Here is a 115,343-nt window from a genome sequence, read left to right as displayed (position 1 = left end):
TGCAATTCGCCCCGCCAACCCGTACGTATAAAGTACCTTTCGGGTGGATCTGATCTATGACTTTGAAGCAGCATGGCCACGCGGTCGACGGTTTGAACGACACGCAGCGGCGCGTGCACCGCATCCTGTCCACCGCACGCAATCCGCTTTCGGCCTATGAAGTGCTCGACAAGATGCGGGCAAAGGGTGCTGTGACGCCTCCCACGATCTATCGATCTCTCGAGAAGCTGATCGAGAAAGGGCTCGCCCATCGGTTGGAGAGCGTGAACGCGTATGTCGCCTGTCAACATCATCACCCGCATCATCATGAAATGGCGGCCTTTGCCATCTGCGACGGCTGCGGCGCCGTCAGCGAGTTTACCGACCCGCAGATCGGAGAGCGCCTTGCGCATTGGAGTGAAAGCAACGCTTTCTCGGCCAAGCGGGTGACGGTCGAGGTGCGCGGCCTTTGCGATGCCTGTGCGCACGTGGATTCGCCCGCTGGTTGATCTCTCGGCGCCGATACTCGGCCTGAGGACGTCACCGACGGTTTCGCGATATGCAACAATGCAAGCATAAATTGCAACGATAGCACATTGTGCTCCTCGAATTTTGCCTATATAAACGGATAGGATTTGTTATTACAGGAGCTATTTCCATGAACGCCCGGGCCATTCGCAAAGACGAGGAGGAGACCCTCCTGCAACGTGCAGACGACCTTTGTCGCGCCAATAATCTGCGGCTTACGCCGATTCGCGAGAGGGTCTATCGCGAACTCGTTCAGACCGGCGGCCCGGTCGGGGCCTATGATCTGGTGGACCGGTTGAGCAGTGACAAAAAGCGCCTGGCTCCTGTCACCATCTACCGCGCGTTGGACTTCCTGCGCGATGCGGGACTCGTTCATCGCCTTGCGACCCAGAACTCCTACATCGTGTCCCACGGCCAGCCCGAGGTGAACGCCATGAAGGTGATGTTCGTGTGTACCAAGACGGGAAAGACCGTGGAGGTTCATTCGGCGGAGGTCGCCGAGGCCGTGAAGATCGCGGCCGAGCAGGCAGGCTTCAAGTCCCTGTCGGCCTTCATCGAGGTCGAGGGCGAGAGCGCCACCTGAAGCCATCGCTCGAGCGGCCGGTTACTATCCAATAAAAAAGGCCGGGCATTGCCCGGCCTTTTTGCTTACTCGGCGGCCCAGGCCCGCGGCGGAGCCATCGGCTCCTCCTTGGCGGCTTCCACCCGCTTGACAGCGGGCTTCGCGATGTAGGTGTAGAACATCGGCACCACGAAGAGCGTGAAGATCGTCCCGATCGACATGCCCGAAGCGATGACGAGGCCCATGGAGAAGCGTGCCGCGGCACCCGCACCCGCCGCATAGAGCAGCGGGGCGACGCCCAGAACCATGGCGGCGGTGGTCATCAAAATCGGCCTCAACCGCACGCGCGCTGCTTCTTCGATTGCCTTGCGGTTGGTGCTCGCGTTCTTCTCTTTGTAGTCGTTCGCGAACTCGACCATCAGGATGCCGTGCTTGGTGATCAGGCCAACGAGGGTAATCAGCCCGACCTCCGTATAGATGTTGAGAGTCGCCAATCCGAGGTTGAGGAAGATCATCGCGCCGAACATCGAGAGCGGCACCGACATCATGATGATGAATGGATCGCGGAAGCTCTCGAACTGGGCGGCGAGAACCAGGTAGATGACGATGATCGCCAAGCCGAACGCGAGCGCGATCGAGCTCCCTTCCTGCACCTCGAGACGCGATTGACCCGCATAATCCTCATAGAAGCCCTGCGGCATCACCTCGCGCCCGATTTGCCGCAGGGTCGCCAGTCCCTCCGACGTCGTCACGCCCGGCAACGGCAGGGCCGACAGGGTTGCGGAGTTCAGCTGGTTGAACTGTTCGATCGCGGCCGGTGCAGCATCGGTTTCGATCCGCACGAGCGCGGAGAGCGGAACCATGGAGCCGTCGGCGGCCCGGACAAAGAACTCGGTCAACCGTTCCGGATTGAGGCGATCGTTCTGCCTCACCTGGCTGACCACATCGTAGCTGCGGTTGTCGCGGTCGAATTTCGAGATCGACGCGCCGCCAACCAGCGCCCCGAGGGTCGTTCCGATCTCGCTGACGGGAACGCCGAGCGCGGCCGCGCGGTCGCGGTCGACAATGATGCGGGCCCGCGGGGTCTGGTAGGTCACCGAATTCTGGACGACGATGAACTTACCGGACGCCGTCGCCTTTTGTTTGACCTGTTCGGCCACCTCAAAGGCCTGCGCCGGATCGCCGATGGTGCGAAGAACGTACTGGATCGGCAGCCCACCGCCGGCTCCCGGCAGAGAGGGAGGCGCGAAGACGAAAGCCTGGACGCCGCCATTCTCGTTGAGAAGGGCCTGAATTTCTTTCTTCGTTTCGGCGCCCTTCTTCTTGCGCTCCGACCATTCCTTGAGTTTGAACCCGACAAATCCGCTGCCGCCACCGTCGATGCCGGCGATCAGGAAGGTGTCGTCGATCTCGGGAATCGTTTCGCCGGCGCGGGTGAAGCCCGCGGCAAACGCCTGCGTGTAGTCCACGGTCGCGTATTGCGGTGTGTTGACCAGCCCGAGATAGGCGCCCTGATCCTCTTCAGGGGCGAGTTCCGACGGCGTCTTCATGAACAGGAAAACGGTCGTTCCGAGCAGCGCGACGACAATGATCAAGGTAACCGGGCGGAAATCGAGCGAGCCGGACAACCGCCGCGAGTACCAGTTTTCCAGCCTGGTGAAAGTCCGATCGACGAAGCCCGCGAAGCCTTTCTGGCCACCCGGGCCGTGAGCCTTGAGGAGCTTGGCGGACATCATCGGCGACAGGGTCACGGCGATGATGCCGGAAATAACCACCGCACCCGCCAGCGTGAAGGCAAACTCCCGGAAGAGCGTGCCCGTCAGGCCCTGGGTGAATCCGATCGGCGCGTAGACGGCCGCCAACGTGATGGTCATCGACACGATCGGAACGAAAATTTCCTTCATGCCGACGATTGCCGCATCGGTCGGCGAAAGGCCTTCTTCAATGTGGCGATGGATATTCTCCAGCACCACGATGGCATCGTCGACGACGAGTCCGATGGCCAGAACCATCGCCAGAAGCGTTAGCAGGTTGATGGAATATCCCAGCGCAAACAGGACGAAACAGACACCCACGAGCGACAGTGGGATTGTGACGATCGGGATGAGAACCGCCCGGAACGACCCGAGGAACAACAGGATAACGATGATCACGATCAAGGCTGCTTCGCCGATGGTCTTGAAGACTTCCTCGATCGACGCCGAAATGAAGTTCGAGGCATCGTAGACGATCTCGACGGTCATGCCTTTCGGCAGCGTCGGGCGGATAGACTCGATGGCCCTCGTGACCTCGGCGGCAACAGTGAGCGGGTTGGCGGCGGGCGTCGGCGTAATGCCGATGAACGTGCCTTCCTTGCCGTTGAAGCTGACCTTGGTGTCGGTGCTTTTCGGGCCCAGCTCGACGTCCGCGACATCGCTCAGACGCACAATCTGATCGCCATTGGAGCGGATGGGAAGGGTCCCGAACGTTTCCGGCGTCTGGAAAGTGGTTTGCATCTCGAGTGCGTAGGCCACGAACTCGTTTTTCGTCTTGCCAGGCGCTGCCAGGAAGTTGCTCGACCGGATTGCTGCCACGACATCGCTTGCGGTTGCCCCACGAGCCGCCAAGCGCTGCGGATCGATCCACACGCGCATGGAGAACTCGCGTCCCCCCAGGATTTCGGCTCCGCCCACGCCCTCAAGGGTCGCAAAGCGCGGCTGGATCACGCGGGTGAGAAATTCCGACACCTGTTCGGAATTCATCTCCGAGCTGGCAAACGTCAGGTACATCAACGCGAAGGTCTGACCCGTGCCCTTCATGATCACGGGATCTTCGGCATCGGTCGGCAGCTGCGCACGCACCTGCTGAACCTTTGCGGTCACTTCCGTGAGCGCCGCATTCGGATCCGTGTTGAGACGCATGCGCACGGAGACCGTGCTGACGCCCAGGCGGCTCTGCGACGTCACGTAATCGACGCCTTCGGCGCTCGAGACCGACTTGGCGATGGGCGTGCTGATGAAGCCCTGCATTAGGTCGGCGCTCGCGCCCACATAGGTCGTGGTGATGGTGATGGTGGTTTCTTCGACCTCGGGATACTGCCGCACCTGAAGGCTCATCAACCCCTGCGCACCGAGCAGGAGGATGAGAAGGCTCACCACCATCGAGAGGACGGGGCGCCTGATAAAGAGTTCTGTAAAACTCATCGCGTGTGCCTACTGCCCGTTGGCAAGTTTGGTCGCGTCGAACTTCGTCACGTCGACACTGTTGTTGATCTTGACCGTTGATCCGGCCTGGAGCTTGTTCTGTCCCGAAGCGACCACGAGTTGGCCCGGCGTGATGCCCGAGATAATCTCGATCGATCCGCCGCGACGGCGCCCGGTCTTGACGAAGACCTGCTTGGTCACAAGGGCTTTTTCGCCGGCCTTTTCTTCTTCGTCGATGGTGAAGACGTAGTCACCGTAAAGGCTCGCGATCACCGCCGTCTGCGGAATCGTGATGACATTGAGCTGCGGCGGAAGGACTGCCTCCACATGGAGGAACTGTCCCGGAAGAATCGCCGCATCCTTGTTGTTCTCGACGACCGCCTGAACAGACACGAGCCGGGTCTTGGGATCAACGCGGGGGTCCTTTCCCGTTACCTTGCCGGTGAAGGGAAGATCGGTCTCGCTGACGCCGACGCGAACCTCCTGGCCAAGCTTGATTTCAGCCGCCACCTGCTCAGGTACCGTGAAATCGACCTTCATCGAATTCAGGTCCTGGAAGCTGGCAATGACAGTGCCTGGCTGGAGATACTGGCCCACGTCAATGCGCGGGATGCCGATGGTGCCGGAAAACGGAGCTTTCAGGGCCTTCTGTTCGATGGTGGCCTGAAGGCGCGCAAGTCGCGACCGCGCCGCAGCCATCAGGGCGCTCGCCTGATCGAAATTCGCTTCCGTTCCGAAGCCCCGGGATGAGAGGGTCTTGGCGCGATCAAAATTGCTTTCGGCCGTCTTCACATTGGCCTGTACGTCCTGCAGGTCTGCGCGCTCGACCGTATCGTCGAGCTGCACCAGGACGGCGCCCTTTTCGACCGTCTGGTTCGCCTTGAACTTGATTTCCTTGACGATGCCTGCGATTTCGAACGCCAGTTCGACTCCGTTCGCCGCACGTGCGGTGCCGATCGCGCTGATGCCCGGGTTCCAGGTCCTGGCCTCGACTTTCGCCGATGTCACCACCTGCGCCGGGGGCTTCATGTTCGCAAAAAAGTCCTTGATCATCCGTTCTTTGAAGAAGTTGAACCAGATGAGACCAGCGCAGAGTCCGATCGCCAGGACAAAGACAAGGGTGACAACAATGCGCCGTTTCATGGAGCTTTTCCGTGTTCAGACGTCCGGCAAAGCTGGACGGTTCAGTGTTTGGAAGCGTCGCCTTAACGCAAGTTCCTCTTGACGCCAAGGCGATGGAACCTTTTATATACCGTCTGGACGGTTTAGTGCAAGGGGTGGAAATGTTCAACTGCGTCCGTGGCCGGAAGAGCTCCCGCGCGAAAATCCTCGATGCGGCCGCGGAACTCGTGAGCGATATCGGGTCTGGACGTCTCACTCTCGAGGCGGTCGCCGAGCGAGCCGGGCTGAGCAAGGGCGGTTTGCTCTACAATTTCCCCAGCAAGGACGCGCTCCTCCAGGGCATGATTCAGCGGCTGATCGACGAAGTTTCGCTGGAGAAAGAGGCGCTGCGCAAGCATGCGGCTCCCGGTCGCAATCTTGAGGCCCGGCTATGCACAGCTGCCATGCTGAAGATGCGCAACGGCAAGATGAAGGATGTGGCCAACGGGATGCTCGCTGCCTCGTCGGAGAACCCGGCCCTCCTCGAGCCTGTCCGTCAGGTGCTGCGCAAAACGCTGGACGAGCTGAAGACCACCTCGGACGATCTCGATGCCTGTCTGTTAGGGTGGCTCGCCGTGGAGGGCCTGCACAGCTTCGAGATGCACGATCTCAGCCCGTTCGACGAGACAGACATCGGGCGCATCAAGGATGCGGTCTCCCGCCTTCTCGAGAACGGGATCGCCAAGCAGCCGGGCAGTTAAGTCATCCAGGATGGATCGCTGAGCACTTCGTGCGTGTGCTCGCCCAGGCGCGGGGATGGGCGCAGGGCCACCATCGGCTTGCCGTCCATGACGATGGGCGAGCGCACCGACGGGATCGCACCGCCCTTCGCGGCCTCAGAGGGTAGATCCACGCGCATCCCGCGCGCGATGACGTGAGGATCGGCAAACACGTCAGCCACCGTGTTGATCGGCCCGGCAGGGACGCCTTTCGCCTCGAGCGCAGCCAGAAGCTCGTCACGGGTGAACATGATCGTCAGGGCGGTCAACAGTGGCACGAGGTCGGCGCGGTGGCCGACGCGGTCCGAATTGGACTTGAACCGCGCATCCGTTGCCAGTTCCGGCCGTCCCAGCACGGCGACGAAGCGGGAAAACTGACCGTCATTGCCGACGGCCACGATCACATGACCGTCGGACACCGGAAACACCTGATAGGGCACGATATTCGGATGGGCATTCCCCATGCGCCGCGGAGCCTGCCCGGACGCCAGGAAATTCATCGCCTGGTTGGCAAGCACGCTCGTCTGGACGTCCAAAAGCGCCATGTCGAGTTGCGCGCCCTCGCCGGTCTGGTCGCGCCGCCGCAGAGCGGCCAGCACCCCCACCACCGCGTAGACCCCGGTGAAGATATCGGCGAACGCAACGCCGATTTTCTGCGGTTCGCCGTCCGGGTCGCCTGTCAGGTCCATGATGCCGCCCATGCCCTGGATCATGAAGTCGTAGCCGGCCCGACTGGCGTAAGGCCCATCCTGGCCGAAGCCCGTAATCGAGCAATAGACAAGGCGGGGATTGACCGCTTTCAGGCCCTGATAGTCGAGACCGTATTTGGCGAGCCCCCCGACCTTGAAATTCTCGATCACCACATCAGCGTGCCGGGCAAGGTCCCGGACCACCGCTTGGCCCTCCGCGGTCTCGAAATCGACCGCGATGGACCGCTTGCCGCGGTTGCAGGAATGAAAATACGCCGCCGAGAGGTGATCCTCTCCTACGCCGTCGATGAAGGGAGGGCCCCAGCCGCGCGTATCGTCTCCCACGCCCGGCCGCTCGACCTTGACCACGTCTGCCCCAAGATCGGCCAGCAGTTGACCGACCCATGGCCCCGCTAATATCCGGGCGAGTTCGAGCACCTTCAGGCCTTCGAGGGGCTTGGTCATCGGCTTCTCCTTCCTCAGGAATCCGTAAGGTCGGTCAGAAGAACGCCTGCAGGCCGGTCTGGGCCCGCCCCAGAATGAGCGCGTGCACGTCGTGGGTGCCCTCGTAGGTGTTCACCGTCTCCAGGTTCTGGGCGTGACGCATCACGTGGTATTCTTCCTGAATACCGTTGCCGCCGTGCATGTCGCGCGCGACGCGGGCGATATCCAGCGCCTTTCCGCAATTGTTGCGTTTGACCAGCGAGATCATTTCAGGCGCCACGCGCCCTTCGTCAAAGAGCCGCCCCACCCGCAGGCTCGCGTGAAGGGCGAGCGTGATTTCAGTCATCATGTCCGCCAGCTTCTTCTGGACCAGCTGGGTTGCGGCCAGCGGCCGGTTGAACTGCTTGCGATCGAGCGTGTATTGCAGCGCACGGTGCCAGCAATCCTCAGCGGCGCCCATCGACCCCCAGGAAATCCCGTAGCGGGCCCGGTTGAGGCAGCCGAACGGCCCTTTCAGGCCCGAGACATTCGGCAGAAGCGCGTCCTCGGGCACCTCGACGCCCTCCATGACGATCTCGCCGGTAATCGAAGCGCGCAGCGACAGCTTCCCGCCGATCTTGGGAGCGGACAGGCCCTTCATGCCCTTCTCGAGCACGAAACCACGGATCTCATCGTTGTGAGCGGTCGATTTGGCCCAGACAACGAACACGTCCGCAATCGGTGCGTTCGAAATCCACGTCTTGCTGCCGCTGAGACGGTATCCACCATCGATCTTCTCGGCCCGGGTCTTCATGCCCGCGGGGTCCGAGCCGGCGTCGGGCTCCGTCAGGCCGAAGCAGCCGACAAATTCGCCGGTGGCGAGCTTGGGCAGGTATTTCTTGCGCTGGTCTTCGGTCCCATAGGCGAAAATGGGATACATCACGAGGGAGGACTGGACGCTCATCATCGAGCGATAGCCTGAATCGACCCGCTCCACCTCGCGGGCGACCAAGCCGTAGGCGACGTAAGAGGCACCGGCGCATCCATATTCTTCCGGCAGCGTGATGCCGAGGAGGCCCAATTCGCCCATCTCGTTGAAGATGGACCGGTCCGTTTTCTCTTCGCGATAGGCCTCGATGATCCTCGGCTGGAGCTTCTCCTGCGCGTAGGCACGGGCCGTATCGCGGATCATGCGCTCGTCGTCGGTCAGCAGGTCCTCGATCAGAAGAGGATCCTGCCATACCAGTTTGGCAACTTCCTTATGGGCAGCGGACATCATCAGATCCTTTTGGCAGCGCCGGACAGCGCCAGGGCCGCCGGATTGGGACGTTGAAATTGGGCCGCAACGTGACGCTGGACAGACCGCATGTAAATCGACATCTTCGCAGCAGGTTATTCTGAAATGGAATGAACGTGGTGTTGCGGCGCGGCTTTCTCCCTAATGTGGGCAATCTCCTGGCGTTCGAGACGACCGCACGCCATGGCAGCGTGTCCCGGGCTGCGGAGGAACTCAGCCTGACCCAGAGCGCCGTGTCCCGCCAGATCCAGCAACTCGAGGAGATGCTGGGGGTGTCGCTGTTCAGCCGGACCCGACAGCGGGTTGTGCTGACGGATGTCGGTCGGATGTATGCCGCACATGTCCGCGGTACACTCAGTGACCTTTCCGATGCGACCCGCCAGGCCATAGCCTTGTCGGGCACGAGCGGCGTCCTCAACTTGGCGGTGTTGCCCACCTTCGGGACCCGCTGGCTCATTCCGCGCATGCCGGAGTTCTTTGGGCGCCATCCGGACGTGACCGTCAATTTCGGCGTGAGGCTTGCCCCCTTCGATTTCCTGACCGAGCCCTTCGACGCCGCCATCCATTTCGGCCAGCCGCACTGGCCCGGCGCCGTGTGCGATCTCCTCCTGAGAGAGGAATGCGTTCCTGTCTGCAGCCCAGCCTACCGGGAGCAGGAACGCATCGCGGTTCCCGCTGATCTGACGCGCACGACGCTCCTGCAGCAGAGCACCCGTTCGACCGGATGGGCCGAATGGTTCGCGGGTGCGAAGGTTGAAATGGGCAATCCCCTGCGCGGTCCGCGGTTCGAACAATTCGCCATGGTGGCCCAAGCCGCCGTGGCAGGCCTCGGCGTCGCCCTGATCCCGCAGTTCCTCATTGCCGAAGAACTGGAATCCGGTCGACTTCAGATCCTTTTCCCGCAAAGCCTGATCAGCAGCGGGGCGTATTATCTGGTCTATCCGGACGCCAAGGCGGAGGCCCCCCTCGTGCGGTCGTTCAGCGACTGGATCACGACGCGGGTCCGCGATTCCTAAGGGCGGGATTCTTAAGGGCGGGATTCCTAAGGGAATGTGTGACGGCGCTTCAGTAGCGTCCAGCTCAGCACGAAGGCGGATAGCCCGCATGCCGCAATCGCCGCCACCATGGATCGCTGCGTCCCGTCGAAGAAAGCGCTGACCAGGACAATGACCGCCGCGCCCGTGCCGAGTTGCAGGGTTCCCATCAGGGCGGAGGCGGTTCCGGCATTGGCCCCGTGCGATTCCAGCGCAAGGACGACCGTCGAGGGGATTACCAAGCCGAGACAGCCAAAAGCTGCAAAGAGCATGGCCCACAGGACCACGCCATTATCGACGCCCGACAGGGTCAGGATAAGGAGAATACTGGTCAGAAACGCGAAAATCGTGATGGCTGTGCGCACGACCCGCTCTGCACCGAAACGGCGCATGAGGACGCTGTTGAACTGGGCGCCGCCGATGAACGCCACCGCATTCGTCGCAAAGACGAGACTGTAGGTGGACGGCGAGAGGCCGAAATGCTCGATGAACACCACCGACGACCCCGCGAGATAGGCGAAGAAACTCGCCTGTCCCAGGCCTCCGATGAACACAAGGCCGAGAAATCGCCAATCATGGAGCAGCCCCCAATACGTGCGCGCCACGTGGCCCACGCCCCCAACCTGTCGCGCTTCCAGGCTGCGGGTTTCGGGCAGGAGGAGAGCCACCACCGCCAAGCCGCCGATGCCAATAAGCGCGATCGCCCAGAAGATCACCCGCCAGCTGAAGAATTCGGTCAGGATGCTGCCCGCAAGCGGCGCCAGAATCGGTGAGACGCTGAACACGAGCATCGTCGTCGCCATCAGGCGCGCTGCCTCATGGCCAGTGTGCAGGTCGCGGATGATCGCGCGGGTAATGACCATGCTGGCGCAGGCGCCGACCCCCTGGATGAAGCGCAGAACGATGAGCGCCTCCGCGCTCGTGACGAAGCTGCAGCCGATTCCGGCGATGATGAACAGGGTCAGGCCGAAATAGATCGGGGGTTTGCGACCCACGCGATCCGAGATGGGTCCGTAGAGAATCTGGCACAAGGCGACGGCCAGGAAGAAGCTCATGAGGCTCATCTGCACGGCGCCGATATCGGCGTTCAGGTCCCGTGCGATCGTCGGGAAGGCCGGCAGATACATATCGATCGCGAAGGGGCCGATCGCCGACAGCATGCCGAGGACGAGGGCGTTTCGCAGGAAGGCGGACTTCATGGTGAAGCAACTTCTATCGGCCGACCGCGCACAGCCGGAGTGGTGGACGTCAAGCAAGGCGCGTCGGAGCAGCAGACGCCGCCGCCGGCAAGAATGAGCACGCGTAAAAACTGGAACGAGGCGCAAGCGGTTGAACTTGCAACCTCGTATCCATTTCTATGCCGCAATGCACGCAGGTCAAGTCAAAGAATGGGATGCGCGCATGCGCGCCACGCATGTGCCTTCCGATATCCTCCCTAGAGGAGCGCTCTCTTTCCGGCCCGACACGTGAAACGCCGCAGAGACGGCGATCACCGTCATGGTCAGCAGGATCGTCGCCAGCGCCGAACCCAATAGCGTTTGCCGAAACGCTCACGGTGTAGCCCACAACGCTGCTCGCCTATCTGACGGATATGCTGACCGCCGTTACATCCCGCGGCTTTTGCAATGTTGTTCTGCTCGCACGGCGGCGACTAGGCTATTGGGCAGGTGATCAGCGAGGTGTTCGGGGCCCGGCATCCGGAGTGCCCGATCGCGTTTCTGACCTGGTGGAAGCTTGCCACGGAAGCGCTCGCCGAGGCTCAGGAGAGTGCTTTCGGAGGCGTCGGACACGCCTTCGAGTTCGAGACATCGCTCATGCTGCACATCGACGAGTGCAGCGTACGACGTGACCGAATCGGGGGTTACAGCCAAGTGATGACGCACGACGGGGGCAACGGCGATCTGCTGCGCCCGGGCAGAGGATCGCGTTATCGAACCATGGCGGAAATCTCCGGGGGAGCGGCATCGTGGGCGATCCGAGTCTCGGAACGTCCGAGAAGGGCGCTGCGATGACACGAATCGTCGTCGATTCACTTGCGGATGTCGTGCAGTCGATGGGCCGGTAGCCCACTCTTGGCGCCGAGGAAAGCGAGGGCCATACTGGAAAATATGCCCTTTCGAGCTCCATTTTCATCGTTCGTTAACTATGATTGAGCATGTCTGAATGCGTTGTTCTTCTTGCCCACGGGTGTTGGTGCCCACGGGTGCGGAGCCATCTTGCCGCTTTCGTCTTCCTCGCTCTCTCCGTCTCGGCGGGACGCCAGATCATAGAGTTCATGACCTTTTTAACGCAGACCAGTCTGAACGACGGCCCCGGCATTCACCCTGCCGCGGCAGCTCGCTCGACTGCGCCGCGGAAGCGCCACCCGGCGCGCGGGGCGGCAGCGCTTTTTCTGATCGCGCCCCTCCTTGCTATCCTCGCCGCCTGCTCCACCCAGTCCGAGCTCCGGTTCGCGAATCTCATGAGCGAAGTCAAACCAACGCGGGCGGTCATTCTTCCGCCGGCGGGCGGTCCTTCGGTCGTGGCGGTTCTGGAACGAAAATATCAGAACGGCGTGTCGCAGGAGATCTCCCTATCGACCGCTTCCGCCACGCCGGGGCAGAACGCCATCTATGTGAGCATGGTCAACGACCTGGAGACCCTCTCGGAAATCGACGACACTCTTCGCGTCCGCCGCATCACCCCCGACGTGGTTCAGAAGGAGATGGACGACAGGCTTTCCGGCGTCGAAATGCGGACCTCCCTGTTCTACGCCCAGAATAAGTACGGCCCGTTTGGATTCGCCACCGGCCGCTCCTCGGTCGGCGATCTGTGTCTCTATGCGTGGCAGCAGATCGAGCCCACCAAGCCGGCGATCCTCACACCGGGTGGCGCAGTGTCCGTCCGCCTGCGCCTGTGCGACGCCGAGGCGACGGAGGAGCAGCTCCTGCGGACAATGTACGGTTACACGATCACAGCCTTCTTCTCCTCATCCGACTGGAACCCCTTCGGGGATCCGCCACCGGTCTCACCATCCTTGGGCGAGTTGGACGCGCCTATCAACCCGTTGGCATCCGGACAATTCGGTTCGACTCCTCCGGTCCGCACGACACCCGCCCCTGTCAGACGGGCAGCCCCACGACGAGCTGTGCTCAAGGACGTGGAAGCACCGCCTCCGCTGGCCCCTGCCATCCGGCAGGAGCCCCTGAGTGGCTATCCGGTCGTTCCGCCACCGCCGTGACGCGGATCTCGGAGAGACGCCCTTAGAGAAAGGTCGTTTACGACGATCACACTGTGACGCCGGGACGGCACAGATAGCCATAGACCGTTCGTATCCCGTAGCTTATGCGTGGCAGATGCCGTAGCGGATCTGAACAGAGAACGAGGACTGATGAAAAACGGTTTCATCGTGGCCTTTTGGGTCGTCGCGGCTGCTTTAATCTTCTTGCTGGTCGCTCTTCCCATCAGTCTCCAAGCCCATCTCATCGCCGGTCTTGTCGTTGTTTCCTGCATGATCGTCCTGAAATTCTTCCGGGCACAAGGAATCTGGCGGCTGATCGCACTTGCGCTGGGCACCGCAATCGTATTGCGTTATGTTTTTTGGCGCACGACCAGCACGTTGCCGCCGATCACGGAGATCGGCAACTATATTCCGGCAATTCTGTTGTACGGCGCCGAGATGTACTGCGTCGTCATGCTGTTTCTCAGCCTCTTCGTGGTCTCGAGCCCGCTGCCGTCGCGGCGTCCGCCCAAACTTGACTACGAGAACGCTCCCAGCGTCGACATCTTCGTCCCAACGTACAACGAGGGCGCGGATCTTCTTGCCACAACGCTCGCCGCCGCCAAGGCCATGGCTTATCCCGCCGGCAAGATGACAGTCTGGCTTCTGGATGACGGTGGCACGGACCAGAAATGCGAGTCGAAGGATGTGGTCGCGGCAGGCGAAGCGCGCGCCCGCCGTCTCGAACTGCAGGCGCTCTGCGCCGCGCTCGGGGTGAAATATCTGACCCGTGCGCGCAATGAACATGCGAAAGCCGGCAACCTCAACAATGCCCTCGAACACTCGACAGGCGAGCTGGTGGCGGTCTTCGACGCCGATCACGCCCCGGCCCGCTCGTTTCTCGAGGAAACAATCGGCTTCTTCGCCCTCGAGGAAAAACTGTTCCTCGTCCAGACGCCGCACTTCTTCATCAACCCGGACCCGGTTGAGCGCAACCTTGGCACATTTCAGACCATGCCGTCCGAGAACGAGATGTTCTACGGCGTGATCCAGCGCGGCCTCGACAAATGGAACGCTGCGTTCTTCTGCGGCTCGGCGGCTGTGCTTCGCCGGGAGGCCCTCCTCGAAACCAATGGATTCAGCGGCGTCAGCATCACGGAAGACTGCGAGACAGCGCTCGAACTGCATTCACGCGGCTGGAAAAGCGTCTATGTGGATAAGCCTCTGATCGCGGGGCTGCAGCCCGACAGCTTTGCCAGCTTCATCGGACAACGCTCGCGCTGGGCGCAGGGCATGATCCAGATCCTGCGCTACCGCTTTCCGCCGTTGAAACGTGGCCTCACGCTGCCGCAACGGCTCTGCTACATGTCCAGCACCCTGTTCTGGCTGTTCCCTTTCACGCGGTTCGCATTCCTGGTGTCGCCGCTGTGCTACCTGTTCTTCTCGATGGAGATCTTTACCGCGTCGGGCGGCGAATTCCTAGCCTACACCTCGACCTACATGATGGTGAACTTCATGATGCAGAACTATCTCTATGGCCGTTATCGCTGGCCGTGGATTTCGGATCTGTATGAATTCATCCAGACGGTCTACCTGCTGCCGGCCATCCTCTCGGTGATCGCCAATCCCAGCAAGCCGACATTCAAGGTGACGGCCAAGAACGAGACGATGGACAAGAGCCGCGTCTCGGAACTGGGCGCACCCTTCTTCATCATCTTCGGCGTGCTGGTTCTCGGCGTGATCGCCACCGGCATCCGCCTCTGGGCACAACCCTACAAGGCAGACGTCACGCTGGTGACAGGGGCGTGGAACCTGCTCAACCTCATCATCGCCGGTTGCGCCCTGGGGGTCGTGTCGGAACGCGCCACCCGTCGCCAGACCCACAGGGTCCTGGCCGATCGCCCCGCCCGATTCGTGATGGGCGACAAGGTGGTGGATGCGGTGATCCGCGACGTGTCGGTGGGCGGCATCAGCATGCGCCTCTCGCAATCGGCGCTCCCGGGGTTGAAACGCGGAGCCCTGGGCACCCTCGAATTTACCCCGCACACCGAGCTGCCGGTCAATCAGATCCCCATGGAAATTCGCAAGATGAGCATGGACGAGAAGGGCATCCTGATCGGCGGACGCTTCCTCACCGAGACGCCGGAGCATCACCAGCTGATCGCGGATCTCGTTTTCGCCAGCGCCGACCAGTGGAGCCAGTTCCAGAAGCGGCGCCACCAGGATATCGGCATCCTGCGTGGCACCTTATGGTTCCTCACCGTCTCGATCTACCAGACCGGCCGCGGCCTCGCCTACATGCTCGGGTTGCAGAAGCTGGGCGAGTCGAAGCCGCCTGCACCGAATATCGCCCCGAACGTCACGCCTCCCGTGCCGGCGCTGAAATAGGTGTCGGGCATGCGCGCTTATCTCATCCCGTTCTTGCTCGCGCTTCAGGCGATTGGCGCCCATCCGCTATCGGCGCAGCCAGCTCCTTTCAGCATGTCGCCCGGCAGCGAACGGCCGGCTCCCCCTCCTGCGCCATCGCCACCCTCACCGGGACCGGCGATCGGCACGCCGGTTCCCTTCGACATGCAGGGCGTCGCGCCCGTCCCACAGCGGCCGGCAGCGCCGCGGCCCAATCCCACAAACGGGGTTCAATCGCTGCCCCAACCCTCAGTGCGCCCGGCCGACGCGCCCGCGGCCAGAGCTGCGCCGTTTGACATGGCGCCCCAAGGCGCGCGCCCTCCGGCGACTGCTGTTCGCCCCCAGCCGGGTGTTGCCACACCCGTGCGCAATGTCACGCCGCTGGCGCCGTCTTCGGGGCCCGCCAACGCCGCACGCACGGGCGGCCGCAGCGAGAAGCCCATCCTGCCGTTCGACGATATCCGGCTTGAGGGCGAAAGCGACGCCCGTTCCTGGGCCTTCAGCCTGACTCAAGATGAAGCAGTGAATGTGGTGGGTCTGGCGGTCGGCTACCAGAACGCCGTCGTGGTCATGCCCGAGGCCTCGAGGCTGCGCGTCATCATCAATGGCGAGGTGATCAACGACATCACGATCGCATCCTCGGCCAATATCTTCAGAACTGTCGTGCCCATGCGGTCGGGGCTCCTGCGACAGGGCCAGAATATCATCCGGATCGAGGCAACGCAGAGGCATCGAACGGACTGCACGATTCGCGCGACCTACGAATTGTGGACGCAGCTGGATTCCGCCTCGACGAGCCTGATCTTTTCTGACGGAGCCCCGCGCCCGATCCGCTCGCTGGAGGACCTTCCCGCGGTCGGAATGGACACCCAGGGGATCACCACCATACGGATCGTGGCGCCCCGCATCTACCGTCCGGAGATCCGCGATCGTCTCTTGCGCCTTGCCCAGATGGTGGCCCTGCGGGGTCGCTATGCTCACCCTGTCATTCGCGTGGTCGAATCAGACCCGGGCGCAAGCCCTGCGGGAACCATCAAAGTGGTGATGGGCATCGCCAGCGAACTGCGCGGCGTCATGGCAGCGCCCCCCGAGGCCGCGAACGCTCAGGCTCTGGCGATCGTCATGCACGAGGCCAGTTCGGGCTCTGCGACGCTTGTCGTCTCGGGACCCAGTTGGAACGATCTCGACAACGCCATCAACATCGTCGGCGCGCCTGCCCTCAATCGCGAGGGCCGTCCGCGCAACACCGTCGATACGGCAAGCTGGCTGTGGCCAGAGGTTCAGACATTGTTGGGCGGAAGGCCGATCGCATTCTCGGATGTCGGGATTCCCACGCAGGAATTCTCCGGTCGACGTCTGCGAGCCCGGTTCGCTGTCAACCTTCCGGCCGATTTTTATGCCAGCGACTATGGCGAGGCGACCCTGTTTCTCGATGCCGCACACACGGCGGCGGTGCTTCCGGGGAGCCGCATCGATCTCTATGTGAACGGGCGCATCAGCGCCACCATGACGATCACATCACGCGGCGACGTCTTCCGCCGGCATCCCGTGCGTATCCCGATGCGAAACTTCAAGCCGGGCATCAACCACCTCGCATTCGAGACCATTCTTTTGACCGCAGCGGATGAACGCTGCGCACCTGGCGAGACCTTGTCGGAGGCCAACCGCTTCGTCCTGTTCGACACGACGTCCCTCTTGATTCCCAACTTCGGCCGCATCGGACGTGTGCCCGACCTCGCGCCCATCAGCACAGCTGGGTTCCCCTTCGGGGCGCAGCCAGCCTCGATCGTTCTGGCCCGCCCGGATGCGCTGAGCTATTCCGCATCGGGCACGCTTCTCGCCCGCATGGCCCGCGATTCCGGAGAGCCGGTGCGAGCCCAGTTTCTCAATGCCGTGTCGGGGGGAGACTCATCGGTCGTCGTCGTGGGTTCGATCGATCAACTTCCGGCTGGCATGCTGGGCCGCGTCAACATCAGCGAGAACCTGAAGACGGTCTGGCAATCCATGCCGTCTTCGAACTGGGCCTATCCGCCCGGCGTGGCCTCTAACCAGCCCCCTAAACCCGTTGCGGGAACCAATGCAAACCGGGCCGATTACGTACCCCCGAAAGCGCAGCCTGCGGTGGTCGACAGCGGTTCGACGGACGACATCCGCCGCCGATGGTCCGAGAACCTGCAGCGGCGCGGCTTCATCCAACAGAGCATCGACACCTTCAAGGAATGGGTCGAGCGCACGTTCAACCTCTCGCTGGCATCGCTCTCCTTCGATGAGCGCGTCAGCCAGGCCTACGAACCGCCGCAGCGCACAAGCCTCCTGCTCGCCCAGAGCCGCGCGGAAGGTAATGCCACCTGGACTCTTGTGACCGCGCGCAACGCGGAGGCACTCGCGGACGAGATGGTGCGCCTGACCAATCCGATGACCTGGTCGCAGGTCTCCGGACGCGTTGCCTCGCTCGATCCCACCGAGAGCAAGCTTGAGATCGAGCCGATCCGCGACTTCAGTTTCGTGCAGACGCAGCCATTCTCGCTGCTGAATCTGCGTCTGGTCGCGGCCAACTGGATGTCCGTCAACATCCTGCAATATGCCCTCCTGCTCGTTGTCTGCTGCATTCTGCTCGGTGGCGCGACCTACCTGATGTTGAACCACCTTGGACGCGGCAAATGAATGACAGTGGATCGCGAATCACACGGCTGTGCTGGCTTTTCTGTGTCGTCGTCGCGGCCCTTGCTCCCCTGCAGCCGGCTGTCAGCGCCCCGGTCGAACCCGTGAAGATCGCCGGAACCGTGACAGCGTCGGACTGGGAGGCCTATCGCTCCCGTTTTGTGAAGCCGGATGGCCGTGTCGTCGACAATGCGAATGGCGACATCAGTCACAGCGAAGGGCAGGGCTACGGATTGATCCTGGCGCTGGCTGCGGAAGATCGCGGAACGTTCGAGAAGATCTGGAACTTCACGCTCACCGAATTCCTCATCCGCGACGACGGCCTCGCCGTCTGGAAGTGGGACCCGGCCGCCACCCCGCATGTGACCGACCGCAACAACGCGACCGATGGTGACATCCTGATTGCTTACGCCCTCGGGCGCGCGGGCATTCACTGGAAGGACGACCGATATGTGAAGGCGGCGCAACGCCTCGCGATGGCCATCGGAAAGACCGGCATCGGGCGCGAGGGCGAGTCCCTGTTTCTGCTTCCGGGCGCCAAGGGTTTTGCAGCCGCTGACCGTCCCGACGGACCGGTTGTCAATCTGTCCTACTGGGTCTTCGAGGCATTCCCCATCCTCGCGAGCCTTGCGCCGGAATTCGATTGGAGCGCCGTGTGGCGCCAGGGAATCGTGCTGCTGCAGCAGGCCACGACCGGCAAGACCCGTCTCCCCGCGGACTGGATTTCCATTCGGGCGCGCCTGCAGCCACGCACGGCAGACGGCTTTCCGCCGGAGTTTGGTTACAACTCGTTAAGGATACCTCTTTACTTATTGCGGGCGGGGATGACCGACATGGATTGGTTGAAAACCGTCGATCAGCGTTGGCGCGCGGGCAGCGAGGGAGTTGCCATCGTCAATGTCCTGACGGGCCAGGTGCGCGAGCGCCTGACGGATCAGGGCTACACCGCCATGTCGGCGGCCTTGTCGTGCGCGCTCGATGGCACGCCGATCCCGGCTGAGTTGAAGACGTTTGAGCCGAAACTGTATTATTCGTCGACGCTGTACCTGCTGTCGATGTCGCTAGTGGGTGAAAAATATCCGAAATGTCTGTAGCGCGCGGTGCCATAGCGATTGCGATTGTGAGCCTGGGCTTTGCGGCCATCGCTCAGCAATCCGGCGAGACCGTGCCGCGGCAGATGCAGGGAGCCGGGGCGCCTGCCGGATTGCAACCTGCACCGACCCGTCCGCCCGTTGACGAATCGGCGTTGCGCTACTTCGCGTCTCAGGGCGACACGCGGCGTGTGGATGCGGAGGTGGCGCGCCTGCGCGCGCTGTATCCCGAATGGACACCGCCGACCGATCTGTCGCAATCCCCCGGCAGCGCATTGCCCCAGACAGATCCCGCGGTCGATGCCCTCTGGCAGCTTTATGCGGACGGCAAGGTGGCGGAAATCCGCGCGGCTATCGCTGAGCGTCAGGCCGCCGATCCCAACTGGAAGCCGCCCGCCGAACTGCTCGTGGCGCTCGACCAGTCAGAAGCGCGCCGCCGCCTGACGAATGCCTCGGACAGCAGCCAGTGGCGCACCGTCCTGGCCATCGCCACAGAAACGCCGACCCTCCTCACCTGCGCGAATGTGGATGTGCTCTGGCGCGTGGCGGAAGCCTTCGCCAAGACGAACCAGATCCCGCGCGCGCGCGATGTCTACACTTACACGCTGACCAATTGCGCCAACCCGACGGAGCGTCTCGGCACGCTTCAGAAGGCGGTCGCTCTCTTACCGGACGCTCAGATCGCCGAACTGCTGAAATTCGAGCGGCGGACGGGCGATACACCTGATGACTTCAGTCCCATTCGCGACGAGCTCGCACGCCGACGGGTTGAGCGCGCCTCAGTCGACGGCAAAACCATCGCCGCGCCCGACGACCTCGCTATCGTAGAGCGCCTTGCTGAAAATCCCGCGGATTCGGGCAACGCGCTGATCCTCGGCTATTACAATTATCATCACAAATCGCCCGAGAAGGCGCTGGAGTGGTTCAAGCTCGCGCTGGATCGGAATGCGGGGCCGAAGGCCGCCGAGGGATATGCCCTCACGCTCCGCAACCTTAACCGGTTCGTCGAGGCCGAAGCGTTCGCGTTCGATTGGCGCGACAAGGCCAAGGAGAACATGCAGGTCTACCTGGACGTGGCGACCGCGTTGCTGAGCCAGGATCCTCCGCCGCGCCTCGATCCCCGGGTCATCACGCGCGTCATTCAGGCGGTGACGGCCCAGCGCTTCGTCAACGGCGCCCAGGCGCTCGGCTGGTACTCCTACAATACTGGCCAGTTCCGGTCGGCCCGTGATTGGTTCCTGAAAGCACTCGCCTGGAATGCGGAGGACGAGCCGTCCGCTTATGGCGCGGCGCTTTCGACCCAGCGGCTCAACGATCGCGCGGGATTCAACGCGATCGTGACCAAATGGCGGCCGCGCTCGCCGCGCATTGCCGATCTCGCGGACGGCCGTGTCACCGCCCCCGCGTCGGGCCGCCGGTCCGCGGGTCCGGATGCGACGACCGAGACCACTGCTGCGATGACCGCCCCGTCTCCAATCGCGATGCCGTCATCGGGCCTCCCTGCCCCGATGACCACGACGGCGCCTGCCACGGCGTTTCCACAGGACCAGCCTGACAGCGCCGCGCGTCGGGCCGAGGCCACCCGGATGGCGCAGGCCGACGCTCCGCCGCCTGTCGAACCTCTGCGCCCGTCGGCAGCGCTTCGCCGGATGGAAGAACCGGCCAGGTTCGAGCAAACGGCACCCGCCGAGGCCCTTCCTGCAGCAAGGCGGCCCGCGGCGCGTGCGGCTGAGGCCCGCGGCACAGGCCGTGCCAACCGTGGCTGTACGGTCACGCGCAATCCTACCAGCCTCGCGCCCGGCGCCGCACTGACGCTGGGCTGGTGTCTCATGGAGCTTAACCGCCCGATGGAGGCAGCCAGCGCCTTCGATGAGGCCGTCAAGCGCGGCGAGGGACAGACGCGGGAAGAGGCTGCCTACGGCAAAACTTTGGCGTATCTGCGCAAGGATCTGACGGCCGAGGCAGCCGTCGCGGCGGCCGAAGCCCCTCAATCCGCAGATCGTCGACGCGAGCTGAATGCCAGCATCCTGTCCCAGCGCGCGCTGGGGGCTTATCGCGAAGGACGCTGGATGGAAGTCATCCTCGCGCTGGGCGAACGGAGCCGGGTCGTGCCTGAGCAGACAGATTTGATGCTGCTGCGAGGCTGGTCGTACTTCAAGCTCGGACGTTACAACGATGCGGAACGCATTTTCCGCTCCGTCCAGCGAACGGGTTACTCGGACGAGGCGAATGTCGGGCTGAACGCCGTCCTCGAGCGCACGCAGAACATCCGCCAGTAGCGGACAATCCCGATCGAACGTTCGAAAGAGGTTGCTCCATCGACCCCTCCGCCCAATATAAGCAGCACTGCGCCGGCCCGCAGCCTTGTTTTCCCTGAATTTGGCGGATTGTAGCGAGATGGCGAGCCTCCACATTCTTCTGTTCGACGTGGGCGGGACGCGATGTGCCCTTCGGCGCAATGACGTGCGTGAGCTTCTCCCTTTGCCGCACTTGTGGCGTCCGCCGTCCCTGCCGAAACCACTCGCGGGCTTCTTCAATCTTGGCGGAACCGCTGTTTCGGTTGTCCGAATGGATGTGCTGTTCGGCCTGGAGAGCCAGAAAGCCGGAACTGACAACGGATTGTACCGTCACCTGATCCTGGTGGATGGAGTGACCGAGGGACGTCCCATGGCGTTTTTGGTCGACCGGGTCGTTGACCTCGCTCTTGTCGACGGACGCCTTGTCTCTCCCGTTCGAGAGGCAGGAACGCTCAATGGATGCGTCCAGGGCGAGATCGACATCGACGGGCAACTTGTCCATCTCCTGTCCGTCGATCGCGTTCTCTTCGCCGAGGAACAGCAGGCCCTGTCGACGTTAACGCAGACGGCCCAAAGTCGCCTCAGCGAGTGGACGGTGAGCGCTTGATGCCAGCGCCACTCACTCAGGGCTACGCCCTCGATCCCGCCTTCGCGCGGCTGAAATCCCTTGTGATCGAGCGCACTGGCCACTTCTACTATCAGGACAAGGACGACCTGCTGTGGGAGCGGGTTCGCAAGCGCCTGCGTGAAACTGGAAAGCCCGATTGTTCTGCCTATCTCGCGCTGCTCGAAGACCCCGGCTTCGGCGACGCCGAATGGGCACGCCTTGAAGCCGAGATCACGATCGGGGAGACGTTTTTCTTTCGTTACGTGGAGCAGTTCGCCGCCCTCCGCGAGGTGATTTTGCCGGAGATCATCGCGCGCAAACGCGGCGAGAAGCGGCTTCGCATCTGGAGCGCAGGATGCGCCACCGGTGCGGAAGCCTATTCGATTGCCATTCTGCTCACCGAACTTCTCGGCGAGGACCTCGCGAACTGGCGGGTGCGGATCATCGGCACCGACATCAACGAGACCTTTCTGGAGACGGCCCGCCGCGCGCGCTTCGGGCAATGGGCGCTTCGCTCGCTGACCCCAGCCGAGAAATCCGCGTATTTCGTCCCAGCCGCCGAGCGCGCCCAATGGCAGCTTCGGCCGGAATTTCGATCCCTCGTGGGTTTTGAACGCCACAACCTGCTCAGTCTTCTGGACGGAACGTCGCCGCTCCAGTTCACGGAATTCGACCTGATTCTCTGCCGAAACGTCCTCATCTACTTTCATCCGGAGACGGTCCATCGCGTTGTGGAAGCCCTGCGCGATACGCTTTTGGAAGGGGGGTGGATGCTGCTGGGTCACGCCGAGCCAAACCCGGCTTTTGCGGCGATGATGCAGGCGTTGAACCTGCCCGGAACGACCGCCTATCGCCATTTGCCGGGCGATGGCTCGCAAGCCGCGCCCGCGGTCGCCGAGGAACCGTTTGCTCCGGTGCCCTGGCTGCCGGCAATTCCAACGGACCCCGCACCTGCCTCAGAGCGGACGGAATGGTCGTCTCCAAAGGTCCTGCCTGCGCTCCCCATCGATGAAATCATGCCGGTTTCGCAGGCAGCGGTGCTGCTGCGCGATGTCAGGCGGCTCGCCGATGCGGGACATCTCGAGGAGGCCGACGCGCTGTGCAAGCGTGGCCTGAGAGATCAGCCGATCGACCCCATATTCCACTTCTTTCAAGGCCTTATCGCCCAGACCCTCGGGCGCGATCAGGAGGCAGAGAAGGCCTTCCGCGACAGCATCTATCTCGATAAGAGATTTGTCATGGCGCATTATCATCTCGGTCTTCATCTGATTTCGCGCCACCACGCGGCTGCTGGCCAACGATCGGTTGCCAACGCCCTGAGGCTTGCAGCAGATCTGCCGGATGACTGTCCGCTCGAGGAGGGCGACGGCCTCACCGCCAAGGATTTCAGAACGATGGTGCGCGCGCGGCTGAAGCGCCTGACCACCCCGCGGCAGGAGGGTTGATCATGGCATTGTCACTGCGCGGCAGACTGCGACAGATCAACCGGGCGGGCGCATATTCGGCCGAGGAGAGCGCGCGCCTTCTTCTCGATGAGCGAACGCTCGATCTCGCCTCGCGACAATCCTCCGCAAAGGAGCCGGAGCGGCCGGCAGCGCCGGTTCTGGTCTGCACTGCCGGGCGCGAGCGCTATGGGATTGCTCTGGCGGATATCGTCGAGGTCCTTCCCGTGCGCCCCTGCGTCCCGGTGCCTGATGGTCCGTCTGCCCTCGTCGGAATTATTGGTCGGCGAGGTTATCTTGTCAGCGTCATCGACCTCGGAGCTGCACTTGGCATCCCGGCGCCCGCTGAGACCGAGTTTCATCACCTTGTCCTGCTGCGGCGCGAGCAGCCGCGGGTCGCCCTACGGGTCGAGCACGCAGAAGGCGTGTTCCCCGCGACGCCAATCTCCTCCGAGAACCAGCACGCCTTTCGGACCGAGGCTGTTATCGGATATGCGGAGATGGCGTCCGGGTCCGCCCGTGGCGCGCGCGTTCTCTCCTTGCTCGATGTCGATCAACTGATCCGCCCCTTCCTTTTCCCCTTCCCGGCTTCTGGAGTGTAACGTGACAATCTCGATTGCGAATCGCATCCTTCTCGGCTTCGCGTTCATTGTTGCGCTGATGGTGGGATTGGGCGCCTACACCATCAACCAGCTTGACGACGTGACGAGGACGACGGAAACCATCGTCAATCGTGATCTGGCTTTGCAACGCCAGCTCGACGCGATCGGGCGCAGCCAGAATGACATGCGCGCCGCGCGCGAGGAGGCGCTCAGCCGCTATTTCCTGCGCTCTCTCGGCCAGCAACCCGGTCCATACGAAGACCTGGTTGCCGATTGGGGACGGCGTGCCGCAGCCGCGGAATCGACGCTGGCCCAGGCCATCGTGACCACGAATAGTTACATCTCCACGTCCGCGACGAGCCAGCGCGCAGACGCCTGGCGGCGAATCAGCGAATTGCTGAACACCTCCAGCGGCCAGTTGCGCCAGATCCGCGTGGGCTCAGAACAGCAATTCAGTGCGATCCAGGCCAACGACCTTTCGGCGATCGTCAGCACGGAGAACGCGCTGAGGGTGAGCCGCGACGCCTGGGGCAAATCGCTTGAGGACATCAGCAAGGTTCTGAACGAGGCCATCACCATCGGGCAGCGGCGGGTTGGCGAGGTCTATGAGCAGAGCAGAACGTCGATCATTCTGGCGCTCGCTGTCGTCGCGCTTCTCAGCGTTCTGATCACGTACGTGCTGCGGGCATCCATCGCCAATCCGCTCAATGCCTTCATGGAGTTTGTGGAGCGTGTTGGCCGCGGCGATCTTGCCGGTCAGACCGCAACGGCCGGAACCGATGAACTCGGACGGCTCGGCGGCACCCTCAATGGAATGGTCGAGGGACTTCGACAACTGGCCAGGCAAAGTCGGGAAGCGACCGAGAATCTCAACGCTGCTGCGGCTGAAATCCGGGCATCGACCCAGGAACAGGCCGCCAGTGTCGAAGAACAACTGGCAGCCGTGCAGGAGACCGCCGCTACCGTTGACGAGATCACCCACGCGGGGGCGCAGATCGGCAAGCGGGCGCAGGAAGTGATCGCGGCCGCACAGGCCACCGCGCAGACCAGCGTGGCTGGCCTCCAGGCCGTGGACGAGACCGCACGGGCCATGGATGCCATTCGCGACCAGGCAGAGGCTGTGGCGGAAAACATTGTTGCGCTCAGCGAGAAAACTCAGGCCGTGGGAGAGATCATCTCCACCGTCAACGACATCTCGGAGCGGACTCACCTTCTGGCGCTGAATGCTGCCATCGAGGCCGCCGCGGCGGGCGAGAACGGTCGCAGCTTTGCCGTCGTGGCATCGGAGATGAAGGTGCTGGCCGACCAGGCGAAGGACGCGACTTCGCAAGTTCGATCGATCCTCGGCGATATCCAGCGCGGGATCAATTCTTCGGTCATGCTCACCGAGGAAGCGGTCAAGCGTGTGACCGCCGGAAAGGAGCGCACCGATACCACGCAATCCACCATCACGGAGATTTCGAGCCGCGTTCAGGAGAGCGTGCAGACGTTCCAGCAGATCGTGGCATCGACCAACCAGCAGCAGCTCGGGATCGAGCAGGTGATGAGCGCTCTGCAGAACATCCGGCAGGCGAGCCAGCAGACCGCCGCGGGAACGCGGCAGCTGGATATGGCGGCCGCCAATCTTTCCGGCCTGTCGCAGCAGCTCGTGGGGCTCGTCGAGCGCTACCGTTTGTGACCTGAAGATCATCGGGAGCGCCCAGCCTCGTGAAGGATATTCGCAAACTTCTGCTCGCGGCGTTCGATGTGGAGCATCGAGAGCATCTCGACGCCATCCGACGGGCCCTCGAGAGCTCCGGCACAATCGATCTGAACGATGTGTTTCGGCGCGCCCATTCTCTGAAGGGCGCCGCGCGTGCCGTCGAACTTCCGAGCGTCGAAGAGGTCGCGCATCAGCTGGAGGCGCTGTTCTCGCGAATTCTCGAGGGCGATCAGGCTCTCGACGACAAGGCTATCGCCGCGGTGCGTCTGAGCCTGGACACCATTGAAGACCTTGTCGCCGAAATCGACGCGGACAACGCGACGACATCATCCGATGCAGCACTCGATGCACTCACGGAGATTCTCGGGCTTCCGCCACGACCGCGCCCTGAACCGAAGGCCGCGCCTGACGAGATCGCCGTCGCCAAGCCCGAAGCCGCAGTTCCGACGGATCACGGCGCTGGCGCTTACTTGCGCGTGGCTGCCGAGCAGATGGAGCAATTGTCCAGCTCGATGCATCAATTGCTGGCTGAAATTCAGGCGGATGAGGCGATCGGCGAAGACCTGCAGCAGATCGAACTCGACGTCAGGGGGCTTCGCCGCAACTGGGACCAGCTTCAACCCCATCTCAAGGGCGCGACGAGCGAGGGCGCGCGTTCGACCCGACGCGCTGCCGGTTCGTCGGCATCACGCCTGCAGGCGTTCGACGAGGATCTGAAACTCCTGTTCCGGACCCTCTCCGCCCTGGCCCGCGATCGCCGAAAATCGGCCTGGACCATCGATCAGGCGGCCCGACGGGTTCGCGACGACATCGACCGGGTGTCGCTGGTCTCTGCCGACACGGTGTTCGGGAGCTTCGGCCACATGGTCCGGGATATCGCGCGTAATGAGGGCCGCGAGGTTCACGTGCGCATTCTCGGCCTCGATATCCAGGTCGACCGCCAGGTCCTTCAGGCGCTGAAGGACCCGATCATGCATCTGCTGCGCAATGCGATCAGCCATGGCCTCGAATCGGCCGCCGAGCGCGCCAGCAAGGGAAAGCCTGAACGTGGCGAGATAACTCTCGAGCTGGCCTCCCGCGGCGGTCGCCTTGCGGTCAGCATCCGGGACGATGGGCGCGGCCCCAATCTCGCACGGATCGAGGAGGTGGCGATTGAGCGCGGCCTCCTTTCCAAGAGGGAGGCGGGAGAGCGTGGACCCATGATGGACCAGCTCCTCGCGTTGGTCTTTGCCCCGGGGTTCTCCACCGCGACCGAGGTGAACCGACTGTCCGGTCGCGGCATGGGGCTCTCCGTCGTGGCCGAAGCGGTGCGCAAGCTCCATGGCTCGGTTCTCCTCCGCCCACGTTTTCCGTGGGGCACGGAGGTGATCCTCAGCGTACCTTTCAACGCCGCCCGTCAGCCGCTTCTCCTCGTGGAGACGGAGGGTCGGACATTCGGATTTCCGACTTACGGGATCGAACGGCTGCTCCGCATCGGCGCGGCTGAGCTGGAAAGTGTGGAAGGACGTCCGACGGCACGGATCGCGGTGGGGGGGCAAGACGTTGTGGTTCCAGTCATCGCCCTGGCAGCCCTTACAGGATCACCACGTGCACATCTTCCAATCGAGAACGGGACTGTGAAAGCTGTCCTGGTCAATAACGGCTCTCGCTTCTGCGCCTTTGCGGTGGATTCCTTCCAAGACGTCCGGACGATGCTGGTCAGCGACGTTGCGGTGATTGGAACGAGCGCGATGGTGACAGGAACGGTCATGCTCGAGGATGAAGTGCCGGCGCTCGTGCTGAGCCCGGAAATGCTTGTCGAGCATTGGACGCGGCAGGAGAGCCATGTCGCGTCGAGCGGACTGGGCATTCTCGACAACGGCGAAGCGGCTGAGATCCGAGCGACGACGATTCTCGTGGTGGACGATTCGATCACGACGCGGACGCTCGAGAAAAGCATTCTTGAATCGCAAGGCTATCGTGTTCTCCTGAGCGTGGACGGCATCGATGCTCTCAATGTTCTGCGGTCCGGCAACACCATCATCGACCTGGTCATCGCGGATGTGGAAATGCCGCGGATGGACGGGTTCGGCCTCCTCCAGGCCATCAAGGCAGATGGACGCCTGGCCGCCACGCCGCTGATTCTCATGACATCCCGCGCCGACCCTGCCGACATTCGTCGGGGATTGGACCTGGGCGCCAGCGCCTATCTCACGAAACAGAAATTCGACCAGCGCGACCTTCTGGCGACCATCGGACAACTGTTATGATCTCTCCCTCTCCATCGCCCGTCCGCGTGATGATCGTGGAGGATTCCCTCGTGGTGCGGCAGCTGCTGGCGCATATTGTCGCGCGCGACCCGCGTCTGATCGTTGCCGCGGCTGTCAGTTCGGCCGAAGAAGCGCTCCAGGAAATCGGCCGGGTTCAGCCGGACGTGATTTCCATGGATATCCGCCTGCCCGGCATGGACGGGCTGGAGGCGACCCGGCGCATCATGTCCGAGCGCCCGACGCCCATCGTGGTCATCGCCGGAAGCATCGAGGATTCGGCGCTGAAAATCTCCATGAACGCGCTTCGCGCCGGCGCTCTCTCCGTCGTGGAGAAACCTGTCGGGGTGACAAGCGCGGGCTATGAGGCTGTCGCCCACACGATATGCACGCAACTTTACATCATGAGTCAGGTCACCGTTGTTCGACAGCGCTCCTTCGCTTGGAAGCCGGCCGGCGACCGGACCGTTCCGATGTGGCGGGATGAGCCCGTGGAATCGCAGACTCCGACCCTTCTCGGCATTGCAGCCTCGACAGGTGGCCCGCCTGCTCTCGCGAAGGTCCTGGGCGCCCTGCCGGCTGACTTCCCGCTGCCGATTTTGCTGGTCCAGCACATGGGGGCGCCGTTCATGGAAGGGTTCGCGTCCTGGCTCGATGGAATCATGGCGTTGTCTGTCGGTGTCGCCCGCGATGAGGAGATTCCCGTCGCCGGTCGCATTTACGTCGCGCCCGGCGACAGGCACCTGATGCTCTCGCCGACAGGAACGCTCAAGATCAGCGCGGCCGCACCTCTGGCGAGCCAGCGGCCGTCCGCAACGCTGATGTTTCAATCCATCGCGAAGACGCTAGGGCCGAAGGGTCTTGGCGTCCTTCTGACGGGCATGGGAGAGGACGGCGCGCAGGGGATGCTGGAGATGAAGCAGGCAGGCGCCTACACCATCGCCGAAGACGAAAGCACCGCCGTTGTCTATGGCATGCCGGCCGCAGCCACGCGCATGGGCGGCGTGCGGGCTAGCCTCCCTCTTGACCTCATCGCGCCGCGAATCACGCGTCTGGTGCAGGGAGTCGGAAAGTGACGGCAGGCCCAGCGCATCAAGGCGCACGGATCCTGCTGGTCGAGGACTCGGAGACGCAGGCCCTGCAGCTGCGCTACGTCCTCGAAACGAACGGCTTCCATGTGACGTGGAAATCCACGGCCGAGGCAGCCCTCGACAGCCTGAACGAGAAGCTTCCCGACCTGGTCATCGCCGATTTCCACCTGCCTGGCATGAATGGAGACGAGCTCTCACGGCAGATGCGATTGAATGTGCGCACGCGCGCCATCCCGGTCATCATGCTGACGGAAGCCCGTGAACGGGCTGTCGAACGCCAGGGGCTCGAGAGCGGCGCCGACGCCTATGTGTCGAAATCGGCCGAGCAGGCGCTCATTATTCTTCGCATCAGAGCGTTGTTGCGGCGCCGCGCGACGCCGGTTGCGGTCGTTTCAGAAGGTCGGGAAGCGCCCAGTTTCAGCACGTTCAGACGGGCGCGGATCCTTGTGGTCGACGAGGATGAAACCCAGCGACATTCGCTCGAGGGCGTCCTTGCGCGCGAGGGTTACGCGGTCACCTGCGTTGACAGCCCTGAAGAGGCGCTTGAACGCGTCAGCAAACACGGTGCAGCGCTCGACTGCGTGCTGGTCAACATCCTCAATTCCGGCTTCGACGGCGTCGAGCTTTGCCGAAAGCTGAATGTCTATCGCGGCGTCGCCCCTGTGCCAGGGATCGAGGTCGCCACCTTCTATATCGTCGGTCTGGGAAACGAGGACGGTGGGGATGTCCTCGCACGGGCGTTCGCTGCGGGGGCTGACGACATCGTGCCAGCGACCGCGGATGCCGACGTCATGCGGGTCCGTATCCGCGCACTGGTCCGCCGCAAACTCCTGCAGGACGAAAACTGGCGCATTGAGGCCGAACTCCAGGAGCGCGACCTTGCCCTCGAGCGCGCGCGCACCGAGGCGGCGGCGGCAGAAGCGCGGGCAGCTCTCGCGGGGGCGCTCGAAAAGGCCAATCACGAACTGGAAGAGGCCAACCAGCGTCTGAAGGATACGCAGGCCAAGCTCGTCCAGGCAGCCAAGATGGCCTCTCTGGGCGAGTTGGTCGCGGGCATTGCCCATGAGATCAACAATCCGCTCGCCTTCATTCTCGCCCATCAGGGGACCGTCGAGCGCCTGTTGACGGACGTGGCCCAAAACCTCCCCGACGATCCCGGGCTCGAGAAATCCGTGCGCAAGTCGCTCGAGCGGGTCGCGGCCATGAAACTGGGGCTGGGACGAATTCAGGAGCTGGTGCTGAACCTGCGACGTTTCTCCCGGCTCGACGAGGGCGATTTTCAGACGGTCAACGTTCGGGAGTCGATTGACACCGTGCTGGCGCTGCTCGGTCACAAGCTCGGCACCCGCATTGACGTCCGGCGCCATTACGGCGGCGCTGTCGACCTCTATTGCTCACCCGCTCTCCTCAACCAGGTTGTCATGAACATCGTGGGCAATGCGGCGGATGCGATTGTCGGAACAGGCGCAATCGATATCGAGACCGCCAGCGACGACACCACCTACACCATCACGATCAGCGACACGGGCCCTGGAATTTCCCCCGAACTGCGTGAGCGGATCTTCGAGCCCTTCTTTACGACAAAGCCGGTCGGCGCGGGAACTGGACTTGGGCTGGCGATCGCCTATAGCGTTGTGCAGGCTCACAAGGGCACGATTGCCGTGGATCCCCGGCCGCTGGGCGGCACCAGCTTTACCATCAAGATCCCGAGGCAGAACCTTACATGACCTCGATTGCGGCAGACACATCCGGACAGGGCACGATCCTTGTCGTTGACGACGAACCGGACATTCTCGTTGCGCTCGAGGATCTGTTCGAGAACGATTTTCGCGTTCTCTCCACGACGTCGCCGGTCGAGGCCCTCGCCATGCTCGAGACCGAGCCCGATATTGCGGTCATCGTGTCAGATCAGCGGATGCCCGAGATGTCGGGGGATGAGTTTCTGGCGCGGGCGCGGGAGAAAAGCGAGGCGGAATCGATCCTTCTGACCGGCTATGCGGACCTGAAGGCCGTCATCGGCGCGGTGAACAAGGGCCGCATCATGGCCTATATGCCCAAGCCATGGGACCCTGCGGTCCTGTCGAGCATGGTGACCTCGGCCTATGACCGGCGCATGCTGGCACGGGAGCTCGACATGGAGCGCGCCCTGCTCCGGGGCTTGATGGAGAGTACGGAAGACCTGATCTCGTTCAAGGATCTGGACGGGCGGTTCGTCCGCTTGAATTCAAGCAAGGCCAAAAACTTCGGCCTCCCTGCGGTATCCTGCATCGGACGCAAGGAAAGCGAGTTTGTGGATGCCGAACGCGCAGCGGCCATTCGCGAGGCAGAGCATGCGGCTGTCCTTGCCCAAGCGCCTGCAGAGCGGCTGGAGGAGTTCGCAACACCAGACGGCGCGACGCAATGGCACCTCGTTCATCGTATCCCAATCCTCGATGAAGGAGGATCGGTGGCGACGATCGCAACCATCGAGCGCGATGTCACCGAGCGCAAGATGATGGAAATGCGCTTGCGGCAGGCGGACAAGATGCAGGCGCTCGGCACCTTGGCGGGAGGCATCGCCCATGATTTCAACAACCTTCTCATGGCCGTGCTCGGCAGCCTTGACCTTGCGTCCCGCCGCGCACCCGACGATCCCCGGCTCAATCGGCTCCTGCAGAACGCCACCTACGCGGCGGAGCGCGGCGCGTCGCTGACGCAACGCCTCCTCAGCTTCAGCCGGCAGCGCGATCTCACCCTGCGAGCCGTGGACGTTAACGACGTCATTCGCGACATGAACGATTTGCTGATGCGCACCCTCGGGGGGGTGATCCGCATCCAGAGGACGCTGGCGGAGGGCCTCTGGCCTGCCATGGTCGACCCGGATCAACTGGAGCTGGCGATTCTCAACCTCTGCATCAACGCACGCGACGCCATGCCGGAAAGCGGTCTCATCTCGTTGTCGACCCGCAATGCCAGCGTTGGAGAGGGCCAGATCGCCGAGCTGGGAGCTGGCGATTATGTGGTGATCGCGGTGGCCGACGAGGGGTCAGGGATCCCGACGGAAATTCTCAATCGCGTGTTGGAGCCCTTCTTCACCACAAAGGAAGTCGGCAAGGGAACGGGGCTCGGATTGCCGATGGTCTACGGGCTGGCCCAGCAATCCGGCGGAACAGTCACGATTGCCAGCACCGTTGACGCGGGCACGCTGGTGGAAGTGTATCTCGCCCGTACTGCCGCAGACGACGCCGAGCCGCAGGCCGAGACGCAGGCCGAAGGCGCCCCTGCCACCAGGGTACGCATTCTCCTGGTGGACGATGATTCCGAAGTACGCTCTGTGACGGCCGCCTATCTGACTGAGATGGGCCATCGCGTGGTCGAAGCGCAAGACGGTGCCACGGCCCTCGATGTTCTTCGGACGGATCAACCGATCGATCTCCTCATTGCCGACTTTGCCATGCCGGGAATGACAGGCTTTGATCTCGCCCTCAAGGCCCGGGAGCACCGGGCTGGATTGGGTATTCTGCTCGTCACAGGCTATGCCGATCCTGAGAAAATGCCTGATGGCTTCCCGCTTCTCCATAAGCCTTTCGGGCGGGGGGATCTTGCCGCAAAGGTTAACGAGGTAGCGGCCGCTCTCGCGATCGTGTCGGACACCTGAGCGGCCACTTGGGCTCAGCGGCCGCTTGTGGATGAGATCACGCCGAAGGCGCCCGTGGAAAGAGACGCTCGGCTGCATGTCTGCTGGTCGAAAATAGTCTTATGCTGCCGGGGGTTACGAGCCCGCATGGGAAAACACATCAGCGCGAATGATCTTTGATCTCCTCCGCGGATGGTTTGTGAAATGGTATAATTTATCGGATTTGGGCGGCCGGCCGATTGGACAGATTGACAAGTTCCAACCTTCGCACCTTAACTCTGTCTCAGAACGGCCATAATCCAGAGCCGTCTCAGAGGACTCTCAGAATGAAGAAATCAGCTCTTCTTGCAGCTGTTTGCGTTCCGGCTTTTTTGGCCGCGGCACCGCTGGCAGCCAAAACCCTTGTCTATTGCGCAGAGGGTAGCCCGGAGAACTTCTACCCAGGCATCAACACCACTGGCACGTCCTTCGACGCCAACGAGCCGATCTATAACCGGATCGTGGAATTCGAGCGCGGCGGCACGCAGGTCGTGCCTGGTCTGGCTGAAAAGTGGGACATCTCGGCGGACGGCCTCACCTACACGTTCTACCTTCGCAAGGGCGTAAAGTGGCACTCCAACAAGAACTTCAAGCCGACGCGGGACTTCAACGCGGACGACGTGATGTTCATGTTCGAACGCCAGGGCAAGCCTGATAACCCGTATTTCAAGGTCACCAGCCCCAACCATTCCTATTACGACGACATGGGCATGCCCGGCCTGATCAAGTCGGTCGAAAAGGTCAACGATCTGACCGTCAAGGTTACCCTCAACAAGCCGGAGGCTCCTTTCCTGGCCGATATCGCGATGATGTTCGCGAGTGTCCAGTCCAAGGAATATGCCGACGCCATGTTGAAGGCCGGCTCGCCTGAGAAGATCGACCAGGAGCCGATCGGCACAGGGCCGTTCACGCTTCTGCAATATCAGAAGGACGCCGTCATTCGCTTCAAGGCCTTCCCGGAATATTGGGCCGGCAAGGCGAAGATCGACGACCTCGTCTTCTCGATCACACCGGACGCATCGGTTCGCTGGGCAAAGGTCCAAAAGGGCGAATGCCACGTGATGCCGTATCCGAACCCGGCAGATATCGAGGCCATGAGGAAGGATCCCAACGTCACGATCCTGGAACAGCCGGGCCTGAATGTTGGCTACCTTGCCTACAACACCACCAAGAAGCCGTTCGACGACGTCCGCGTCCGCAAGGCGCTGAACATGTCGATCAATAAGGACGCTCTGGTCAAGGCGATCTACCTCGACACCGGCGTGCCGGCCAAGAACCCCATTCCGCCGTCGATGTGGTCCTACAACGACGCCGTGAAGGATGACCCCTACGATCCAGAAGCCGCCAAGAAGCTGCTCGCTGAAGCGGGATTCCCCAATGGGTTCGAAACCGACCTGTGGGCCATGCCGGTGCAGCGTCCTTACAACCCCAACGGCAAACGGATGGCCGAGCTGATGCAGGCGGACCTCGCCAAGGTCGGCGTGAAGGCGGAGATCAAGAGCTTCGAGTGGGGCGAATACCGCAAGCGTCTCCAGGCCGGTGAACACGGCATGGGACAGCTCGGCTGGACCGGCGACAATGGCGATCCGGACAACTTCCTGCACACCCTTCTCGGCTGTGATTCTGCCAAGGGTGCCGGTTCGAACGTTGCGAAGTTCTGCTACAAGCCGTTCGATGACCTAGTGGTGAAGGCCAAGGTCACGACGGATCAGAAGCAGCGCACCGATCTCTACAAGCAGGCTCAGGTGATCTTCAAAGAGCAAGCTCCGTGGCTCACGGTAGCCCATGCGGTTCAGCTCAAGCCTATTCGCAAGGAAGTCGTCGACTTCAAGCTGTCGCCCTTCGGACGGCATAGCTTCTACGGCGTCGACATCAAGGGCAAGTAGGCCTCGGCTCACGACATCGGCGGAGCAGCACGCTGCTCCGCCGTATTCTGTTTCGCAGACTGAAGACCATTTCAAACGTCACTTTGTCGAACGCGCCGCGTTCACGTCTGGCCAGGATATTTGGCGGCAATGCTCCGATTTATTCTCACGCGCGTCAGCCTCGTCATCCCGACTTTCATCGGCATCACGTTGCTGGCCTTTTTTCTCATCCGTCTCGTGCCGGGCGACCCCATCGAGACCATGGCGGGCGAGCGCGGGATTGATCCTGTTCGTCATGAGCTTCTCCGTAAGGAGTTCGGCTTCGACAAACCGATTCTGGTCCAGTACGGCATCTATATCGGCCGCGTCCTGCACGGCGATCTTGGCCGTTCGATCGTCACGCAGGCGAGCGTCCTCGAAGAATTCAAGACCCTTTTTCCGGCGACCATCGAGCTGGCCCTTTGCGCGATCATCTTTGCGCTGCTGCTGGGGCTGCCGGCCGGCATGCTGGCTGCCGTCAAGCGCAATTCGATCTTCGACCACGGGGTCATGGGGATCTCGCTCGCGGGCTATTCCATGCCGATCTTCTGGTGGGGCCTGATCCTGATCCTGCTGTTCTCGGTCCAGTTCGATCTTACGCCTGTCTCAGGCCGTATCGACGTCCTCTATTATATCGAGCCGACAACCGGTTTTCTGCTGATCGACAGTCTGTTGTCGGAGGATGAGGGCGCATTCCTGTCCGCCGTGCGTCATCTCATCCTGCCGACCATCGTTCTCGGCACCGTGCCGCTTGCCGTCATCGCGCGCATGACACGCTCGGCCATGCTCGAGGTGATGGGCGAGGACTATATCAGGACCGCCAAGGCGAAGGGGTTGTCGCGCTTGCGCATCGTGACAGTGCACGCCCTGCGCAATGCACTGATCCCGGTCGTGACGGTCATCGGCCTGCAGGTCGGCGTTCTCTTTACCGGGGCTATCCTGACCGAGACCATCTTCTCCTGGCCTGGGGTCGGCAAATGGATGATCGATGCCATCTTCCGGCGCGATTATCCCGTCCTCCAGGGGGGCGTTCTCCTCCTCGGCATGGTCGTCATGAGCGTCAACCTGCTCGTCGACCTCACCTACGGCCTCATCAACCCGCGCATCAGGCACAACCGATGACCGCAGAAATCATGGAAACCCCAGCGGTCGCGGCCCCCACCTCCCAGCCGCCCCATCCACTTCGCGAGTTCTGGGGCTATTTCGCCGCCAACAAGGGCGCGGTGGCGGGCCTCGTCGTCATCGTGTTTGTCGTCCTGACGGCGGTGTTTGCGAACGTTCTGGCGCCCCATTCGCCCTATCTCACGGATACCACCATCGCCCTCCAGCCGCCCTTCTGGCAGGAAGGCGGGTCCTTGACCTACCCCCTCGGCACCGATCCGATCGGGCGGGACATGCTGTCACGACTCATTTACGGCTCGCGCCTCTCGCTTCTCATCGGCTTTTTCGTCGTGGTGCTCTCGATCCTCATCGGCACTGTCCTGGGACTCGTGGCAGGTTATGTTCGCGGCGTAACCGAGATTTTCATCATGCGGCTGATGGACATCATCCTCACGATGCCGAGCCTGCTGCTCGCCATCGTGGTGGTGGCCATTCTCGGACCGGGGCTGATGAACTCCATGCTGGCGGTCGCCCTCGTCATCCTGCCGCATTATGTGCGCCTGGCACGCGCGGCCGTCATCACCGAGACCTCCAAGGATTATGTGACGGCGGCCCGCGTCAGCGGCGCGGGACCGATCCGCCTCATGTTCAAGGAGGTCCTGCCGAACTGCATGGCGCCCCTGATCGTCCAGGCGTCCCTGGGCATCTCCACCGCGATCCTTGACGCGGCCGCCCTCGGGTTCCTGGGGCTCGGCGCGCAGCCGCCCTCTCCCGAATGGGGCACCATGCTGGCCGACGCCCGTGAGTTCGTCCTTCGCGCGTGGTGGGTGGTGACGTTCCCGGGCCTTGCCATCCTGCTCACTGTGCTGGCGTTCAACCTGCTGGGCGACGGATTGCGCGACGCCCTCGATCCCAAATTGAAGCGCTGATCATGGCATTGCTTGAAATCGAAAACCTATCCGTCGCGTTTCCGACCCAAGGCGGTGTGATGCGCGCCGTGGAAGGCGTGAGCCTCTCCCTTGAAAAAGGGGAAGTGCTGGGCGTCGTCGGCGAATCCGGCTCGGGCAAGAGCGTGACCATGCTGGCGCTGATGGGGCTTGTGCCCTTTCCGGGCCGCGTCACCGCCGACAAGCTGTCCTTCAACGGCCGCGATCTCCTGACCATTTCGGACCGCGATCGCCGCCAGCTGACAGGCAAAGACGTGGCGATGATCTTCCAGGAGCCCACGACCAGCCTCAACCCGTGTTTCACCATCGGTTTCCAGCTGACAGAGACCTTGCGGCTGCACGAGAACATGGACCGCAAGACAGCGAGGCGACGCGCCATCGAGTTGCTGGAACAGGTCGGAATTCCCTCGCCGGAAGGCCGGCTGTCGGCGTTTCCGCATCAGCTGTCGGGGGGCATGAACCAGCGTGTGATGATCGCCATGGCGATCTCGTGCAATCCCAAACTGCTGATTGCCGATGAGCCGACCACGGCGCTGGACGTCACCATCCAGGCGCAGATTCTCGACCTTCTCGTGACCCTGCAGAAGGAGCGCAACATGGCCCTCGTGATGATCACCCACGACATGGGGGTGATCGCCGAAACAGCCAAACGAATCATGGTCATGTATGCCGGCCAGGTCATGGAGGAGCGGGCTGCCGATGACCTCTTTGCCTCGCCGCAACATCCCTACACGGCGGCCCTTCTCGCGGCCCTTCCCGAGCACAGCCACGGGGGGCGGCTCGCCACGATTCCGGGTGTCGTTCCTGGACTTTACGATCGACCGGCAGGCTGCCTGTTCAGTCCGCGCTGCGCCTATGCGACGGAGCATTCGCGGACAGTCCGGCCGGAGCTTCGCCCCTGGGCCGGCGGGCAGATCCGGTGTCACTATCCCCTTGGCGATCCAACCCGCGAGGCGCGCCTGATCGCCGATCGCCCGGCCGTCGACACGGAGGTCTCGTCGTGAGCGGCCCCGTAATCGAAGCCACGAATCTCAAGCGCGTCTACGAAGTCCGCCGTGGGCTCTTTCGCGCGCCCGGCAGACTTCAGGCCGTGGGCGGCGTCTCCTTTTCCCTGCAGCCGGGCAAGACACTCGCTGTGGTGGGCGAATCCGGCTGCGGAAAATCGACGCTTGCACGCATGGCAACCCTCATCGAAAAACCCACTGAAGGCAGCCTGAAGCTCGACGGGATCGATGCGGTAAACCCTCCGGCCGGGGCCGCGAAGACATTGCGCCAAACCGTGCAGCTGGTCTTCCAGAACCCTTACGGATCGCTCAATCCCCGCAAGAAGGTCGGCGCGATCCTCGAGGAACCCCTCGCCATCAACACAAACCTTTCAGCCGCCGAGCGATCGGAGCGCGCGCGCGCCATGATGACAAAGGTCGGCTTGCGGCCGGAGCATTACGGGCGCTACCCACACATGTTTTCCGGTGGCCAGCGGCAGCGGATCGCGATAGCCCGGGCCCTCATGCTGTCGCCGAAACTCGTGGTCGCCGACGAACCCGTGTCAGCCCTCGACGTATCCATCCAGGCACAGGTTCTCAATCTGCTGGGGGACCTGCAGAGCGAACTCGGGCTTGCTTACCTGTTCATTTCGCACGACCTCAGCGTGGTGCGCCACATCGCCGACGACGTGCTGGTGATGTATCTGGGCCATACGGTGGAGCAGGGTCCGAAGGAACGCATCTATGCGCGCCCCCTCCATCCCTACACGCAGGCGCTTCTATCATCGACGCCCGGCGTTGCCGGCACCAAGCGCAAGCGGATCGTGTTGAAAGGCGAGCTTCCCTCGCCCCTTAATCCGCCCTCGGGCTGCGTCTTCTCAACCCGTTGCCCGCACGTGACAGATCGATGCCGGGCCGAACGGCCCCTCCTCAGGGTGGTCGATTCCCGCGATGTCGCCTGTCATTATGCGGAGGATTTCCTGGCTGAACCGCCGCTCTGAACGCGACGATCAAGCAACGGCTGCCAGGACCTCTCTTCGTCAGGTCGGAAGCCGCATTCGGCGCATGACACCGGCGCCGCTGACGCGGGATTGCGGCATCAATTCGACAACCCCACCGCCGGATACAGGGGGCTGGGACTCGCCGGTCGCCACCTGCAGGCACCGGACGACTCCGTCACGCAGGGATGACACGTAGTAATCCGCGCCGATGGCGGAGCGGGTATCGTCATCCTGAAACACGCCGTGATCCGCCTGCCAGATTCCCACCATGATCTTTGCGTTGGGCGCGTGATTGCGGATCCGCCGGATGAGATAGCGCAGATGCGCCGGCATTCCGGTGATCTCCACATAGCACAGGGCAATCAGTTCCACGCCTTCCACGTCGAGGGCTTCAATCGTTCCCCGGCTGACCGCGTCATGGGTTTGGACACCTGAGCCGATCCCGTGCTTTCCAAGCAGTTGCGAGAGCATGGCGGCCGCGGATTCGTCGAGAGGCCCGCGACCCGCGACGCACATCACCGCCCCTTCGGCTTTCCACCCCGGTGGCACACGTGATTCCAGAGCTATCGTGTCCGGCATGGCCGGATTGCGAATGGCAGGGACCTCGCTCTGCGGTGGCGCGACGGGATCGTCCTTGGTGTCGGCGGCATCCGGCTCATCGTCGTCGTGTGAATTGAGGTCCTGCACCAGTGCGCTCGCCACACTTTTCACCTGCTCGATCTGGATCGCCGTCATGACGCCGCGCTTGGCGTCGTTGGCAGCCAGTTGCAGGCTGCGCAACGCCACTTCGTCGTAGTAAGACGTCAGAGAGCGATCCTTGAGAAGGACCTCTGCCGATTCCAGTGCTTCGTCCGGGTCACCCGCCAGCATTCTCTGGTAGAGGTTCTCTGCCGGTGTCAGCGCAGGCCTGTCGCCAAGCAGCACATCGAGGAACTCCAAGCGCTCCACATGCCGGCCAAGCACGACCAGGCACAGGGTAAGAGGCGTCGCGATCAAGAGTCCGACCGGTCCCCATAGCCAGGTCCAGAAGATGGCCGCAATCACGACGGCGAAGGGCGATAGTCCCGTGCTGGTTCCGTAAACCACGGGCTCGATGGCGTGCCCCATGAGGGGTTCGGAAATGAGAAACAGAGCCGCGGTCATGCCCACCATCGACCAGCCTGGATCCACCGCGGAGGCCAGCATGATCGGGAAAGCGGCAGCGATCACCGATCCGATATAGGGCACGAATCGCATGACGGCCGCGAACACCCCCCACAGGGCCGGACTCGGAACTCCAATCGCCCACAACCCCAACCCGATGATCACCCCGAAGGATGCGTTGAGGCCGAGCTGGATCAGGAAGAATCGGCTCAGGCGGCGGGCTGCATCATCCATCGCGCCTGTGGTGCGGTGCAGGTCGCTCGATCCGAACAGACGGATCATGCGGTCGCGCAGATCCTCCCGCTGGAGCAGGATGAATATGAGGACGACGAAAACGATGCCCATGGTGGTAAGCGGCTTCAGCAGCGGCGCCGCGATGCTCTTAGCAAGCTCGATGGGCGTGGCTTCCCGCTCATGCACTTCAACCGGCAACGGAGCCGGACTCGCAGGCGCCGGCTGGGCGGCCGTGCCCGGGGCGGTGGTTTCCTTCGGCGGAGCTTCCTCGACCGCCCTGTTGAATTCCTTCAAGAGGGCCGGCAGGCGGCCGATGGTCCCTGCCTTGATGGAGCCGACCTTCTCCTTGATCGTCGCCTGATAACGAGGAAGATCGGTCGCCAGACCAGCCACCTGAAATCCGATCAACCCTCCAAGGGACACGATAATGCCGAGAGCCACCAGCACCGCAATGATGACGGAGGGAACGCGTCCGAGGTGCCACTTCCGCATGAAATCCACGAAGGGCGCGAGGACGAAGGCCAGGAGAATTGCCATCACCACGGGCAGGAACACATCCTGCCCGATATAGAGCGCTGCGAGCACCACGATGGCGACTATCAAGGTCATCAAACCAGAAATTCCCGGAACCCCCGGGGGCTGGACCTCAGTCTCGGCGGGCAGCGGCGTCGGGATGGCACGCATGGAAAATCTCTGTCAAACGGCAAGGGGATCCCGCCGGGATGAGCATCAACGCCGATGCCCGCCGAACGATCCCCCGGGGGCGGTTCCGAAGGGGCGCAAAATTCGGCGTGTTCCGGCTACCTTGCAAGGACTTTCAGGCGCAGAGCCACCCCAGGACACGATCATGCCCCTTCCGGGACGCAGCCGCCACAGATAAAAGGCTAGTGCGACCGCCCAGGAGCTAACCCCATGACCGACGCCCGCCAGCCGACAACGCCTCCCGGCAATCCCTTGCTTCAGGCGTGGAGCGATCCGAACGGAATCCCTCCCTTTCACACGATCGCTCCCTCGGACTACATGCCCGCCTTCGACATCGCGTTGGCACAGCAGCGCTCCGAGATTGCGGCTATTGCCGAGGACCCGGCAAGCCCGACTTTCGCCAACACGATCGACGCGCTGGAACGCAGCGGGGCGTCGCTGAAGCGCGTCGGGGGCGTCTTCTTCAACCTTGCGGGCTCCCACACCAACGACGCGATGCAGGCCATCGAGCGTGAGCTGGCGCCTGTTCTGGCCAAGCATCGCAGCGACATCTTCATGAATGGCGCGCTTTTTGCCCGTGTCGAAGCCCTCGATGCGGACCGAGACGCGCTCGGATTGACGGCGGAGCAGGCGCGTGTGCTGGATCGCTATCGCACCATCTTCGTCCGCGCCGGCGCACGGCTCGACAAGGCCGGCAAGGCAAGGTTGGCCGAGGTCACCCAGCGATTGGCGACATTGGGCACGCAGTTCTCCCAGAACGTGCTCGCGGACGAGACATCCTACCGGCTGATCCTCGACGGCGAATCAGACCTCGCAGGGCTTCCGCCCTTCCTGCGCGAAGCCGCGGCGCGGGCGGCCGAGGATGCGGGTCTGCCCGGCAAGCATGTGATCACGCTATCCCGATCGAGCATCGAACCGTTCCTTCAATTCTCGGAGCGTCGCGACCTCCGCGAACAGGCTTTCAAGGCGTGGATCGCGCGAGGAGACAACGGCGGTTCCACGGACAACAAGGCGATCATCGCCGAGATGGTGGCGCTCCGCGCCGAGCGGGCAAAACTGCTGGGGTACAAGACCTTCGCCGATTTCAAGCTCGCCGATACCATGGCAAAGACTCCCGACGCCGTGCTGGGGCTCCTCAACGAGGTCTGGAATCCCGCCCGGAGCCGTGCCCTTGCCGAACGGGACGATCTGCGCGCCTTCGCGGCATCGAAGAACGAGACGATTGCCATCGAGCCGTGGGACTGGCGCTTTTATGCGGAGCAGGTTCGCCGCGCCCGACACGATCTCGACGAGTCGGTTGTGAAAACCTATTTCCAGCTCGACCGGATCATCGAGGCCGCGTTCGAGACTGCGCATCGCCTGTTCGGTTTGCGCTTTGAGGAACTGGCGGACATTCCCCGCTATCATCCGGACATCCGCGCATGGCGCGTGTCCGACGCCACGGGTGCGACCGTGGGCACGTTCATCGGCGACTATTTCGCCCGCGCGTCAAAGCGGAGCGGCGCTTGGATGAGCGCGTTTCGTTCGCAGGAGAAGCTCGACGGGGTGGTCCGCCCCGTGATCGTGAATGTGATGAATTTTGCAAAGGGGGGACAAGGGGAGCCATCCCTGCTGAGCTTCGACGATGCGCGGACGCTGTTCCATGAGTTCGGGCACGCTCTCCATGGGCTCCTGTCCGACGTCACCTATCCGCTTCTGTCGGGCACAAGCGTCTCGACGGACTTCGTCGAATTGCCGTCTCAGCTCTTTGAGCATTGGCTGTCACAGCCTGAGATACTGCGCCGTTACGCCACGCATGCGCAGACCGGAGAGCCTATTCCCGAGCCGCTGCTTCAACGGCTGATGAGTGCACGCAATTTCAACCAAGGGCAGGCGACCGTGGAATATCTGTCGTCCGCTCTGGTCGACATCGCCCTCCATCAACGAGATGCGTCAACACCGCTGGATGCTGCGCAATTCGAAAAGGACACGCTCGCGTCCATTGGGATGCCGCGCGAAATTGTCATGCGCCACCGTACACCCCATTTCGCTCATGTTTTCGCCGGGGACGGCTATTCGTCCGGCTATTACAGCTACCTGTGGTCTGAGGTCCTTGATGCCGATGCCTTTACGGCTTTCGAGGAGACGGGCGACGCCTTCGACCCGGATCTCGCCGCGAAACTGAAGCGGTACATCTATTCTGCCGGTAATTTGCGGGATCCAACGGAAGCCTACACGGCTTTCAGGGGACGGCTCCCAAACGCGCAGGCCCTGTTACGCAAGCGCGGATTGCTCGATGAGCGACCTGCCTGATCAGGCAGGCGTGACAATCCGATCCGGGCGGCGACGAAGGGGATCAACAACCCTGGAAGCGCCCGGCTTGGAAGCCCGCGACTGGAAGGCACGAGGCGTCGAGTCGCCACGAAGCACGTCGCGCAAAAACGCGGCACCTTTCGGATCCAACTCCAGAGCCCTTGCGTCCAAGACCGGCATTCCTGTCTCTTCCTGTTGCGGCTGTCATGGACAGCCAAGGTCAACGATTTTGCCAACCACCGAGTTCCTCACATGAGGGCGAATCGGTATTCGCTGGTTTGGCGCGACGTCATTCCCGGGATCAGGATAGTGCTGGGAAAGTGGGCCTTATTGGGGCCGTCGGGGAATCGCTGTGGTTCGAGACACAAACCCGCGTATGGGCCATAGGGACGCCCCCCGAGGCCCGAAACCGGGACGTCGATCATGTGGCCGCCGTAGAATTGAAGGCCCGGCTCGGTGGTCCACAGCTCCATCGCGACACCGCTTTTCAGAGACGCCAGGGTGGATGCATGGGCCAGGGACCCTGGAGGACCGCGAAGCACGTAATTGACGTCGTAGGACAGGCGATTGTGCAGGAGCTGCACTGCACCGATCGGCCGCAGGGTTCGAAAATCAAAGGGCGTTTCTTCAACGCTCTTAATGGCACCGGTGGGAATGAGGTCGGCGTCGGTCGGGGTGATGAAATCGCCCGCAATCATCAACTGGTGCGAGCAGATATCGGCACTGCCGTCGAGGTTGAAATAGGCATGGCTGGTCAGGTTTACCGGCGTCGGTTTGTCGCTCGTGGCCGTGAGTTCGATGCGAAGGGTCGCCGGTGCCAAAAGCGTGTATGTGCAGGTTGCCAGGAGACGGCCCGGATAGCCCATATCGCCGTCGCGGGAGAGCAAGCCCAGGGTAACGCGCGCGGGTTCGTAATCGAGGATCGCCCATGGCCGTGTTCCAAAGCCGCGGGAGCCGCCATGGAGCTGATTGCGCCCCTCGTTCGCGTCGAGGACGTCGGTGTGGCCGTCCAGGCTGAACCGTGCCCGCCCGATCCGATTGGCGTAACGGCCCACGATCGCGCCGAAATAGGGCGAATGCCGGACGTAGTCTTCGATGGAGGTCAAACCGAGAAGGACCCGCTGCACGCCTCCCTTGGCCGGTACGACCAGATCACGGATGACAGCGCCCCATGTGAGGACCTGCATCTCCATCCCGTCCGGCCCCACGAGACCGACCTCCGAGATATCGACGTCGTCGACAGACCCGAAGGGCCTGATCACGCGCTCATCCTTCGAAGATATTGGACTTCAGCCCGCGAATACCGCTGCGCTGGAGGCAATAGAGGTGCCCGGCCATCGGATCGAAATGCGGATCACGGCCGATGGCGGCGGTGGTGATGTAGATGGAAGCCAGATCCTCTCCTCCAAATGCGCATTTGGTGACCTGCGCGGTGTGCATGGGCACAACCCGTTCGACGCTTCCGTCCGGCGCCAGACGCGTGATCCGGGATCCGCCCCAGTGGCAGACCCACAAATGGCCGTCCGAATCGACACAGACACCATCCGGATTGCCGCCGCTCTCGTCGAGCTGGACGAAGAGGCGGGCCTCCCCCGGGTCGCCATCGCCCAGATCCTGCGCATGGATTGTCCGCTTCAGGGTATCGATGGTGTAGATGGTCCGGCCATCCGGGCTGAAGGCCGGCCCGTTGGTGATCGTGATATTGTGGCGAAAGCGGTGCAGAACCTTGCCGTCCCAGCGCCAGAATGCACCCGTGGGATTTTTCTCGTCGTCGTCCATGGTGCCAAAATACAGCCGGCCGTCCGGCCCCACATGGCCGTCATTGATCCGGTTGTTCGGCAGGTCCGGCTCGGGAGACACCAAAGGCTGGATCTCGCCGCCCCAGAGGTTGAACCGCACCAAACCGGATTTGAACCCAGCGATCACGATATCAGGATCTTGGGTGAGCGCGACGAACCCGACACGTTCAGGGCAAGCTGTCCGGGTGTGCTTACCGCTCTCCGGGTGATAGCGCCAGATCGCCGGATCCTTGATGTCCACGAACAGGAGCGTTCCGTTGCGGTGGTCCCAGACCGGTCCTTCGCCCAGAACGCAGGCGCTGGCGATGGCCACGCGCGGGGCGTCCATATCGACCGCTGGATGTGTCATCTGTCGTCCCCGTTCGAGTGAGATCAGGCTGTGGTCGTTGTCGTAACGCCGTGTCGGCCGGCTTGTTCAGCGCCTTCGGCGATCCGCGCCGCGAGCGAGAGGAGGCTCAGATCGGATCCGGCCGGACCCAGAATTGAGAGCCCGAGCGGTGCTCCAAGCCGCGTGGCGAGCGGGATTGAGATCTGCGGCAAGCCGGAGAGGACGGAAAGGCACTGGAGGTTGAGGGCCTTGTTGCGATAGTCGTTGAGGGCTTCCTCACCTTCCGTGAGCAGGGGCGCTACGTCCGGCATGGTCGGGAGGATCAGGACCCCGTCATCACCGAGAATCGCCGCAAACCGCTCTCGGAACGCATTTCTGATCGGCAGTGCCTCGGCGAGCTGCCGCTCAGTCACATCTCGTGCGAATTCAAACCGGTCACCGACGCCCGGTCCCAGGGGTGGTTTCAGACGGGTGATCATGGGGCCATCGACGCGCCACGCCTCGTGGCCCTGGATATAGCGCATCGCCCAGTAGAGCGCGGAGAACCCCTCCGTTGCCACATCCGTCTCGATGGCCTTGCCAAGGAGTGCCTCGATGTGCGCGACCGCCGGACTCAGAGCCGTGCGCACCGGCCTTTCCAGAAGTCCGAAGGCGTCCCGTGCAACGAGCATGCGCGGGGTCGCGGGGAGCGGATGGGGATCGCTACCGAGGAGGATTTCGCCGATTCTAACAAGCGTTCGATGATGGCGCACGAAGTAGCCGCAGCTGTCGAACGATGGCGCCAACGCATGACACCCTTCAAGGCTGATCCGTCCATGAGTCGGTCGAAGCCCGAACAGCCCGCAATGGCTGGCCGGCGCCCGCACGGAGCCGCCCGTATCGGTCCCGAGGGCAAAATCGCACAGACCGTGGGAGACCGCCGCAGCCGAGCCCGACGAGGAGCCGCCGGGGATCCGGTCGGGAGCGCCGCCGTTCAAAGGTGTTCCGAAATGGGCATTCTTCCCGCTCATGGAGAACGCCAACTCGTCGGTGATCGTCTTGCCGACGAATCGCGCGCCCGCATCAAGCAGTCGCTGGACAGTGGGCGCCGTGCGCGTCTTGATGCCCGACATCGCCAGCATCTGGGGCGAGCCTGCGCTGGTCGGGTAGCCCGCTACATCAAACAGGTCCTTGACCGCAAAGGTCAGGCCCGCGAGGGGCCCGTCCGTCGCGCTCGTCACAGCGACTGGCGGATAGGGCATGAAGGCGCGGGCAGGATCACGTTCGAGGAGCATTGGGACGGCCGTGCAATTTGTGAGGCGGCGTCTGAGACGACGTCGTGGAAGCGCCATTGTCATCGTGTTTGGGCGCGGCGCAAGGCCGGATGCGGGGCGCGGTCAAATCGGCGTCTGCCGTTGATTGAGGCTTTCTTCAGCGCGCGATTGGCCTTACACCCTCGCTTGTCCTTCAAACGCAGGGGTTGCGAGATGGCGATGATGTCAATGACCCGTCGGCTTATCCTTGGTCTCGCTCTGGCGACGGCAGCACCCGCTGCGTGGGCGCAGACCGCTCCGATCAAGATCGGCGAATTGAACTCCTACGCCAAATGGGCCGCCTTCACGGTCCCCTACCGCGACGGCTGGCGCATGGCCCTCGACGAGATCAACGCCAAGGGCGGCGTGCTGGGCCGGAAGATCGAAGTCCTCTCCCGCGACGACGGCTCGACCACGGGCGACACGACCCGGGTCGCCGACGAACTGGTCACCCGCGAGGGGGTCTCGCTGCTGTTCGGCTCGTTCCTGTCGAATATCGGCGTGGCAATGGCCGATTACGCCAACCAGAAGAAGATCGTCTACATCGCGGCCGAACCGCTGACCGACGCCATCACGATGGCCCAGGGCAATCCCTATACCTACCGCATCCGTCCCAACAATTTCATGCAGGTCGGCATGCTCGTCGAGCAGGCCAAGGCGTCCGGTGCGAAGCGCTGGGCGATCGTCGCGCCGAATTACGAATACGGCCAGTCCGCCGCAGAGGTCTTCAAGCGCCTCATCAAGGAACGCGTTCCAGGCGCCGAGATCGTTGCCGAGCAATATCCGGCGCTCGGCAAGATCGAGGCGGGCGCGACCGTCTCGGCTCTCGAGCAGGCCAAGCCCGACGGCATCTTCAACGTCACGTTCGGGCCCGACCTCACCCAGTTCGTCCGCGAGGGCAACACGCGGGGATTGTTCGAGAAGAAGACGGTCCTGTCGCTCCTCACCGGCGAGCCCGAATGGCTGCTCCCCCTGAAGGACGAGGTGCCGGAAGGCTGGACGGTCACGGGCTATCCCTGGGATGAAATCACCGATCCCAAGCACAGGGCCTTCATCGAGGCCTATCGCGCCCGCTACAACGACACCCCCCGCCTCGGTTCGCTGCTCGGCTACATGGTCATGTACATGATCCGCGATACGATCGAGCGGGCCGGCTCCACCGACACGGCCGCGATCATGAAGGCGCTGGAAGACGCCAAGTTCGACACGGTGGCCGGACCGGTCACCATGCGGGGAATCGACAACCAGTCGAGCATGGGTGCCTGGGTCGGCAAGCTGAAGCTCAAGGGCGCGGCAGGCGGCATGTCGGATTGGAAATACATCGACGGCACGACCTATATGCCGACCGAAGCCCAGGTGAAGGCTGTGCGGAAGGACTGAACCTTGGGCCCCGGGGCGCCGCCGACCGTGACCGTCGGGTAGCAGCGTGATGGACCTCTCCTTCGTCGCCATCCAGGCCCTCAGCGGCCTCGCCAGCGCCTCGTCGCTGTTCATCACGGCGTGCGGATTGACGCTCGTGTTCGGCGTCACCCGCATCGTCAATTTCGCCCACGGTTCGCTCTATATGGTCGGGGCCTTCACCGCCGCCACCCTCGTGCCGTGGCTGCTCGAGTTCTCGTTCGGGCCCGTATCCTTCTGGGCTGGCATTCTCCTGTCGGCCATGATCGTGGGGCTGCTGGGAGTCGTGATCGAGGTGCTTCTGCTGCGGCGTATCTACGGCGCACCGGAACTGTTTCAGCTTCTGGCCACCTTTGGCGTCGTTCTGGTGCTGCAGGATCTGGTGGTCCAGGTCTTTGGCCCGCAGGACATCCTCGGGCCCCGCGCCCCCGGCCTGCGCGCTCCCGTCGAAATCCTCGGTCGGCGCTTTCCCTCCTACGAGCTGGTGCTGATCGCGGCGGGTCCCGTCGTGCTCGGAGCGGTATGGTGGCTGTTGCGGCGGACGCGCTTCGGCATTCTCGTGCGCGCCGCGACGCAGGATCGCGACATGGTGGCGGCTTTGGGTGTCAATCAGGCCCTCTTGTTCACCGGCACCCTGTTCCTCGGAGCCTTTTTGGCAGGCCTTGGCGGCGCCCTGCAGATTCCCCGCGTGGCGGCCAATACCGGGATGGATCTCTCGATCATCGCGGAATGTTTCGTCGTCACGGTCGTGGGCGGCATGGGAAGCGTTCCGGGCGCGTTCCTGGCGGCCCTGATCATCGGCCAGTTGCAGGCTTTCGGTATCCTGATCTTTCCGAAAAGCACGCTCATCGTCGTCTTTCTGCTGATGGCGCTCGTGCTGGCGGTTCGTCCCAGCGGGTTCTTCGGCCGGCCTGAAATCCTCGCCAGCGGACACGCGGTGGGCATCGTGAGCCGCAGGCCGACGCCTTATGGCCGCATGCTGGCCGCCATCGTTTTGGCGTGCCTGGCCGCCCTCCCGCTGCTGGGCGACGCCTATCTCCTTAAGGTGGCGACCGAAATTCTGGTCTTTGCGCTGTTTGCCTTCAGCCTCCAGCTCCTGATTGGCGTGGGTGGCCTTGTGAGCTTCGGTCACGCCGCATTCTTTGGACTCGGCGCCTACGGGTCGGCGTTGGCCGTGCGCTGGCTGGGTGCTCCCATGGAGGCGGCCCTTCCTGCCGGGCTGGTTCTGTCAGGCCTTGGGGCAGCCCTCATTGGGGCCTTCGTGGTGCGGCTGTCAGGCATCTATCTTGCCATGATGACCCTTGCGGCAGCTCAGATCCTCTATGCGGTCGCGTTTCAATGGGTTGAGGTCACCGGCGGCGACAATGGCATCGTGGGGATCTGGCCCTCCGCCTGGGCCGCGCCGCGTGACGCCTATTACTGGCTGACTTTGATTCTCACAGCCGCCACCGTGTTCGTCCTGACCCGGGTGATCGACTCGCCGTTCGGTTACACGCTGCGGGCGGCCCGGGATTCCGAATCGCGCGCCGAAGCCATCGGTATTGCGGTCCGCCAGCAACGCTGGCTCGCCTTCGTTCTCGCCGGTGCGGCAGCGGGAATTGCCGGGTCGCTCTACGCGTTCTCGCGCGGATCGGTGGATCCCAGCCTGCTGGGCATTCCCACATCCGTGGACGCGCTGACCATGCTGCTCCTGGGCGGCATCCAGACGATTGCCGGTCCCCTGGTCGGCTCAGCTGTGCTCCACACCATGCGCGACCAGGTCATGCCCGTGACAGCCCTGTGGCGGCTGGTTCTGGGGTCGAGCATCATTGCCATGGTGTTGATCTTTCCCCGCGGGCTCGTGGGCACCATCCGATACTGGCGGGAGGACCGGGCGTGAGCCTGCTCAGCGTCCAAGCCCTGAGCAAAGCGTTTGGCGGCGTGGTGGCCGCACGCAATGTGAGCTTCCAGGTCGAGCGCGGCGAGATGCTGGCGTTGATCGGCCCGAACGGGGCGGGGAAATCGACGGTGTTCAATATGATCGGCGGTCAGCTTCGCCCGGACGGCGGGTCCGTCTCCCTTAACGACAAGGCGATCACCCTCGCTTCCCCGGGGGAGCGGTTCCGCCTCGGTATCGGCCGCACCTTCCAGGTCGCCCAGGCGTTTCAGTCCATGACGGTCGGCGAGAACGTGCAGATGGCCCTGATCAGCCGCTCCGGGGAAAACCATTCGGCATGGACGCCCGCCCGTGATCGCCACCGGGCCGAGGCGCGGGACCTTTTGGAGTTGGTCGGCATGCACGAGGCGTTCGAGCGCCCCTGCTCCGAGCTCGCTTATGGGGACGTGAAGCGGGTGGAACTGGCGGTTGCCCTGGCGGGCGATCCCCGCCTGCTGCTGATGGACGAGCCGACCGCCGGTATGGCCCTGCGCGAACGAGCCGCCCTGATGGAACTCACGCATTCCATCGCGACCAGCCGCGGCATCGGCGTCCTGTTCACCGAACACGACATGGATGTGGTGTTCGGCCACGCGTCCCGCATTCTGGTTCTCCTGCGTGGCGAGATCATTGCGACGGGGACGCCCGCTGAGGTGCGGGGCAATGCGCGGGTCCGACAAGCCTATCTGGGGGATCTGCCCCTCACGGCCGCAGCGCCGTGAGCCCGCTTCTCGACGTCCACGAGCTATCCGCAAGCTATGGGCGCGCGCAAGTGCTGTTCGATATCTCGCTTCAGGTCCAGCCGGGCGAGGTCGTGGCCCTGATCGGCCGGAACGGCGCGGGCAAGACCACCACCTTGAAAGCCATCATGGGGCTTGTCTCCGCGCGCGCCGACCGGCTGACCTTCAAGGGCCAGTCGATCGTCGGACGGCCGACATACGGCATCGCACGGCTGGGTCTGGGCTATGTCCCCGAGGACCGCCGGATCTTCACCGACCTGACGGTCGCGGAGAACCTCGAGGTCGGCCGACAGGCCCAGCGCGGCGGCCGCTCGCCGTGGGACCTGACACGCCTGTTTGCGCTGTTTCCCAATCTCGCCGAGATGCGCGGACGCCGCGGCGGCCACATGTCGGGCGGGGAACAGCAGATGCTGGCGATCGCCCGCACGCTGATGGGAAATCCCGAGGCGATCCTCCTCGACGAGCCCTCCGAGGGCATCGCGCCGGTGATCGTCCAGACGATGGCGCAGGCCGTGCGGGCCATGAAGGCCGAAGGGGTGGCGGTGCTTTTGTCGGAACAGAACTGGGCCTTCGCGGCGGCTATTGCCGACCGGACCTGCGTCATCGAGCGCGGCTCCGTCCGGTTTCAGGGCACGACGGCCGATTTCCTCAAGGACGAGGCGCTGCGGACCGAGACCCTGGGAGTTTGAGCCAGACCACCCAATATTGACGAATAGACTGCAAAGTCCGATATCCAGCCTGACCGCGCGGTTCGCGCCCTTCTCCACACCGTTGTGATCCCTAAGGAATCCCCGTTTCATGGGCGTCATCCATGTGACCGACCGCCAAGGCCAGCGCCACACCCTCGAGTGCGTCGAGGGCTGGCGTGTGATGGAGATCATCCGGGATTGGGGCCTGCCCATCGAGGGCGTGTGCGGCGGCGCATGCGAATGCGCGACCTGCCACGTCTTCATCGCGAAGGACTGGGTGGAGAAGCTTGATCCCGCGACCGACGAGGAAGAGGATCAACTGGATACCGTGATCACGCATCCGACCTCCCGCCTGTCCTGCCAGATCATCTGGACGCCCGACCTCGACGGTCTGGAACTGACCCTTGCTCCGGCGAATGGCTGAGCGTCCGCCTGGCGCATTGCCAAAACCGAGAGACCGTGCTTTTCGAGGGCCTCTCGAAGGAGCCTGTTCATGACCGACAATATCGAAACCGACGTCGTCATCATCGGCGCGGGGCCCGTGGGCCTCTTTGCCGTTTTCGAGCTCGGCCTCCTCGACATCAAATGCCATCTCATCGACATTCTACCCAAGGTGGGCGGCCAATGCGCCGAGCTCTACCCCGAAAAGCCGATTTACGACATTCCGGGCTTCCCAATGGTGACCGGGCAGGGCCTCGTCGATAACCTGCTGGCCCAGATCGAACCCTTCCACCCGACGTTCCATTTCAACGAGATGGTCGAGAGCGTCGAGCCCATCGGCACGCCGGAGGCGCCGCTGTTTCGCGTCCGCACGGCCGAGGATGGGACGACCTTCACCTGCAAGGCGATCATCATCGCCGCGGGCGGCGGCTCGTTCCAGCCGAAGAAGCCGCCGATGGAAAATATCGAGGCCTACGAGGGGACCGGGGTGTTCTACGCGGTCCGGCACATGCAGATGTTCCGCGACAAGCGTGTGCTGATTGTCGGCGGCGGTGATTCCGCCCTCGACTGGACCGTCAACCTGCAGCCCATCGTCAAGCGCCTGACGCTGCTCCACCGTCGCGACGCCTTCCGCGCCGCACCCCACACGGTGGAGAAGATGCGGGCCCTCGTTGCCGGCGGCGACATGGATCTGCATCTCGGACAGGTCACGCATCTCAAGGGCAAAGCGCCCGTGCTTGAAGGCGTGGAGATCAAGAAGGACGATGGCTCGATCGTCTCGGTGGATTGCGACGTGGTGCTGCCGTTCTTCGGCCTCACCATGAAGCTCGGTCCCATCGCGAACTGGGGCCTCAACCTGCATGAGAATCTCATCCCGGTTGACACCGAGAAATTCGAGACCAATGTGCCGGGGGTTTTCGCCATCGGCGATATCAACACCTATCCGGGCAAGCTGAAACTGATCCTGTCCGGCTTCCACGAGGGGGCGCTCGCGGCGCAAAAGGTGCACCGCTACGTGTATCCGGACAAGAAGCTGCTCTTCCAATACACCACGTCCTCGACCAGCCTGCAGAAGAAGCTCGGCGTGACCGCCTGACCGTCTCGCCTGCATCCGTGAGGTCGTGTCCCTGAACAGTTTGCGGTAATCATGACGCCAGCGCCCGCAACGGAACATGCACTTGGTCGCAGGGCGATAGCCCTGCTCGACGCGCTTTCGCAGTACAGCGACGACCCGGCGCGCCTGACTCGCCTCTACCTTTCGCCGGCCCATCGCGCGGCCGCTGAAGCGACCCTCGCCTTCATGCGCGCCGCCGGCCTCGAGAGCCGGATCGATCCGCTCGGCTCGGTCGTCGGGCGGCTTGAGGGGCAAAACCCCGACAGGCCTGCGCTGATCATCGGGTCTCATATCGACACCGTCGTCGATGCCGGGCGGTATGACGGGACGCTGGGGGTGGTTCTGGGAATCGTCGCCGTGGAGGCGCTGCGCGAGCGTGGCATCGTGCCCGCCTGCCCGATCGAAATCATCGCCTTCGGCGACGAGGAGAATGCGCGCTTTCCCACCAATCTCTCTACCGCCTATGCCTTGTCGGGTCGCTACGACCTGCGCTGGCTCGACGGCGTGGACCAGGACGGCCTTGTCCTTCGCGACGCCCTTCGTGCCTTCGGCGGGGACGCTTCGCAGATCGCCAGCGTCGCGCGCCGGCCTGAGGATTATCGCGGCTACCTCGAGGTCCACATCGAGCAGGGTCCGCAATTGCAAGCGCAGGACCTGCCTGTCGGAATCGTGTCGGCGATCAATGGGGTCTCACGCGCACGCGTGACCGTCACGGGTGAGGCCGGCCATGCGGGAACTGTTCCCATGGACATGCGGCGCGATGCGCTGGCGGCGACGGCGGAGATGATCCTCGCGATCGAGACCATCGGCGGCAAATACCCCGGCACAGTCGCCACCGTGGGAGCAGCCCAGATCGAACCCGGCGCGGTCAATGTCATCCCGGCGCGTGTCGTCTTCACGCTCGATGCGCGCTCCCCAGACGACACGCAGCGTCATGCGATGGTGCGCCAGATGACAAGCGCCTGCGAGGCCATTGCACAGCGGCGCAAGGTCGATTTCGACCTCAAGCCTTTCATGGATTCGCCAGCAACCGCGATGGATTCAGGCCTGATGGCGGTACTCGACGACAGCCTGTCTGGGTTGCATATTCCACCCGTCCGGCTCGCCTCCGGAGCCGGGCACGATGCGGTCGCCATGGCGGCCTTGTGCCCCACCGCGATGTTGTTTGTGCGCTGCAAGGACGGCATCAGCCACAACCCGGCGGAGTCGATCACCGTGGCGGACGCGGATGTGGCGGCCCGCGTCCTGATCGACACGGTGACGAGACTCGTCGCATGACCTGCGAGATCGCACTTGTGGCGGAACCGGACGCGGCCCTGAAAGCGATCATTCATGACGGTCTGCGGGACTACAATTTCGCCACCGTCTCGCCCGGCGAGGTCATCACGGACCTGGCGGTTGCGATCCGTTCGGAGGAAGGCGCTGTCCTTGGCGGTCTCTGGGGCCGTACGGCGCGCGGCTGGCTCTCCATCGAGTTGATCTTCGTGCCCGAATCCCTGCGTGGCCAAGGGATCGCCAGCCGCCTCATTGCGTGCGCGGAGGAAGAGGCGCTCCGTCGCGGCTGCCATTCCGCCTGGCTCGAGACCCTCAACGTGCACGCGGCGTCGCTCTACGAGCGTCTTGGCTTCGCGGTGTTCGGAGAGCTCCAGAATTTCGCGCCCGGCATCCCGCGAACGTTCCTGCAGAAGCGCCTGACGCCGCAGCCCTAATGCTCACTCCACATCTCGGACAGGATCGCCCAGCGCTCGTGATCGCGCCACGCGCCGCCGATATTGAGATAATGCGGCGAGTAGCCCTCGCGTCGAAACCCCAGCCGTTGGACGAGCGCGAGGGAACGCATGTTGCCAGGCTGAATATTGGCCTCCAGGCGGTGCAGGCCGAGCCGACCGAACGCAATGGTCACAGCCATTCGGACGGCCTCACTCATGCGCCCGCCGCCCGTGGCGTCCGCCATCGCGTAATAGCCCAGATAAGCGCTCTGAAAGTACCCTCGCACGATCTCGTTGAGGTTCACCACGCCGACGATGCGTCCGTGCATCCCGTCGCGCGCCACGAATCCCACCGACCGCTCACCATCGCACCGGGTCAGATAGGCTTCGAATGATGCGGCGTCACGGCAGGGATAGACCCAGGGTTCGTGCAAAGTCATGCTGGCAAGATTGGCCGTCACCAGAGCCGGGCCATCCGCCGCACACACTTCATTAAGAACGATTTGAGGCGGCATCACACGACCTCCGAGGCTGCGGAACCCCTGCTGGGAATTACGGTTGACGTTCGACTTTTAGCACCCTTGTCGAAGGATCGAACCATGCGCGCCATTGTTCTTCCGGCATTCGCCTTTGCCCTCGGAATCGGATTTTTCTCCGCGCCCGAAGCCCAGGCGCGATTCAATGCAAGCGAGCTCCAAGCGCCCTCCCTCATCGAGGATGTGGCCTGCGTCACGCGGCGCGTCCGCGTTGTCCGGCCTAATGGCCGCGTGGTGTGGCGCACAGTCCAGGATTGCGGCGTACGAGCCCGTCCCCGTTGCCGGTGGGTGCAGGAACGTGTGTTTCGCCCCAACGGAACCGTCGTGGTGCGCAACGTCCAGCGTTGCAGCCCCCGCCGCTTCTGATCAGCCAAATCGCCGGGGGCGCTACGCGTCCCTAGCGGTTTATTCCAGCGTCCCGACCGCATCCTCGACAGCCGTCACCACCGCCCCGGAGCGCACGAGGTCGAGCGCCTGGGCCATCTCCGTTGCATACCACCTGTCGCCATCGAGCGCGGGTTGGATAACGGCCCGGATCGCATCGAAAGCCGCCTGAGAGCCCTTACCGATGGCATAGTCCTTTGCAATGGGGGCTACGAGACTCAGGGCCTGCGCCGCCATCAGCAATTCGCACGCCACGATCTGCTCGACATTTTCCACGATGGTGCGCGCCTTGCGTCCGCACCATGTCGAATTGGACACATGATCTTCCGCGTTCGATTTTCCGGGAATGGAATCGACCGAACCCGGCATCGACAATCCCCGGTTCTCCATCACCAGCGCCGACATGGAACATTGCACGGTGGCAAATCCGGTATTGAGACCGCGCTTCCCGGCAAGGAGGTTGCGCGGCAACCCGTATGACATCGTGGGATCGACCAGCCGCGCTAGACGACGCTCTGAGATCGAGCCCAGATCCGTCATGGCGATCGCCAGAATGTCCATGGCTTGGGCCACATATTGGCCGTGGAAATGGCCGCCCGAAATCGACTCGTAACCGCCCTTTCCATCATCGAAAATAAGCGGATTGTCGGTGGCCGAATTCATCTCTGTGCTGATGATCCGCTCCACATATTCGAGCGCTTCGACAGCCGGTCCATGCACCTGCGGCGTACAGCGCAACGAATAAACATCCTGCACACGCGGCGACGCCTTGGCGCCAGGCTGGCGCACCTCGTCGGGGAAAATCACGTCGCGGGCAGCCTGCGAGCAGCGCGTGGAGCCTTCAAGGATGCGCAGGAGATTGCGCGCGATTCGCAATTGTCCGTGATGCGGGCGCGCCCGGTGCAGACGCGGATCGAACGCCGCCAATTCGCCGCGCATCGCCTCAAGCGACAGACACATGGCGATATCAGCCTGCTTGAGCAGGCGGCGGGCATCGGCGGTCGCCAGCGCACCCAGCGCCAGGGAGGCAGTCGAGCCATTGATGAGGGCTGAGGCGTCTTTTGCGCCAAGCTCGAAATCCGGGTCGAAGCCGGCTTTCGCGATCGCTTCACGGGCGGGCAAACGCCTTCCCTTGTAGACCATCTCGGCTTCGGCAAAACCGCACACGGCGCCAGCCATATGGGCGAGCGGCGCCAGGTCGCCGGACGCGCCGACAGACCCTTTCTGCGGAATCACCGGGTGAAGACCCGCATTGAGAAATGCGATCAGGCGCTCGACCAGTTCCACCCGGGGCCCGGAATAATTGGACGCGAAGGCATTGGCGCGCAGCAGCATCATGGCGCGCGTGACATCCTCGCTGAACGGCTCACCGATGCCGGTGGCGTGCGCATAGACGCTTTTCTTCTGGTAGGCCGCCATGTCGGCGATCAGAACCCGCTGGTCCTTGAACAGACCCACGCCGGTGTTAAAAGCATACATCAGCGGTGCGTCGTCGTGCATCCAATGCTGATCGATGTAGGCCCGGGTTGCGGCGATGCGCTCTCGGGCCTGCGGATCGAGCACCGCTTTCTCAAAGCGTCCGTTCCCGTTTGGGCGCGCTACGCGCGCCACGTCGCGTAGTTTCAGTTTTGCGCCGTCAATTTTGACCGTCATTGTCGTTTCCTCGTCTTAAACGAGGGATAATGCGGCCTCACGCGGGACGCAACCATGCGTCCGTGGCGCAAGCGGGCCAAAATCAGGCGCGGGAGGGTTCCGCTTCTGCCATGGCCCGATCCGCGGCCTCACGGGCCTCCTCGGTCCGATTTGTGTCGCGTCGCACCACGAAGCACAGGATCACGAGGGGAATCCCGATCGCCGCCGTCGCCGTGAACAGGGCTGGATACCCATAGGCATCGACCACCGCCCCCGATGTTCCGCCGATCACCTTCCCGGGCAGGGCATAGAGCGAGCTCAGCAGGGCGTACTGGGCGGCTGCCAAGCCTGGGGCCGTCAGTCCCGACATGTAGGCGATCAGCGCCGAGCCGGCAAAGCCCGAAGCGAAATTATCGACGCTGATGGAGAGTATCAGAAGATCGAGCCGCGCTCCCTCCATGGCCAGCCACGCGAACATCAGGTTCGACGAGGCGGCGATGAAAGCCCCGATCAGCAGTGTCCACCATAATCCGATGCGGGTGAGCGCCAGCCCGCCCGCAAATGCACCGGCGATGCCGATCCACACACCATAGATCTTCGACACATTGGCGATGTCGGCCTTGGAGAACCCGAGATCGATATAGAGGGGATTGGCCATCACGCCCGCGACGAAATCCGGCAGACGGAAGCAGGAGATGAGAAGCAGGATCGGCACGAGCACCAAGCCCTTCCGCCGAAACAACTCGCTGAGCGGCTCGACGATGGCGGCCCCGAAAGAAGGCTGTTTTCCTGACGCCACCTGGTCGACCCGGGGGGCGATGAGCGCGCCCATCAGACCGACGCCCATGAGGCCAGCCATGGCCAGATAGGCGCTGCGCCAGTTGACGAACTCGGCCATGTAGAGCGCGCCGGCTCCGGCGCAGATCAGCGACAGCCGGTATCCCAGCTGCAAACTCGCGGCCATCATCCCCTGGCGGTCGGTGGGCGCAGCATCGATGCGCCAGCCGTCAATCACGACGTCCTGCGTGGCCGATGCGAAGGCGACAAGCAGGGCTGACGCGATGGTGAGACCAAGGCGGGTTGCGGGATCGCTCAAGGCGATGCCGACAAGGCCCAGAGCCGTCGCCAGTTGCGCCAGGATCATCCACCCGCGCCGGCGGCCGAAGAGTTGCGCAAGCCCCGGCACATCGTAGCGGTCGACGATGGGAGCCCACAGGAACTTCAGCGAGTAAGCCAAGGCCACCCAGCTCAGCATACCGATCTCGGTGCGCGAGATCCCGGCCTCCCTCAGCCACGCCGAAAGAGTGCTGAACACCAGGAGAAAGGGCAACCCGGAGGAAAAGCCAAGGGGCAGCATCAGCGCAATGCGGCCATCGGTCAGGACATCCCGAAGGCGAAGACGGCGTCGGGTTTCAGTCATCAACCACCTTGAGGCCTGCTGGGCTCGTCCGTGTCCAGACCCAAACGGCCCGGCGCATCCGCCCCGACAGTGTGGCAGCCAACCCTTGTCGGCGTGTTAAGAGAGCTTCACTGCCCCGTGGCGACCGCGACTTGCGGCGCCGCTTTGCTGTTGGCCACCGCCGATTCAAGTTCCCGCGCCACCTGCGCGGCCAGGCAATCATAGCCTTTGTCGCCCATATGGAAACCGTCGCCTGAGAGCATCTCGCGTAAACCTTCCACAGACTCGCTCGCCCAGTCCTTCATCATCGCATAGCGGGAAAATACCGAAATGCTGCGTTCTTCACCGAGGGCGTCGACCGCGCGGACAAAACGCTCATAGCGCGCCGGGTCTTTGATCGTCGGATAATATTGCTGATCGAGGAGCACCAAATCGGTCGAGGCGGATTTGGCCGCTCTGATCCCGCGGTCAAGCATCAAACGAAACTGCTCCTCGGCCACGCCGTTCACCGCATCATTGGTGCCAACCTGCCAGATCACAAGATCGAATCGCTCGGTCTTCAGGGCTCCCTCAAGCCGCTCGATGGTCTGGATCGCGGTCTCGCCGCCGATTCCCGCATTGATGACCGTGACATTTTCCTTCCAGGCCGACTCGAGGTCGGTTTCAAGCAGGGCCGGATAGGAATGAGCTGCGTCAGATGCGCCAACGCCCTGCGTGGAAGAAGATCCTATCGCCAGGATTCGGATTGTCTCATCGCCCAGAAGCTTGGCACTGATGCGCGCAAATACCCCGCGTGATTTGAAGACCGTCGGTGTCTTGCCGCAACCAGTGACGGCGGAGTGCGCCACGCCGCCGCCGGACACAATTGCCAAGCTTAGCGCAACGAGCGCCCAGTACCGGCCGAGGACAGCGTAAGATTTTCTGCCCGACCCGTGCGAGGGCCGACCGAGTTTGACTTGTTCCATTCGAGATATCGCGCCAGTGCTAGGAGGACCGCTACACCAGCCATCGTAAATACCATGCCGATGATGTGCGGACTAGCCGATGATTTGACCGCGGTGAGCGTCATTGTGACCTGCCCCATCGCGCTCAGCAACGAACCCGCGGCAAAGATCATGAGGCCGTTTCGCCCGAGCCGCATCATCTCGGCGCCCAATAGCGTGCCCTTCAGCAGGTTCCCGATGCGCAGGTGGACCAGCACATAGGCCAAGGCCAGAAAATGGACCATGCGGCCAAACCCGAGATCGTTCTTCTGGAGATCGAAAGGATAGAACGCCGCGTCTAGAAGGCCGGGCGAGGTGCCGAACAGGTCAGTCCCGACGACCAATCCAACGCCAAGGACGAGAGCGGCGCCCAGCATTATCGCGCGATTGTAGGACAGCTTGCGAGACGCGAACATGACGCCGCACACCACGCCGATGGTGAAGAGCAACTGCCACGCGAAGGGATTGAAAAACCACGTACCGGGCTGGGGCCAACTTGGAAGCGCCAACGCGCCGAGGCGGGCCAACGCGTAGAGTGCGGTGGAAATCGTCAGTACCAGCCCCACATGGACGCGGGCGAGAAGCAGCGCTACGGGGGCCCACAACATCAGCATGATATACAGTGGCAGAATATTGAAGTAACCCAGTTGGTGGCCGAGAGTCAGAATCCCGGTGACCCCCCTGGCGGTGTTCCCAAACACGGCGTCGCGGCCATCGGCCTCGATGAGACCGAGGTCGTCACTCAGCTCATAGCCGATCGAGAACAGGGCGATGGCGGCGGCCGTCAGAATGAGGTGCATGCGGTACAAGTCGAACGCGCGCCGAAAGCAACGCCTTACCACCACCCACGCATCGCCTTGCGGAATTCGGGGATAATAGACGAGCGCGACCGACAATCCGGAGATGAAAATGAACGCTTCGGCGGCGTCGGAGAAACCGAAATTGCGCGGCGTGATATGCTCGACAAGATTGCCCGGGATATGATTGACGAAAATCACCACGAGTACAAAGCCGCGCCAGAAATCGATCGTGGTATTGCGTTCTGAGGATGTCATCGACCGTTCCCGTTCCAGCGGACATAGGGAAACGTTCCCGACGCACGTTAGGTTCAGCGCGATCGCCCACAGTTGCGTGATTGACCGGAAAAACCACTGAGTCGCAAGCAAGCGCGCCGACGGCGAGCCTAACAAATCCGCGATCAGGTAGCCCTTGGACCGGAGGCCGCCGAATCAATGCCGGCGACCACATCCGGGTCCAGCCCGAGGGCGGCGGACAGGTGAGCGAGAAAAACCCGCTCAGCGACGTGATGGGGCGTGATGATACGCCTTGCCGCCGTATAGGCCTGCACCGCCATCTCCGGGGTCTTGGCCGCAGCGGCCAGATCCTCGGGTCGCGCCGGATGATCCAGCTCCACGGCGATGAGGCGTGCACCCTCGCCGTCAATTCCAGCGCCTTTCAGGGCGCCGAGGATGCGCTCCCGTTCTGCGTCGTCGATCCGGCCATCCGACGCCGCAGCGGCGATCATGGCCCGCAGGACGAGCAACGCAGTCGCCGACGGGTCCCCGGTAGCAGCTGCCGGGACAGCAGCGCTCGACTCCTCACGTTGGGCGGCGATCAGCAGGGGCCCTCGATCGCTTTTCCTCGTCCAGCGGTTCAGCAGGGCCGAGCCTTTGGTCATGGCCGTTGCCCCGAGCTTGCGCCCCGCCTCCGAATTCACCACGAACTTCGTCAGGCCCACCATCGCGGCCGTCACAACGGCATTGCCCTGCGGACTTTTCAGATATTCCTGCGCCTTTCCGAGCAGCAGTTCGGTGAGGTCTGCGGGCTGCGGGGGGACGCGGCCTTGACCGGACGCGCCGCCGTTTCTTCCGACGGACCGGTCTCAGGAGAAGCTGGCGGGGTGCTGGGCCGGTTCGCGAGGCCGATCAGATCGCTCAGAAGCGTCCCCGGCCCGAGGACGGGGGCAGCCTGTGGCTTGGCCGGCTCAGATGCCGGTGCAGGCGCGGCGGATGCCGCCGCAGGCGGAGTCCCGAGGGCGTCGAGAAGTTTCTTCGCGTCGAACATGGAACCTCCCGGCGCCCATGAGTTCTGGGCAGACGATAGTGAAAAATGCCCGGTGGGCAAGGATCTTCACCGCCACTACCCGGCCCATGGGACCGGCCTTGCCGGTCAGAAGATCATGCCGAGCATGCTCCAGACCATCATGGCGCCCATCATGTAGTAGATCCATTTTGGCATGCTCTGCGCGCCGGTCCGCGCTGCCTGTCCGTCGATCGCGGTGATCAACTCGGTCTGGACCTGTTGGCCCTTGAGGATCAGCAGCGTCAGGCCCTGAATGGCCTCGGCCTGCGCGTTAAAGAGAGCTGTCGTCTGTGGATGCTGCCCCTCAGGCTCCATCTCATTGATGTGGGCGAGGGACGCCCCGATCTTTCCAATGGCGCTGCGCATGACGTCGAAATGCTGGCTCTGCTCGGCCATAAGAACGCGGGCCTGCGTGACTGGATCGTGCGCGGGTGTCTTCGCGGCCTGGGAGAGGTGCTGCATGAGGCCTTGCGGCCCTTGCGCGATCACACTCTGGACGGCCTTTCCCGCGTCTGACGCGAGGGCCGCCTGCGTCAGGCCAACCGCCTTGCCGACAAGTTTGCCGGCATCCGGGGTGAAAACGGGCTCGCGCGAAGGGTCCATTGTATTGCCTCGAACTATGTCGCTCCGATCGAGGGCCTTTTAGCGATTGTCCGCAGGCAAAGCCATCCGCTCTCGTCTACCCCCTGTGCCCTTAAGGCGGTTGGCGCGATGTGCGGCGCAACACAAGGTGACTCAGCAATCCCCGATCCCGAGCCTTTTCCCATGCCACCGCAGGTGATCTTCCATGAAAGTGGCGATGAAGAAATAGGAATGGTCGTAACCTGGCTGCAGGCGAAGCGAGAGGTCGATTCCCGCTTTGCGGCAGGCGGTTTCGAGCAGGCCGGGTTTGAGCTGCTCCTCCAGAAATCCGTCAGCGGTGCCTTGGTCCACGAGGATCGCGTCGAGGCGCGCGCCGTCCTCGATGAGCGCACAGGCATCGTAGGCCCGCCACTGGGCCTTGTCCGGCCCGAGATAATGCGACAGGGCCTTTTCGCCCCACGGACAATGCATGGGCGATACGATCGGCGCGAAGGCAGACACGGACGCAAAGCGCCCGGGGTTGCGCAAGGCGATGGTCAACGCGCCATGCCCTCCCATGGAATGACCGGTGATGCCCTGGCGGGCCATGTCGGCCGGGAGGTTGTCCGCCACCAAAGCCGGCAATTCCTGTTCGATGTAGGACCGCATGGCGTAGTTGCGCGCCCACGGCGCACGGGTCGCGTCGAGATAGAAGCCGGCACCGAGCCCGAAATCATAGGCCCCCTCCGGGTCGTCCGGGACCCCGTCGCCGCGAGGGCTGGTATCGGGCGCAATCACCATCAGGCCGAGCTCGGCCGCCACCCTTTGCGCTCCGGCCTTCGCGGTAAAATTCTCCTCCGTGCAGGTCAGCCCCGACAGGAACCAGAGAACCGGGACCGTCCCGTGATCGGCCTGCGGCGGAACGAACACCGAGAACCGCATCGGCGTGCCGGTCCGGTGCGAGGCATGGCGGTAGGTGAGTTGCGTGCCGCCGAAGCTGCGCGCCTTCGAGACGATATCCAGAGCCACGCTTTTTCCGATCAGTACAGGATCACGGAGCGGATCGACTTGCCCTCGTGCATGAGGTCGAACGCCGTGTTGATCTCATCGAGCGGCATCGTGTGGGTGATGAGGTCATCGATGTTGATCTTGCCCTCCATGTACCAGTCGACGATCTTCGGGACATCGGTGCGCCCGCGCGCGCCGCCGAACGCGGTGCCCTTCCAGACGCGGCCGGTGACGAGCTGGAACGGCCGGGTCGAGATCTCCTTGCCGGATTCGGCGACCCCGATGATGATGCTTTCACCCCAGCCGCGATGACAGCATTCCAGCGCCTGACGCATCACATCGGTATTGCCGGTAGCGTCGAACGAGAAATCAGCCCCGCCACCGGTAAGATCGAGGATTGCCTGGACCACCTTGTCGTTGCCGATCTCGCGGGGATTGACGAAATCGGTCATGCCGAACTTGCGGGCAATGTCTTGCTTGGCAGGGTTGATGTCGACGCCGATGATCTTGTCCGCGCCGACCATGCGGGCGCCCTGGATCACGTTGAGGCCGATCCCCCCAAGGCCGAACACAACCACGTTGGCGCCAGGCCAGACTTTTGCGGTGTAGATGACCGCGCCAATGCCGGTCGTCACGCCGCAGCCGATATAGCAGATCTTGTCGAAGGGCGCGTCTTCCCGCACCTTCGCGAGCGCGATCTCGGGTAGCACCGTGAAGTTGGCGAATGTCGAACAGCCCATATAGTGGAACACCTGCGCGTCATCGCAGCGGAAGCGACTGGTCCCGTCCGGCATGACGCCCTGCCCCTGCGTGGCGCGGATCGAGGTGCAGAGGTTCGAGCGCTGCGACAGGCAGGTTTTGCACTGGCGGCATTCCGGCGTGTAGAGCGGGATGACATGGTCGCCCGGCTTCAGGGTCGTGACCCCGGCCCCAACCTCGCGCACGATGCCCGCGCCCTCATGACCGAGGATAGCCGGGAAACGCCCTTCCGAGTCGAGACCCGACAAGGTGTAGGCGTCGGTGTGACAGACCCCAGTGGCCATGACTTCGACGAGGACCTCGCCCTGGCGCGGTCCTTCCAGTCGGACGGTCTCGATAGTGAGGGGTTTTCCCGCCTCCCAGGCGACGGCTGCTCTCGTGTCCATGATGATCGATCTCTCGTGATTCTCAGGGCGACTATGGGAACCAGCCGCAAGCCGCGTCAAGGCGAGGCGACCTCGCATGGCGCTTCACAATTGAGCCGGTTGGCGTATGTCGTAGGAAACAGCAGCTTGTCCGAGGACCCGATCGTGTCAGATATCCGCGCCGCCATTATCCCCGTCACGCCGTTTCAGCAGAACTGCACCCTCGTCTGGTCCGAGAGCACCAAGCGCGGCGCCGTCGTCGATCCGGGTGGCGATCTGGACCGGATCCGCGCGGCCATCGCGCAGAACGGTGTGACGGTGGAGAAAATCCTCCTGACGCATGGCCATATCGACCATGCGGGAGCAGCCACCGCGCTCAAGAATGAACTGCTGGTCCCCATCGAAGGCCCGCACGAGGCCGATCGTTTCCTTCTCGACCACCTTGCCGAGACAGCTCGCGGCTATGGGCTCGCCGATGCGCTTCCGGTGACGCCCGATCGCTGGCTGAAGGAGGGCGATCAGGTCAGCGTCGGCGACATCGTGCTGGATGTTTTGCATTGCCCGGGCCACTCGCCGGGAAGCGTGGTGTTCGTGGCCAAGGACCAGTGGTTTGCCCTTATGGGCGATGTCTTGTTCAACGGCTCCGTCGGCCGCAGCGACCTGCCGGGCGGCGACGGCGCCCTGCTGATCCGCTCGATCAAAGACAAGGTGCTGCCGCTCGGCGACGATGTGGCTTTCATCTGTGGTCATGGACCGGCGAGCACGATTGGGCACGAACGCGAAACCAATCCCTTCCTTCAGGGCTGAACCTCAGGCCGCGCCGACGGGTTTCGCGGGCGGCAGCACGAGTGCGAGGTCGGCCTCGCTCAGTATCCGGTACTGTCCCGGCGCCAGATCGACCGGGAGATCGAGGTCGCCGACCCGGTCGCGGTGCAAGAGCAGCACATGATTGCCGACGGCCGCGAACATCCGGCGGACCTGATGGTAGCGTCCTTCCATCAGGGTCACGGCCGCCGATGTTTCGGACACCGTCTCCATGGCGACCGGGAGAAGGGGTTTTTCTTCGCCATCCAGCATCAGCGCTCCGGATGCGAAAATCGTCGCCTCGTCACCTTTCAATGGCCGGTCGAGTGTCACGTGGTAGCGTTTGGACACATGGCTTCGCGGCGAGATGATGCGGTGGAGAAGGCCGCCGTCATCGGTCATCAGGAGCAAGCCCGAGGTTTCCTTGTCGAGACGCCCGACCGTCGACAGGGCGGGATCGCGACGACGCCAGCGCTCTGGCAGCAGGTCATAGACGAGCGGACCCGTCTCCTTGTGCGAGCAGGTGACGCCGAGTGGCTTATGCAGCATGAGGGCCACGCCTGGAGGCGGATCGAGCGGTTTGCCAGCAACCCGCATGCGATCGGCCAGATCAGGCGCTAACGAAAGGCGCTGGTCGGGATCTGACAGGGCGGTTCCGTCAAGCGTAACGCGGCCTGCCTTCACCAATCCCTGAACCTCGCGCCGCGAACCGTATCCGAGATTGGCCAGGAGCCGATCCAGCCGCAGCGTGGTCGGAAGCTTGCTCATTTGCGCGCCTCGAAAATCTTGTAACCTCCCGATTCCAGAATCACGACGACGCGCTTGAACAGCAGTTTCAGGTCGGCCTCATAGGGCAGATGGCGATTGGCGACGAGCCAGCACGAGCCGCCCGTGCGCAGCACTTCAGCCGCCTTGCGAATGAACGCCACGCCGAGGGCACGATCCTCGGTTCCGCCATCGTGGAAGGGAGGATTCATAACCACGAAGTTCAGCGCTGCGAGGTCGGCGGCTGGGTCGCGGACGTCGCGCCAGACGATCGCAGCGCGCGGATCGGTGACGTTACGCCTCGCCGCTTCGACGGCGCGACGGTCGATATCCACCAGCGTGAGATGCTGAACGTCGGGCGAGCGCAGTGCGGCGATCGATAGAAAGCCGATCCCGCTACCGAAATCCGCCCCTCGGCCGGAGAGACCGGATAGGTGCTGTTCGAGCAGCGCGCTGCCGGGATCGATCCGGTTCCAGCTGAAAATCCCGGGCTGGGACCACAGGCCGAGATCGTCGAGACGCCGAGGCGCGCCTTCGGCTATCGCCTCCGCGAGGCCGATCGGCGCAACAGGCCGGCTGACCACGCAGATGCGGTGGTGGCGACGGGCCGTCTCGGCCACCACGCAGCCAAAAGCTGAAAGCTCCTTGCTGAGACGAGACCCGCCCTTGGCCTTGGGAGCGAGCACCGTGAAGGGAGCGCCAACCGCCAGGGCGCGCAGGGCGTGGGCCATGGCTGATCGGCGCTCGATGGTCCCAGGCGGCGCCAGCATGACCAGACCCTGAAGGGATTCATCGTCCCGGGCCTCAAGGCTGTCGGAGCCCGGGATGAGAGGGGAAAACTGGATCGCGCCTTCCGGCAGATCGACGAGATCCGCCGATGGCGCGCCGTAGAGGCCTTGAGATGGTGTCTGGTCCACGAGAATCCTGTTCACGGTGCAGTTCGTGTCCCTATAACGCCGGATTGCGATGACGTCAGGGGTTTTGTGACGCTCCCTCGGGTGAAGCCCCTCCTACGAGACGGGGACCCGGCCGTCGACCTTTTCCATCCAGAGCGGAGTGGGGACTGCGTTGCGACCGTAAAAGCGCTCGATCCGGCGGCGGTTGGCGTCGCCTTTCCTCAGGCCGAGGAACGTTGCGGCGTTGAGACCAAAGAAACGGTCACTCGCGCTCGGAGCGCCGCGGGCTTGATCGAGCTCGCTGAAGAGAGACTCGAAATCCGCCTGATAGGCGCCAACCTTGCGGCCTATCAAGGATGTCATCTCCCAGTCGGTGCCGAACATCAGCCGATCGTAAAGCGGTGCTGCTCCTGCGCCGACCGCGTAGGTCTGCAAATCCCGCAGGACCGTGCGCAGCTTCTCGCGCTCATTGAGCACCTCTGAAAAATAGCCGGAATCCGCAAAGAGATTTTCGCCGGGGGAGCCTGCCTTCTGCATCAGGCGGATGTAGCGCCGCGTCTCGCCGGTGCCGTCGACCACCGGATCGGTTTCTCCGAAATGCCCGAAATTGACCCGAAGGCCGGGAAACTGCGCGACGGCCTTCTCCCAATAGGCCGCGGTGGCGAGGGTCTCGAAAGGGCGCGAAGGTCCCATGGATTGGTTGGTGTGGGTCATGATCGGCACGTCGTTCGTCCGGCACCACACGTAGAGCTCCGCAAGCTTGTCATCGAGCCTCTGGCCCAGATCCGGCACCGCCTTCAGCACTGCGGGAAGCCATGGCTGCTGCCAGAAGGCAGGGTTGCGGGCCTCAATCTCGGCATTCCCAAACGGGGCGAACCCCATTGGCGGATAGATTTTCACACCGATGAAGCCCTGGTTTTCAACCGCGTCGCTGACGATCGCGAGGGGCGTCGGCCCCGCCTGATGCATGACCGCGCGCATGGGGTCGAAGGGGGCAAAGCCGTGGATGCGCCCCTGGCTGAGAATACTGAGCCGCGACATCAGGTCGATCTGATCCGGGATTGTCGTGGCGGTGGAACGGCCTCCCCCGAGCGGCCAGTCGAAATCGAGGAGATGCCCGACGGCCAGATCCACTTCGCGCTCCCGTCCCAGCCCGATCGTGCGCACATAATCGAGCCAGTTCACGCAGCGGTACTGTCCCTGGCGGAAGATGAAGTCAAAGGCGCCGTCCGTGTTGTCGATTCGCCCCCGGCTGATCATGGCTCTGCTGCGCGGAGGCTTCTCGAAATAGGCCTCGGCATCGTCCGGAAACTGCCTGAGGTGGAGATCGATCTCTGAGAATCGCCGGCGACTGAAGGCGCGCGTCGTACGCTCATTCGAGGCGCGCAGCTCAGAAAGGGTGTTGGTGTAGGCTTCCTGCCGAAGGTCACGGGTGACGCGCGCGACGGCATCCTGATCGAGCGGATCGGACGAGCCGCATGCCGCCAAGGCCTGCTTGATCCGCCCCAGGCCCTGCAATTCCCGCATTCGATTCGGAGCCGAAGTCCAATAGAAGTCCTGCAATGCAGGGCTCAGCCAGGTGATGATCGCCTGGAACTTCTCGTCGCGCGCGATCACCTGGGTCAGCAGACCCTTCACCTGCACGTCCGAGGCGTTGAACACGTGCGCATGCGTGTCGATCGTCAGGCGCTTGCGGGGATCGCCCCGGCGTGGATCGGGTCGGCAGAGATTTCCCGTCGCCGGGAGGTGAGCGCAGGATGACAGTCCCGCCAGAAGACCGGCCGATCCCAGAGCGGCTAGCACGTCGCGCCGGCTGACATCGTTCCCGACCATCAACCTTCCCCCCACAGCCGTCTATCCATGCTCCCTAGAGATGCTATCATAATCCTCCAGACTTGGGGATGACTTGATGCAGGTTGACTCATCGCCAGACAGTCTCACGCGGTTTGTTCCAGGTACACTTCTCGACTGGTCTGACGAATACGATACGAAATCGCACGCTCCGTTACGTGAGATTCGGCTCGGCGCGCTCATGATCACGGACATCTCCGGCTTCACCCGGCTCACGGCGAAGCTGTCTCGGGCGGGCAGTTCTGCCGGCGCGGAATACATCAGCGAAGTGCTGAATACCTTCGTGACCCGCCTCGTCACCCTCACCGAACAGCAGGGCGGCCGCGTGCTGAGCTTCGAGGGCGATTCCATCGTCGCCGGCTGGCGGGCGCAATCCGACCAGGATCTGACGCTTGCGGCGTGGCGCGCCAGCTACTGCGCGCAGGTGCTTCATCAACGTGCCGGCCGCCACAACGTCGCCGGCGAAGTGCTCACCATTCGCTCCGGCGTCGCCGCCGGCACGACGTATCTGCTGCACGTCTTGTCCGCGGCGCGCCCGCGACGTGTCATCCTGACGGGTCCGGCCTCCGACCAGGTTCTGCGCTGCGCGTCGCTGGCGGAAAGCGGCGAGGTCCTGGTGGCGGAGGAGACCTGGCCTTATCTGGCCGAGCACGCGGAAGGCCGCTCGCCAGAAAGTGGTGCCGTTCACCTGGTGCGCATCGATCCACCGCCGGCCGCGCGGATCGAGCCCGCGCCGCATCCGCCGGGCCGCGGGATTAACCCGGAACTTTACCTACTGCCCGCGTTGAGAGCACGATTGGCCTCGTCACTGTCGCGCTGGCTGGGCGAGTTGCGCACGGTCACGGTGCTATTCGTGCGGATTGGTGAGCAAGGACTATTCGACGATCTGGAACGCCTTGAGGGGCGCCTGACCGGCCTCCAGACTGAAATCGCCCGTTTCGATGGCGAAATTCTCAGGGTCGAGGCCTGCGACGGCGACCTGAGAATCCTCGTGGTCTTCGGATTGCCCGGAGCAGCGCACGGGGACGACCCCCGGCGGGCGGTCCTGACCGCGCTCGCACTTGGCTCGATGGCGCGTAGGGCCGATACGCGATTTTCCGTCGGGATAGCGACCGGCGAGGCCTTCTGCGGCGCGATCGGGGCGCCCCATCGCGCTGATTACACGGTGATTGGCGAGGCGGTGAACCGTGGTGCCCGGCTCTCCGCTACGTCCGCCGGGCGCATTCTGACGGATGAGCCGACCGCCAATGCCGCGCGAGCCTATGTGACATTCGACGGCCCCTGGCCCCTGCAGGTCCCCGGATTGCGGGTACCGATCCGATCCTTCATTGCCCTGCGCTCACTTTCGGACAGCCCTGGACATGCGGCGAGCGAGTTGGTCGGTCGTGAGACGGAGCTAGACTTCCTCGAGACGTTTCTCGACCGTGTCGGCGAACCTGAACCGCGGCCCCTTGTAATCGTCGGCGAGGCCGGCATCGGCAAATCGGCGCTTGTCGAAGCCGTCGTGGCGAAGGGCCAGCACCGCCGTATCCGCCTCCTGTATGGAGCGAGCGACGATGTGGAGCGCAGCACGCCCTACTTCGTGTTCCGGCCGCTCCTGCGCGACCTTCTCGGCATCGCAGACCGCAAGGGACCAGAGGCGCTTCTCGCCATCGGTCAAGCCCTGAAATCTCGCGATATGCCGCCATCGTCGCTGTCCCTGCTGCGCGACCTCTTCGATCTCGGATCCGAGAGAACCGCGCCCATCGATCAGCTTGCAGGGCATTCGCGCTCGGACAGCCTGCGGCGGCTTCTGCGGGACCTCATCCTCGCGAAGGAGGTCGGCCCGCGGACCGTGATCGTGCTCGAAGATCTGCACTGGGTGGATCCAGCCTCCCGGTTGCTGATCGAAGATCTCATCCGCGATCCGGCGCGCCTGCCGCTGATCCTGACGACGCGAGAGCTCGCGCCTTGCCAGGACATGATGGGTGGTGCGCCGTTCAATCTCCTCAAGCTCGGCCCCCTCGACGAGAAAGCGACCATCGAACTCGTCAGGCGCTCGCTGCCCTCGCCCGAGGCCGCAGCCTCCGTGCAGGATTTCATCTGGTCGCGCACGGCAGGCAATCCGTTCTTCACCGCCGAACTCTGCCGTGTCATTGCCCAGCGCCCGATATCGGCCGGCGCCGCCGACAATGTCTCGCCGGTTGTGCTCCCGCGATCGGCGCGGGCGGCGATCCTTGGACGAACGGATCTTCTGCCTCCTGACGAGCAGGTTCTTCTGAAAATCGCCAGCGCCGCCGGAGCGGACTTCTCCGTTGAGGACCTGGTGGCCATCGACGTGGTGCGCGCGGCCGGGATCGATGTTTCCGCCGGGCTGGAGAACCTGCGTGAGCGCCAACTTTTCAAGCCCGCCCCTACGGCGCCGGGTCGCTTGATCTTCGCCCACGCCATCATTCGCGACGTGGTCTACCAAAGCATGCTGCTGGAACAGCGAAAGCTGCTGCATGCGGCGATCGCTCGGGCGCGCGAAGCGGACGGTTCCCGCGAGATCGACGCGTTGCCGTTCATCCTCGGCCAATGGCAGCGCGCAGGAAACCGGCCCAAAATCCTCGAGTACCTGGACCAGGTCGCGGAGCTTCGCCTGCGCCAATACGACAATGCGAGCGTGATTGATCTGATAGAGGACTTCCTGACGTTCGCGGCCGAGGATCACATTGCGATCGCCGTGAAACGCCGTGCCTCCGCCTATCTGCTGATGGCAGAGGCTCACCTCAATCTCGGTCGTGTCGATCCCGCGCTCGACGCATATCAAACGGCCCTTCGGCTGCTCGGATTGCCGCTGCCCCGCACCGCCATGGCTTTGTGTGCAAACATCGCCCGGCAGGTGATCAGCCTCGCATGTCGCAGGCTGCGCCGCTCGAACACCCCATGGATCGAGACGACCGACGTGCTGCGCACGATCCCCCGCGACGACATCTTCGTCCAGGCCGCCAAGGCGCATGAGGATCTGACGCGGATTTACTATTTCCGGAGCGAGAAGGCGCGGCTGCTGCACGCGACCCTGCGGGCGACAAACCTTGCCGAGCGCTACCCGAAACTGACGCCGGTGCTTGCCGTCAACTATGCCAGTCTCGGAGCGATCTGCGGCGTCATTCCGTTGCGACGGCAGGCGCGAACCTATCTCACTCTCGCAAGCCGGGTGGCCGCACGGGTCGATAGTCCTGTGACAGACGCGCAGGTGCACCTGCTGGCTGGCCTCTACGAGACGAGCATCGCCCATTGGCAGGAAGCGAAAAGCCATTTTACACAGGGGCTCGATCAAGCGGCCCATCTGGGCGATTGGCGGCGTTGGTCGGAGATCGCCGTCAGCCTCGAAACCATCACCAGTCCTTGGTTCTTGACGCCGATCTATGCGGGCGAGGCCGCGTGGACGGGGCTTGTTGAATCGGTCCGCTCCACCGGGAAGCACCGCAGCGATCTCCAGGTGCTGGGATGTGGCTTGGTCGCCGGGTTACGCGGCTACACGGCCCTGGGGCGAGAGGAGGCTGCAAGCGGTTGCCTGTCCGAGTTGCGCCTGCTTCTGCGCGAACATTCTGCGGGCCTTGAGATGATCCATCGCCTTGAAGCGGCCGCCTATCTGGCCGACGAGGCGTTACGGCAGGGTGCTGTTGCGGAGGGACGAGAATGGCTCACCCGGGCGCACACCTATCTCCTGGCCATCAACCCGGCCATGAAGTCGCGCACGCTCCCGGCCCTCGGCGCTCTGCTCGCCGTCGCGTCGCGCCACGAGACGAGTTTCCCCGATCGCGAAGTCCGCGAGATCTGTGGCACGCTCGGGACGACGGGCGGGGCAAAGCTTGCGCGCTTCGCGAGGGTTTACCCAATCGGGCGCCCGCGGTCCTGTCTCCATCATGGTGATCGGGCACTGACACGGGGGCGTCGAGCGAACGCTGTCCGGTGGTGGCGACGCGCATTGGCTGAGGCGTTGCAGTTGGACCTTCCGGTCGATGGCTGCGAGGCGCTCCGCCGCCTTCGCACCTCCGGCATCACTCTATCACGCGCAGATGGGGACATGGCACGACGGCTGCGATCGCTCTTGCCTGCTCACCGAACCGAATGGCGCGAGCTTTTGGAGGCGTCTGGTGTGGAACGGACCTGAGTTGCGACGGAGCCATGCGATCAAGCGGCGAACCCCACGGGTCCTGGTAGTGCTCGCGCATTTCGACGAGACGCGCAACCCACGCGGACGACCGAATTTCATCCCGCAGGGCGTCGGGCATGCCTTCCTGGCAGGCGCGTTCGACAGGGATCGGGTCGATGTCAGGCTCTACAGCGAGTTTCATAGCGGGCCACTGCTGGACGAGGCGATCCTGGGCTGGCCCGACATGCTTGTGCTCACTGGAGTGACCTCGGCATTCGATCGCATGAAGCAGCTCACAGCCTATACGCGCACGCTCAATCCGCGCTGCGTGGTGGTGGCGGGCGGGCCAGCCGTGCGCAATCTTCCCGCCTTCAGTGCTGCCTGCTTTGACTATCCATGCCACGGCGATGTGGAGGAACTCGTGGCCATCGCCAAAGAGGTTTTTGGCGAGCACGCTGGCGCGGAAAGCCTGGAGCCGCGTTTCGACCTGCTCAATTGGGGTGGCCCGGTCAACTATGTGGAATCGAGCCGTTACTGCAATTTCCGCTGCTCCTTCTGCGCGCTGACAGGCGAGGGTCGCTCCTATCGCGCTTACGACCTTGACGCGATCGAGCGACAGATCAGATCCCAGACTTCGCGCAAGATCGTGCTCTTTGTGGACAACAATTTTTACGGCAACAATCGCTCGCTCTTTCATCAGAAGCTCGATCTTCTGAGCGCTCTAAAGCGCGAGGGCGTCATTCCGGGCTGGATTGCCCTCGTCACCAGCGACTTTTTTGCTGATTTGGCCAATCTGGATCGGGCTCGCCGCGCCGGTTGTCTTGGGCTCTTCTCCGGCATCGAGAGCCTGAACGCGGATCAAATCAAGGTCTATAACAAGAAGCAGAACCTCATTCAGCCACAGGTCGAGATGATCAGCGCCTGCCTGGAGGCCGGCATCGTGTTTCAGTATGGACTCATCTTCGATCCGGCGACGCAGACCCTCGACGCCATGGAGGCCGAATTGTCGGCGATTTTGAACTGTCCGGCCATCCCGCTTCCGGCATTCCTCAGTTTGACCATACCGCTTCTGGGAACGCCGCATTTTCGCACATGTGTCGAGGAACAGCGCTTCCTGCCGCATGCAAAGCTGCGCGACATGGATGGGTTCACGTTGATGACGAAGACCGTCGACGATCTCGGTGACGTGATGCCCTTCGTGCGTAACCTCGAGAGGCTCGGCGGCCGCAATCAGTCAGTCGTCCGCCACAGTCTCGGCTTCTACAAAACCTACAGAAGAGCCTTGTCGACCCGCCAGATGGCGGCCTCATTGGGAAATGCTGCCCGATTGTGCTGGCCGCAGATCATCCACGATCGTCACCGCCTGATGCCCTACCGGGATGAAACGCTGACCCGTGTCACCACAACCCAACCGTTAGGGCCACTCTATCGGCCAAACCTTCCGGTCGCGGATCGCTATCGTGACCATTTTCTGCCGACCATGGTGACCGACGGGACAGGGACGCTGCACCCGCACATGATCACCAACATGGCGTCGAGCCAGCCGAGCGTCAAAATCGCAGAGGCCGCCACCGCCCGGTGACGGCCGGCGATCGATGTCGTGACAGACCGCAAGTCGCTCTATTTTTCGCGCGGCAGCACGGCCGTCGCTTCAATCTCGAGGAGAGCTTCTTTCTCCACGAGCCGCACGACCTGAACCAACGCCATGGCGGGATAGTTGGCACCAAAAATATCGCGGTAGGCACGACCCAGCTCGCGCAATTGCGACAGGTAGTCCTCGATATCCACCACATACCAGGTCAGACGCACGATGTGCTGCGGTCCAGCGCCCGCTTCCGCCAGAATGGCGCGGATGTTTTCAAACGTCTGCCGTGCCTGCGCCACGAACCCGTCTGGAAAGACACCGCTCACATCCCATCCGACGATGCCGCCGGTCACGACGAGCCTCCCCTCTGCCATCAGGCCATTGGAATAGCCTCGCGGGACAGGCCAGCCTTCCGGCTGCAGCACTTCTGCGCCACCTGCGGTAAGTTGGCGAGCGAGCGTTGTCGAGGCAGTCACGGGCATGTCTCCTGGCATGACTCATCCCTTCGCGGGGTGAGAGGATAGGCGGGCGTGTTTGGCTTCCGCCATCTTGATCAACTCGCGCGCGATGACGATCTTCTGCACCTCGGTGGCGCCCTCGTAAATCCGCAGCGCCCGAATCTCGCGGTATAGTTCTTCGACCTTGACGCCCTTCGTGACCCCGAGCCCGCCGAAGATTTGCATGGCCTTGTCGATGACCGTCTGGGCCGATTCAGTTGCGTGCATCTTGGCCATGGCGGCCTCGCGAGTCACGCGCGCAGCGCCGCCATCCTTGGTCCAAGCGGCGCGGTAGACGAGCAGAGCCGACGTGTCGACGGCCGTCGCCATGTCGGCAAGCGCCGCTTGCGTCATTTGAAGATCGGACAAAGGAGCCCCGAACAGATGACGTGATGCAGCATGCGTGATCGCGTCGTCGAGGGCGCGGCGGGCGAAGCCCAGCGCCGCCGCTCCGACCGTGGATCGAAACACATCGAGAGTGGCCATGGCCACCTTGAAACCACCGCCAGGCTCGCCGACCCGCTTCGTCAGCGGCACGCGGCACCCCTCAAAGCGCAGCGTTGCAAGAGGATGCGGGGCGATGACCTCAATCCGGCTCTCGATCGTCAGCCCGGGCGTATCGGCGTCAACGATATAAGCCGACAACCCACGGGCACCCGGGGCTTCCCCCGAGCGGGCAAAAACCACGTAATGGTCGGCGATTCCGCCATTCGAAATCCATGTCTTGACGCCGTCGAGCCGCACATGACCGGGGCCGTCGGGGGTGGCCGTGGTGCTCATGGCCGCCACGTCCGACCCTGCTTCCGGCTCGGAGAGGGCGAAGGCCGCAATCGCCTCGCCGCGCATCACCGGCGGCAGGTAGCGCTGCTTCATATCGTCTGAGGCAAACAGCGTGATCGGGCCCGTGCCCAGTCCCTGCATCGCAAAGGCGAAATCGGCCAACCCGTCGTGATAGGCGAGCGTCTCACGCGCAAGACAGAGGGTCCGCACGTCATAGGATGGCGTCAGGCCGCCATAGGCCTCCGGAACGCTTGCCCGCAGCCATCCCGCCTCGCCAAGGCTGCGCACAAGACTCCGGCACGCCGCGTCGACGTCGTGGTGATCGACCTTGCCGCCAATCGCGTCCCCGGCCCACGCATTCAGGGACGCGGCGAAATGGCGGTGGCGGTCCTCGAAAAAGGGCCAGGCGAGAAAGCTGGAATCGATCACGTCAATCTCCCTGAAAGACCGGCGTCTCTTTGGCCGCGAAGGCATGGAAGGCGCGCGCAAAATCCTCTGTGGTCATGCAGAGCGCCTGCGCCACAGCCTCGGCCTCGATGGCCTCCTCGACGGACATCGCCCATTCCATCGCCAGCATACGCTTGGTCATGGTGTTGGCGTAGGTCGGACCGGTTCCAATCTGATGCGCCAGCTTGTGGGCTTCGGCAAGCAAGCTTGCCTGCTCGACAACCCGGCTGAAGAATCCCCAGCGCTCCCCCTCCTCGGCCTTCATGAAACGACCTGTGAAGAGCAATTCCGACGCGCGTCCCTGGCCAAGGATGCGCGGAAGCATGGCACAGGCTCCCATGTCGCAGCCCGCAAGACCAACCTTGTTGAACAGGAAGGCCACCTTCGCGCTCGGGGCGGCCAAACGCAGATCGGACGCCATGGCAACGATCGCGCCTGCGCCGGCGCAGATGCCCTCGACCGCCGCGATGATCGGCTGCGGGGCGGCCCGCATGGCCTTGACGAGTTCGCCCGTCATCCGTGTGAAGGCCGTAAGGTCTTTCGTGTTCATCGCCACCAACGGGCCGATGATCTCAAACACGTCGCCGCCGGACGAGAAGTTGCCGTCTGCTCCCGTCATGACGATCGCCTTGACGTGATCATCCTTCGCACAGGCATGGAAGAAATCCGTCAGCTCGCGATAGCTCTCGAACGTCAGCGGATTTTTCTTCTCGGGCCGGTTGAGCGTGACGGTCGCCACAGGGCCCTCCACCGCGAGGAGGAAGTGCTCGGGTGTATAGGTGTGAAGCGGCAATGTGACGGCGTTGGCGTAGGTTTTCACTCGTTGTCTCCGTGAACCGCGTGTCGGGCCGAATATTTCGTCTTTGCCAGAAGCCGCATCAGGTCCTTCTGGTCTTTCTTGTTCAGGCCTCCGAACAGTTCGGCAATCCAGTTCTCATGCTCCCCGGCGATGGTCCGGAACTCGGATTGTCCCATCGGCGTCAGGCTGATCATCTGCGCGCGACGGTCCGTTTCGGAGACCCGGCGGTCAATGTGGCCGGATGCGACGAGGCGATCCACGAGACCGGTCAGGTTGCCGTTCGACACCATCATGCGCTTGGAGAGATCCGACAACGTCATTCCGTCGGGCGCCTTGTCGAGCTGGGCCATCAGGTCGAAGCGCGGCAGCGTGACGTTAAAGCGGTCCCGCAGCCGGCGCCGGATTTCACCTTCGATCAGGTTCGAGCAGGTGAGCAGTCTCAGCCACAGCCGCAACTCGTCGCGGTGATCGTCGGGCATCTCGACGGCGTTTGTCTCGGCATCGAGGGGAATGGCGCTGATGGTCATGTCAGATTTCTCCCCCGGCAACCACAATGGCTTGTCCAGTGACCGAGCGGGCATTCATGCCGCACAGAAAAAGAACAGCATCGGCAACTTCCGATGGATCGATGAGCCGCTGCTGCGGATTGTGCCGGACGAGTTCCTCCAGCGCCTGTTCCCGCGTCCGGGCGGTCTTGGCCATGATGTTCTCGAGGCTGTCGGCGACGAGATCGGTATCGGTAAAGCCCGGACAGACCGCATTGACCGTCACGCCGGTTTTAGCGGTCTCGAGGGCAAGCGCGCGCACGAGGCCGATGACCGCGTGCTTCGCCGCGCAATAGGCGGTCACATACGGATAGCCCTTGAGACCCGCTGTCGAGCCCACCGCAATGATGCGGCCGTGACCGCGCTTGATCATCGGGCCGAGGACGGCATGCGCAGCGTTCGTGACACCGATGAGATTGACGTCCAGCATCTGCCGGAAGACCGCCGGGGTGGTTTTCAGGAACGGCATGGAGGCCGCGCTGCCCGCATTGGCGATCATCAGATCCACTGGGCCATGCCGGGCAACAGCGCTTGAAACGCCCTCCTGCACCGCGGCCAGGTCTGTGACGTCGGCAACCGCCGCCGCATGTGCGTCACCCGCTGATACCGCTGCATCCAGAGTGACGCGATCACGCCCCATGATCGTGACCGTCGCGCCAGCCGCGACGAGGCTCTTGGCAATTGCCCGGCCGATGCCTCGGCCACCGCCTGTCACGACCGCGTGACGCCCTTCAAAACGTTCCATAGCCATCATTCCGCCGCGAGGGGTTTGCCCGCAGCCTCCATTTTCAGCTCCGCCCGCGTTTTCGGCCGGCCTTTGATCTTGAGGTCTTCAAGGTCCTGACGATCCCGAACAGAGTTGCGGAAGATCTGCTCTTTACCCGGCAGATAGGGTTGGGGGCAATGGATGGCTTGTGCGCGATACCAGGCGGCGGCCTTAATGGTGAAGAACGGATCGACCAGATGCGGACGTCCAAGCGCCACGAGATCGGCGCGACCGGCCGCCAGGATCGTATTGACCTGATCGGCCGTCGTGATGTTACCCACGCACATGGTCGCGACCTGCGCCTCGTTGCGGATCTGATCCGAGAATGGCGTCTGGAACATCCGGCCATAAATGGGCCGCGCCTCTCGCACCGTCTGACCCGCGGATACGTCAACGAGATCGACGCCGTGCTCCGAAAACAGGCGCGCGACGTCGACCGCCATGTCGCTTGTCACGCCGCCTTCCGCCCAGTCGGTCGCTGACAGGCGCACGGACATGGGCTTGTGAGCCGGCCAGACGGCGCGCATCGCGTCGAAAACCTCGAGTGGGAAGCGAAGCCTGTTCTCCAGGGAGCCGCCGTATTCATCGGTGCGCCGATTGGTCAGCGGCGAGATGAAACTCGCCAGCAGGTAGCCGTGCGCGCAATGGAGCTCGAGCATGTCGAACCCTGCGCGATCCCCGCGCTTGGCTGCGTCTACGAACTGCGTGGTGATCAGCGCCATATCCTCACGGGTCAATTCCCGGGGGACTTGGCTGTCAGAAAAATAGGGGATTGGCGAAGCCGAATAGACATCCCATGCGCCCTCGTTCAGGGGTCGGTCGATCCCGTCCCACATGAGCTTGGTGGCGCCTTTGCGCCCCGCATGGCCCAATTGCAGGCAAAATTTCGAGGCGGAGTTACCGTGAACGAAATCGACAATCCGTTGCCACGCGTCCTGCTGCTCGTCATTCCATATGCCGGTGCAACCGAGAGTAATGCGCGACTCCGGTGAGATGCATGTCATCTCCGTGAAGACGAGGCCCGCGCCGCCGGTCGCACGGGCTCCGTAATGCACGAGATGCCAATCGCCCGGCACGCCGTCGGTCGCCGAATACATGTCCATCGGCGCAACCACGACCCGGTTGTCGAGAACCATGTCCCGCAACCGGAACGGCTGGAACATCGGCACGGCGGGCTCATCGACCGACACGTCGAAGCCGCTGTTGCGGACGTGCTGAGCAAATGTTCGATCGACGGACTGGACGAAATCTGGCGCGCGCAGACGCAGATTGTCATAGGTGATTGCTTTGGCGCGCGTCATGACGCCGAACGAGAACTGCACGGGATCGAAATCCCAGAAGCGCGCCAGATGCTCGAACCACACGAGCGAGACATCGGCGGCGTGCTGCGTCTTCTCGACCTCCTCGCGTCGGCCTGTCTCGTACAGGGCCAAAGCGCCGGATACGCTGGCATCCCGCTTGAAAGCCTCGAACAGCGCTATGGCATCTTCCATGGCAAGCTTGGTGCCCGACCCAATGGAAAAATGTGCGGTCGACTTGGCATCGCCCATCAGCACCTTGTTGCCCATCACCCAGCGCTTGTTGCGGATCATCGGAAAATTGCGCCAGATCGAACGGTTGGTCAGGATCTTGTGACCACCCAGAAACCAGCCGAAAATCGTCTCCATGAGCGCCGCGCCTTCAGCCTCAGTCTTGTCGGCCAGGCCGGCGCGTTCGAAGGTCTCAGGATCGGTCTCGAAGACCCAGGTAGAGCGGTTGGGCTCATACTGGTAGGCATGGGCAATGAAGGGTCCCCATTCAGTTTCCTGGAAGATGAAGGTGAAAGCGTCGAGCGGACGGGTCGAGCCCATCCAAGCGAACTTGTTCGGCCGCAGATCGACCTCAGGCTGGAAGTGATCCGCATAGCGTTCGCGAAAGCGGCTGTTGGCCCCATCCGCGATGATGACCAGATCCGCATCCGCGAACTGGCTCTCGTCATCCACGTCGACCTCATAGTGCAACGTGATTCCCAGTTCGGCAGCGCGATCCTGCAGGATCAGCAGGAGCGTCCGACGCGAGCAGCCGCAGAATCCATTGCCCCCGATGCGGTGCTCGTTGCCCCGAAAGTGGATGGCTATGTCGTCCCAATAGGCGAATTCCCGCGTGATGCGATCATAGCTCGGCTTGTCGTATTTCTCGAAATTGTCGAGGGTCGCGTCCGAAAACACGACGCCGAACCCGAATGTCTCGTCGGCCCGGTTTCGCTCGTAGACTGTGATGTCCGCGCTCGGCCACTGCTTCTTTTGCAGGATCGCGAAATAAAGGCCCGCCGGACCTCCGCCTATGATCGCCGTTTTCATGAGAACCCATCCACCACGTTGCCCGGTTATTTTAAGCTTAAAACAATTTTCGATCAAGCCTTCTCACTTGCCCTGTCGCCCCCGCATCAAGCCGGAGACGATTGAACAGGGACAGTTGCCGCAGGAACATCCGATTCCGCGATCCGCCGAAGGGCAAACCGCTGGAGCTTGCCGGTCTCGGTCCGGGGCAACGTGTCGACGAAGGCAATCGCCCGGGGATACTTATACGGGGCGATCTCGGCCTTGACGTGATCCTGGAGGTGCTTTGCGAGCTCCTCGCCGGGCCGGTAATCGGACCGCAGCACCACATAGGCCTTCACGACCATGCCGCGCTCGTCGTCGGGGGCTGCGACCACCCCGCATTCTGCGACGGCCGGGTGGGTCAGAAGCGCGGCCTCGACCTCGGGTCCCGCAATATTGTAGCCTGACGACACAATCATATCGTCGGAGCGCGCCTGGTACCAAAAATATCCATCCGCATCCATGATGTAGGTATCGCCGGTGATGTTCCAGCCATTCTGGACGTAGCGTGTCTGGCGGTCGTCGGCGAGGTAGCGGCAGCCGGTCGGGCCGCGAACTGCCAAGCGGCCGATGGTGCCGGGTGGAACCGTTGTCCCCCGATCGTCGACCACCTTCGCCTCGTAACCCGGCACCGGTTTGCCGGTGGCACCCGGCCGAATCTCGCTTTCCTTCGCGGCGATGAAGATGTGAAGCATCTCTGTGGCGCCGATGCCATCCATCAGCTTCAGACCCGTGGCTGCCTGCCAGGCTTCAAACGTGTCCTTCGGCAGGGGCTCGCCGGCAGAAACACATTTACGCAAGGTCGTTATGTCATGATGGGCGAGCTTCGGGAGCATCGCGCGGTACGCAGTTGGCGCCGTGAAGCAGATTGTTGCCCTGTAGCTGCCGATGGCCGCCAGCAGATCGTCCGGCCCGGCCCTCTCCAGCAAAACCGTCGAGGCCCCGATCCGCAACGGGAACAAGACGATGCCGCCCAGACCGAACGTGAAGGCCAGCGGGGGCGACCCGATGAAGCGATCGGTGGCGCGCGCCTGAAGGACGTGCTGCGCATAGCCGTCGCAGATCGCCAGAAGATCGCGATGGAAATGCATCGTACCCTTCGGTTCTCCGGTCGTGCCGGAGGTGAAACCGATCAGCGCCACATCGTCTGCGGCGGTGTCGACCGCCGCGAAAGCCGGCGATGCCGCTTCCATGAGCTGCTCAAGACTGTCAGACGCGCCTGATCCCCAGTACACGACTGCACCGAGATCGGGCGCAAGGGTCTTCGCACGCTCCATTTCAACGGCCAGACGGTGGTCGCAGAACGCCAAGGTGATCTGGGCCTTTGTGATCGGGTAGGCGATCTCCTTCGCCCGCAGCAAGGGCATGGTCGCCACGACGATGCCGCCCGCCTTCAATACGGCAAGGTAGATCGCAACCATCATCGGGGTGTTGGCAGAACGCAAAAGCACCCGGTTTCCGGTCACAAAGCCGAGTCGGTCGACGAGGACATTGCAGATCCGGTTCACCCGCTCCTGAAGCGCCCGATAGGTAAGCGTTTCGTCGGGGCCGATCAGACAGGATTCATCTCCGCGTCCTTCCGCCACCCAGCGATCGAGAAACGCTGTCGCGCAGTTCAGCCGCTCCGGATATTGGAAGTCCGGCCCACCCAACAGCAGCGTTGGCCACTGGTCCCGCGGGGGCAGGTTATCGCGCGCGAAGGAGTCGAGATGAGCCGTGTCCGTCATCGTCCGTTCCCCTGCAGAGCGGAACAAGCCGCTTGAAGAAATCCGCTATTTATTTAAAGCTTCAAATAATGCTTGGCAATGCCGAACCGAATTCCCGGCGTCCCGCTCTCCTCCGAATAGGAGTATTCCGGCGGCGGGAATTGCGGCTACATTGCCCACGGATCTCGTCCGGACGACTCGCGTCCTGGCGACAACGCAATTTCGCAGCACGGCACACCGTGCGCGGGGAACCACTCATTCGGGAGACGATCATGCATGTAAGATTTAAAGCCCTTGGTGTCGCGGCCGCGCTCGGTCTTGCCGCCACACCGGGCCTTGCCCAGGAGAAGCTCAAGGTCGGACTGCTTCTGACGCTGTCCGGACCGTCGGCTGTGTTGGGTCAGCAGGCGCGCGATGGCTTTCAGCTCGCCGTCAAGGATCTTGGCGGCAAGCTCGGCGGGCGCGACGTCGAGGTGATCGTCGTGGACGATGAGCTTAAGCCCGATGTCGCCGTGACGAAGGTCAAGGGCCTGATCGAGCGCGACAAGGTGGACTTCGTGGTCGGTCCAATCTTCTCGAACGTGGCTGTCGCGGTGCACAAACCGATCGTCGATTCCAGCACCTTCTACATCAGCACCAATGCCGGCCCCTCGAATCTTGCCGGCAAAAGCTGCAATCCGTATTTCTTCGCCACCTCTTACCAGAATGACCAGAACCACGAAGTGCTGGGCAAGGTTGCGCAGGATCGCGGATACAAGAAGGTCTATCTGCTGGCGCCCAACTATCAGGCGGGCAAGGATGCGCTCGCCGGATTTAAACGACATTACAAGGGCGAGATCGTCGAAGAATCCTACGTGCCGCTCACCAATCTCGATTTCCAGTCCGAACTCGCGAAAATCGCCTCGCTGAAACCCGACGCGATCTTCACCTTCATGCCGGGCGGCATGGGCGTGAACCTCGTCAAGCAGTATCGTGCCGCAGGCCTGGCCGAGCGCATTCCGTTCCTGTCGGCGTTCACGGTCGACGAGTCCACGCTTCCAGGCCAGCAGGATGCCGCCATCGGCATGCTGGGCGGCTCGAATTGGGCGCCCAACCTCGACACGCCGGAAAACAAGAAGTTCGTGGCTGGCTTTGAAGCGGCCTATAACGTCGTGCCCGCCTCCTACGCCATGCATGCCTATGATGCCGCGCTGATGATCGACAGCGCCCTGAAGGCGACGGGTGGAAAGACCGACAACAAGGACGCCGTGCGCGCCGCGCTCAAGAAAGCCGATTTCAAATCGCTCCGCGGCGACTTCAAGATCGGCGCCAATGGCTTCCCGATCCAGGATTTCTATCTCGTGAAGGCTGCCAAGCGTCCCGACGGCAAATTCCAGACCGAAATCGTCGAAAAGGTTTTTGACGATTATACGGATGCCTATGCGAAGGAATGTGCGGCCACCATCTAGTCCGCCCTGCCCATCAAGCCAGTCCCGTGCCCCTTTCTTTGCGGCACGGGACGGGTCTGCGACTCCGCGAGACCCGGGTCGCAATCGTTTGCAGCGGTGCTCAGGCGTGAGACCGGTGGAACGGCCTTTTTGGCCAGAAATGCGCGTATGACAGCGACCCTCCTCTTCGTTCAATCATTGAATGGCCTCCAGTTCGGCCTGATCTTGTTTCTGATCGCAGCCGGATTGACCCTCGTGTTCGGCGTGATGGATTTCATCAACCTTGCCCATGGGGTCCAATATATGGTGGGCGCCTATCTGATGGCGGCCTTCAGTGCGTGGACGGGCAATTTCGGGTGGGCGCTCCTGCTCGCATTGCCGTCGGCGCTGGCCGTCGGCCTGGTCCTCGAGGCGCTCGTCTTCCGGCACTTGTACGATCGCGATCATCTCGACCAGGTTCTGGCGACCTTCGGTGTCATTCTGTTTCTGAACCAGGGCGTCAAATTCGTCTGGGGCGCCGCACCCCTGAATGTGCCGGCGCCGGGCTGGCTGGCAGGGTCGGTCGAGATCGCGGACGGATTGCTCTATCCTGTCTACCGGCTCGCCATCATCGCCGCCGGGTTGCTCGTCGCAGCAATGCTTTACCTGATCGTCAATCACACCCGGGTCGGCATGCTGGTGCGCGCCGGCGCGTCCAACGCGCCAATGGTATCGGCGCTCGGCGTGAACATTCGCCGCCTGTTCATGATCGTGTTCGGGTTCGGCGCCATGCTCGCCGGTTTCGCCGGTGCCATGGTGGCACCCATCCTGTCCGTCGAGCCCGGCATGGGCGACAACATCCTCATCCTGGCTTTTGTGGTGATCGTGATCGGCGGCATCGGATCGATCCGGGGGGCGTTTGTGGCGGCCCTGCTGGTCGGACTCGTCGACACGGTCGGGCGGTCCTTCGCTCCGAACCTCCTCAGGTTGCTTCTCGACCCCGCCACAGCAAGCCAGGCCGGTCGTGCACTGGCCCCGATGCTGATCTACATCTTCATGGCCGCTATTCTGTTTTTCCGGCCGTCCGGCCTTTTTCCCGCTAAGCGCTAGGACGCATGATGACTGCACGCGCACCATCGGGATCAGGTACGCAGACCCGGTTTGGACGGCGACTTGGCCTGGCACCTTTCCTCCTGTTTGCAGCCTTCGCCGTCGCCCCCTTTCTGGCCGCGTTTTCCGGCGCCGAAGGCTACGTGCTCTCCCTCTTGACCCGGGTGATGATCTTCGGCCTTGCAGCGATGTCGCTCGACCTGATCCTGGGCTACGGCGCATTGGTCAGCTTCGGACACGCCGCCTTCCTTGGAATCGGCGCTTACGCTGTCGGCATCCTGGCAAGCCAAGGTTCGGCGGAAATCCTGATCCAGGTTCCGGTTGCGCTGGCCGCGTCGGCGTTGTTCGCACTCGTCACGGGGGCGATCTCTCTTCGGACCAAGGGCGTGTACTTCATCATGATCACGCTGGCGTTCGGCCAGATGCTGTTTTTTCTCGCCACTTCGCTTGCAGCCTATGGCGGCGACGACGGAATGACTGTGCCCGAGCGCAGCAGGCTGTTCGGAAGCCGCCTGCTGGAAAGCGATCTGGCCTTCTACTGGGCATGCTTTCTCTGCCTGCTGGCCTTGTACGGGCTCTTACGCGCGATCGTCGGGTCGAGGTTCGGTCGCGTATTGCGAGGCACGCGCGAGAACCCGGTTCGGATGGAATCCATCGGATACCATCCGTTCCGCTATCAGCTCGCGGCCTACGTGATCAGTGGAATGATGGCGGGTCTGGCCGGTTGCCTGATGGCCAACCAGACCGAATTTATCAGTCCGGCCTACATGACCTGGCAGCGATCCGGCGAACTGATCTTCATGGTGGTTCTGGGTGGTCTCGGGAGCCTGCACGGCGCCATCATCGGAGCAGCGGCCTTTCTCCTGCTCGAGGAGTTTCTGCCCGAGTTCCTCCATGCCGCCGGCTTCCTGCTGCAGGACGACATGCGGACCCGTCTGGTTGAGAACTGGAAAATGATTTTCGGTCCCTTGCTCATCCTGATCGTTCTTTTTGCCCGGGGCGGGATCATGGGCCTGCTGCGGCGAGGCGACCATGGCTGAGCCGATGCTGGAACTGCGCCACCTCAAGAAAGCCTACGGCGCCCTCGTGGTCACCGATGACGTCAGCCTGTCCGTGCAGAAAGGCACCCTGCATGCCATCATCGGGCCGAACGGGGCCGGAAAGACGACCCTCATTCACCAGATGTCGGGGCTTCTCCCCTCCGGATCCGGCGAGGTCGTACTCGATGGCGACACGATTACGCGGTTGCCGATGCACGAGCGTGTCCGTCGCGGTCTCGCACGGTCCTTTCAGATAACCTCCATCCTGCCGGGCTTCTCGGCGCTTGAGAATGTCGCGATGGCCGTTCAGGCGCGGTCGGGCTCGAGTTTCCGGTTCTTTGCCAACGCCTCGCGGGAGCAGGCCCTCAACGAGGAGGCGACGTCGTGTCTGACAACCGTGGGCCTGGGCGAACGGGCGGGCGTGCCGGCCGGTCTCTTGTCTCACGGAGAAAAGCGGCAGCTTGAACTTGCCATCGCACTCGCGACACGGCCCAAAGTGCTGCTGCTGGATGAGCCGTTGGCCGGGACAGGTCACGATGATTCGCAGCGCGTCGTCGAGACGCTGCGATCCCTGAAGGAGCGCATGACGATCATTCTCATCGAGCACGACATGGACGCCGTTTTCTCGCTCGCCGATCGTGTCAGCGTGCTTGTCTACGGGCGCGTGATCGCGACCGACACGCCTGCGGGTATTCGCGCCAACCCGGAGGTTAGAGCGGCCTATCTGGGCGACGAGGTGATCTGATGCTGTCGGTTCGCCATATCGAGGCCTCCTACGGCGCAGCCCAGGTCCTGTTCGACATCTCGCTAGAGGTCAATGCCGGCGAAGCCGTTACGCTTCTCGGTCGAAACGGCATGGGCAAGACGACGACCATCCGGTCCATTATGGGACTTCTACGCCCCACAGCCGGCGCGGTCGTGTTCGCGGGCGCGGTCCTGACCGGACGGGAACCCTATCACGTGGCCCAGGCGGGTGTAGGCCTTGTGCCCGAGGGCCGGCAGATCTTCCCAACGCTCACGGTTGAAGAGAATCTCTTGGCAACAGCTGCGGCGCGTCATGGCTCGAGACGCTGGACGCTCGACACCATCTATCACCTGTTTCCCCGTCTGAAGGAGCGTCGCGGCAATCTGGGCACGCAACTCTCAGGAGGCGAGCAGCAGATGCTGGCGATCGGTCGCGCTCTGATGACCAATCCGAAACTCCTCATTCTCGACGAGGCGACGGAGGGTCTCGCACCGCTGGTTCGTGCCGAGATCTGGAATTGTCTCACGCACCTAAGGAGTGAGAACCAGTCCATCCTCGTCGTCGACAAGAATGTGGACGCGCTGGCTCAATTCGCTGACCGGCACGTGATTATCGAGAAAGGACGCTCCGTGTGGAGCGGAACGAGCGCCGAACTTGTCGCCGACGCGAGTCTGAAGGACCGCTACCTTCACGTGTGAAGAGCCTATTCGACTGACAGCCGCTCTCGGCCCCGTCTGGACGCCCCGGGAAGACATCCTATCTGAGGCGTTCTGAAGGAGTTAGTCGAGATCTGGACTCCTGCTGGCACTTTTGCGTTGATCAAAAGCTTGCAGAGTTTCACAGAACTGTGCCAATTCAGCATCCCCGAAGAGCCCCGTTGGGTTCTCCCATCTCCGTCGTAGCGCATGATCCAGATCAGAGGCGTCCACAAAGAATTCGCGGTCGACGGGGCAAAGGTAACCGCCCTGAGCCCGACCGACCTTGATGTGCGACGGGGCGAATTCGTCAGTATTATCGGTCCGTCCGGGTGCGGAAAGTCGACATTGCTGCGCATCGTCGCCGGACTGGAAACTGCCAGTGGCGGCACCATCGCGATGACAGAAGCGCGCTCGCCCGCGCAACGCGTCGGCTTCGTGTTTCAAGAGCCTGTGCTGCTCCCATGGCTTACCGCTCTGGAAAATGTCCGCTTTCCGCTCGATACGGCCGGCGTTGCGCGCCAAGAGGCGGAGGATGTAGCCTCGCGACTCCTGCGATTGGTGGGCCTTGCCGGATTTGAGAATGCGTTGCCGCGCACGCTCTCGGGCGGCATGCGCCAACGAGTCTCTATCGCCCGCGCGCTTTCCTACGACCCGCTGTTGTTGCTCATGGACGAACCTTTCGGAGCGCTGGACCTGATCACCCGGGACCGCCTCAATGACGAATTGCTGGCGATCTGGTCCGAGACAAGGAAGACGGTCATCTTCGTCACCCATAGTGTCGAGGAAGCAGCCTATCTGTCCGATCGGGTGATCGTCATGTCGCCGCGCCCAGGCGCTATCCGGTCGATCTACGAGGTCGATTTCCCGCGGCCACGCGGCGAAGCGACAAAGCTCGATCCTGCCTTTCACCATCTGATGGCCAATCTGCGGCGCGACCTCCAATGAAATCCCTCGGGCGGGTCGCCGAGACCCTAGTTGCCCTTGTGGCTATCGTGCTTCTCTGGGATGTCTACACGCGCTTCTATGACGTGCCTGAATTCCTTCTGCCCGCACCCCTTTCCGTCTGGAGCGCCTTCATTGAAGCGGCTGCCGACAAGCTTCCCGGCCACGTCCTCTACACAGTCGGAATCCTGACACTGGGATTTACCATCGGGGCAATCCTCGGTGTCGCCGCTGGCGTGGCACTTGCCAAGAGCGCACGACTGGAGCGGTGGCTGGGCGGCCCCATCCTATTCTTGCAGACGGCCCCGAAGATCGCGCTGGCGCCGTTGTTCATCATCTGGTTCGGCCTGGGCCTGACATCGAAGATCGTGCTGATCACGTCGCTCGTATTTTTTCCGGTCCTTATCGGGACGCTCGTGGGAATCCGCTCACTCGATACGCGCCTTCGGGATCTTGCGCGCGTGCTCCATCTCACGCTGTGGCAGCGTTTCCGCCTCATCGAATTCCCCGCCGCCCTGCCGGAGATCTTCGTCGGGCTGCGTGTCGGGGCGGTGCAGGCCGTCGTGGGCGCGATCCTTGCGGAGTGGATGGCTGGCAAGCAAGGACTTGGCTATCTCATGACGTTTGCCTCGGCCACCTACAAGACGCCTCTCCTCTTTGCCACGGTGATCCTCACCGCCCTCTTGGGCATTGCAGTCTATCAGGTGATCGAATGGGTGGAGCGCAGATTGCTCGCCTGGCGGGAGACGCCATGAAAGTTCCGTCGTCACGATCCGCCGCCTTTCCCTGGCTTGACGGGCAGCCCACGCATCTGCCCTGCCATCCGGGCGACATCACGCCTAGCGTTCTGCTGCCGGGAGACCCTGATCGTGTGACAAAGGTCGCGAGCGTCCTCAACGATGTGGTTGACCTCGGTCGGCGGCGTGAGTTTCAGATGGCGCGGGCCCGTTGGCAGGGCACGCCCGTGACGATCTGCTCCACGGGGATCGGCGGGCCATCGACAGAGATCGCCGTCGTCGAACTTGCAAATCTCGGAATGACGACCGGCATCCGTGTCGGTGGTATGGGAGCAATCGACCCAGCCATTCCACTCGGCTCCTTCGTGATTGTCGACCGCGCCCTGCGGAACACGGGAACCAGCCGGATCTACGCGCCGTTCGAGGGCGATCTGCGGGCATCGGCAGCCGTCATTGACGCTCTGGAGCGGGCAGCCAGGGCGCTGAAACTGCCACATCGGCGAGGCGCCATCTTCACCACGGATTCGTATTACTGGGGCCAGGAGCGCTTGGCGCGACCTGATGATGATCCGGGTGAGGTGCCGACCCGCGGCCTGATTGCGCGCCTCGCCGCAGGAGGCATCGCCGGAATGGACATGGAATGCGAAACTTTGTTCGCCGTCGGTGGTGCGCTCGACATCAAGGTCGGTGCTGTGCTCGCAGTCCATGGAAATCGCGCGACAGACGAATGGCTTGAGGATTACGAAGAGACCCAGCACAATCTGATCCGCCTCGCCGCGACCGCCATCGCAATTCTCGAATCACCTCATTCGTCCTCAGGAGAAATCCCATGAAACGCCGCACCTTTCTCGCCAGCAGCCTGGCCGCAACCGCGTCGGGGATGCTCCCGCGAGTCGCGTCGGCACAGAGCCTGGAATCGGTCACGCTTCAGATCGACGGCGCCGCCGTTCCTTTCTACGCACCCCTTTATGTCGCGCAGGAGAAGGGCCTTTTTGCCAAGAACGGCTTGGAGTTGCGGATCGTATACGCTGCCGCCGCCGACATCCTGCGCAATGTCGCGGCCGGCAATGTGCAGTTCGGTTTCCCCAATGGGGATGCGGTCATCGCCGGCAAGGCAAACGGCCTTCCGGTCAAGGTTGTCCATACCACCTATCAGCGCGGGATTGGCGCCACGTTGTTCAAGACCACGAGCGGCATCAAGACCTTCGAGGACCTTAAGGGCAAGACGGTTGCCGTCACCAGCCTGGGCAGCCCCAACTACCTGCAGCTTCAGGTCGGATTGAAGCAGGCGGGCGTCAAACTCGAGGATGTGAATGTCGAAGTGATCGCAACCGGCGCCATCGTTCAGGCCCTGCAGGCCGACAAGGTCGACGCGATCGTCTTCTCGGAGCTGCGCCGCTACAACCTCGAAGCCGATGGGGTGAAAGTCGGCATGATCTCGTCCAACGATTTCCTGCCCTCCTTCGGCAATGTCGTTGTGACGGGCGAGCGCTATTTGCAGAGCAAGCCGAAGGCCGTGAAAGGATTCAACACGGCCCTGAGCGAGGCGCTCCAGTGGATCATCGATGGCCATGTGGATGAAGCGCTGACGATCGCCATCGAGAAGCATGCCCAGACCTGGAAAGGCCAGGAGGATCTCCTCAAGCGCGCCTTCACCGAATCGTTCATCCCGTCGATCTGGCAGAGCCCTCTGACCAAGGAGAAGGGTCTCGGAGCTGGAGATCTGGCGGCATGGCAGAAGAACATCGACATTCTGGCCGAATACAAGGTGGTCGAGCGGGGTTTCAAGGCAGATGACCTCGTTGTGCAGCCAGCCGACATCAAGGGCTAGGATGATGGCCTGCCCGAAGGCGCGCCGTTGATGTACAAAGCCCTGTTCAGCGCAGCACGGACGGTGGTTGCCGTGATTGTGGCCTGGTGGCTGATCGTGATCCTGGCCCGGGTCCCGGCCTACCTCCTCCCGGCCCCGGACGCGATCGCCAGCCGTTTCCTCTTTCTTGCCGGAAACGCTGATCTCGGTCAGCACATCCGCGTCACACTCGGCGAAGTCGTCATCGGCTTCTTGATCGGCGGCATTCTCGGCGTTGCGCTCGGCTGGGGCTTCGTTCGGCTGCCGCGCGTTGGACGCCTGCTGTCGCCACTCATTCTGCTGCTTCAAACGGCACCGAAAATCGCGATCGCGCCTCTGCTGCTGCTGTGGCTGGGAATCGACATGGGCCCGAAGGTCACGCTCATTGCCATCGTGACGTTCTTTCCCGTCATGGCGGGCGCGATGGCCGGATTCTCGTCCGTTGAGACGAGCTATCGGGACCTCGCGATTCTTCTCAAGTTGTCACCGTGGCAGCGCTTTCGCCGCGTCGAGCTCCCGTTCTCCCTGCCGCCGATCTTCGCCGGATTACGGATCGGATCGACACAAGCTGTGACCGCTGCCGTCGTTGGGGAGCTCATGGGCGCGACCTACGGCCTCGGCTATCTTCTCAGCCTTGGACAGGAGAACGGCGACGCCAGCGTCGTCATCGTGGCCATTCTGCTCCTGTCAACAATGGGGTGGGCCTTTCACGAGCTGATTCGTATGATCGAGCGACGGGCCTTGCGCTGGCACGTGAGCCAGCGCAGCCTGGAGGCGGCCCTTTAGCCCCTCGTCTCATGCCAGGACGCCGCCACGGCGGCGCGCTCACGGGCGGCACAGGCTGCTCCCAGCCCCCACCCTGCCAACAGAGCCTCACGCCCATCCCGTTCGACGATCGGGTCATCTATAGCGTCACCCGAGCCCTAGCCGACAGCGCTATCGTTAATGCCCCTGATCACTGTCACCAACCGCTTCGCCCGCTCGAAATCAAAAACCTGCTCCGGGCCGCTCGGGGCGACATCGGTGAAGGGGCTCTCATAGAGGTAGGCCGGATCCATGACGCCCTTTTCGGTTAAATGCTCGATAATCATGTCGATGAACTCGATCTGGTCAGCCGTTGCGTTCTTGTCTGCAAGGAACTCGCCGAACGCCTCTGCTGCGGCCCCTCGGTCGAGCCCGACGAGGGAACGAACGAACGTCCCGAAGCCGTGGCTGTTCTCGGTCGCCTTGTCGATTTGCGCCTGGTTGCCAATGCCAGCAGCAATCAACATCTCCTGAAGTTCGCCGAGATCCGTTGTCGTCAGTGGCTTCCCATGCCGCAGCTTGAACAGAGCGATGTGGTTTTCGTGCTCGCGAAGGAAATGCCGCGCCTTTCGCTTGAATCGTGTGAAATCGACCTCTCCCACCTGCGGCAGGGTGATGGGCGCGGCCTCTCCGAGAAGGTCCTCGAAATTCGTATAGACAATTCCACGCCTCCTCTTGTCGATATGCTTGACCAGCAGCCGAAGCCTTAGCCGCGCCAGTTCCAGCAGCGGAACCGTGACGCCCTCCCACCACTCATCCGACAGGATCGCGAGCATCAGCGCGTGTTGGGCCGCAATGGCTGGAATGGCCGTTTGCTCCTCCAGGGCCGAGACAATCTCAAGGAACGTCGTCTTGAGCCGGTCGAAGCTTTTCGAGCCCTTGAGAAGCGCAAGTTCCAGATTGACCATCAGGAGGTCGAAGCGCTTGGCCTCTTCGCCGTCCGATTTCACATCCGCGGGCAGAGCCGCAACCTCGGTCAGCAACTCGTTCCGCACGGCGTCCGTCAGATCGTTCCAGGAATCGTCGTTCTGAAATTTCTCGACCGAACGCCGCTTTGCGCGCACGATGAAATTGTCGAGGCTCATCGCGGCGACGTGCCTCTTCAGCGTGCGCAGTGCCTCCTCGCGGATCGTCTTCTCATCGAGCGGTGGGTCGCTGTCGCGGCCCGCGTCGTAAGGCACCGGATCCTCGTGAAAGCCTGCGTTGCGAGACGAAAGCCCGGCCTTTTCATCCAGCGCCCGCACAAGATCGAAGCGCGCCGCGAAAAGGCGCTCGGTGAGGGATTTGCCGTTGCGGCTCTCGTCAGGCTTGGGGTTCTGATTGAAGTATTCCAGGTTCTGGCAATAGTCGAAGACGCGGAAAAACTCCTTGTCGTCTCCGGGCGCGAACAGGTCGGGGCACAGCCGTGTGCCACGCCCGATGATCTGCCAGAACTTCGTTTTGGACCGGATCAGCTTGAACAGAACCAGATTGACGATCTCCGGCACGTCGATGCCGGTATCGAGCATATCGACCGAGATCGCCATATGCGGGTCGCTGTCCTTCTTCGAAAAGTCATCGATGAGACTTTGCGCGTACTCGGTCTTGAACGTGATGACGCGCGCGAATTTTCCGGCGAGATGCGGGTAATTCACGTTGAAGCGTTCTTCGATGAACTCCGCATGGGCCTGGTTCTTGGCGAAGACGATGGTCTTGCCCAGCCGATCGCCGCCCGCCACCTTCAGCCCTTCGGTCATCACATGGGCCAACACCCTGTCGACGGTATCGATGTTAAACAGCCACTTGTTGACGGCGTCGGCGTTCACGCTCTCAGGCGGCCCGTCCTCGTCCCATTCGAGCATGTCCCATTGCTCTTTCTCGGTCTCCGACAAATCATCGTAGCGAATGCCTTCGCGCTGGAATTTGAGCGGCACGGAGACGGCGTGCGGCGGCACGAGGTATTCGTCCTCCACGGCCTTATCGAGCGAGTAGGCGTCGGTCGGCACGCCGTCCTCGAGGTCGAAGAGCCCATAGGTGTTGCGGTCGATTTCGTCCTTCGGAGTCGCGGTCAGACCGACGAGAAGGCTGTCGAAATAATCAAAAATCGCCCCATAGCGCTGGTAGACCGAGCGATGCGCCTCATCGATGACGATGAGGTCGAAATGGCCCGAGCCGAACCGCCTGTCCTCGTCGCGCTTCTGGTCGATCAGCCCCATCATGGTTGGGTAGGTGGAGAGGAATACCCGGCCCTCCCCGCTGCGCTCCGTCACGAGATTGACCGGGGCCGCATCGGGCAGATGCGCCTTGAAGGCCTTGACCGCCTGATTGACGAGCGCCACGCGGTCGGCGAGAAACAGCACGCGCTTGACCCAACCGGCCCGCATCAGCATGTCGACCAGGGCGATGACCGTGCGGGTCTTGCCAGAGCCGGTCGCCATGACCAGCAGGCTTTTGCGCTGATGATGCGTCTCGAACCCGGCGGCGATCTTGCCGATGGCGCGCTTTTGATAATAACGGCCGGCGATCTTGCCATCCACCGGCACGCTCGCCAGCGGTTTGCGGGCGGTGCGGCGCTGGATCAGCAGTTGCAGCTCGTCCTTCTTGTAGAAACCCTGCACGGCGCGGGGCGGATAGAAGCCGTCATCCCACAGCCAGTGCTCGTACCCGTTGGTGTAGAAGATCACCGGACGCTGGCCGAAGCGGGCCTCGAGACAATCCGCGTAGAGCTTGGCCTGCTGCTGCCCGGCGCGCCCATCGCGTCGGGTGCGTTTGGCCTCGACCAGCGCGAGCGGCTTGCCGTCATCGCCCCACAGGACGTAATCGACAAATCCCTTGCCCTGGTTGTTGGGCATGCCCTCGACGGGAAATTCCCGGTCGCGGGCGTCACTGAGCGTCCAGCCCGCCTCGCGGAGCAGCAGGTCGATATAGAGATCGCGGGTCTGGGCTTCCGAATAATCGTGCGTATCGGGCCGGGCTTCGTTGTCGTGCCGGGTGCGGGCGATTTCTGCCCGGAGAGCCTGCAACTCGCCATCGAGATGCGCCTTGTCGCGCAACAGCTTTTCCAGATCCTCGTCGCGGGATTCCATCTCCGCCTTGAGACGCTGTAATTCCACATAGGCTCGTTTGACGATGTCGGTCTTGCGATTGAGGGCGCCCGGATCGAAATTCAGGCCATCGGCCGGAAGCGCCGTTCGTCCATAAGTGCGGGCAAGCCAGAAGCAGAGATGAAACAGCTCGCGCACCGCATCGGTCGCCTCCGAGGCCGCGATCTCCCGCGCGTCATGGACGGCGCGGTTGCCGATCTTCACGATCAGCTTCGCCTTGGTGAACACCGCCATGCCGGCGGCGCGCTGGAAGGTCGGTTCGTGGATCAGCGCCGAGATGTTGTCCTGATAGGGAAACGACAGGCTCGCATCATGCTTGAACGCCCATTTGACAGCGAGTTCCGCGGTGCGTCGCGCATAGAACGCGGCCGCCCGCGGATCGCCCAACGCCAACGTCTCCGCCCGCTGCGCGGAATCATGAATCTCGGGAAATTCAGCCGCCAGAAAGGTGAAGTTGGACATGCGCGCGGTGCCCTAGAGTTGACCGGAAACGGCGCGGTGTTGGAGGGAGGCGAAGAGGGAGTCGGATATCAATGCCGCTTCGGCCGTTCGCCGGGCGTGCGCGACGATAGTATTGAACAACGCTGCAAGTTTTCGCTGCAGGTTCAGAGGTGGAACTGGAATCACAAGTGATTTGATGATGCCCATGTTAAGCCCAGGCATGACGGCACCTTTCGTCTGAACACCCAACTGACGCAGAACGTCTGGGTGCCTCAGGAAACACGCATGTAAATATTCTGGGAGAATCTTTTCTCTCTTGAGCGTTATACAGCAGAGATGCTTCGTATTTATTGCTATGGGGAAATCAGGCGGAACGACGGCGCAGCGCCCACACGTTCCCATGATAGTGATAAGAACGTCCCCCGGTCGAACGGTGTATCGTTGAAGACTCCGATACTTCTGCTCTGTAATAAATCGGCGTCCGGCATTGCGAAATGTATTGGCTACCGCATTGTCGATGCCGAGAACGGCGATACCATCGCCGACGAATTCAGAGTGAAGCAGCTGGCTTCCAAATGGCCCAGTTCGAATGTCGGAGGCCAGCTCATTCACCTCAAAGCGCGGCCAAGCTGCGGCGGCTGAATCCTCAAACATCTCCAGAAAAATCGACTGCGTGAGGCTGTCGAGCAGGTCGGTGGCCTTCTTGCGCTTCTGCCGCAGCGCATCAGCCCGATCAAGAATCCCCGCAATCCGCCGCTGCTCGTCGAGGGATGGGAGGGGAAGAACAATTCCTGAGACTGTAGCTTTAGTAATCTCTTTGAAGGTCGCGCCATTCCCCAAGCTTTGAATTCGCGCTCGATTTGCGTCGAGCCAATGATAAAGGTACTTAGAGTCCAGTTTATTTTTGTGGGGGATTAGGCTTTTGAAACCTTGGTTGGTGGCCATGGGAACAGTATTTATTGCGATGTGGCCGATTGGAGCCCGCGAGCTCAATAAAACAGAATTTTTTGGCAGGACAGTTGCCGCACAGCTTGCTAGCCCGAGGTCTGTAATTTTTCGTGGTGTGTCCGAGATATACGCCGAGCCAAGATGCGATAGATCGGCAGGGGTAGCCCACAAGGTCTCGCCCCCCCAGAAAGCGCTTTCAGTGGTCTTCGGAGTCGCCCCCGAGATGATGTCGCAGACTTCGCCTAGGGCGACTAGGGTCGACGCTGCGTTCACAGCATCCCCTCCAACTCCCGCAACCCCGCCGAAATCTCCTCCTCCAACAGCAACAACTCCGCCACAATCTCCTTCGGTGGGCGATGCTCTGTCGCCTCGTGCGTCACCTCGCGGTAGCGGTTGATCGACAGGTCGTAATCCGCCGCCACGATGTCGGCCTGGGGCACGCAGAAACTCTGCGCCGTGCGCGGGCGCTCGCGCTCCGCGCCGTCCTTGTCCTGCCAACGCGCCAGCACATCCGGCAGGTTGTTCTTTGCATGCTCGTCCGCGCTCAAAGACGCCGTGGGCACGGAGCCGAACTTGTCCTCGCTCACCAGCATCTGCCGCTTGTCGTCGAGGCTCAGGCCGTCGGCCTGGACGTCATAAAACCAGACGTGGTTCGTGCCGCCCGAATTGGTCTTGGTGAAGAACACGATGGCCGTGGACACGCCGGCATAGGGTTTGAACACGCCGGACGGCAGCTTCACGATGGCGTCGAGCTTGTGATCCTCCACCAGCATCCGGCGGATCGCCTTGTGGGCCTTGGATGAACCAAACAAAACGCCGTCTGGCACGATCACCGCCGCGCGGCCGCCCGGTTTCAAAAGCTTGAGAAACAAGGCCATGAAGAGCAGTTCGGTCTTCTTGGTCTTGACGATCGACAACAGATCCGCCGCCGTCGTCTCGTAATCGAGCGAGCCCGCGAAGGGCGGGTTGGCGAGGATCAGGCTGTAGGCGTCGGCGTCGCCTACGTGATCCTGCGCCAGCGAATCCTTGTAGCGGATATCCGGCGCCTCGATGCCGTGCAGCTGCATGTTCATGGAACCGATGCGCAGCATGGTCTGGTCGAAATCGTAGCCGTGGAACATGAATTGGTGAAAATGCCTGCGCTGTGCCGCATCCCGAAAAATACCGGGATGGTGGGCTCGCAGATATTCCCCTGCGGCAACCAGGAACCCGCAGGTGCCGCTCGCCGGATCGCAGATGATATCCTTCGGCGTCGGCGCGGTCATTTCCACCATCAGCTTGATGATGTGGCGCGGCGTGCGGAACTGGCCGTTCTGCCCGGCGCTGGCGATCTTGCCGAGCATGTACTCGTAGAGGTCGCCCTTGGTGTCGCGATCATCGAGCGGGATCACGGCCAGCAGGTCGACCACCTTGGAGAGCAGAGCGGGCGTCGGAATGGTGAAGCGCGCGCCCTTCATATGCTCCGCATGCGACGAGCCATCCTCGGCCATCTCACGCAAGAAGGGGAACACATGCTCGGACACGATGGTGAACATCGGCGCCGGCGCTTCGTTCTGGAATCGCGACCATCGGAGTTTGTCGTAGGGCATTCCCCTAGGGTCATTCCCTTCCGGAAAGACCCGACGGTCCATGGGTTTGCCGAGCGTGTTGGCCTTGTTCTCCTCGCGGGTCTGCATCTCATCAAGACCCCGCATGAACAGCAGGTAGGTGATCTGCTCGATGACCTCCAGGGGATTGGCGATGCCGCCGGCCCAGAAGGCGTTCCAAACCTGGTCGATTTTAGAGCGCAGTTCACCCGTCAGCATTCACCCAAACCCTCCGAATCCGCAAACCGGGACCTTAGCCGTTGGCCATGGAGAGGCAAGCGGTGCTTTCGCCAAACCCAAACGACCAATCCAAGTCCAAACGGCCAATGTGGGAACGATCCACCGTTGAATTCCGGGACCGGCATCAGAGCTTTTTTCCTCCGGGGATAGCGACGCGACCAGAATCCTCATATGGCTTCAGAAACGCATCTAAAGAACAGGCGCCCATTGTGAGTGATATCAAGCTCTTCCGTTTTGGCCCTCAATCCATGACGGAACTTCCCGGCGAGGCCATGCAGGTCGAGAAATCTCTGCAGAGCCTGTTCGAAGCTAACCTTGAGGCACTTCTTGGAATTCGTTTTCTCGCGAGCGAATACGTGACAGGACCTGCCCACGGCGGACGAATCGATACCCTCGGGGTCGACGAAGACAATTGCCCGGTGATCATCGAGTATAAGAGAGCCGTCAACGAGAACGTGATCAACCAGGGGCTGTACTACCTGGATTGGCTTCTTGACCATCGAAAGGAGTTTCAATGGCTCGTGCTCGAGAAACTCGGTCCGGAGGTGGCCAAGGATATCGATTGGTCGACACCGCGGCTTCTGTGTATTGCCGGTGATTTTACGCGATATGATGGCCATGCGGTCAAGCAGATCGCCCGCAATATCGAGCTGATCCGTTATCGGAAATTCGCGACTGATCTTCTCATGCTTGAGCTGGTCCACGCTCCGAAGCAGATCAAGACAAGCTCCACTGCGATCTCCGAAGCGAAAGCCTTAAGTGAAAATGCCGATCTGGACCCCTATCTCACGCAGAGCATCGGTTACCGGATCGCACAAGCGGACCAGAGCGTCCGCGACGTCTACGACGCCGTGCGGACATACCTGTCCGGACTGGGAGACGACGTACAGGTCAAGGAGTTGAAATATTACGTGGCTTTCAAGCGGCTCAAGAATTTTGCGTGTGTCGAGGTGTACCCAAAGGCCAAAAGCGTCACCGTCTTCTTGAAGCTCGATCCCGCCACTGTTGCGATAGAGGAAGGGTTTACGCGCGACGTCCGAGAGATCGGCCATTTCGGGACAGGTGACCTCCAAGTGACGCTTCGCTCGATGGATGATTTTTCACGCGCTCAACCGCTGTTTCAAAAGAGCTACGAAAGGTCCTGACTGATCCCGGCGTTATCCTTCGGCAAACCATGATCAAGCGAACCATTGCTACTCGCGCGGCACTTCTGAGCATCTGCGGCGGAGCCAATCGCTGCTATCCGAGTGAACTCCACCATGGACAGCAATCTGTGGTCACCTGTGGTTTGACGCGCCTCTGATGTACTTCCTCGTCAGGAAGGTCAGGACGCCTCCGCCACGCCCGCTTTGTTCGGAGGTCTCCTGGGTCAGGAGGCTGAACTCGTTTGATGAGGCGCTCAATGCCTCCGACACCCCCTCTCGACAGAACATATTCCCATACGTGATCAGCGCCATTCGACGCCCCCGATACCTTCGGTTTTGGTATGAAGTTGCGTTCGGAGATGGCGGAGAGTGGCGTTCTTCGGGCTTTGGCCGCGTGGGAAGACATGGCAACCGTGTGGCATTTGAATCCCCGCGATCTGCATGACTGGCTCGTATTTCCCGCAGTCGGAAGCCTTGCAAAAACGAACGATACCTCGTTCTTAAATCGTTGATTGGTCTCGTCAATGGCCGAAGATCCGTGCCTCCTCAAGCCTCCCACTCCCCGTACGATTACTGCGCGAGCCGGACTGTCGGAGGTTTGCCAGAAGAGCCTTGGCTCAGCTGATCCCATCGAGATGGTTGCCCTCGGTCCCCCAATCAGGTAGTGAAACTTTCTAGGCCGTGCGCCATTAGCACCCGTAGCTCAGCTGGATAGAGCGTTGCCCTCCGAAGGCAAAGGTCACACGTTCGAATCGTGTCGGGTGCGCCAATCTTTTCAATGACTTAGTAGATGTTCGGCAGCCACTGAGGGTTTGCCCCACACTGCTTTCTCACATATAGAAGTGCCCCCGCCTCTCTCGGGTCTCGATAGGTTTTGCCGGAGAGCTCGACCGTGATTGCCTTGGGCCAGGCAACAACGTTTGCGATGTGCATTGTGCACGGCTCGGAAGTGGGCATCGGTCGTTAAACCGTTCACAGCGACGCCTAGACCGATTCGAATGCCTATCGAAGATGCAACAACGGGACATGGGCTGGAGCGCAATCGCAGCTCCCCGGGTAACCGATATTACTGGAGCTAGCTCGACCGGCCGCCCCGTGAATACTCATGTTGTGCAGTCCCGCAAATCGGCGGCTCCAGACTACGAGCGGATGAAGAAACTTGTCCACGGCGAAGAGAGTGAGAAGAACAAGGACCGGCTCTGATTCCAGAAGACGGAACTCATGACCAAGTCGGATGAGGCTCCCATCGAGCCATCCTTTTCTCGGGGAAGTAAGCTTCCCACTCAGTCCCCCCTGTATTGGGTCAGCCAAAAGGATCGATACCTCAGGCAGACCATGACCCGAGATATCGAGGAAATGACTGGGCGTCTCTTCGTCGTTTACTTGGCAAACGGGTTCCGGATCGAGCCTGGAATTGATGTCGCTGATCGGGCCTCTATGACCGAGTTGTTCGGTGACGTAGGTTCGGATGAGCCTGTCGACCTTTTGATAGAAACGAACGGTGGGGAGACAGATTCGACCGAGGCTGTCATTGCGATCCTTCAGAATCGATTGAGTGACCTGAGGGTGATCGCTGCGAACGCGGCCAAAAGTAACGGGACTCTCATATGCTTGGCCGCGAAGAAAATCGTGATGGGGCCATCCTCGGAGTTGGGAGACTAAGAGCAAAAGACACATCGAATTTCCCCTCCCCACCCGCATCGCACAGGCGATCGAGAAGAATCTCGACCATTTTAGGTTTCTCCGATGCGGCGCAAAAAATTTGGACGAGTCCTGTGTATAGGTTCACGACCTAGGCCGACAGGTCTCTCAGATCAGCGTGGCGGCGAGCTGAAATTCCTGTCGGCGCCGAGCAACCTAATCGGATTGCCAGTCACGAACGCCGCGATGTTTTCAAACGTATCCTCGTACGCAACCTGAAAGAACTCCTCGACATTGTAGCCCAGATGGGGCGACAGCACCGCATTGGGAAGTTCGCGCAAGGGATGCGAGACCGGTAACGGCTCCTGATCGAAGACATCCAAGCCCGCGCCGGCGATCCAGCCGTCCTTCAGTGCCCGGATCAGCGCAGCCTCCTCCACGATGGGGCCGCGCGCGGTATTGATCAGGATCGCCGTGCGCTTCATCAGATCAAGCTGCCGCGCGCCGACGAGATGGCGCGACCGGTCTCCCAGAACGAGGTGGACGCTGAGCACGTCGCTGGCCTTGAAGAGTTCGTCCTTGCTGACCCATCTGGCGCCCGCCTCGTGCGCGGCCTCGGGCGTGAGATTCTCGCTCCATGCAATGACATCCATGCCAAAGGCTCGGGCAACAGGCACCATGTTTCTGGCTTGACGTCCCAATCCAAGAAGACCAAGCGTCCGTCCTGCCAGTGTGACGCCAACGCTCGTCTGCCAGCCCCCGGATCGCATGTTCTGCGCCTCAAGCGGGATGTGGCGCGCGACAGCCAGGATCAGCCCCCAGGCCAGTTCAGACGTGGCCCGATGATAGGTGCCTCGCAGTCGGGTATGGGACACCAGGATCCCGCGCTCGGTCGCTGCAGCTACATCGAGTGTCCGATTGTACATCCCCGTGATGGCAATCAGTTTCAGGTTGGGAAGCTTTGCGATCAGGCTGGCGCGAAACGGCATGCGCTCTCGAACCAGTGAAACGATCTCGAAAGGCTGCAGCTTCTCTGCCGCTTCATGCTCGTCGCCAAGGGGTTTGTCGAAGACGTGGACGGTGCATGACGAAGGGAGCTTCGACCAATCGAGGACCTTCTGCGATTGGTGCTGGTAATCGTCGAGGAATGCGATGCGCATGAGAATTCGTCCAAGTGGTTGGTTCAACTATCCGAGGTGCCAGCGCTCGAGATACATCGTCTCGCCCGCCATGCTGCGTGCAACATCCGAATCCGCGAAGTCTGCATAAAAGAGCGCCGCGGCTTCCCATGTTCGGCCTCGGACGTTCACGGAATGCGTGTGGGTCGCAACGAGGTTGGCGAGCGCGAGAGGCAGGCCTCGGTTCAAGATCATGTGAGTTGCATAAACTGCATGAGGAAGGTTCTTACCAAGCGGGCTCGACCGTCCCGATTCAACGCCCGGCAGCGCAGACTGATGGTCTGCGGGTTCGGATTCGACGGGCTTGCTGGAATCGTGAAGAAGACAGGCCGCAACGAGAAGATCCCGATCATAGGAACGTCCGTGAAGACGCTCAGCAACTTCGCAGATGCCAATCGCCATTTGCGTAACGCCGCGAACGTGCCCCACCAGCGAGCGGTGCTTCTCTGTTGTGTTGTTCTTCGGAATCGCGCGCAGCTCCGACCACGCCATCTCGGCCGCCACATCCTGCCAGATTCCGACGACTCCGTCGCGGAGACGGTCGTTCCTGATCTCGCTGATCTCCGGAAAGATCTCTTCGATCTGCGATCTATCGAGCACTTGTGACATTGCACCTATCCATCATCAAAGTGGGGACGTCTAAGCTGACGACCAGCTTCCTCGTTCTCAGCGAGCATGCCTGCTTTTCATCGCGGGCGCTCCTCGGCCCGCGCGAGCGAATGGCCGGGATCCGCCTTCCCTCAGTCCGCAGCATCGACGAAAATCTCGCGTCGGCGTTTCGCGAAAAGCGGGAACACGATCAACACAATCAGAAGGGCGGCGGTCAGGAGCATGACGAGACTGAGAGGCCTCGTCACAAAGACGCTCGGGTCGCCTCGGGAGAGCAGGAGAGCCCGCCGAAGGTTCTCTTCGATCATCGGACCGAGAATGAAACCCAGCAGCATCGGTGCCGGCTCGCAACCAAATTTGAGGAGGCCGTAGCCGAAGGCTGCAAAGATCACCATCAGAATGATATCGAATGCCGCGTTGTTGAGGCTGAAGACACCGATGCAGCAGAAGACAAGAATCGCCGGAAACAGGAAGCGGTACGGCACGCTCAACAAGCGGATCCAGATGCCGATCATGGGCAGGTTCAGGATGACCAGAAACACGTTTCCGATCCACATGCTGGCGATGAGGCCCCAGAACACATCCGGGTTTCGGGTCATCACTTGCGGGCCAGGGGCAATGCCCTGGATCATCAGGGCTCCGAGCATGAGGGCCGTTACCGCGCCGCCGGGGATGCCAAGAGTCAGAAGGGGAATGAAGGCGGTCTGCGCGCAAGCGTTGTTCGCCGATTCGGGGGCAGCGACGCCCTCTACCGCGCCATGCCCGAAGCGCTCCGGGTGCTTCGACAATTTCTTCTCGAGAGCATACGCGGCGAAGGAGGAAATGACCGCCCCCGCGCCCGGCAGAGCGCCGAGCACCGACCCGATCGCCGTGCCGCGCAGCACCGCTGGAACCGCTTTATGAATTTCCTCACGGCTTGGCATCAAACGACCGATGGGCTGTGTCAGGATATCGCGACGCTCCGGCTCCTCCAGGTTTCGCATGATCTCGGCCAAGCCGAACACGCCCATTGCCACGACAATGAAATCGATCCCGTCGCCAAGTTCGTGAAACCCGAAGGAGAACCGGGCAACACCGGTGTTGATGTCGGTTCCGATGGTTCCGAGAATGAGACCGAGAAAAATCATTCCAAGTGCTTTGATCAGCGAGCCGTTCGCCAGGATCACAGCGGCCACAAGGCCCAGCACCATCAGGGAAAAATACTCGGCTGGGCCGAAGCTGAGGGCAGCCCGTGCGAGGGGAGGCCCTAGCACGGCCAGGCACAGGGTGCCCACACACCCCGCGAAAAGAGAACCGAACGCAGCAATCGACAAGGCGGGACCTGCCCGACCCTGGCGGGCCATCTGATATCCGTCAAGGCACGTGACAACCGAGGAGGCTTCGCCCGGAAGATTGACCAGAATGGATGTCGTGGATCCACCGTATTGAGCGCCGTAGTAGATGCCGGACAGCATGATCAGGGACGCGGCCGGAGGCAGACCGAAGGTAATCGGCAGAAGGATGGAGATCGTCGCCGTTGGGCCCAGCCCGGGAAGGACGCCGATCAGCGTGCCTAGGACGGTTCCGATAAGGCAATAAAGAAGGTTTTCGGCCGTCAGGGCAACGCCGAATCCGAAAAGGAGATTTGCAAGGAGATCCATGTCAGACCGGCCAGATTTTGAGGGGTAGGCCCAGGCCCCAGATGAACACCACTGTCGAGAACAGAACCATGACGATGCAAAGGGAGACGAGCTCCACGGGTTTGATCCTGTCTCCGGCCAGGGCGGAGACACAGATCAGCGCGCACAGTGCGATGACGAACCCGAATGGCTGCAGGAGCAGCGCGAACAGCAGCACCGACAGGAGGATGAACGATGGACGAAACGCGCCGCGCTTGACCGGCTCGCTTCCCGCTTCCAGCCCTTTGATGGCAACGATGGCGCCGAGGACCATCAGGCAGCCCGCGCCGATCAGCGGAAAGTAGCGAGGGCCCATTCGGCGCGTCGTGCCGATCGCCAGTTCGGAGCTGAAATATATGGCCAGTCCCGCCACCACCATAAAGGTGATGCCGGCCCAGAAATCCTTTGTTTTCGGCAACAACTTGATCACGAAACGTTGCTCCTTCAATCAGCGCGCGGTGTCTGACCTCAACCGCTCCCGTGGCACGAGCACCGTGCCTTCCATGATCCGGCGTGCGGTTCGGGAATAGGAAGCTTCCAACAGAGTGCCGGCCGCATCGAGGACAATCTTGACCGGGAAGACGCCACTTGGATGGCCGATGCGGACAAGGTCGTCGACCGGCGGCTTGGACACCGCGTGGACGATCGTGCCCTCCAGGCGGGACGCGACGGCCGTGCAGACCGCTCCGGTCGACGCGAACGCCTTATGCAGGCGTGGTGGCGGACCGATGACCCGCCTGGCGACAAAGCTGACCGCCTCCGCAGGCACGATCTCCTTGGTCATGTAGTTCTCGTAAGGTGCCGGCTCCGCCACCGCGACCGGTGTCGGGAGGCGGGAGTCCGGCGACAAGCCGATGTAGCGCGCCGCCGCGTTCCGGATGGCCCAGAAGCGAGCGAGGATTTCCGCCGTGAACGCATCGGGCCCTTCGGTTCCCGTGAGGCCGACGTCCCGGGCATTGAAGAAGCACGTGGCCTTTGCCACATCGACGATCGAGATTTCGACGTCGCGGCCGAGTTCCGCAACATGGATGCGATCCCTAGAGCGGCCTGTCGGCAGGACGGATCCGGTCGTAGCGCCCGAGGTTCTGGAATAGTCCATTCGGATCTCGGCGCCGCTTCCGGGCACCCCGGCGATGACATAGTCGCCGGTCACCATCGGACGACCGTCGCGAACAGGAACCCTGGCGATGAGAATTTGCCGCGCATTGGTATTGTAGATGCGAACCACGGTCTCCGGCTCGATCGCCGGGGCAAGACCTTGCTCCACCGCATAGACCCCGACGGCGGCAGACAGGTTGCCGCAATTACCCGCGAGCGCCACGTAGGGCTCGTCAATGCCGACTTGACCGAATGTGTACGTGCAGTCGGCGTCGAAGGCTGCTCCCGGACCGATAATGCAAATCTTGCTCGTCAATGGATCCGCCCCGCCGAGACCGTCGATCTGCCTCGGATCGGGACTGCCCATGATCGACAGGATCAACCGCTCGCGACTTCGGGGATCGGAGGGTAGGTCGCCTTCGTCGAAGAATATGCCCTTGCTGGTTCCGCCCCGCATGATCACGCAGGGGATCCGCTCCTGGTCGCCGTCGTCCTGGTTTTTCATCGGCTGCGCCATTGCGGTTGCCGCTTTTCAGCGAAGGCGACTCGGCCCTCGATCCGATCATCCGTGTTTCGGAGCAGGCCCCACAGCAATCTCTCGACCTCCAGCGCCTGATCTTGCGGGATGGCCTGGCCGAGGACGGCAGCCATCTTGGTCGCGCGTACGGAGAGGGGCGCGTTCCGGCAAATCTCCTCGGCCATTTCCTCGGCTCTCGCCATGAGGTCGGCGGGCTTAAACAGATCGCTAATCAGACCGACGCGATGCGCCTCTTCGGCGCCGATCCGGGTTCCGGTGAGCAGCATCTTCATGGCGACGGCTTCCGGGACGGCCTTCATCAGCCGGATAGCGCCGCCGGCCCCGACCATCGAACCGACCCGCACCTCAGACTGCGAGAACACCGCATTCGTCGACGCGATTCGAAGGTCGCAGGCGAGCGCCAGTTCAAGCCCTCCACCGAATGCGAAGCCGTTGATCGCTGCGATGACTGGCTTCCACAGGTTGCGCATGGGACGCCATAATTCATCGCCGCCCGCAGAGCTGAAATGAGTTGCCGCGAAGCTGCCCTCGGGGGGCATCGTCTTCTTGAGGTCCGCGCCGACGCAGAAGGCCTTTTCCCCACGCCCTGTGAGAATCGCCACCCAGGCATCGTCGTCGCTGCGGAACTGCTGCCATGCCTCCGCCAACGCCCGGCGCGTGTCGGGATCGATGGCATTGAGCTGGTCCGGCCGATCCAACGTGATGATCTGGATATGCCCTGTCTTGCGCACGTCGACTGTCACGAGTGTCTCCCTCTCAAGGCTTGCACGGCCACGTGAACGTCAGGGAGTTCGCGAAGACCGCGCCAGTGACCTCGCGCCGCCTCTCCTTCCCCGGCGGACAGGCCGGCTTCGCGCGCGCAATCGTCAAATTTTTCCATCAGGTCCTGCCAGGAGAGTTCATGCTGAGGGGAGCCAACCGGCCGGTCCACGCGGACGGTTTCGCCCGTGCCGTCTCGGAGCTCGACCGTAACCTCCACGAAGCCGACGGTTCCGGCGCTGCGCTGAGACGCCTCCGAATCCGTCCCGAAGCACTGCGGATCTTCGGTTTTGACCATTCTCGGCAGCAGGGCCTGCACTGCGGGGCGGGCGACACCGGCATCGCTGTAGGCAACGAGATCGAAACGCCCATCCAGAACGCCGAGCGCGAGGGTGTATTCGAGGCTGAACTTGGCTTCGAGCCCGGTCTTCGGACGACTGTGAATCAATGGCCGGAGGGCGCCGGGCGCCACTCTGCATGTCACGCGTTCGACGGTCTCGGGGGAGATATCCAGCCGGGTGCGCAGCTTCAAAAGCGCGTCGATCGGCCTGTGAAGCGCGTAGCAGCAGGGATATTTCTTCAGGGCGAGCCCCGGCGTTTGAATGGCAAACGGGTCCCCGAGCCGGTCGATCGCTTTCGACAGGTCCGATCGCTCAGTGCCGTAGGTGCTGAAGAAGCCGGATTCCGCCTCGAAGACGTCCTGGTTCGCCGTCAGTCCCGCACGCGCCAGCAGCACGGCGGTGACCGCGTTGTGAGCGGCCCATCCGGCGTGGAACGGTTTGGTCATCGTACCGAAGTTGCATTGCAGGCCGCTGCTTGTCGATGCCGCCACGCCAAAGGCGTTGCGCACCTGCTTGCGGTCGAGATGAAGCAGGCGAGCGAGAGCCGCGACGCCTGAAAATACCGCCAAGGTGCCCGTTGCATGCCAGCCGCGCCGATAATGGCCGTTCCCGATTGCAACCCCGAGCTTTGCCCCGACCTCGAGCCCGACGATATAGGCCTCGATCAGTTTCCCGCCCGGCGTACCCTGCGGCGCGACGGCCAGGAGCGCCGGCAGGATGACCGTGCTTGGGTGAGCAGGCATGATCGACAGGACATCGTCATAGTCGAGGGCGTGACCGAACGTGCCATTGAGGAGGGCTGCCGTTGCCGGGTCTGCCGTCATCCCGGTCCCGATGATTGGCGCGTTCCCCAGCCCCCGCGACTTCGCAAATTCCAGCAAGGCCTCCGCCTCTTCGCTGACGGCCCCGGCAACGATACAGGCAGCCGTGTCGAACAGGCTCTTCTGCGCCTTCTCATAAGCGATCTCGGGGATTGACGCGGTCGGGAGATCGACCACGAAGGCAGCCAGACGTTCCGTGACGCCGTGCGCGGCCATGGATGCGTCGACGATCGGGTTTTCCATCACACCAGAACCCCTTCGTCGATCAACCGCTGTCCCTCTACCCTGCCGATAGCGAGGACCTCCTCCAGGATCTCCAGCGTGTGCTCCCCCAACAGCGGGGCCGCCGAGGCCAGTTCGACACGGGACGACGAGAACCGATAGGGCGGCGCGTTGTAGAGCGACACGCCCATCTCCGCGTGGTCGAGCCTGACCCAATGTCCGCGATGCGCCAGCTGCGGATCCCGATCAATGAGATCCGCCGCATCCTGCACAAGGCCTGCGGCGACACCGGCTACCTGCAAGCGGTTCATCAGTTCCTCACCTGACCACTGGCGCGTCGCCTCGCCGAGACTGATGTCGAGCTCGCGCCGATTGGCGTGGCGTGAGGACGCGGTGTTCCACCGCTCGTCCGCGGTCCAGGCCGGCGCGTCGAGCACCTCGACCAGAGCCTGCCATTGCCGGTCGGTCGTGACGACGATTGCCAGCCAGCGATCTGTCCCTGCGCAGGGATAGACACCATGGGGTGCAAAGGATGGGTGGTCGTTGCCGGTCCGATTCACGACTCGGCCGTTGACCGTGTATTCGAGGACCGACGGCGCCAGCAGAGCGATCGTCGGCTCGGTCTGAGCGATGTCGATGTGCTGTCCCTCGCCCGTGCGCCTCCGGTGCCTGAGCGCCGCCAGCAGCGCAAACACGCCGTGGCAGGGATTGGGCAGATGATCCGGATAGTTGGTGCCTGTTCCGGCTGGCAGGCGCTCCGGCAAACCAGACAGATGATGCAAACCTGAAAGCGCACCGATTGTGAGACCGTACCCAAGATAGCGGCTATGGGGGCCTGACGAGCCTTGCATCGACATCGACAGGTAGATGATGTCAGGCTTGATCGCCCGAATGCTGTCGTAGTCAAGTCCGAGGCGTTCCATCACACCCGGCGTGAAATTATTCGCAACGACGTCACTCTCCTTAGCCAGTCGAAGGACGATTTCGCGGGCCCGCGCGTCCTTCAGATTGAGCGCGAAGCTCCGCTTGCTGGTGTTGCGGTCTGAGAAATAGCCGCTGCGGTTGACGCCCTTGATCCTGTCCTTAAATGGGGGAGCAACCCGCAAGCTGTCGAGCCGCTCGGCGCTTTCGATCTTGATGACCTCGGCACCTGCATCCGCGAGCATCTTGGTGGCAAAGGAACCCGCGCCGATCCAGGTGAAGTCGGTGACGCGAATGCCCGCAAGTGGTCCACGCTTCGTCATCGGGTCGCTCCCACGGCACGACGCGTCGGGCGGGGCTGCGACGCCATACCGAGTTCCTCGAGGATCTCCGCATTGTGTTCCCCAAGGCGCGGCGCGGGACGGGACATCCGCCAAGGAGTCCGGCTCAACGCGTAAGGAGCACCGGGGGCAAGAAACGATTCCGGAAGGAGAAAGTGCTTCATCTCGACGAAGAATTCTCTGTGCTGCAACTGCGGATTCTTGAGCAGGTCGGCTGGCGTACTGACCGGCGCAATGGGGACATGCTTGTCCTGACCCTTTCGATAAAGCTCTTCCATGGTGAAGTTGGCCGCATAGGGCACGAACACATCGTGGAAGATCGTCTTGGCCTCATCGGTGCTGAGGAACTCGTGCGTGAACCAACGCTCATCACGGAACTGCGCGGATCCCGGCACGCCCTCCTCTTCGAACCAATCGCAGCTCAGTCGCCAGAACCGGTTTCCGCCGACGCCACCGGCCATGAAATAGATGTACCCGTCCTTGCACGGAAACACGCCCGTCCCAGCATGACGCTGTTTGCCGCCCCAGCGCTTCTTGATCGCACCTTCGAGATCGTAGAACTGCGCGGCGGTCTCGAGGGCCATCACGACTGCCTCCTGCATGGAGACATCCACATGCTCGCCCGTTCCGGTTTGTTCGGCGGCAAGCACGGCGATCATCGACGCGACGGCCCCGCACAGGTTGGCCGCGGCATAGGCCTGGTTTCCATAGGTCGTAATAGGCGGCGTGTCAGGATAACCGCCCAGATACAGCAGCCCGCCCATTGCCAGTCCAACGAGATCGTCCGCCTGATACTGGGCATAGGGACCGGTCTGGCCAAAAGGCGTGATGCTCGTCAGCACGAGTCTCTTGTTTGTCGACATCAGCGCTGTGTAGTCTAGACCGAGACTGCCGAGTGTCCCCGGGCTGAACGTCTCGATGACAAGGTCCGCGGTTGTTGCAAGCCGCAGAAAGGTCGCGCGGTCGCCCTGATCTTCCAGATCGAGAGTCAAGCTGCGCTTGCTGGTGTTGGCATACGCAAAGGCCAGACTACTTTCGATGTCGGCCCTGTCGTGAATGAACGGAGGTTCAGAGCGAAGCTGGGTTCCACCGGGCGGTTCAATGAGAATCACATCGGCGCCAAGGTCGCCGAAGAGTTTGCCGCAGTAATTGCCAAGCGGTCCGGACATATCCAGGACGCGCAATCCGGCGAGTGCACTCGTCACGCCTTGCTCCTCGTGTTCAACGCATGGACTGCACGGCTGAGAAGGGAAGCGATGCGCTCGCGGCGTCGCCGACACAGGCTCCCGCCCGTCCATTGCCCGGTGCTCATGCTCGCTTCCCAGCGGTGGCTTGTTGCTCAGGGACGGACGCCGCCGTAAGTTCGGAGATGTCATGCAGTTGGCTCGCCCGTCGCCCGAGGGCGAGGAGGGATCTGGCCCCCGCAAGGCCCAGTGCGCGCGCGGCGCAATCGAGAAACTTGTGCTCCCGCTCGGCCGGTGAAAGAGGCCATTCCGGCGACCCGGGAACGCGATCGACGCGCATTGAGAACGAGCCCTTGCCGGTTTCGACTGTAACGTCCGTAAAGCCGACGACCCCTGAGAAGATTCCCTCCGCTTCGACCCGATAGCGGCGGACGCGTTTCATCAAGGCGCGGATTCGAGGGCGATGAACGGCCTCGTCCGTAAAGCTGTCGAGGCCCAACGTCCCGTCCAGTGCGGCAGCCGCAGCAGCATACTCAATGCTGAACTTTGCCTCCAATCCCGTCTGAGGATTGTCCTTGATCAGCGCGCGATCGGAGCCGGGAACAAACCCGACGGCGATTTCACGGATATCGTCCGGCTTGATGTCGTTCTCGGTCATGAGCTGCAGCAATCCACCGACAGGTCGGTGGTTGCAGTAGCAGCACGGCCAGCCTTTCACGTACATTCCAGGACGCTCAATCTCCCAGGCTTGTCCGAGAGAGACGGCAAGATCCGCGAGATTCTCGCCTTCACCGAAGCCGTAGACCTGGAGGAAGCCATTATCGCCGTCGAAAATGGCGGGGTCGGCAGACAGTCCGCTGCGCGCCATCCAGGCCGCCGTGATACCGACGCGAGCGGCGTGACCGGTATGAAACGGCTTCGTCATCGTGCCGAAGTTCCGCACGAGTCCGCTGCTCATGGACGCGGCGATGCCCCAGGCCGTCCGCAACTGCTCGCCATCCAGGCGCCACAACCGCGCGGCGGCGGCCGTTGCCGTGAAGGCCCCGATCGTGGACGTTGAATGCCAACCCCTCAGATAGTGGTTATGGCCAATGGCCCGACCGAGCTTCCCACCGATTTCGAGGGCGAGCAGATAGCTCGTCAGGACCTCTCGCCCAGACGAACGAGCAGCCTCTCCCACCGCCAGGATAACCGGGACCAGCGTCGCGCTGGGATGTCCCCTCATGCTGGGGAGGCTATCGTCAAAGTCGAGCGCGTGCGCCGCAATGCCATTGGCGAAGGCCGCTTCGGCCGGCGAACTGGACTGCGCGGTTCCAAGGATTCGCGACACCGGTCTGGCGCCCGTTTCAGCAGCCCAGGCCTGAGCAATTCCCGAAGCGTCCTCACGCGCTCCCGCGAGGGTGACACCGAGCGTGTCAAGCAACGCATCGTGGGCCTTCTGAATCAGCGCATCGGGGATGCTTCCGGCGGCTGTGTCGACCACAAACTCCGAGAGTTTCTTCGTCACCATGACATCAGCCTTGTGCATGTACGCGGCGCCCAAGAACGGAGCGGGCGATCAGGTTTCGCTGGATCTGTGTCGTGCCACCGGCGATGGCGAAGCCGCGGGCATCCCGGTAGAGGCGCTCAATGGGATACTCGCGCGAATAGCCGTTAGCCCCCATGAGCTGCATAGCGTCGGAAATCACCTGAAGGGCAGCCTCATTGGCAAATGTCTTCGCCACAGCTGCCTGCGACTCCGAGGGAAACCCACTGGCCGCACTAGCGGCAGCGCGGTGGATCAACAGGCGCGCGGCCTCCAGCTTGACCTTCATGTCGGCCACCATCCACCGAAGGCCCTGAAGGTCGGCAAGCGGCTTTGAATAAGCTTCGCGCGTCTGGATGTAGTCGACCGCGTCCTCGAATGCGCGCTGGGCTGCACCGAGTGCCATCGCCGCGTTGCAGCAACGCGAGAAGCTCATCGACATCAGCGAAGAGCCGAGATCGCCGTCCGACATGCGCTGATTCAGGGGGACGCGGCAATCCTTGAAATGGAGTTCAGTCGAAGGGCTTCCGCGATGGCCCATGAGAGGCTCGACCTTGCCGATTTCGAGGCCATCGGTCCCGCGCTCCACGAGAAGCAGTCCCTTTTTGCCTTCCTCCCTGAACGATACGTTCACGAGAAAGAGGTCGGCTACCGCGCCGCGCGAGATCCAGCATTTGTCGCCGTTGACGACGTATTCGTCCCCCCGCCGTTCGGCTCGGGTCCTCAGTTGCCGGGCATCCGATCCCGCTCCGGGTTCGCTCATGGCGTGGGATGCCAGAAAATCCCCGGCCGCGATTCTCGGCACGTACCGCTTTCGCTGATCGTCGGTTCCCAACTGCACAATACGGTTGCCCTGCGCGTTGGCGCTGAACACGTAAAGGCTCGTGCTCACGCATGCCCACGCAAGTTCCTCAAGAACAATCACGAGATCCAGCAGATTCGCGCCAGACCCGCCGTGCTCTTCCGGAAGCACCAGACCCATATAGCCGTTGGCTGCCAGCACTCGGATATTCTCCCAGGGCACTTCGCCAGTCGCATCCCAATGCGCTGCCTTTCCGGCCAGTTCGCTCCGCGCGATTTTGCGGGCTTCGTCCTGCAGCGCGCGTTGCTCCGGGGTCATCTCAAAATTCATCAACCAAACCCAATCAGGAGAGGAACGGCGTCGGACATCCGGCGCCGCCAGGGAAATCCGGAGTGAAGCCCGATGCTATTCAGGGCGGATGTTGGCGGTTTTAATAACCTTGCGCCATTTCTCGATCTCGTTGCCGAGATACGCGCGAAACTCGTCGGGCGTGGTCGGATTGGGCCGCGCGCCGTCCTGCTCGAGGGCCTTCACGACATCGGGGCTTTGCAGCGCCTTCCTGATATCGCCGTTCAAACGATCCACGATCGGCGCAGGAGTCCCGGCCGGCACCAGGAGGCTGTTCCACGAGGACGCCTCGTAGCCGGGCACGCCGCTCTCGGCGATGGTCGGCAAATCAGGAAGGGATGCGGAACGCTCCCCTGTCGAAATGGCGAGCGGGATCAATGCGCCCGATTGAATATGTGGCATGACGGAGAGGATGGTCCCGAACAGCAGGTCGATCTGCCCACCCAACAGGTCCGTCATTGCCGGTCCGGTGCCCTTGTAGGGAACGTGCTCGAAATCGACACCCGCCAGCATTTCGAACAGCTCGGACGCGAGATGTCCCCCGCTGCCCACGCCCGGTGAGCCGACATTGATGGCCCCGGGCTCCGCCTTCGCCTTGGCGAGAAGCTCCGCTATCGTCTTCACGCCGGCCTTCGGGCTTGCCACCAGGACGTAGGGAATGCGCGAGAGATTGCTGATCGGCTGGAAGGCCTTCATGGTATCGTAGGGAAGGTCGTTGCGCAGTCCGGGATTGATAGAGAGCGTGGTCGATCCGAGCAGGAGCGTGTAGCCATCGGCTGGGGCGTTTGCCGCCATCTGCGTGCCGATGACGGTCCCTCCGCCGCCGTGATTCTCAACGACGACCTGCTGCCCAAGGCTCTTGCTGAGGTTTGCGGCCACGAGCCGCGCCACCAGATCAGTGCTCCCGCCGGGCGCAAACGGAACGATCAATCGAATGGGCTTGGTTGGGTAGGCGGACGAAGCGTCCTGTGCGAGAGCTTGGTGCTGCATTCCCAATGTCGATAACGTCAGCATCGCCGCCGTGTAGGCTATCTGGCTCAATTTCATGGTGCTTCCATCCCTTGTCGTTGCAAGTATCGTTTTCTCTCTGGAGCTTTCCCGGGCTTGCCTATTCGACCGTAATATTTGCGGCTTTAATCACCTGCGCCCACTTCGCGATCTCTTCGGCGATGTAGGACTTGAATTCGGCTGGTGTGCTGCCGACCGGAACCGCGCCGTCGCGCTTCAGCCTTTGCACGACTGCCGGCGAGTGCATGGCGCTCTGAACCGCTGCGCTCAGCTTGTCGACGATCGCCGGGGGCGTGCCTGCGGGAGCGAGCAGCCCGTTCCACGCGGTGATACGGACCGCCGGATAGCCGGCTTCCGCCATGGTCGGCACGTTCGGGAGCGTCTCGACTCGTTCGCTCGTCGTGACCGCGAGCGCCTTGAGCTGCCCGGCCGTGATCTGTTCCTGATTGGCGATGAGTGTGGAGAACGACATGTTCACGCGGCCGCTGAGAAGGTCGGTCATGGATTGACCGCTGCTCTTGTAGGGAATGTGAATAAGGTCGATGTCCGCCTCGCGCTTGAAGAGTTCGCCCGCAAGGTGCGGTGAGCCGCCTGTGCCAGAGGATGCAAAACTCATTTCGCCCGGCTTCGATTTGGCGAGCGCGACGAACTCCTGCACGGTGTTGACCGGCAAAGACGACGGAACCACGAGAACATTCGGCGCGAAGGAAATCAGCGATATCGGCTCGAAATCTTTCTTCGCGTCGTAGGGCAGGTTCTTCATGAGGCTGGGATTGACCCCGAAGGTGCTGGAACTGCCCACAACGAGCGTATAACCATCGGGCTTGGCCTTGCTCGCGACACCCGTCCCGACAGTCCCACCGCCTCCTGCAAGATTCTCGACGATGAACGATTTGCCGAAGGCGGCCGTCAGAGCCTCCGCGGTGATCCGGGCCACTAGATCCACGCTTCCGCCGGGCGCTAGCGGGACGATGATGCGCACGGGCCGGTCTGGATAGACGTCGGCATTCTGCGCATGGGCGGGAAGAGCCGGGAGAGCGGTCCCGCACAGCGCCACCAGAGCGGCGAGGCCAGCACGTTTCGATCCAAAGAATCCACCGGGCTGTGGCCACGCCGGAACGGTCCATCGTGCAGACATATCTTCCTCCTTGGCGCAGCTTTGAGGTACCGCTTGATCGAAAGGCTATTTTATGAAATGCGTTTTGTACAGTGGAATATGAAACGCGTTTCGTTTTATGATCGGCGATGGAACGAGTAGATCTCGGGGGGAACCAATGACACGGGTAGTCGAACGCGTTCTTGCGTTGATGGAATGTTTCGATGAGGAGAAGCCGTCGCTGCCTCTTCACGAGATAGCCGCGCGCGCCGGGCTTCCAAAGGCGACAGCCTTCCGCCTGCTCTCGACGTTGGTGGAGACGGGCTACGTGTTGCAACTCGCCAACCAGGATTACTGTCTCTCGCACAAGCTAATGCGCCTTGCCGCCATCGCGCAGCGAACGTTCAGCATTCGGGATATCGCTCGCGCGGTCATGATCGAGGTGGTGTCGGCGACCGGTGAAACCGTCGACCTCAGCGTGCTCAATGGGACGAACCGCGTTTGCGTAGACGTCCTGGAAAGTCCCCACCCGCTCAAGAGCATT

The 115,343-nt window shown here is 62.5% G+C and carries 93 protein-coding genes, 1 tRNA gene and 1 pseudogene (1 of these 95 running past the window's edge); 50 read left to right on the top strand and 45 right to left on the bottom strand.

The window, feature by feature from the left end; all coding sequences use genetic code 11:
• Window positions 1-56 precede the first annotated feature (56 nt).
• Both J4G32_RS14535 and J4G32_RS14530 read left to right on the top strand, forming a co-directional pair.
• Window positions 57-488: a Fur family transcriptional regulator gene (locus J4G32_RS14535; RefSeq protein ID WP_210495910.1), complete on the top strand. Its 432-nt coding sequence runs from the start codon at window positions 57-59 to the stop codon at window positions 486-488.
• A 149-nt stretch (window positions 489-637) separates the two neighbouring features.
• The gene (locus J4G32_RS14530; protein WP_210495909.1) at window positions 638-1,090 is read left to right on the top strand and encodes a Fur family transcriptional regulator; all 453 of its coding nucleotides are present in this window, start codon (window positions 638-640) and stop codon (window positions 1,088-1,090) included.
• Between the two features lie 65 nt (window positions 1,091-1,155).
• Here J4G32_RS14530 and J4G32_RS14525 read toward each other — a convergent pair whose 3' ends face one another.
• Window positions 1,156-4,251 carry an efflux RND transporter permease subunit gene (locus J4G32_RS14525; protein ID WP_210495904.1) on the bottom strand — a complete coding sequence of 1,032 codons (3,096 nt, stop codon included), beginning with the start codon at window positions 4,249-4,251 and terminating at the stop codon, window positions 1,156-1,158.
• 9 nt (window positions 4,252-4,260) lie between these two features.
• Window positions 4,261-5,394, bottom strand: coding sequence for an efflux RND transporter periplasmic adaptor subunit (locus J4G32_RS14520; RefSeq protein WP_210495898.1), 1,134 nt, complete (start codon window positions 5,392-5,394; stop codon window positions 4,261-4,263).
• 140 nt (window positions 5,395-5,534) lie between these two features.
• Between J4G32_RS14520 and J4G32_RS14515 the strand changes: the two genes are divergently transcribed.
• Window positions 5,535-6,113 carry a TetR/AcrR family transcriptional regulator gene (locus J4G32_RS14515; protein ID WP_210495895.1) on the top strand — a complete coding sequence of 193 codons (579 nt, stop codon included), beginning with the start codon at window positions 5,535-5,537 and terminating at the stop codon, window positions 6,111-6,113.
• Here the strand turns inward: J4G32_RS14515 and J4G32_RS14510 are convergent.
• Both J4G32_RS14510 and J4G32_RS14505 read right to left on the bottom strand, forming a co-directional pair.
• A complete protein-coding gene (locus J4G32_RS14510; RefSeq protein ID WP_210495892.1) occupies window positions 6,110-7,285 on the bottom strand; it encodes a CaiB/BaiF CoA transferase family protein in 1,176 nt (391 codons plus the stop codon). The two genes, J4G32_RS14515 and J4G32_RS14510, sit on opposite strands and share 4 nt — an antisense overlap.
• A 34-nt stretch (window positions 7,286-7,319) precedes the next feature.
• A complete protein-coding gene (locus J4G32_RS14505; RefSeq protein ID WP_246505074.1) occupies window positions 7,320-8,519 on the bottom strand; it encodes an acyl-CoA dehydrogenase in 1,200 nt (399 codons plus the stop codon).
• 131 nt (window positions 8,520-8,650) lie between these two features.
• Here J4G32_RS14505 and J4G32_RS14500 point away from each other — a divergent pair, with 131 nt between their 5' ends.
• A complete protein-coding gene (locus tag J4G32_RS14500; RefSeq protein ID WP_210495886.1) occupies window positions 8,651-9,556 on the top strand; it encodes a LysR family transcriptional regulator in 906 nt (301 codons plus the stop codon).
• 26 nt (window positions 9,557-9,582) lie between these two features.
• Here J4G32_RS14500 and J4G32_RS14495 read toward each other — a convergent pair whose 3' ends face one another.
• On the bottom strand, window positions 9,583-10,773 hold the full coding sequence (locus tag J4G32_RS14495) for a multidrug effflux MFS transporter (protein ID WP_210495883.1): 1,191 nt from the start codon (window positions 10,771-10,773) through the stop codon (window positions 9,583-9,585).
• A 767-nt stretch (window positions 10,774-11,540) separates the two neighbouring features.
• On the opposite strand from J4G32_RS14495, the gene J4G32_RS21815 reads away from it, so the two are divergent.
• The 19 genes from J4G32_RS21815 to J4G32_RS14405 all read left to right on the top strand — a co-directional run bounded on the left by J4G32_RS21815 (window position 11,541) and on the right by J4G32_RS14405 (window position 38,509).
• Window positions 11,541-11,639, top strand: a complete 99-nt coding sequence (locus tag J4G32_RS21815; RefSeq protein WP_246505073.1) for a creatininase family protein — start codon at window positions 11,541-11,543, stop codon at window positions 11,637-11,639.
• Between the two features lie 210 nt (window positions 11,640-11,849).
• Window positions 11,850-12,794: a cellulose biosynthesis protein BcsN gene (bcsN, locus tag J4G32_RS14490; RefSeq protein WP_210495880.1), complete on the top strand. Its 945-nt coding sequence runs from the start codon at window positions 11,850-11,852 to the stop codon at window positions 12,792-12,794.
• A 150-nt stretch (window positions 12,795-12,944) separates the two neighbouring features.
• The gene (bcsA, locus tag J4G32_RS14485) at window positions 12,945-15,161 is read left to right on the top strand and encodes a UDP-forming cellulose synthase catalytic subunit (protein ID WP_210495876.1); all 2,217 of its coding nucleotides are present in this window, start codon (window positions 12,945-12,947) and stop codon (window positions 15,159-15,161) included.
• 9 nt (window positions 15,162-15,170) lie between these two features.
• The gene (locus J4G32_RS14480) at window positions 15,171-17,843 is read left to right on the top strand and encodes a cellulose biosynthesis cyclic di-GMP-binding regulatory protein BcsB (RefSeq protein ID WP_210495868.1); all 2,673 of its coding nucleotides are present in this window, start codon (window positions 15,171-15,173) and stop codon (window positions 17,841-17,843) included.
• On the top strand, window positions 17,840-18,934 hold the full coding sequence (locus tag J4G32_RS14475) for a family 8 glycosyl hydrolase (RefSeq protein ID WP_210495862.1): 1,095 nt from the start codon (window positions 17,840-17,842) through the stop codon (window positions 18,932-18,934). Before J4G32_RS14480 ends, J4G32_RS14475 begins: the two co-directional genes overlap by 4 nt.
• Window positions 18,925-21,210 carry a tetratricopeptide repeat protein gene (locus J4G32_RS14470; RefSeq protein WP_210495859.1) on the top strand — a complete coding sequence of 762 codons (2,286 nt, stop codon included), beginning with the start codon at window positions 18,925-18,927 and terminating at the stop codon, window positions 21,208-21,210. Before J4G32_RS14475 ends, J4G32_RS14470 begins: the two co-directional genes overlap by 10 nt.
• 118 nt (window positions 21,211-21,328) lie before the next feature.
• Complete coding sequence (locus tag J4G32_RS14465; RefSeq protein WP_210495856.1) at window positions 21,329-21,835, top strand: chemotaxis protein CheW; 507 nt, start codon at window positions 21,329-21,331, stop codon at window positions 21,833-21,835.
• On the top strand, window positions 21,835-23,280 hold the full coding sequence (locus J4G32_RS14460; protein WP_210495853.1) for a CheR family methyltransferase: 1,446 nt from the start codon (window positions 21,835-21,837) through the stop codon (window positions 23,278-23,280). Before J4G32_RS14465 ends, J4G32_RS14460 begins: the two co-directional genes overlap by 1 nt.
• A 2-nt stretch (window positions 23,281-23,282) precedes the next feature.
• Window positions 23,283-23,879, top strand: coding sequence for a chemotaxis protein CheW (locus J4G32_RS14455; protein WP_210495850.1), 597 nt, complete (start codon window positions 23,283-23,285; stop codon window positions 23,877-23,879).
• A gap of 1 nt (window position 23,880) precedes the next feature.
• Complete coding sequence (locus J4G32_RS14450; protein ID WP_210495846.1) at window positions 23,881-25,557, top strand: methyl-accepting chemotaxis protein; 1,677 nt, start codon at window positions 23,881-23,883, stop codon at window positions 25,555-25,557.
• A gap of 29 nt (window positions 25,558-25,586) precedes the next feature.
• On the top strand, window positions 25,587-27,830 hold the full coding sequence (locus J4G32_RS14445; RefSeq protein WP_210495844.1) for a hybrid sensor histidine kinase/response regulator: 2,244 nt from the start codon (window positions 25,587-25,589) through the stop codon (window positions 27,828-27,830).
• Window positions 27,827-28,903, top strand: coding sequence for a chemotaxis-specific protein-glutamate methyltransferase CheB (cheB, locus tag J4G32_RS14440; protein WP_210495840.1), 1,077 nt, complete (start codon window positions 27,827-27,829; stop codon window positions 28,901-28,903). Before J4G32_RS14445 ends, cheB begins: the two co-directional genes overlap by 4 nt.
• On the top strand, window positions 28,900-30,645 hold the full coding sequence (locus J4G32_RS14435; RefSeq protein ID WP_210495836.1) for a response regulator: 1,746 nt from the start codon (window positions 28,900-28,902) through the stop codon (window positions 30,643-30,645). The genes cheB and J4G32_RS14435 overlap by 4 nt, the downstream gene beginning before the upstream one ends.
• Entirely contained in the window at window positions 30,642-32,555 is a 1,914-nt protein-coding gene (locus J4G32_RS14430) for a response regulator (protein WP_210495830.1), read from the top strand. The genes J4G32_RS14435 and J4G32_RS14430 overlap by 4 nt, the downstream gene beginning before the upstream one ends.
• 305 nt (window positions 32,556-32,860) lie before the next feature.
• Window positions 32,861-34,459, top strand: coding sequence for an ABC transporter substrate-binding protein (locus J4G32_RS14425; RefSeq protein ID WP_210495826.1), 1,599 nt, complete (start codon window positions 32,861-32,863; stop codon window positions 34,457-34,459).
• 129 nt (window positions 34,460-34,588) lie between these two features.
• Window positions 34,589-35,599, top strand: a complete 1,011-nt coding sequence (locus tag J4G32_RS14420; protein ID WP_210495823.1) for an ABC transporter permease subunit — start codon at window positions 34,589-34,591, stop codon at window positions 35,597-35,599.
• Window positions 35,596-36,507: an ABC transporter permease subunit gene (locus J4G32_RS14415; RefSeq protein ID WP_210495820.1), complete on the top strand. Its 912-nt coding sequence runs from the start codon at window positions 35,596-35,598 to the stop codon at window positions 36,505-36,507. The genes J4G32_RS14420 and J4G32_RS14415 overlap by 4 nt, the downstream gene beginning before the upstream one ends.
• A gap of 2 nt (window positions 36,508-36,509) precedes the next feature.
• Window positions 36,510-37,529 carry an ABC transporter ATP-binding protein gene (locus J4G32_RS14410; protein WP_210495816.1) on the top strand — a complete coding sequence of 340 codons (1,020 nt, stop codon included), beginning with the start codon at window positions 36,510-36,512 and terminating at the stop codon, window positions 37,527-37,529.
• Window positions 37,526-38,509: a peptide ABC transporter ATP-binding protein gene (locus tag J4G32_RS14405; protein WP_210495810.1), complete on the top strand. Its 984-nt coding sequence runs from the start codon at window positions 37,526-37,528 to the stop codon at window positions 38,507-38,509. The genes J4G32_RS14410 and J4G32_RS14405 overlap by 4 nt, the downstream gene beginning before the upstream one ends.
• A gap of 39 nt (window positions 38,510-38,548) precedes the next feature.
• On the opposite strand, the gene J4G32_RS14400 is transcribed toward J4G32_RS14405, so the two are convergent.
• On the bottom strand, window positions 38,549-40,570 hold the full coding sequence (locus tag J4G32_RS14400) for an AI-2E family transporter (protein ID WP_210495808.1): 2,022 nt from the start codon (window positions 40,568-40,570) through the stop codon (window positions 38,549-38,551).
• A 228-nt stretch (window positions 40,571-40,798) separates the two neighbouring features.
• Between J4G32_RS14400 and J4G32_RS14395 the strand changes: the two genes are divergently transcribed.
• Window positions 40,799-42,880 (top strand): M3 family metallopeptidase, encoded by a 2,082-nt coding sequence (locus J4G32_RS14395; protein WP_210495806.1) that lies wholly within the window; start codon window positions 40,799-40,801, stop codon window positions 42,878-42,880.
• 248 nt (window positions 42,881-43,128) lie between these two features.
• On the opposite strand, the gene J4G32_RS14390 is transcribed toward J4G32_RS14395, so the two are convergent.
• From J4G32_RS14390 to J4G32_RS14380, 3 genes are read right to left on the bottom strand one after another with little or no spacing between them, the layout of a single operon-like run.
• Entirely contained in the window at window positions 43,129-44,142 is a 1,014-nt protein-coding gene (locus J4G32_RS14390) for an aldose epimerase family protein (protein WP_343232656.1), read from the bottom strand.
• A gap of 4 nt (window positions 44,143-44,146) precedes the next feature.
• On the bottom strand, window positions 44,147-45,028 hold the full coding sequence (locus J4G32_RS14385) for an SMP-30/gluconolactonase/LRE family protein (protein WP_210495803.1): 882 nt from the start codon (window positions 45,026-45,028) through the stop codon (window positions 44,147-44,149).
• Window positions 45,029-45,051: 23 nt separating this feature from the next.
• A complete protein-coding gene (locus J4G32_RS14380; RefSeq protein WP_210495801.1) occupies window positions 45,052-46,281 on the bottom strand; it encodes an amidase in 1,230 nt (409 codons plus the stop codon).
• Between the two features lie 192 nt (window positions 46,282-46,473).
• Here J4G32_RS14380 and J4G32_RS14375 point away from each other — a divergent pair, with 192 nt between their 5' ends.
• The 8 genes from J4G32_RS14375 to J4G32_RS14340 all read left to right on the top strand — a co-directional run bounded on the left by J4G32_RS14375 (window position 46,474) and on the right by J4G32_RS14340 (window position 54,305).
• Entirely contained in the window at window positions 46,474-47,679 is a 1,206-nt protein-coding gene (locus J4G32_RS14375) for an ABC transporter substrate-binding protein (protein WP_210495800.1), read from the top strand.
• Between the two features lie 49 nt (window positions 47,680-47,728).
• Entirely contained in the window at window positions 47,729-49,576 is a 1,848-nt protein-coding gene (locus tag J4G32_RS14370; protein ID WP_210495797.1) for an ABC transporter permease, read from the top strand.
• Window positions 49,573-50,334 carry an ABC transporter ATP-binding protein gene (locus J4G32_RS14365; RefSeq protein WP_210495795.1) on the top strand — a complete coding sequence of 254 codons (762 nt, stop codon included), beginning with the start codon at window positions 49,573-49,575 and terminating at the stop codon, window positions 50,332-50,334. The genes J4G32_RS14370 and J4G32_RS14365 overlap by 4 nt, the downstream gene beginning before the upstream one ends.
• On the top strand, window positions 50,331-51,041 hold the full coding sequence (locus J4G32_RS14360) for an ABC transporter ATP-binding protein (RefSeq protein ID WP_210495792.1): 711 nt from the start codon (window positions 50,331-50,333) through the stop codon (window positions 51,039-51,041). Before J4G32_RS14365 ends, J4G32_RS14360 begins: the two co-directional genes overlap by 4 nt.
• Before the next feature lie 109 nt (window positions 51,042-51,150).
• Window positions 51,151-51,465 (top strand): 2Fe-2S iron-sulfur cluster-binding protein, encoded by a 315-nt coding sequence (locus J4G32_RS14355; RefSeq protein ID WP_210495788.1) that lies wholly within the window; start codon window positions 51,151-51,153, stop codon window positions 51,463-51,465.
• Window positions 51,466-51,534: 69 nt separating this feature from the next.
• Complete coding sequence (locus J4G32_RS14350) at window positions 51,535-52,578, top strand: NAD(P)/FAD-dependent oxidoreductase (protein ID WP_210495785.1); 1,044 nt, start codon at window positions 51,535-51,537, stop codon at window positions 52,576-52,578.
• A 51-nt stretch (window positions 52,579-52,629) separates the two neighbouring features.
• Window positions 52,630-53,874 (top strand): allantoate amidohydrolase, encoded by a 1,245-nt coding sequence (locus J4G32_RS14345; protein ID WP_210495781.1) that lies wholly within the window; start codon window positions 52,630-52,632, stop codon window positions 53,872-53,874.
• Window positions 53,871-54,305, top strand: a complete 435-nt coding sequence (locus J4G32_RS14340; protein WP_210495778.1) for a GNAT family N-acetyltransferase — start codon at window positions 53,871-53,873, stop codon at window positions 54,303-54,305. The genes J4G32_RS14345 and J4G32_RS14340 overlap by 4 nt, the downstream gene beginning before the upstream one ends.
• Here J4G32_RS14340 and J4G32_RS14335 read toward each other — a convergent pair.
• Window positions 54,302-54,820, bottom strand: a complete 519-nt coding sequence (locus J4G32_RS14335; RefSeq protein ID WP_210495775.1) for a GNAT family N-acetyltransferase — start codon at window positions 54,818-54,820, stop codon at window positions 54,302-54,304. The two genes, J4G32_RS14340 and J4G32_RS14335, sit on opposite strands and share 4 nt — an antisense overlap.
• Before the next feature lie 84 nt (window positions 54,821-54,904).
• On the opposite strand from J4G32_RS14335, the gene J4G32_RS14330 reads away from it, so the two are divergent.
• Window positions 54,905-55,207 (top strand): hypothetical protein, encoded by a 303-nt coding sequence (locus J4G32_RS14330; RefSeq protein ID WP_210495771.1) that lies wholly within the window; start codon window positions 54,905-54,907, stop codon window positions 55,205-55,207.
• A 39-nt stretch (window positions 55,208-55,246) separates the two neighbouring features.
• On the opposite strand, the gene J4G32_RS14325 is transcribed toward J4G32_RS14330, so the two are convergent.
• From J4G32_RS14325 to J4G32_RS14290, 8 genes are all read right to left on the bottom strand, one after another.
• Window positions 55,247-56,878: an HAL/PAL/TAL family ammonia-lyase gene (locus J4G32_RS14325; RefSeq protein WP_210495768.1), complete on the bottom strand. Its 1,632-nt coding sequence runs from the start codon at window positions 56,876-56,878 to the stop codon at window positions 55,247-55,249.
• 82 nt (window positions 56,879-56,960) lie between these two features.
• Window positions 56,961-58,277, bottom strand: a complete 1,317-nt coding sequence (locus J4G32_RS14320) for an AmpG family muropeptide MFS transporter (RefSeq protein ID WP_246505072.1) — start codon at window positions 58,275-58,277, stop codon at window positions 56,961-56,963.
• A 107-nt stretch (window positions 58,278-58,384) separates the two neighbouring features.
• On the bottom strand, window positions 58,385-59,119 hold the full coding sequence (locus tag J4G32_RS14315; RefSeq protein WP_343232661.1) for an SGNH/GDSL hydrolase family protein: 735 nt from the start codon (window positions 59,117-59,119) through the stop codon (window positions 58,385-58,387).
• An 11-nt stretch (window positions 59,120-59,130) separates the two neighbouring features.
• Entirely contained in the window at window positions 59,131-60,294 is a 1,164-nt protein-coding gene (locus J4G32_RS14310; RefSeq protein ID WP_210495761.1) for an OpgC family protein, read from the bottom strand.
• A gap of 143 nt (window positions 60,295-60,437) precedes the next feature.
• The gene (locus J4G32_RS14305; RefSeq protein ID WP_210495759.1) at window positions 60,438-60,992 is read right to left on the bottom strand and encodes a tellurite resistance TerB family protein; all 555 of its coding nucleotides are present in this window, start codon (window positions 60,990-60,992) and stop codon (window positions 60,438-60,440) included.
• Between the two features lie 416 nt (window positions 60,993-61,408).
• On the bottom strand, window positions 61,409-61,924 hold the full coding sequence (locus J4G32_RS14300; RefSeq protein ID WP_210495756.1) for a hypothetical protein: 516 nt from the start codon (window positions 61,922-61,924) through the stop codon (window positions 61,409-61,411).
• Window positions 61,925-62,056: 132 nt separating this feature from the next.
• Window positions 62,057-62,911: an S-formylglutathione hydrolase gene (gene fghA / locus J4G32_RS14295; RefSeq protein ID WP_343232655.1), complete on the bottom strand. Its 855-nt coding sequence runs from the start codon at window positions 62,909-62,911 to the stop codon at window positions 62,057-62,059.
• Between the two features lie 11 nt (window positions 62,912-62,922).
• Window positions 62,923-64,035 (bottom strand): S-(hydroxymethyl)glutathione dehydrogenase/class III alcohol dehydrogenase, encoded by a 1,113-nt coding sequence (locus tag J4G32_RS14290; RefSeq protein WP_210495753.1) that lies wholly within the window; start codon window positions 64,033-64,035, stop codon window positions 62,923-62,925.
• A gap of 141 nt (window positions 64,036-64,176) precedes the next feature.
• Here J4G32_RS14290 and J4G32_RS14285 point away from each other — a divergent pair, with 141 nt between their 5' ends.
• Window positions 64,177-64,821, top strand: coding sequence for an MBL fold metallo-hydrolase (locus J4G32_RS14285; protein WP_343232660.1), 645 nt, complete (start codon window positions 64,177-64,179; stop codon window positions 64,819-64,821).
• A gap of 3 nt (window positions 64,822-64,824) precedes the next feature.
• On the opposite strand, the gene J4G32_RS14280 is transcribed toward J4G32_RS14285, so the two are convergent.
• The 3 genes from J4G32_RS14280 to J4G32_RS14270 form a co-directional block, all read right to left on the bottom strand.
• A complete protein-coding gene (locus tag J4G32_RS14280; RefSeq protein ID WP_210495749.1) occupies window positions 64,825-65,586 on the bottom strand; it encodes a pseudouridine synthase in 762 nt (253 codons plus the stop codon).
• The gene (locus J4G32_RS14275; protein WP_343232659.1) at window positions 65,583-66,506 is read right to left on the bottom strand and encodes a class I SAM-dependent methyltransferase; all 924 of its coding nucleotides are present in this window, start codon (window positions 66,504-66,506) and stop codon (window positions 65,583-65,585) included. Before J4G32_RS14275 ends, J4G32_RS14280 begins: the two co-directional genes overlap by 4 nt.
• 87 nt (window positions 66,507-66,593) lie before the next feature.
• Window positions 66,594-68,312, bottom strand: coding sequence for an amidohydrolase family protein (locus J4G32_RS14270; protein ID WP_210495747.1), 1,719 nt, complete (start codon window positions 68,310-68,312; stop codon window positions 66,594-66,596).
• Window positions 68,313-68,388: 76 nt separating this feature from the next.
• Between J4G32_RS14270 and J4G32_RS14265 the strand changes: the two genes are divergently transcribed.
• Window positions 68,389-72,468, top strand: a complete 4,080-nt coding sequence (locus J4G32_RS14265) for an AAA family ATPase (RefSeq protein WP_210495743.1) — start codon at window positions 68,389-68,391, stop codon at window positions 72,466-72,468.
• Window positions 72,452-74,032: a B12-binding domain-containing radical SAM protein gene (locus tag J4G32_RS14260; RefSeq protein ID WP_210495740.1), complete on the top strand. Its 1,581-nt coding sequence runs from the start codon at window positions 72,452-72,454 to the stop codon at window positions 74,030-74,032. Before J4G32_RS14265 ends, J4G32_RS14260 begins: the two co-directional genes overlap by 17 nt.
• 38 nt (window positions 74,033-74,070) lie before the next feature.
• Here the strand turns inward: J4G32_RS14260 and J4G32_RS14255 are convergent, their stop codons facing one another.
• From J4G32_RS14255 to J4G32_RS14225, 7 genes are all read right to left on the bottom strand, one after another.
• On the bottom strand, window positions 74,071-74,511 hold the full coding sequence (locus J4G32_RS14255) for a RidA family protein (RefSeq protein ID WP_343232654.1): 441 nt from the start codon (window positions 74,509-74,511) through the stop codon (window positions 74,071-74,073).
• 21 nt (window positions 74,512-74,532) lie between these two features.
• On the bottom strand, window positions 74,533-75,741 hold the full coding sequence (locus J4G32_RS14250; RefSeq protein WP_210495731.1) for an acyl-CoA dehydrogenase family protein: 1,209 nt from the start codon (window positions 75,739-75,741) through the stop codon (window positions 74,533-74,535).
• A 1-nt stretch (window position 75,742) separates the two neighbouring features.
• Window positions 75,743-76,579 (bottom strand): enoyl-CoA hydratase family protein, encoded by an 837-nt coding sequence (locus J4G32_RS14245; protein WP_210495726.1) that lies wholly within the window; start codon window positions 76,577-76,579, stop codon window positions 75,743-75,745.
• Window positions 76,576-77,085, bottom strand: coding sequence for a MarR family winged helix-turn-helix transcriptional regulator (locus J4G32_RS14240; RefSeq protein WP_210495723.1), 510 nt, complete (start codon window positions 77,083-77,085; stop codon window positions 76,576-76,578). The genes J4G32_RS14245 and J4G32_RS14240 overlap by 4 nt, the downstream gene beginning before the upstream one ends.
• 1 nt (window position 77,086) lies before the next feature.
• Window positions 77,087-77,848 (bottom strand): SDR family NAD(P)-dependent oxidoreductase, encoded by a 762-nt coding sequence (locus J4G32_RS14235; RefSeq protein WP_246505070.1) that lies wholly within the window; start codon window positions 77,846-77,848, stop codon window positions 77,087-77,089.
• A gap of 5 nt (window positions 77,849-77,853) precedes the next feature.
• The gene (locus tag J4G32_RS14230; RefSeq protein WP_210495718.1) at window positions 77,854-80,208 is read right to left on the bottom strand and encodes a bifunctional salicylyl-CoA 5-hydroxylase/oxidoreductase; all 2,355 of its coding nucleotides are present in this window, start codon (window positions 80,206-80,208) and stop codon (window positions 77,854-77,856) included.
• An 86-nt stretch (window positions 80,209-80,294) separates the two neighbouring features.
• Window positions 80,295-81,956 carry a benzoate-CoA ligase family protein gene (locus J4G32_RS14225; protein WP_210495713.1) on the bottom strand — a complete coding sequence of 554 codons (1,662 nt, stop codon included), beginning with the start codon at window positions 81,954-81,956 and terminating at the stop codon, window positions 80,295-80,297.
• A 251-nt stretch (window positions 81,957-82,207) separates the two neighbouring features.
• Between J4G32_RS14225 and J4G32_RS14220 the strand changes: the two genes are divergently transcribed.
• From J4G32_RS14220 to J4G32_RS14175, 10 genes are all read left to right on the top strand, one after another.
• The gene (locus J4G32_RS14220) at window positions 82,208-83,383 is read left to right on the top strand and encodes an ABC transporter substrate-binding protein (protein ID WP_246505069.1); all 1,176 of its coding nucleotides are present in this window, start codon (window positions 82,208-82,210) and stop codon (window positions 83,381-83,383) included.
• A gap of 147 nt (window positions 83,384-83,530) precedes the next feature.
• Window positions 83,531-84,451, top strand: a complete 921-nt coding sequence (locus J4G32_RS14215; RefSeq protein WP_210495707.1) for a branched-chain amino acid ABC transporter permease — start codon at window positions 83,531-83,533, stop codon at window positions 84,449-84,451.
• A 5-nt stretch (window positions 84,452-84,456) separates the two neighbouring features.
• Window positions 84,457-85,491 (top strand): branched-chain amino acid ABC transporter permease, encoded by a 1,035-nt coding sequence (locus J4G32_RS14210; RefSeq protein ID WP_425515519.1) that lies wholly within the window; start codon window positions 84,457-84,459, stop codon window positions 85,489-85,491.
• Window positions 85,484-86,236, top strand: a complete 753-nt coding sequence (locus J4G32_RS14205) for an ABC transporter ATP-binding protein (protein WP_210495701.1) — start codon at window positions 85,484-85,486, stop codon at window positions 86,234-86,236. The genes J4G32_RS14210 and J4G32_RS14205 overlap by 8 nt, the downstream gene beginning before the upstream one ends.
• A complete protein-coding gene (locus J4G32_RS14200; protein ID WP_210495698.1) occupies window positions 86,236-86,934 on the top strand; it encodes an ABC transporter ATP-binding protein in 699 nt (232 codons plus the stop codon). The genes J4G32_RS14205 and J4G32_RS14200 overlap by 1 nt, the downstream gene beginning before the upstream one ends.
• Before the next feature lie 207 nt (window positions 86,935-87,141).
• Window positions 87,142-87,879 carry an ABC transporter ATP-binding protein gene (locus tag J4G32_RS14195; protein WP_210495695.1) on the top strand — a complete coding sequence of 246 codons (738 nt, stop codon included), beginning with the start codon at window positions 87,142-87,144 and terminating at the stop codon, window positions 87,877-87,879.
• Window positions 87,876-88,631 (top strand): ABC transporter permease, encoded by a 756-nt coding sequence (locus J4G32_RS14190; RefSeq protein ID WP_210495693.1) that lies wholly within the window; start codon window positions 87,876-87,878, stop codon window positions 88,629-88,631. Before J4G32_RS14195 ends, J4G32_RS14190 begins: the two co-directional genes overlap by 4 nt.
• Window positions 88,628-89,446 carry a nucleoside phosphorylase gene (locus tag J4G32_RS14185; RefSeq protein WP_210495691.1) on the top strand — a complete coding sequence of 273 codons (819 nt, stop codon included), beginning with the start codon at window positions 88,628-88,630 and terminating at the stop codon, window positions 89,444-89,446. Before J4G32_RS14190 ends, J4G32_RS14185 begins: the two co-directional genes overlap by 4 nt.
• Window positions 89,443-90,444, top strand: coding sequence for an ABC transporter substrate-binding protein (locus tag J4G32_RS14180; RefSeq protein WP_210495688.1), 1,002 nt, complete (start codon window positions 89,443-89,445; stop codon window positions 90,442-90,444). The genes J4G32_RS14185 and J4G32_RS14180 overlap by 4 nt, the downstream gene beginning before the upstream one ends.
• Window positions 90,445-90,474: 30 nt before the next feature.
• Window positions 90,475-91,248 carry an ABC transporter permease gene (locus tag J4G32_RS14175; RefSeq protein ID WP_210495686.1) on the top strand — a complete coding sequence of 258 codons (774 nt, stop codon included), beginning with the start codon at window positions 90,475-90,477 and terminating at the stop codon, window positions 91,246-91,248.
• Between the two features lie 137 nt (window positions 91,249-91,385).
• Here the strand turns inward: J4G32_RS14175 and J4G32_RS14170 are convergent, their stop codons facing one another.
• The 4 genes and pseudogenes from J4G32_RS14170 to J4G32_RS14160 form a co-directional block, all read right to left on the bottom strand.
• A complete protein-coding gene (locus J4G32_RS14170; protein WP_210495684.1) occupies window positions 91,386-94,811 on the bottom strand; it encodes a DEAD/DEAH box helicase family protein in 3,426 nt (1,141 codons plus the stop codon).
• Window positions 94,812-94,823: 12 nt separating this feature from the next.
• Window positions 94,824-95,735 (bottom strand): restriction endonuclease subunit S, encoded by a 912-nt coding sequence (locus J4G32_RS14165; RefSeq protein ID WP_246505097.1) that lies wholly within the window; start codon window positions 95,733-95,735, stop codon window positions 94,824-94,826.
• 108 nt (window positions 95,736-95,843) lie between these two features.
• Window positions 95,844-96,011, bottom strand: a pseudogene (locus J4G32_RS21990) (hypothetical protein); the annotation flags it as partial.
• Window positions 96,008-97,543 (bottom strand): type I restriction-modification system subunit M, encoded by a 1,536-nt coding sequence (locus J4G32_RS14160; protein ID WP_210495679.1) that lies wholly within the window; start codon window positions 97,541-97,543, stop codon window positions 96,008-96,010. The gene J4G32_RS14160 and the pseudogene J4G32_RS21990, both read right to left, overlap by 4 nt.
• Before the next feature lie 230 nt (window positions 97,544-97,773).
• Between J4G32_RS14160 and J4G32_RS14155 the strand changes: the two genes are divergently transcribed.
• The 3 genes from J4G32_RS14155 (at window position 97,774) to J4G32_RS22200 (ending at window position 100,371) form a co-directional block, all read left to right on the top strand.
• Complete coding sequence (locus J4G32_RS14155) at window positions 97,774-98,709, top strand: DUF5655 domain-containing protein (protein ID WP_210496103.1); 936 nt, start codon at window positions 97,774-97,776, stop codon at window positions 98,707-98,709.
• 692 nt (window positions 98,710-99,401) lie between these two features.
• Window positions 99,402-99,478, top strand: a tRNA-Arg gene (locus J4G32_RS14150).
• 452 nt (window positions 99,479-99,930) lie between these two features.
• Complete coding sequence (locus J4G32_RS22200; protein WP_425515518.1) at window positions 99,931-100,371, top strand: SDH family Clp fold serine proteinase; 441 nt, start codon at window positions 99,931-99,933, stop codon at window positions 100,369-100,371.
• 152 nt (window positions 100,372-100,523) lie between these two features.
• Here the strand turns inward: J4G32_RS22200 and J4G32_RS14140 are convergent, their stop codons facing one another.
• The 13 genes from J4G32_RS14140 to J4G32_RS14080 all read right to left on the bottom strand — a co-directional run bounded on the left by J4G32_RS14140 (window position 100,524) and on the right by J4G32_RS14080 (window position 114,841).
• The gene (locus J4G32_RS14140) at window positions 100,524-101,510 is read right to left on the bottom strand and encodes a D-2-hydroxyacid dehydrogenase family protein (protein WP_210495673.1); all 987 of its coding nucleotides are present in this window, start codon (window positions 101,508-101,510) and stop codon (window positions 100,524-100,526) included.
• Between the two features lie 27 nt (window positions 101,511-101,537).
• Window positions 101,538-102,137, bottom strand: coding sequence for an HD domain-containing protein (locus tag J4G32_RS14135; RefSeq protein WP_210495669.1), 600 nt, complete (start codon window positions 102,135-102,137; stop codon window positions 101,538-101,540).
• 131 nt (window positions 102,138-102,268) lie between these two features.
• The gene (locus J4G32_RS14130) at window positions 102,269-103,777 is read right to left on the bottom strand and encodes a tripartite tricarboxylate transporter permease (RefSeq protein WP_210495665.1); all 1,509 of its coding nucleotides are present in this window, start codon (window positions 103,775-103,777) and stop codon (window positions 102,269-102,271) included.
• 1 nt (window position 103,778) lies between these two features.
• The gene (locus J4G32_RS14125) at window positions 103,779-104,225 is read right to left on the bottom strand and encodes a tripartite tricarboxylate transporter TctB family protein (protein WP_210495661.1); all 447 of its coding nucleotides are present in this window, start codon (window positions 104,223-104,225) and stop codon (window positions 103,779-103,781) included.
• A gap of 18 nt (window positions 104,226-104,243) precedes the next feature.
• Window positions 104,244-105,398, bottom strand: a complete 1,155-nt coding sequence (locus J4G32_RS14120; protein WP_210495658.1) for a 2-methylaconitate cis-trans isomerase PrpF family protein — start codon at window positions 105,396-105,398, stop codon at window positions 104,244-104,246.
• A complete protein-coding gene (locus J4G32_RS14115) occupies window positions 105,395-106,174 on the bottom strand; it encodes an enoyl-CoA hydratase/isomerase family protein (RefSeq protein ID WP_210495655.1) in 780 nt (259 codons plus the stop codon). The genes J4G32_RS14120 and J4G32_RS14115 overlap by 4 nt, the downstream gene beginning before the upstream one ends.
• Window positions 106,171-107,595, bottom strand: a complete 1,425-nt coding sequence (locus J4G32_RS14110; RefSeq protein WP_210495651.1) for an MmgE/PrpD family protein — start codon at window positions 107,593-107,595, stop codon at window positions 106,171-106,173. Before J4G32_RS14110 ends, J4G32_RS14115 begins: the two co-directional genes overlap by 4 nt.
• Window positions 107,595-108,818, bottom strand: a complete 1,224-nt coding sequence (locus J4G32_RS14105) for a CaiB/BaiF CoA transferase family protein (RefSeq protein ID WP_210495648.1) — start codon at window positions 108,816-108,818, stop codon at window positions 107,595-107,597. The genes J4G32_RS14110 and J4G32_RS14105 overlap by 1 nt, the downstream gene beginning before the upstream one ends.
• The gene (locus J4G32_RS14100) at window positions 108,815-110,041 is read right to left on the bottom strand and encodes a CaiB/BaiF CoA transferase family protein (protein ID WP_210495644.1); all 1,227 of its coding nucleotides are present in this window, start codon (window positions 110,039-110,041) and stop codon (window positions 108,815-108,817) included. Before J4G32_RS14100 ends, J4G32_RS14105 begins: the two co-directional genes overlap by 4 nt.
• A gap of 103 nt (window positions 110,042-110,144) precedes the next feature.
• Window positions 110,145-111,548, bottom strand: coding sequence for an MmgE/PrpD family protein (locus tag J4G32_RS14095; protein WP_210495640.1), 1,404 nt, complete (start codon window positions 111,546-111,548; stop codon window positions 110,145-110,147).
• Window positions 111,535-112,665, bottom strand: coding sequence for an acyl-CoA dehydrogenase family protein (locus J4G32_RS14090; protein ID WP_210495636.1), 1,131 nt, complete (start codon window positions 112,663-112,665; stop codon window positions 111,535-111,537). Before J4G32_RS14090 ends, J4G32_RS14095 begins: the two co-directional genes overlap by 14 nt.
• Window positions 112,666-112,752: 87 nt before the next feature.
• Entirely contained in the window at window positions 112,753-113,742 is a 990-nt protein-coding gene (locus J4G32_RS14085; protein WP_210495629.1) for a tripartite tricarboxylate transporter substrate binding protein, read from the bottom strand.
• 61 nt (window positions 113,743-113,803) lie between these two features.
• Entirely contained in the window at window positions 113,804-114,841 is a 1,038-nt protein-coding gene (locus tag J4G32_RS14080) for a Bug family tripartite tricarboxylate transporter substrate binding protein (protein ID WP_210495626.1), read from the bottom strand.
• Between the two features lie 136 nt (window positions 114,842-114,977).
• Here J4G32_RS14080 and J4G32_RS14075 point away from each other — a divergent pair, with 136 nt between their 5' ends.
• Window positions 114,978-115,343: the 5' portion of an IclR family transcriptional regulator gene (locus J4G32_RS14075; protein ID WP_210495622.1), read on the top strand. Its footprint extends 384 nt past the window's final position; the window shows 366 of its 750 coding nt (coding positions 1-366); the start codon lies at window positions 114,978-114,980; its stop codon lies off the right edge, out of view.

Source organism: Microvirga antarctica, assembly GCF_017921815.1.
Taxonomy (GTDB): domain Bacteria; phylum Pseudomonadota; class Alphaproteobacteria; order Rhizobiales; family Beijerinckiaceae; genus Microvirga; species Microvirga antarctica.
The sequence above is the reverse complement of the archived record's forward strand: the minus strand, read 5'-3'. Positions and strand labels throughout refer to the sequence as shown.

Bases quoted from the DNA above. Each gene is read 5' to 3' on its own strand.
- J4G32_RS14480 (WP_210495868.1), top strand. From the start codon at position 15,171: ATGCGCGCTTATCTCATCCCGTTCTTGCTCGCGCTTCAGGCGATTGGC.
- J4G32_RS14220 (WP_246505069.1), top strand. From the start codon at position 82,208: ATGCATGTAAGATTTAAAGCCCTTGGTGTCGCGGCCGCGCTCGGTCTT.
- J4G32_RS14520 (WP_210495898.1), bottom strand. From the start codon at position 5,394: ATGAAACGGCGCATTGTTGTCACCCTTGTCTTTGTCCTGGCGATCGGA.
- J4G32_RS14505 (WP_246505074.1), bottom strand. From the start codon at position 8,519: ATGTCCGCTGCCCATAAGGAAGTTGCCAAACTGGTATGGCAGGATCCT.
- J4G32_RS14535 (WP_210495910.1), top strand. From the start codon at position 57: ATGACTTTGAAGCAGCATGGCCACGCGGTCGACGGTTTGAACGACACG.
- J4G32_RS14165 (WP_246505097.1), bottom strand. From the start codon at position 95,735: ATGGCCACCAACCAAGGTTTCAAAAGCCTAATCCCCCACAAAAATAAA.
- J4G32_RS14160 (WP_210495679.1), bottom strand. From the start codon at position 97,543: ATGCTGACGGGTGAACTGCGCTCTAAAATCGACCAGGTTTGGAACGCC.
- J4G32_RS14415 (WP_210495820.1), top strand. From the start codon at position 35,596: ATGACCGCAGAAATCATGGAAACCCCAGCGGTCGCGGCCCCCACCTCC.
- J4G32_RS14410 (WP_210495816.1), top strand. From the start codon at position 36,510: ATGGCATTGCTTGAAATCGAAAACCTATCCGTCGCGTTTCCGACCCAA.
- J4G32_RS14500 (WP_210495886.1), top strand. From the start codon at position 8,651: ATGAACGTGGTGTTGCGGCGCGGCTTTCTCCCTAATGTGGGCAATCTC.
- J4G32_RS14210 (WP_425515519.1), top strand. From the start codon at position 84,457: ATGATGACTGCACGCGCACCATCGGGATCAGGTACGCAGACCCGGTTT.
- J4G32_RS14290 (WP_210495753.1), bottom strand. From the start codon at position 64,035: ATGGACACGAGAGCAGCCGTCGCCTGGGAGGCGGGAAAACCCCTCACT.
- J4G32_RS14175 (WP_210495686.1), top strand. From the start codon at position 90,475: ATGTACAAAGCCCTGTTCAGCGCAGCACGGACGGTGGTTGCCGTGATT.
- J4G32_RS14510 (WP_210495892.1), bottom strand. From the start codon at position 7,285: ATGACCAAGCCCCTCGAAGGCCTGAAGGTGCTCGAACTCGCCCGGATA.
- J4G32_RS14530 (WP_210495909.1), top strand. From the start codon at position 638: ATGAACGCCCGGGCCATTCGCAAAGACGAGGAGGAGACCCTCCTGCAA.
- J4G32_RS14120 (WP_210495658.1), bottom strand. From the start codon at position 105,398: ATGAAAAACCAGGACGACGGCGACCAGGAGCGGATCCCCTGCGTGATC.
- J4G32_RS14330 (WP_210495771.1), top strand. From the start codon at position 54,905: ATGCGCGCCATTGTTCTTCCGGCATTCGCCTTTGCCCTCGGAATCGGA.
- J4G32_RS14380 (WP_210495801.1), bottom strand. From the start codon at position 46,281: ATGCTCCTCGAACGTGATCCTGCCCGCGCCTTCATGCCCTATCCGCCA.
- J4G32_RS14280 (WP_210495749.1), bottom strand. From the start codon at position 65,586: ATGAGCAAGCTTCCGACCACGCTGCGGCTGGATCGGCTCCTGGCCAAT.
- J4G32_RS14265 (WP_210495743.1), top strand. From the start codon at position 68,389: ATGCAGGTTGACTCATCGCCAGACAGTCTCACGCGGTTTGTTCCAGGT.
- J4G32_RS14110 (WP_210495651.1), bottom strand. From the start codon at position 107,595: ATGGAAAACCCGATCGTCGACGCATCCATGGCCGCGCACGGCGTCACG.
- J4G32_RS14350 (WP_210495785.1), top strand. From the start codon at position 51,535: ATGACCGACAATATCGAAACCGACGTCGTCATCATCGGCGCGGGGCCC.
- J4G32_RS14425 (WP_210495826.1), top strand. From the start codon at position 32,861: ATGAAGAAATCAGCTCTTCTTGCAGCTGTTTGCGTTCCGGCTTTTTTG.
- J4G32_RS14495 (WP_210495883.1), bottom strand. From the start codon at position 10,773: ATGAAGTCCGCCTTCCTGCGAAACGCCCTCGTCCTCGGCATGCTGTCG.
- J4G32_RS14430 (WP_210495830.1), top strand. From the start codon at position 30,642: ATGACCTCGATTGCGGCAGACACATCCGGACAGGGCACGATCCTTGTC.
- J4G32_RS14205 (WP_210495701.1), top strand. From the start codon at position 85,484: ATGGCTGAGCCGATGCTGGAACTGCGCCACCTCAAGAAAGCCTACGGC.
- J4G32_RS14170 (WP_210495684.1), bottom strand. From the start codon at position 94,811: ATGTCCAACTTCACCTTTCTGGCGGCTGAATTTCCCGAGATTCATGAT.
- J4G32_RS14385 (WP_210495803.1), bottom strand. From the start codon at position 45,028: ATGACACATCCAGCGGTCGATATGGACGCCCCGCGCGTGGCCATCGCC.
- J4G32_RS14200 (WP_210495698.1), top strand. From the start codon at position 86,236: ATGCTGTCGGTTCGCCATATCGAGGCCTCCTACGGCGCAGCCCAGGTC.
- J4G32_RS14465 (WP_210495856.1), top strand. From the start codon at position 21,329: ATGGCGAGCCTCCACATTCTTCTGTTCGACGTGGGCGGGACGCGATGT.
- J4G32_RS14395 (WP_210495806.1), top strand. From the start codon at position 40,799: ATGACCGACGCCCGCCAGCCGACAACGCCTCCCGGCAATCCCTTGCTT.
- J4G32_RS14325 (WP_210495768.1), bottom strand. From the start codon at position 56,878: ATGACGGTCAAAATTGACGGCGCAAAACTGAAACTACGCGACGTGGCG.
- J4G32_RS14225 (WP_210495713.1), bottom strand. From the start codon at position 81,956: ATGACGGACACGGCTCATCTCGACTCCTTCGCGCGCGATAACCTGCCC.
- J4G32_RS14310 (WP_210495761.1), bottom strand. From the start codon at position 60,294: ATGACATCCTCAGAACGCAATACCACGATCGATTTCTGGCGCGGCTTT.
- J4G32_RS14195 (WP_210495695.1), top strand. From the start codon at position 87,142: ATGATCCAGATCAGAGGCGTCCACAAAGAATTCGCGGTCGACGGGGCA.
- J4G32_RS14515 (WP_210495895.1), top strand. From the start codon at position 5,535: ATGTTCAACTGCGTCCGTGGCCGGAAGAGCTCCCGCGCGAAAATCCTC.
- J4G32_RS14455 (WP_210495850.1), top strand. From the start codon at position 23,283: ATGGCATTGTCACTGCGCGGCAGACTGCGACAGATCAACCGGGCGGGC.
- J4G32_RS14470 (WP_210495859.1), top strand. From the start codon at position 18,925: ATGTCTGTAGCGCGCGGTGCCATAGCGATTGCGATTGTGAGCCTGGGC.
- J4G32_RS22200 (WP_425515518.1), top strand. From the start codon at position 99,931: ATGACCAAGTCGGATGAGGCTCCCATCGAGCCATCCTTTTCTCGGGGA.
- cheB (WP_210495840.1), top strand. From the start codon at position 27,827: ATGATCTCTCCCTCTCCATCGCCCGTCCGCGTGATGATCGTGGAGGAT.
- bcsA (WP_210495876.1), top strand. From the start codon at position 12,945: ATGAAAAACGGTTTCATCGTGGCCTTTTGGGTCGTCGCGGCTGCTTTA.
- J4G32_RS14190 (WP_210495693.1), top strand. From the start codon at position 87,876: ATGAAATCCCTCGGGCGGGTCGCCGAGACCCTAGTTGCCCTTGTGGCT.
- J4G32_RS14130 (WP_210495665.1), bottom strand. From the start codon at position 103,777: ATGGATCTCCTTGCAAATCTCCTTTTCGGATTCGGCGTTGCCCTGACG.
- J4G32_RS14135 (WP_210495669.1), bottom strand. From the start codon at position 102,137: ATGTCACAAGTGCTCGATAGATCGCAGATCGAAGAGATCTTTCCGGAG.
- J4G32_RS14270 (WP_210495747.1), bottom strand. From the start codon at position 68,312: ATGGTCGGGAACGATGTCAGCCGGCGCGACGTGCTAGCCGCTCTGGGA.
- J4G32_RS14375 (WP_210495800.1), top strand. From the start codon at position 46,474: ATGGCGATGATGTCAATGACCCGTCGGCTTATCCTTGGTCTCGCTCTG.
- J4G32_RS14215 (WP_210495707.1), top strand. From the start codon at position 83,531: ATGACAGCGACCCTCCTCTTCGTTCAATCATTGAATGGCCTCCAGTTC.
- J4G32_RS14320 (WP_246505072.1), bottom strand. From the start codon at position 58,277: ATGACTGAAACCCGACGCCGTCTTCGCCTTCGGGATGTCCTGACCGAT.
- J4G32_RS14240 (WP_210495723.1), bottom strand. From the start codon at position 77,085: ATGACCATCAGCGCCATTCCCCTCGATGCCGAGACAAACGCCGTCGAG.
- J4G32_RS14300 (WP_210495756.1), bottom strand. From the start codon at position 61,924: ATGGACCCTTCGCGCGAGCCCGTTTTCACCCCGGATGCCGGCAAACTT.
- J4G32_RS14460 (WP_210495853.1), top strand. From the start codon at position 21,835: ATGCCAGCGCCACTCACTCAGGGCTACGCCCTCGATCCCGCCTTCGCG.
- J4G32_RS14335 (WP_210495775.1), bottom strand. From the start codon at position 54,820: ATGCCGCCTCAAATCGTTCTTAATGAAGTGTGTGCGGCGGATGGCCCG.
- J4G32_RS14185 (WP_210495691.1), top strand. From the start codon at position 88,628: ATGAAAGTTCCGTCGTCACGATCCGCCGCCTTTCCCTGGCTTGACGGG.
- J4G32_RS14475 (WP_210495862.1), top strand. From the start codon at position 17,840: ATGAATGACAGTGGATCGCGAATCACACGGCTGTGCTGGCTTTTCTGT.
- J4G32_RS14090 (WP_210495636.1), bottom strand. From the start codon at position 112,665: ATGACCCCGGAGCAACGCGCGCTGCAGGACGAAGCCCGCAAAATCGCG.
- bcsN (WP_210495880.1), top strand. From the start codon at position 11,850: ATGACCTTTTTAACGCAGACCAGTCTGAACGACGGCCCCGGCATTCAC.
- J4G32_RS14235 (WP_246505070.1), bottom strand. From the start codon at position 77,848: ATGGAACGTTTTGAAGGGCGTCACGCGGTCGTGACAGGCGGTGGCCGA.
- J4G32_RS14345 (WP_210495781.1), top strand. From the start codon at position 52,630: ATGACGCCAGCGCCCGCAACGGAACATGCACTTGGTCGCAGGGCGATA.
- J4G32_RS14355 (WP_210495788.1), top strand. From the start codon at position 51,151: ATGGGCGTCATCCATGTGACCGACCGCCAAGGCCAGCGCCACACCCTC.
- J4G32_RS14420 (WP_210495823.1), top strand. From the start codon at position 34,589: ATGCTCCGATTTATTCTCACGCGCGTCAGCCTCGTCATCCCGACTTTC.
- J4G32_RS14105 (WP_210495648.1), bottom strand. From the start codon at position 108,818: ATGACGAAGCGTGGACCACTTGCGGGCATTCGCGTCACCGACTTCACC.
- J4G32_RS14525 (WP_210495904.1), bottom strand. From the start codon at position 4,251: ATGAGTTTTACAGAACTCTTTATCAGGCGCCCCGTCCTCTCGATGGTG.
- J4G32_RS14085 (WP_210495629.1), bottom strand. From the start codon at position 113,742: ATGAAATTGAGCCAGATAGCCTACACGGCGGCGATGCTGACGTTATCG.
- J4G32_RS14080 (WP_210495626.1), bottom strand. From the start codon at position 114,841: ATGTCTGCACGATGGACCGTTCCGGCGTGGCCACAGCCCGGTGGATTC.
- J4G32_RS14400 (WP_210495808.1), bottom strand. From the start codon at position 40,570: ATGCGTGCCATCCCGACGCCGCTGCCCGCCGAGACTGAGGTCCAGCCC.
- J4G32_RS14370 (WP_210495797.1), top strand. From the start codon at position 47,729: ATGGACCTCTCCTTCGTCGCCATCCAGGCCCTCAGCGGCCTCGCCAGC.
- J4G32_RS14095 (WP_210495640.1), bottom strand. From the start codon at position 111,548: ATGCACAAGGCTGATGTCATGGTGACGAAGAAACTCTCGGAGTTTGTG.
- J4G32_RS14230 (WP_210495718.1), bottom strand. From the start codon at position 80,208: ATGAAAACGGCGATCATAGGCGGAGGTCCGGCGGGCCTTTATTTCGCG.
- J4G32_RS14180 (WP_210495688.1), top strand. From the start codon at position 89,443: ATGAAACGCCGCACCTTTCTCGCCAGCAGCCTGGCCGCAACCGCGTCG.
- J4G32_RS14340 (WP_210495778.1), top strand. From the start codon at position 53,871: ATGACCTGCGAGATCGCACTTGTGGCGGAACCGGACGCGGCCCTGAAA.
- J4G32_RS14140 (WP_210495673.1), bottom strand. From the start codon at position 101,510: ATGCGCATCGCATTCCTCGACGATTACCAGCACCAATCGCAGAAGGTC.